This is a genomic window from Chitinophaga pinensis (genome assembly GCF_007896845.1).
Classification (GTDB): domain Bacteria; phylum Bacteroidota; class Bacteroidia; order Chitinophagales; family Chitinophagaceae; genus Chitinophaga; species Chitinophaga pinensis_C.
In genome coordinates this window covers 1-115,343 of record NZ_VOHS01000019.1, presented here as the reverse complement: position 1 = coordinate 115,343, position 115,343 = coordinate 1, and the positions used below count along the sequence as shown (strand labels likewise).

General features: G+C 45.0%; 95 protein-coding genes and 1 tRNA gene (1 of these 96 running past the window's edge). 45 read left to right on the top strand and 51 right to left on the bottom strand.

Annotated features, from left to right (window positions below):
• Positions 1 to 794: the 3' portion of a hypothetical protein gene (locus FEF09_RS18760; RefSeq protein ID WP_146306534.1), read on the top strand. The gene continues 91 nt to the left of window position 1, outside the view; only the last 794 of its 885 coding nucleotides appear in the window; its start codon lies off the left edge, out of view; it ends in the stop codon at positions 792 to 794.
• Between the two features lie 53 nt (positions 795 to 847).
• Here FEF09_RS18760 and FEF09_RS18755 read toward each other — a convergent pair whose 3' ends face one another.
• Positions 848 to 1,474, bottom strand: a complete 627-nt coding sequence (locus tag FEF09_RS18755) for a polysaccharide deacetylase family protein (protein WP_146306533.1) — start codon at positions 1,472 to 1,474, stop codon at positions 848 to 850.
• Positions 1,475 to 1,527: 53 nt separating this feature from the next.
• On the opposite strand from FEF09_RS18755, the gene gltX reads away from it, so the two are divergent.
• Positions 1,528 to 3,060, top strand: a complete 1,533-nt coding sequence (gene gltX / locus FEF09_RS18750; RefSeq protein ID WP_146306532.1) for a glutamate--tRNA ligase — start codon at positions 1,528 to 1,530, stop codon at positions 3,058 to 3,060.
• Between the two features lie 78 nt (positions 3,061 to 3,138).
• Here the strand turns inward: gltX and FEF09_RS18745 are convergent, their stop codons facing one another.
• A complete protein-coding gene (locus FEF09_RS18745; protein WP_146306531.1) occupies positions 3,139 to 4,806 on the bottom strand; it encodes a glutamine--tRNA ligase/YqeY domain fusion protein in 1,668 nt (555 codons plus the stop codon).
• A gap of 128 nt (positions 4,807 to 4,934) precedes the next feature.
• Here FEF09_RS18745 and FEF09_RS18740 point away from each other — a divergent pair, with 128 nt between their 5' ends.
• The 5 genes from FEF09_RS18740 (at position 4,935) to fumC (ending at position 9,022) form a co-directional block, all read left to right on the top strand.
• A complete protein-coding gene (locus FEF09_RS18740; RefSeq protein ID WP_012787917.1) occupies positions 4,935 to 5,354 on the top strand; it encodes a cobalamin B12-binding domain-containing protein in 420 nt (139 codons plus the stop codon).
• An 82-nt stretch (positions 5,355 to 5,436) separates the two neighbouring features.
• Entirely contained in the window at positions 5,437 to 5,979 is a 543-nt protein-coding gene (locus FEF09_RS18735; protein WP_146306530.1) for an outer membrane beta-barrel protein, read from the top strand.
• Positions 5,979 to 6,230 (top strand): hypothetical protein, encoded by a 252-nt coding sequence (locus FEF09_RS18730; protein WP_146306529.1) that lies wholly within the window; start codon positions 5,979 to 5,981, stop codon positions 6,228 to 6,230. The genes FEF09_RS18735 and FEF09_RS18730 overlap by 1 nt, the downstream gene beginning before the upstream one ends.
• Positions 6,231 to 6,709: 479 nt before the next feature.
• The gene (locus tag FEF09_RS18725; RefSeq protein ID WP_146306528.1) at positions 6,710 to 7,486 is read left to right on the top strand and encodes an enoyl-CoA hydratase/isomerase family protein; all 777 of its coding nucleotides are present in this window, start codon (positions 6,710 to 6,712) and stop codon (positions 7,484 to 7,486) included.
• A 135-nt stretch (positions 7,487 to 7,621) separates the two neighbouring features.
• Complete coding sequence (gene fumC / locus FEF09_RS18720) at positions 7,622 to 9,022, top strand: class II fumarate hydratase (protein WP_146306527.1); 1,401 nt, start codon at positions 7,622 to 7,624, stop codon at positions 9,020 to 9,022.
• A gap of 82 nt (positions 9,023 to 9,104) precedes the next feature.
• Here fumC and FEF09_RS18715 read toward each other — a convergent pair whose 3' ends face one another.
• The 8 genes from FEF09_RS18715 to FEF09_RS18680 all read right to left on the bottom strand — a co-directional run bounded on the left by FEF09_RS18715 (position 9,105) and on the right by FEF09_RS18680 (position 21,360).
• Positions 9,105 to 10,112 carry a sulfite exporter TauE/SafE family protein gene (locus FEF09_RS18715; RefSeq protein WP_186774401.1) on the bottom strand — a complete coding sequence of 336 codons (1,008 nt, stop codon included), beginning with the start codon at positions 10,110 to 10,112 and terminating at the stop codon, positions 9,105 to 9,107.
• Between the two features lie 208 nt (positions 10,113 to 10,320).
• The gene (locus tag FEF09_RS18710) at positions 10,321 to 13,197 is read right to left on the bottom strand and encodes a TonB-dependent receptor (protein WP_146306526.1); all 2,877 of its coding nucleotides are present in this window, start codon (positions 13,195 to 13,197) and stop codon (positions 10,321 to 10,323) included.
• Positions 13,198 to 13,479: 282 nt separating this feature from the next.
• Positions 13,480 to 14,130 (bottom strand): lipoprotein signal peptidase, encoded by a 651-nt coding sequence (locus tag FEF09_RS18705; RefSeq protein WP_146306525.1) that lies wholly within the window; start codon positions 14,128 to 14,130, stop codon positions 13,480 to 13,482.
• 53 nt (positions 14,131 to 14,183) lie between these two features.
• The gene (locus FEF09_RS18700) at positions 14,184 to 16,688 is read right to left on the bottom strand and encodes a bifunctional UDP-N-acetylmuramoyl-tripeptide:D-alanyl-D-alanine ligase/alanine racemase (protein WP_146306524.1); all 2,505 of its coding nucleotides are present in this window, start codon (positions 16,686 to 16,688) and stop codon (positions 14,184 to 14,186) included.
• A gap of 381 nt (positions 16,689 to 17,069) precedes the next feature.
• A complete protein-coding gene (gldG, locus tag FEF09_RS18695) occupies positions 17,070 to 18,770 on the bottom strand; it encodes a gliding motility-associated ABC transporter substrate-binding protein GldG (RefSeq protein ID WP_146306523.1) in 1,701 nt (566 codons plus the stop codon).
• 18 nt (positions 18,771 to 18,788) lie between these two features.
• Positions 18,789 to 19,523 carry a gliding motility-associated ABC transporter permease subunit GldF gene (gldF, locus tag FEF09_RS18690; protein WP_146306522.1) on the bottom strand — a complete coding sequence of 245 codons (735 nt, stop codon included), beginning with the start codon at positions 19,521 to 19,523 and terminating at the stop codon, positions 18,789 to 18,791.
• 122 nt (positions 19,524 to 19,645) lie between these two features.
• Positions 19,646 to 20,092, bottom strand: a complete 447-nt coding sequence (locus FEF09_RS18685) for an iron-sulfur cluster assembly scaffold protein (RefSeq protein WP_146306521.1) — start codon at positions 20,090 to 20,092, stop codon at positions 19,646 to 19,648.
• 50 nt (positions 20,093 to 20,142) lie between these two features.
• Entirely contained in the window at positions 20,143 to 21,360 is a 1,218-nt protein-coding gene (locus FEF09_RS18680) for an IscS subfamily cysteine desulfurase (RefSeq protein ID WP_146306520.1), read from the bottom strand.
• Positions 21,361 to 21,503: 143 nt separating this feature from the next.
• On the opposite strand from FEF09_RS18680, the gene mce reads away from it, so the two are divergent.
• Positions 21,504 to 21,902 (top strand): methylmalonyl-CoA epimerase, encoded by a 399-nt coding sequence (mce, locus tag FEF09_RS18675; RefSeq protein WP_146306519.1) that lies wholly within the window; start codon positions 21,504 to 21,506, stop codon positions 21,900 to 21,902.
• Positions 21,903 to 22,615: 713 nt separating this feature from the next.
• On the opposite strand, the gene murF is transcribed toward mce, so the two are convergent.
• Entirely contained in the window at positions 22,616 to 23,896 is a 1,281-nt protein-coding gene (gene murF, locus FEF09_RS18670; RefSeq protein ID WP_261387594.1) for a UDP-N-acetylmuramoyl-tripeptide--D-alanyl-D-alanine ligase, read from the bottom strand.
• A 228-nt stretch (positions 23,897 to 24,124) separates the two neighbouring features.
• Here murF and FEF09_RS18665 point away from each other — a divergent pair, with 228 nt between their 5' ends.
• From FEF09_RS18665 to FEF09_RS18635, 7 genes are all read left to right on the top strand, one after another.
• Positions 24,125 to 24,502, top strand: a complete 378-nt coding sequence (locus FEF09_RS18665) for a hypothetical protein (protein ID WP_146306517.1) — start codon at positions 24,125 to 24,127, stop codon at positions 24,500 to 24,502.
• A 27-nt stretch (positions 24,503 to 24,529) separates the two neighbouring features.
• Positions 24,530 to 25,075 carry a YceI family protein gene (locus tag FEF09_RS18660; protein WP_146306516.1) on the top strand — a complete coding sequence of 182 codons (546 nt, stop codon included), beginning with the start codon at positions 24,530 to 24,532 and terminating at the stop codon, positions 25,073 to 25,075.
• 25 nt (positions 25,076 to 25,100) lie between these two features.
• Entirely contained in the window at positions 25,101 to 26,024 is a 924-nt protein-coding gene (locus FEF09_RS18655) for a DUF5777 family beta-barrel protein (protein ID WP_146306515.1), read from the top strand.
• An 84-nt stretch (positions 26,025 to 26,108) separates the two neighbouring features.
• Positions 26,109 to 26,435 carry a DUF4157 domain-containing protein gene (locus FEF09_RS18650; protein ID WP_146306543.1) on the top strand — a complete coding sequence of 109 codons (327 nt, stop codon included), beginning with the start codon at positions 26,109 to 26,111 and terminating at the stop codon, positions 26,433 to 26,435.
• 147 nt (positions 26,436 to 26,582) lie between these two features.
• Positions 26,583 to 26,969: a Co2+/Mg2+ efflux protein ApaG gene (gene apaG / locus FEF09_RS18645; protein ID WP_012787898.1), complete on the top strand. Its 387-nt coding sequence runs from the start codon at positions 26,583 to 26,585 to the stop codon at positions 26,967 to 26,969.
• 183 nt (positions 26,970 to 27,152) lie between these two features.
• On the top strand, positions 27,153 to 27,779 hold the full coding sequence (locus FEF09_RS18640) for a class I SAM-dependent methyltransferase (protein WP_146306514.1): 627 nt from the start codon (positions 27,153 to 27,155) through the stop codon (positions 27,777 to 27,779).
• Positions 27,779 to 28,657 carry an MBL fold metallo-hydrolase gene (locus tag FEF09_RS18635; protein WP_146306513.1) on the top strand — a complete coding sequence of 293 codons (879 nt, stop codon included), beginning with the start codon at positions 27,779 to 27,781 and terminating at the stop codon, positions 28,655 to 28,657. The genes FEF09_RS18640 and FEF09_RS18635 overlap by 1 nt, the downstream gene beginning before the upstream one ends.
• 652 nt (positions 28,658 to 29,309) lie before the next feature.
• Here the strand turns inward: FEF09_RS18635 and FEF09_RS18630 are convergent.
• Positions 29,310 to 30,359, bottom strand: coding sequence for a hypothetical protein (locus FEF09_RS18630; protein WP_186774400.1), 1,050 nt, complete (start codon positions 30,357 to 30,359; stop codon positions 29,310 to 29,312).
• Between the two features lie 68 nt (positions 30,360 to 30,427).
• Between FEF09_RS18630 and FEF09_RS18625 the strand changes: the two genes are divergently transcribed.
• From FEF09_RS18625 to FEF09_RS18605, 5 genes are all read left to right on the top strand, one after another.
• Positions 30,428 to 31,108 (top strand): porin family protein, encoded by a 681-nt coding sequence (locus FEF09_RS18625; protein ID WP_146306511.1) that lies wholly within the window; start codon positions 30,428 to 30,430, stop codon positions 31,106 to 31,108.
• 13 nt (positions 31,109 to 31,121) lie between these two features.
• Positions 31,122 to 32,786 carry an NAD+ synthase gene (locus tag FEF09_RS18620; protein WP_146306510.1) on the top strand — a complete coding sequence of 555 codons (1,665 nt, stop codon included), beginning with the start codon at positions 31,122 to 31,124 and terminating at the stop codon, positions 32,784 to 32,786.
• Positions 32,787 to 32,991: 205 nt separating this feature from the next.
• The gene (gene serS / locus FEF09_RS18615; protein ID WP_146306509.1) at positions 32,992 to 34,266 is read left to right on the top strand and encodes a serine--tRNA ligase; all 1,275 of its coding nucleotides are present in this window, start codon (positions 32,992 to 32,994) and stop codon (positions 34,264 to 34,266) included.
• A gap of 72 nt (positions 34,267 to 34,338) precedes the next feature.
• Complete coding sequence (locus FEF09_RS18610; protein WP_146306508.1) at positions 34,339 to 34,884, top strand: GNAT family N-acetyltransferase; 546 nt, start codon at positions 34,339 to 34,341, stop codon at positions 34,882 to 34,884.
• Entirely contained in the window at positions 34,881 to 35,966 is a 1,086-nt protein-coding gene (locus FEF09_RS18605; protein WP_146306507.1) for a ThiF family adenylyltransferase, read from the top strand. Before FEF09_RS18610 ends, FEF09_RS18605 begins: the two co-directional genes overlap by 4 nt.
• A 79-nt stretch (positions 35,967 to 36,045) precedes the next feature.
• Here the strand turns inward: FEF09_RS18605 and FEF09_RS18600 are convergent, their stop codons facing one another.
• From FEF09_RS18600 to FEF09_RS18590, 3 genes are all read right to left on the bottom strand, one after another.
• Entirely contained in the window at positions 36,046 to 37,209 is a 1,164-nt protein-coding gene (locus tag FEF09_RS18600; RefSeq protein WP_146306506.1) for a PepSY-associated TM helix domain-containing protein, read from the bottom strand.
• A gap of 2 nt (positions 37,210 to 37,211) precedes the next feature.
• The gene (locus FEF09_RS18595) at positions 37,212 to 39,686 is read right to left on the bottom strand and encodes a TonB-dependent siderophore receptor (protein WP_146306505.1); all 2,475 of its coding nucleotides are present in this window, start codon (positions 39,684 to 39,686) and stop codon (positions 37,212 to 37,214) included.
• 359 nt (positions 39,687 to 40,045) lie between these two features.
• The gene (locus tag FEF09_RS18590; RefSeq protein WP_146306504.1) at positions 40,046 to 40,414 is read right to left on the bottom strand and encodes a DUF7009 family protein; all 369 of its coding nucleotides are present in this window, start codon (positions 40,412 to 40,414) and stop codon (positions 40,046 to 40,048) included.
• Between the two features lie 74 nt (positions 40,415 to 40,488).
• On the opposite strand from FEF09_RS18590, the gene moaD reads away from it, so the two are divergent.
• Positions 40,489 to 40,719, top strand: coding sequence for a molybdopterin converting factor subunit 1 (gene moaD, locus FEF09_RS18585; protein ID WP_146306503.1), 231 nt, complete (start codon positions 40,489 to 40,491; stop codon positions 40,717 to 40,719).
• 2 nt (positions 40,720 to 40,721) lie between these two features.
• Here moaD and FEF09_RS18580 read toward each other — a convergent pair whose 3' ends face one another.
• Positions 40,722 to 40,922 carry a hypothetical protein gene (locus FEF09_RS18580; RefSeq protein WP_146306502.1) on the bottom strand — a complete coding sequence of 67 codons (201 nt, stop codon included), beginning with the start codon at positions 40,920 to 40,922 and terminating at the stop codon, positions 40,722 to 40,724.
• Between the two features lie 186 nt (positions 40,923 to 41,108).
• Between FEF09_RS18580 and FEF09_RS18575 the strand changes: the two genes are divergently transcribed.
• The gene (locus tag FEF09_RS18575) at positions 41,109 to 41,525 is read left to right on the top strand and encodes a molybdopterin synthase catalytic subunit (RefSeq protein WP_146306501.1); all 417 of its coding nucleotides are present in this window, start codon (positions 41,109 to 41,111) and stop codon (positions 41,523 to 41,525) included.
• Between the two features lie 68 nt (positions 41,526 to 41,593).
• Here the strand turns inward: FEF09_RS18575 and FEF09_RS18570 are convergent, their stop codons facing one another.
• From FEF09_RS18570 to moaC, 6 genes are all read right to left on the bottom strand, one after another.
• A complete protein-coding gene (locus FEF09_RS18570; protein WP_146306500.1) occupies positions 41,594 to 42,277 on the bottom strand; it encodes a hypothetical protein in 684 nt (227 codons plus the stop codon).
• Between the two features lie 21 nt (positions 42,278 to 42,298).
• Positions 42,299 to 42,898, bottom strand: a complete 600-nt coding sequence (locus FEF09_RS18565; protein WP_146306499.1) for a hypothetical protein — start codon at positions 42,896 to 42,898, stop codon at positions 42,299 to 42,301.
• A 13-nt stretch (positions 42,899 to 42,911) separates the two neighbouring features.
• On the bottom strand, positions 42,912 to 44,948 hold the full coding sequence (locus FEF09_RS18560) for a TonB-dependent receptor (protein WP_146306498.1): 2,037 nt from the start codon (positions 44,946 to 44,948) through the stop codon (positions 42,912 to 42,914).
• Positions 44,949 to 45,006: 58 nt separating this feature from the next.
• Entirely contained in the window at positions 45,007 to 45,324 is a 318-nt protein-coding gene (locus tag FEF09_RS18555; RefSeq protein WP_146306497.1) for a hypothetical protein, read from the bottom strand.
• Between the two features lie 327 nt (positions 45,325 to 45,651).
• Complete coding sequence (locus tag FEF09_RS18550; protein ID WP_146306496.1) at positions 45,652 to 46,239, bottom strand: NTP transferase domain-containing protein; 588 nt, start codon at positions 46,237 to 46,239, stop codon at positions 45,652 to 45,654.
• 10 nt (positions 46,240 to 46,249) lie between these two features.
• On the bottom strand, positions 46,250 to 46,732 hold the full coding sequence (gene moaC, locus FEF09_RS18545) for a cyclic pyranopterin monophosphate synthase MoaC (protein WP_146306495.1): 483 nt from the start codon (positions 46,730 to 46,732) through the stop codon (positions 46,250 to 46,252).
• 43 nt (positions 46,733 to 46,775) lie between these two features.
• Between moaC and FEF09_RS18540 the strand changes: the two genes are divergently transcribed.
• The 3 genes from FEF09_RS18540 to FEF09_RS18530 all read left to right on the top strand — a co-directional run bounded on the left by FEF09_RS18540 (position 46,776) and on the right by FEF09_RS18530 (position 50,925).
• Positions 46,776 to 47,984, top strand: coding sequence for a molybdopterin molybdotransferase MoeA (locus tag FEF09_RS18540; protein ID WP_146306494.1), 1,209 nt, complete (start codon positions 46,776 to 46,778; stop codon positions 47,982 to 47,984).
• A 261-nt stretch (positions 47,985 to 48,245) separates the two neighbouring features.
• A complete protein-coding gene (locus FEF09_RS18535) occupies positions 48,246 to 49,685 on the top strand; it encodes a DUF1800 family protein (protein ID WP_261387593.1) in 1,440 nt (479 codons plus the stop codon).
• A 25-nt stretch (positions 49,686 to 49,710) separates the two neighbouring features.
• Positions 49,711 to 50,925: a DUF1501 domain-containing protein gene (locus FEF09_RS18530; protein ID WP_146306493.1), complete on the top strand. Its 1,215-nt coding sequence runs from the start codon at positions 49,711 to 49,713 to the stop codon at positions 50,923 to 50,925.
• Here the strand turns inward: FEF09_RS18530 and FEF09_RS18525 are convergent.
• The 3 genes from FEF09_RS18525 to FEF09_RS18515 form a co-directional block, all read right to left on the bottom strand.
• Complete coding sequence (locus FEF09_RS18525) at positions 50,922 to 51,416, bottom strand: hypothetical protein (RefSeq protein ID WP_146306492.1); 495 nt, start codon at positions 51,414 to 51,416, stop codon at positions 50,922 to 50,924. The genes FEF09_RS18530 and FEF09_RS18525 overlap by 4 nt on opposite strands.
• A 143-nt stretch (positions 51,417 to 51,559) precedes the next feature.
• The gene (locus FEF09_RS18520; protein ID WP_146306491.1) at positions 51,560 to 53,611 is read right to left on the bottom strand and encodes an OPT family oligopeptide transporter; all 2,052 of its coding nucleotides are present in this window, start codon (positions 53,609 to 53,611) and stop codon (positions 51,560 to 51,562) included.
• A gap of 176 nt (positions 53,612 to 53,787) precedes the next feature.
• A complete protein-coding gene (locus FEF09_RS18515; protein ID WP_146306490.1) occupies positions 53,788 to 55,488 on the bottom strand; it encodes a peptide MFS transporter in 1,701 nt (566 codons plus the stop codon).
• Between the two features lie 201 nt (positions 55,489 to 55,689).
• Between FEF09_RS18515 and purD the strand changes: the two genes are divergently transcribed.
• From purD to FEF09_RS18470, 9 genes are all read left to right on the top strand, one after another.
• The gene (purD, locus tag FEF09_RS18510; protein ID WP_146306489.1) at positions 55,690 to 56,967 is read left to right on the top strand and encodes a phosphoribosylamine--glycine ligase; all 1,278 of its coding nucleotides are present in this window, start codon (positions 55,690 to 55,692) and stop codon (positions 56,965 to 56,967) included.
• A gap of 355 nt (positions 56,968 to 57,322) precedes the next feature.
• The gene (locus tag FEF09_RS18505) at positions 57,323 to 58,345 is read left to right on the top strand and encodes a rod shape-determining protein (protein ID WP_012787871.1); all 1,023 of its coding nucleotides are present in this window, start codon (positions 57,323 to 57,325) and stop codon (positions 58,343 to 58,345) included.
• 66 nt (positions 58,346 to 58,411) lie between these two features.
• Positions 58,412 to 59,299, top strand: a complete 888-nt coding sequence (mreC, locus tag FEF09_RS18500) for a rod shape-determining protein MreC (protein ID WP_186774399.1) — start codon at positions 58,412 to 58,414, stop codon at positions 59,297 to 59,299.
• A complete protein-coding gene (locus FEF09_RS18495; RefSeq protein ID WP_146306487.1) occupies positions 59,296 to 59,805 on the top strand; it encodes a rod shape-determining protein MreD in 510 nt (169 codons plus the stop codon). The genes mreC and FEF09_RS18495 overlap by 4 nt, the downstream gene beginning before the upstream one ends.
• A 197-nt stretch (positions 59,806 to 60,002) precedes the next feature.
• Positions 60,003 to 61,958: a penicillin-binding protein 2 gene (gene mrdA / locus FEF09_RS18490; RefSeq protein ID WP_146306486.1), complete on the top strand. Its 1,956-nt coding sequence runs from the start codon at positions 60,003 to 60,005 to the stop codon at positions 61,956 to 61,958.
• 6 nt (positions 61,959 to 61,964) lie between these two features.
• Positions 61,965 to 63,254, top strand: coding sequence for a rod shape-determining protein RodA (gene rodA / locus FEF09_RS18485; RefSeq protein ID WP_146306485.1), 1,290 nt, complete (start codon positions 61,965 to 61,967; stop codon positions 63,252 to 63,254).
• Positions 63,255 to 63,271: 17 nt separating this feature from the next.
• Complete coding sequence (locus FEF09_RS18480; protein ID WP_261387592.1) at positions 63,272 to 64,021, top strand: MBL fold metallo-hydrolase; 750 nt, start codon at positions 63,272 to 63,274, stop codon at positions 64,019 to 64,021.
• A 5-nt stretch (positions 64,022 to 64,026) separates the two neighbouring features.
• Positions 64,027 to 64,887, top strand: a complete 861-nt coding sequence (locus tag FEF09_RS18475; protein ID WP_146306484.1) for a helix-turn-helix transcriptional regulator — start codon at positions 64,027 to 64,029, stop codon at positions 64,885 to 64,887.
• A gap of 65 nt (positions 64,888 to 64,952) precedes the next feature.
• Positions 64,953 to 65,297 (top strand): nuclear transport factor 2 family protein, encoded by a 345-nt coding sequence (locus FEF09_RS18470; protein ID WP_146306483.1) that lies wholly within the window; start codon positions 64,953 to 64,955, stop codon positions 65,295 to 65,297.
• Positions 65,298 to 65,376: 79 nt separating this feature from the next.
• Here the strand turns inward: FEF09_RS18470 and FEF09_RS18465 are convergent, their stop codons facing one another.
• From FEF09_RS18465 to FEF09_RS18430, 8 genes are all read right to left on the bottom strand, one after another.
• Positions 65,377 to 65,859 (bottom strand): hypothetical protein, encoded by a 483-nt coding sequence (locus FEF09_RS18465; protein ID WP_146306482.1) that lies wholly within the window; start codon positions 65,857 to 65,859, stop codon positions 65,377 to 65,379.
• A 1-nt stretch (position 65,860) separates the two neighbouring features.
• Complete coding sequence (locus tag FEF09_RS18460; RefSeq protein WP_146306481.1) at positions 65,861 to 66,802, bottom strand: hypothetical protein; 942 nt, start codon at positions 66,800 to 66,802, stop codon at positions 65,861 to 65,863.
• Between the two features lie 103 nt (positions 66,803 to 66,905).
• Entirely contained in the window at positions 66,906 to 67,457 is a 552-nt protein-coding gene (locus tag FEF09_RS18455; RefSeq protein WP_012787861.1) for an RNA polymerase sigma factor, read from the bottom strand.
• 77 nt (positions 67,458 to 67,534) lie between these two features.
• Positions 67,535 to 68,497, bottom strand: a complete 963-nt coding sequence (locus FEF09_RS18450) for a transketolase family protein (protein WP_146306480.1) — start codon at positions 68,495 to 68,497, stop codon at positions 67,535 to 67,537.
• A gap of 45 nt (positions 68,498 to 68,542) precedes the next feature.
• Entirely contained in the window at positions 68,543 to 69,571 is a 1,029-nt protein-coding gene (galE, locus tag FEF09_RS18445; RefSeq protein ID WP_146306479.1) for a UDP-glucose 4-epimerase GalE, read from the bottom strand.
• A 146-nt stretch (positions 69,572 to 69,717) separates the two neighbouring features.
• On the bottom strand, positions 69,718 to 70,587 hold the full coding sequence (gene rfbA, locus FEF09_RS18440; protein WP_146306478.1) for a glucose-1-phosphate thymidylyltransferase RfbA: 870 nt from the start codon (positions 70,585 to 70,587) through the stop codon (positions 69,718 to 69,720).
• A gap of 183 nt (positions 70,588 to 70,770) precedes the next feature.
• Positions 70,771 to 71,775: an inorganic phosphate transporter gene (locus FEF09_RS18435; protein WP_146306477.1), complete on the bottom strand. Its 1,005-nt coding sequence runs from the start codon at positions 71,773 to 71,775 to the stop codon at positions 70,771 to 70,773.
• 51 nt (positions 71,776 to 71,826) lie between these two features.
• The gene (locus FEF09_RS18430; protein ID WP_012787856.1) at positions 71,827 to 72,480 is read right to left on the bottom strand and encodes a DUF47 domain-containing protein; all 654 of its coding nucleotides are present in this window, start codon (positions 72,478 to 72,480) and stop codon (positions 71,827 to 71,829) included.
• A gap of 250 nt (positions 72,481 to 72,730) precedes the next feature.
• Here FEF09_RS18430 and FEF09_RS18425 point away from each other — a divergent pair, with 250 nt between their 5' ends.
• The 4 genes from FEF09_RS18425 (at position 72,731) to FEF09_RS18410 (ending at position 78,674) form a co-directional block, all read left to right on the top strand.
• Positions 72,731 to 73,567, top strand: coding sequence for a UDP-2,3-diacylglucosamine diphosphatase (locus FEF09_RS18425; RefSeq protein ID WP_146306476.1), 837 nt, complete (start codon positions 72,731 to 72,733; stop codon positions 73,565 to 73,567).
• A 149-nt stretch (positions 73,568 to 73,716) separates the two neighbouring features.
• Complete coding sequence (locus FEF09_RS18420) at positions 73,717 to 74,127, top strand: hypothetical protein (RefSeq protein ID WP_089812188.1); 411 nt, start codon at positions 73,717 to 73,719, stop codon at positions 74,125 to 74,127.
• 204 nt (positions 74,128 to 74,331) lie between these two features.
• Entirely contained in the window at positions 74,332 to 77,106 is a 2,775-nt protein-coding gene (locus FEF09_RS18415) for a TonB-dependent receptor (protein WP_146306475.1), read from the top strand.
• 95 nt (positions 77,107 to 77,201) lie between these two features.
• Positions 77,202 to 78,674: a cell shape-determining protein MreB gene (locus FEF09_RS18410; RefSeq protein WP_146306474.1), complete on the top strand. Its 1,473-nt coding sequence runs from the start codon at positions 77,202 to 77,204 to the stop codon at positions 78,672 to 78,674.
• Between the two features lie 160 nt (positions 78,675 to 78,834).
• Here FEF09_RS18410 and FEF09_RS18405 read toward each other — a convergent pair whose 3' ends face one another.
• Positions 78,835 to 80,379: an IS1182 family transposase gene (locus tag FEF09_RS18405; RefSeq protein ID WP_146306473.1), complete on the bottom strand. Its 1,545-nt coding sequence runs from the start codon at positions 80,377 to 80,379 to the stop codon at positions 78,835 to 78,837.
• Positions 80,380 to 80,779: 400 nt separating this feature from the next.
• On the opposite strand from FEF09_RS18405, the gene FEF09_RS18400 reads away from it, so the two are divergent.
• Entirely contained in the window at positions 80,780 to 81,919 is a 1,140-nt protein-coding gene (locus tag FEF09_RS18400; RefSeq protein ID WP_146306472.1) for a M57 family metalloprotease, read from the top strand.
• Between the two features lie 73 nt (positions 81,920 to 81,992).
• Here the strand turns inward: FEF09_RS18400 and ppsA are convergent, their stop codons facing one another.
• The gene (ppsA, locus tag FEF09_RS18395) at positions 81,993 to 84,431 is read right to left on the bottom strand and encodes a phosphoenolpyruvate synthase (protein ID WP_146306471.1); all 2,439 of its coding nucleotides are present in this window, start codon (positions 84,429 to 84,431) and stop codon (positions 81,993 to 81,995) included.
• Positions 84,432 to 84,608: 177 nt separating this feature from the next.
• Here ppsA and FEF09_RS18390 point away from each other — a divergent pair, with 177 nt between their 5' ends.
• Entirely contained in the window at positions 84,609 to 85,127 is a 519-nt protein-coding gene (locus FEF09_RS18390) for an Lrp/AsnC family transcriptional regulator (RefSeq protein WP_146306470.1), read from the top strand.
• Positions 85,128 to 85,542: 415 nt separating this feature from the next.
• Positions 85,543 to 88,776, top strand: coding sequence for a TonB-dependent receptor (locus FEF09_RS18385; RefSeq protein WP_146306469.1), 3,234 nt, complete (start codon positions 85,543 to 85,545; stop codon positions 88,774 to 88,776).
• Between the two features lie 620 nt (positions 88,777 to 89,396).
• Here the strand turns inward: FEF09_RS18385 and FEF09_RS18380 are convergent.
• From FEF09_RS18380 to FEF09_RS18365, 4 genes are all read right to left on the bottom strand, one after another.
• Positions 89,397 to 89,804 (bottom strand): hypothetical protein, encoded by a 408-nt coding sequence (locus tag FEF09_RS18380; protein WP_146306468.1) that lies wholly within the window; start codon positions 89,802 to 89,804, stop codon positions 89,397 to 89,399.
• 79 nt (positions 89,805 to 89,883) lie between these two features.
• The gene (locus FEF09_RS18375) at positions 89,884 to 90,189 is read right to left on the bottom strand and encodes a YHS domain-containing protein (RefSeq protein ID WP_222597032.1); all 306 of its coding nucleotides are present in this window, start codon (positions 90,187 to 90,189) and stop codon (positions 89,884 to 89,886) included.
• A 26-nt stretch (positions 90,190 to 90,215) separates the two neighbouring features.
• On the bottom strand, positions 90,216 to 90,449 hold the full coding sequence (locus FEF09_RS18370; RefSeq protein ID WP_146306467.1) for a hypothetical protein: 234 nt from the start codon (positions 90,447 to 90,449) through the stop codon (positions 90,216 to 90,218).
• A 174-nt stretch (positions 90,450 to 90,623) separates the two neighbouring features.
• Positions 90,624 to 92,702, bottom strand: a complete 2,079-nt coding sequence (locus tag FEF09_RS18365; protein WP_146306466.1) for a M13 family metallopeptidase — start codon at positions 92,700 to 92,702, stop codon at positions 90,624 to 90,626.
• Between the two features lie 147 nt (positions 92,703 to 92,849).
• Between FEF09_RS18365 and FEF09_RS18360 the strand changes: the two genes are divergently transcribed.
• Both FEF09_RS18360 and FEF09_RS18355 read left to right on the top strand, forming a co-directional pair.
• Positions 92,850 to 93,380, top strand: a complete 531-nt coding sequence (locus tag FEF09_RS18360; RefSeq protein WP_146306465.1) for a hypothetical protein — start codon at positions 92,850 to 92,852, stop codon at positions 93,378 to 93,380.
• Positions 93,381 to 93,417: 37 nt separating this feature from the next.
• Complete coding sequence (locus FEF09_RS18355; RefSeq protein WP_146306464.1) at positions 93,418 to 94,677, top strand: replication-associated recombination protein A; 1,260 nt, start codon at positions 93,418 to 93,420, stop codon at positions 94,675 to 94,677.
• Between the two features lie 6 nt (positions 94,678 to 94,683).
• Here FEF09_RS18355 and pbpC read toward each other — a convergent pair whose 3' ends face one another.
• The 3 genes from pbpC to FEF09_RS18340 all read right to left on the bottom strand — a co-directional run bounded on the left by pbpC (position 94,684) and on the right by FEF09_RS18340 (position 104,665).
• Complete coding sequence (pbpC, locus tag FEF09_RS18350; protein ID WP_146306463.1) at positions 94,684 to 97,077, bottom strand: penicillin-binding protein 1C; 2,394 nt, start codon at positions 97,075 to 97,077, stop codon at positions 94,684 to 94,686.
• A gap of 443 nt (positions 97,078 to 97,520) precedes the next feature.
• Positions 97,521 to 103,022, bottom strand: coding sequence for an alpha-2-macroglobulin family protein (locus tag FEF09_RS18345; protein WP_261387591.1), 5,502 nt, complete (start codon positions 103,020 to 103,022; stop codon positions 97,521 to 97,523).
• Positions 103,023 to 103,165: 143 nt separating this feature from the next.
• Positions 103,166 to 104,665 (bottom strand): ATP-binding cassette domain-containing protein, encoded by a 1,500-nt coding sequence (locus FEF09_RS18340; protein ID WP_146306461.1) that lies wholly within the window; start codon positions 104,663 to 104,665, stop codon positions 103,166 to 103,168.
• 155 nt (positions 104,666 to 104,820) lie between these two features.
• On the opposite strand from FEF09_RS18340, the gene FEF09_RS18335 reads away from it, so the two are divergent.
• A complete protein-coding gene (locus FEF09_RS18335; protein ID WP_146306460.1) occupies positions 104,821 to 105,282 on the top strand; it encodes a GNAT family N-acetyltransferase in 462 nt (153 codons plus the stop codon).
• Positions 105,283 to 105,387: 105 nt separating this feature from the next.
• Here the strand turns inward: FEF09_RS18335 and FEF09_RS18330 are convergent, their stop codons facing one another.
• From FEF09_RS18330 to FEF09_RS18310, 5 genes are all read right to left on the bottom strand, one after another.
• The gene (locus tag FEF09_RS18330) at positions 105,388 to 106,239 is read right to left on the bottom strand and encodes a DUF6048 family protein (protein ID WP_146306459.1); all 852 of its coding nucleotides are present in this window, start codon (positions 106,237 to 106,239) and stop codon (positions 105,388 to 105,390) included.
• On the bottom strand, positions 106,205 to 106,684 hold the full coding sequence (locus tag FEF09_RS18325) for a DUF6452 family protein (RefSeq protein WP_146306458.1): 480 nt from the start codon (positions 106,682 to 106,684) through the stop codon (positions 106,205 to 106,207). Before FEF09_RS18325 ends, FEF09_RS18330 begins: the two co-directional genes overlap by 35 nt.
• Positions 106,685 to 106,781: 97 nt before the next feature.
• A complete protein-coding gene (gene uvrA, locus FEF09_RS18320; protein ID WP_146306457.1) occupies positions 106,782 to 109,658 on the bottom strand; it encodes an excinuclease ABC subunit UvrA in 2,877 nt (958 codons plus the stop codon).
• 383 nt (positions 109,659 to 110,041) lie between these two features.
• Positions 110,042 to 111,304, bottom strand: coding sequence for a beta-ketoacyl-ACP synthase II (gene fabF, locus FEF09_RS18315; protein ID WP_146306456.1), 1,263 nt, complete (start codon positions 111,302 to 111,304; stop codon positions 110,042 to 110,044).
• Between the two features lie 111 nt (positions 111,305 to 111,415).
• On the bottom strand, positions 111,416 to 112,405 hold the full coding sequence (locus FEF09_RS18310; RefSeq protein ID WP_261387590.1) for a fatty acid desaturase family protein: 990 nt from the start codon (positions 112,403 to 112,405) through the stop codon (positions 111,416 to 111,418).
• Positions 112,406 to 112,639: 234 nt separating this feature from the next.
• Here FEF09_RS18310 and FEF09_RS18305 point away from each other — a divergent pair.
• A tRNA-Ser gene (locus FEF09_RS18305) sits at positions 112,640 to 112,728 on the top strand.
• A 70-nt stretch (positions 112,729 to 112,798) separates the two neighbouring features.
• On the opposite strand, the gene FEF09_RS34840 is transcribed toward FEF09_RS18305, so the two are convergent.
• From FEF09_RS34840 to FEF09_RS18285, 4 genes are all read right to left on the bottom strand, one after another.
• Entirely contained in the window at positions 112,799 to 112,972 is a 174-nt protein-coding gene (locus FEF09_RS34840) for a GNAT family N-acetyltransferase (protein ID WP_146306539.1), read from the bottom strand.
• Between the two features lie 179 nt (positions 112,973 to 113,151).
• Positions 113,152 to 113,952, bottom strand: a complete 801-nt coding sequence (locus FEF09_RS18295) for an MBL fold metallo-hydrolase (protein ID WP_146306454.1) — start codon at positions 113,950 to 113,952, stop codon at positions 113,152 to 113,154.
• A gap of 124 nt (positions 113,953 to 114,076) precedes the next feature.
• Positions 114,077 to 114,460, bottom strand: a complete 384-nt coding sequence (locus tag FEF09_RS18290; protein ID WP_186774398.1) for a helix-turn-helix domain-containing protein — start codon at positions 114,458 to 114,460, stop codon at positions 114,077 to 114,079.
• Between the two features lie 184 nt (positions 114,461 to 114,644).
• Entirely contained in the window at positions 114,645 to 114,890 is a 246-nt protein-coding gene (locus FEF09_RS18285) for a hypothetical protein (protein ID WP_146306452.1), read from the bottom strand.
• Between the last annotated feature and the right edge of the window lie 453 nt (positions 114,891 to 115,343).

The window sequence follows — 115,343 nt, the reverse complement described above, 5'->3', positions numbered from 1 at the left end:
CTGAATCAGCTAGTCCGAATGCGAACCAGGCTGATAATCTCACAATTAATGCTGCTGCCGATCAGGCGATCGTTAGCGGAATATATGATGACCTCTTCGGTATTGCGCTGGAAGTAGGTGCTAAAGCTGGTATGAACCAGGCTGGCCGTAAGGCAAATATTGACCTGACTGCCAAACTGGGTAGCTGCGCAATCGCCGAAATCGACGACGTAAGCGCTGGTCAGTGGCCTAAAGTAATGCTGATCAAATTCGGCGCTCAGTGTGCTGATGCAACCGGCCGCGTGCGTGCAGGAAATATTCAGGTAACTTATTCTAACTTCTTCTTCTATCCAAACGCTACTATCACAATTAAACCACTGAGCTATACAGTAAACGGTATCGCTGTACAGGGTACAAAAGTGATCACCAACCTGAGCTCTAACAGTGAGTATAAATACAGCTCTGTTATCAATGATGGCGTACTGAGACTGGATACTGTGACAGTAAACTACAAGAGCAATACTACTATCAAACAGACTGACGGTTTAGCGACCCTGGCTGATGTGACTGATGATGTGTTCAGCATCTTCGGTACTGATTCCCTGATCTATGCAAATGGTACAACTGCCGCTATCACCGTTGGTGAAGCCGATGCACTGGAAAGAAAGATCGAATGCCCATGGTTCAGCAAAGGTAAAGCACTGGTGACTGTAGGTAGTATCACTGCGAATGTAAACTACGGTAATGGTGTGTGTGATGATTCTGCCTCTATCGATCTGGGTGATAAAGTGAAAAGCATTAAATTGCCTAAATAATAGCAATAATAATTCATGAAAAAGCCCGGGCGATGAACCCGGGCTTTTGTATTTTAATAAGGAATAGCTTCCATATTCAACTTCTCTTTGCGGAAGTATTCCAGTACCCTCGGTAAGGCATACTCCAATCGGTCCCAGGCCTTTGTACTGTCGTGAAATACAATAATAGACCCCGGTTTCGCCTTAAACACGACATTCTGCACACACGCTTCTCCACTCCTTTCCGTATCAAAATCAGCGCTTAACACATCCCACATGATCACCTGTGCATTGGGAATCAGCTTTTTCAGATGCTTTACCTGAAAAGGCGTAATTCTGCCATAAGGCGGGCGGAATAACGGTGAATTGATGTATTTACGGGCCTCAAGAATGTTCTCCATGTATTTATCAGTACCGGTTTTCCAGCCGTTCAGATGGTTATGGGTATGATTGCCGATATGATGCCCTTCCTTCAGTATCTGCTGGTAGATATCCGGATGCTCAATAACGTTTTTCCCTATACAGAAGAAGGTCGCTTTTGCCTCGTATTTACGGAGTTGTTCCAGCACAAAAGGAGTCGCCACAGGATGTGGGCCGTCGTCAAACGTGAGGTATACAGATGGCCTGGCCGGGGAAAAGTTCCAGGTGCAGTTTTTATACAGTGCTTTCAGCAGCCCGGGTGTTTTCGTAAGATAAAACATGGATGTCGCGATTGAAAAATAAAGGTAGCTAAATCTTTCTTTACCTTTGCGGCATGCAACATCAGAAAGTAAGGGTCCGCTTTGCGCCCAGTCCAACAGGTGGCCTGCACCTCGGAGGTGTACGCACGGTTTTGTTCAACTATTTATTTGCAAAGCAGCACAATGGTGAATTTGTGCTTCGTATAGAAGATACCGACCAGACCCGCTATGTGCCGGGCGCGGAAGAATATATCATAGAATGTCTGCGCTGGTGTGGTCTGAATGCAGATGAAGGTCCGCACGTAGGTGGCCCTTATGCGCCTTACCGCCAGAGTGAACGTAAAGCACAATATCGCCAGTATGCAGAACAGCTGGTAGCAGCTGGTCACGCTTACTATGCGTTTGATACTCCTGAAGAACTGGAAGAAATGCGTACCAGACTGAAGACGGAACAGAATCCTTCTCCGCAGTATAACGCTGCAGCCCGTCAACAGATGCGCAATTCTATCAGCCTGTCAGCAGAAGAAACAGCTGCACTCCTCGAAAAAGGAACGCCGCATGTAATCCGTATTAAAATGCCGCAGGGAGAAGAAGTTGGTTTTACCGACATGATCCGCGGTCATGTACAATTCAATACCAGCACTGTTGATGATAAAGTACTGCTGAAAGCAGATGGTATGCCTACTTATCACCTCGCTGTGGTAGTAGACGATTATCTCATGAAGATCACGCACGCTTTCCGTGGTGAAGAATGGTTGCCTTCTGCACCTGTACACCTGTTGCTGTGGAAATACCTTGGCTGGGAAGCACAGATGCCCAATTGGGCACACCTGCCGCTGATCCTGAAGCCTGATGGTAACGGTAAACTGAGTAAACGTGATGGCGACCGCCTCGGCTTCCCGGTATATGCGATGAACTGGGCTGATCCTAAGACCGGTGAAATGACAACCGGCTTCCGTGAAAAAGGTTTCCTGCCGGAAGCATTCGTGAATATGCTGGCTATGCTGGGATGGAACGACGGTACTGGTCAGGAGATATTTTCAATGGATGAACTGATCGCCCGCTTCTCACTGGAGCGTGTACACAAAGCAGGTGCTAAATTCGATTTCGAAAAGGCAAAATGGTTCAACCATCAATACCTCCTGCATGCTGACAATAACCGTCTGGCAGACCTGTTCATGCCGGTACTGAAAGAAAAGAATGTCAACGCCTCTCCCGAATATGTAGCGACCATCGCTGGTCTCGTAAAAGAACGTTGCGATTTCGTCAATGATATCTGGGATCACGCCTTCTTCTTCTTCCAGACACCTGAAACATTCGACGTTGCTGCCGTGAAACCTAAATGGAACGCAGACAAGACACAGTTCTTCCGTGACTGGGCTTCTATCGTTGATGGATTGGCTGATTTCTCAGCTACCTCACTGGAAGAAAGTTTTAAAACACTGGCTGGTTCTATGAATATCAAACCGGGAGAATTACAGCTGCCATTCCGTATCATGCTGTGTGGTGGCAAGTTCGGTCCGCCGGTATTCAATATCGCAGAAACCCTCGGTAAGCATGAAACGATCGCAAGGATCATGAGAGGACTGGATGCGATCAATGCTTAAAATTACTTTTGATAGCATTCATAAAAGAAAAAGGAGAGGTACATACCTCTCCTTTTTCTTTTATCTGATAAAACCGGATTATCCTTTCTTTGCCTCTTTCGCCCACGCATCTTTCAATGTCACAGTGCGGTTGAACACCACTTTATCAGGCGTACTGTCAGCATCCGCAGCAAAATAGCCTTTGCGCAGGAACTGGAAGCGTTCGCCCGGTTTAGCATTCAACAGACTGGGCTCGATATAAGCCTTCGAAATCACCTGCAAAGAGTCAGGGTTGATATAAGATTTGAAATCACCTTCTTCATTACCCGGATCTTCCACTTTAAACAGACGGTCATACAGTCTTACTTCCGCAGTAGCTGCATGCGCCGCGCTTACCCAGTGAATAGTTCCTTTTACGGTCAGACCACTGGTATCACCACCACTCTTGCTTTCCGGCAGGTAGGTGGCGTAGATAGTCGTGATGTTGCCTTCAGCATCTTTTTCAAAGCTTTCGCCTTTAATGATGTAGGCATTTTTCAATCTTACAGCCAGACCCGGTCCCAGACGGAAGAATTTCTTCGGAGGCTCTTCCATGAAGTCTTCACGCTCGATATACAACGTATTGCTGAAAGGCAGGATACGTGTACCGGAGTTTGGATCTTCCGGATTATTTTCAGCTGTCATCTCTTCTACCTGACCTTCAGGATAGTTGGTGATCACCAGTTTAACCGGATCCAGTACTGCGAATACGCGGTTCGCCGTTTTGTTCAGTTCCTCACGGATACAGAACTCCAGCAGACTCACATCAATCATGTTATCACGTTTCTGGATACCAATGCGTTCACAGAAAGCGCGGATGCTGGCAGGCGTATAACCACGACGGCGCAGACCACTGATAGTCGGCATACGTGGGTCATCCCAACCACTGACGTGTTTCTCGTTCACCAGTTGCAGGAGCTTACGTTTGCTCATTACCGTATAGGTAAGGTTCAGACGGGCAAACTCATACTGACGGGACGGGAATATTTCCAGCTGCTCAATGAACCAGTTGTACAAGGGGCGGTGCGGAATAAATTCCAGCGTACAGATAGAGTGGGTGATCGTCTCGATGCTGTCGCTCTGCCCGTGCGCAAAGTCATACATCGGATAGATACACCAGCTGTCACCGGTACGGTGGTGATGTGCATGCTTGATACGGTAGATGATAGGGTCACGCATGTGCATGTTTGGAGAAGCGAGGTCTCCTTTAGCACGTAATACCTTTTCACCGTCCTTGAATTCTCCTGCACGCATACGGGCAAAGAGGTCAAGGTTCTCCTCTACACTGCGGTTACGGTAGGTAGTGCCTTTACCGGGTTCGGTTGGCGTACCTTTGGAAGCCGCGATCTCTTCAGCGGTAGAGTCATCTACGTAAGCCAGTCCTTTATTGATCAGTTTTACTGCGAAATTGTATATCTGTTCGAAATAATCTGAAGCATACAGTTCCTGCGCCCATTGGAAGCCCAGCCATTGTATGTCGGCCTTAATGGAATCCACATATTCAGTATCCTCCGTAACGGGATTGGTATCGTCAAAGCGGAGGTTGGTTTTACCGTTGTACTTCTGGGCGATGCCGAAGTTGAGGCAGATGGATTTAGCGTGACCAATGTGCAGATAGCCATTTGGTTCCGGCGGGAAGCGTGTAAGCACCCTGCCGTCATTGACGCCGTTGGCAATGTCCTCTTCTATGATCTGTTCCAGAAAATTGAGGGTCCTTTCTTCACTCATAAGGTTTAATATATTTCGGACGGCAAAGGTAGTAAAAAGTCCACAGACCCCTGCAGTTAGTAAGGTATGCAATGATACGGCGGCAGACAGTCCAAAAAACCTATATTTACAAACTTAACAAATCAATTATGGTCAACCCCCTGCAACGTCCTGTGCGCGTGCTGGTGGCCAAGGTTGGTCTCGACGGCCATGACCGCGGAGCGAAAGTGATCGCGGCAGCCCTGAGAGACGCCGGTATGGAAGTGATTTATACCGGTTTGCGTCAGACGCCTGAAATGGTAGTCAGCGCAGCCCTTCAGGAAGATGTTGACGCCATCGGCGTAAGCATCCTCTCCGGCGCACACATGACGGTTTTTCCACGTATTATGACCCTTATGAAAGAGAAAGGGATGGATGATGTATTGCTCACCGGCGGCGGCATCATACCGGAAACGGATATGTCCCGGCTCAACGAATTAGGTGTCGGAAAGCTATTTCCACCCGGTACCCGTACCGAAGATATCGCGGCCTATATCACCGATTGGGTGGCCACACACAGAGATTTCTAAAAAAAGTCTGTTTTTTTGAAACCTTTGCCGTGTCCGGTCGTCTTTGTTCTATAATTAACCCGATTTAAACAGACTGATTACTATGACGCGTAAGCTTTACTTTATTCCACTGCTGCTGCTTTCCATGCTGCAGCTGCCCGCATTTTCACAGGACAATACAGACACCACCCGGAAAGTTATCGAAGAAGTGACCATCACCCGTACGTATGGAACATCAAAACGTAGCTATACCACATGGGGTGGAGACGGCCCTTTGTTATCATTCGGACGTGACATCCGGGAATCCGGAAACCACGTACGCAGTGTGCCCCGTTTTACCTTCTTTTTCAACATCGGACATAACTACAACTATGACTTCGGACGTAATGTGGGTTTCTTCACAGGACTCAATCTGAAAAACATCGGTCTGATCACCAAAGATGATAAAGACTCTGTTAAGCTGAAACGTCGTGTGTATACACTCGGTGTGCCACTGGGTATAAAGATCGGCGATCTGAAAAAAGGCTTTTTCTTCTTTGCCGGCGGTGCCTATGATCTGGCATTCAATTACAAGGAAAAGAAATTTATCAACGGTGATAAAAAGAGAAATTCAATGAATGGTTCAGCGACCGCACCCCTCTGCTGATGCCGTCCCTCTTTGCGGGCGTCAGAATGCATCCGGGCTTCGGACTGAAAGTACAGTACTACCCTAATAATTTCTTTAACAAGGAATATAAAGAAACCGGCAACAGCGGCGGTAGTACCTACCCTTACCAGAACCTCGACGCAAAACTCTTTTTCGTGACCCTTAGTTACGATTTCCATGGGCACAATATTCACAGACACGTGAAGGAAAAAACAATCCGCTATCAACGGAAATACGAGAAGAGCTTCTGATATCCCAAAGTCTTCGACACGATAAGTTGAGAGGTAATATTATCGATTTTTCATCTGCGAAAATCGTATATTAGGAATGACGGGCGACTGAGAATGTGCAGTCCATTATCCGTCATTCCTTTTTTTATCGAAATCCTGTGCTCCTGTATTATTTTCACATTCCGTAATAATCCTTTTTACTCTCTCCTACCCCTCCGGCAAACAGTGGACGAACAAGCGGCGAATCTCTGACGAATCTGCGACGAATAAGCGATGGGATCAAAAATCGTCTTAAATAGCCTGAATTGGTCTTTCTTACACACCTGAAGGGGGTGTTTTGGCCCCATTATATACACTTTCGTTACTAATTTCCAACTGTTAAAATAATATCATAAGGTTTCCTCAAAAAATGTCGTTCGGGCAGTACAAACCCTGATCATTCAGTGCACCATAACAATGTTTAAAACCTTAAATTAGCCATCCAACAAAACCCGGATCTCATGTATCATACCATCAAAACAGAGCTCAAGGATAATACCCTTTTTATCTACATTAACCGCCCCGACAAACTGAATGCCCTGAATCAACAGGTCATGGCTGAACTGGCCCTCGCGATCGATGAAGTTTATTCCAATAAAGATATCCGTAGTGCCGTTATCACCGGTCAGGGAGAAAAAGCATTCGTAGCAGGAGCTGATATCTCAGAATTTCTGGAACTGTCTGATCAGCAGGGTGTAGAACTGGCCAAGAAAGGACACGTGGTATTCAAACATATAGAAGATTGTCCTAAACCGGTGATAGCAGCCGTGAATGGCTTTGCACTGGGTGGTGGTTGTGAACTCGCTATGGCCTGTCACTTCAGAATAGCTGCTACCAACGCGAAGTTCGGACAGCCGGAAGTAAATCTGGGATTAATTCCCGGTTATGGAGGTACACAACGCCTGACAACACTCGTGGGGAAAGGAAAAGCCATGGAATTGATGATGACCGGCGATATGATCAGCGCAGATGAAGCCCTGCAATGGGGACTGGTGAACCACGTCGTAGCCCCAGCCGATCTGCTGCCCAAAGCGACTGAATTACTACAGAAGATACATGCAAAAGCCCCGTTGGCTATCGCCCGTGTCATCAAATGTGCCAACGCCGCACAAAACTATGTAGTGGATGGCTTTGAAACAGAACTGAATGAATTCGGTGCCTGCTTCGCTACCAAAGACATGCAGGAAGGTGCATCCGCCTTTATTCAGAAAAGACCGGCGAAGTTTATCGGAGAATAAGCGCACTCCGGACAATTGTATCACTCAAAACCTGACTTAGCAGTATTATCAGGGCATTACCCCCGTTTTAATTCCCGATTTGTAATTGATAATTCATAATTGATATGTACGTTTGTACCGCAAAAAATCAAGCATATGGAATATAGAATAGAGAAAGACACGATGGGCGAAGTGAAAGTACCTGTAGATGCTTACTATGGTGCTCAAACTCAACGTTCTATCGACAATTTCAGGATTGCGCAGGATATTAACAAAATGCCAAAGGAAATTATCCAGGCATTTGCTTACCTGAAAAAAGCGGCCGCGCTGACCAACCTGGATGCGGGTGTACTGTCTCAGGAAAAAACAAATTTGATTGCACAGGCTTGTGATGAGATCCTCGCTGGTAAACTGGATGATCAGTTCCCACTGGTAGTATGGCAGACCGGGTCAGGTACACAGTCCAACATGAACGTGAATGAGGTGGTTGCTTACCGCGCACACGTAATCAATGGTGGTCTGCTGACCGACAAAGAGAAAGCAGTGCACCCAAATGACGACGTGAACAAATCACAGTCATCCAACGATACTTTCCCTACTGCTATGCACATTGCTGCATATAAAATGCTGATCGAAACCACTATTCCAGGTATCGAAAAGCTGAGAGATACATTGGCAGAAAAAGCAGAAGCTTTCAAACATATCGTGAAAATCGGCCGTACCCACTTCATGGATGCAACGCCACTCACACTCGGACAGGAAATCAGCGGTTACGTTTCTCAGCTGAACCACGGTCTGAAAGCCATCAAAAACACACTGGAACACCTGAGCGAACTGGCACTGGGTGGCACCGCTGTAGGTACCGGTATCAATACGCCTAAAGGTTATTCCGAGAATGTGGCTAAACACATCGCTAACCTGACCGGCCTGCCATTCATCACCGCTGAAAATAAATTCGAAGCACTGGCTGCTCACGATGCAATCGTAGAAGCACACGGCGCCCTGAAAACTGTTGCAGTAAGCCTGATGAAGATCGCTAACGATATCCGTATGCTGAGCTCCGGCCCTCGCTCCGGTATCGGTGAACTCCACATCCCTGACAACGAACCAGGTTCTTCCATCATGCCGGGTAAAGTAAACCCGACACAGTGTGAAGCTCTGACAATGATCGCTGCACAGGTACTGGGTAACGACGTGACTATCAACATCGGTGGTGCTACCGGTCACTTCGAACTGAACGTGTTCAAACCAGTAATGATCTATAACTTCCTGCACTCCGCACGCCTGATCGGTGATGGTTGTGTAAGCTTTAACGATAAATGCGCAGTAGGTCTCGCTCCTATCGAAGCAAATATCAAAAAGCACGTAGATAACTCCCTGATGCTGGTAACTGCACTGAATACAAGAATCGGTTACTACAAAGCTGCAGAGATCGCGCAGACAGCTCACAAAGAAGGTACTACCCTGAAAGAAATGGCGGTGAAACTGGGTTACGTAAAACCAGAAGAATTTGACGAGTGGGTAAACCCAATTAACATGGTGGGTGATATCAAATAAAATATCACAAACGATATACAATAACAAAGGGGTATCTATACGAATAGATACCCCTTTGTTTCAACCGGTAATCCGGTTTATGTTAGTGTAAGAGTGTAATGATAATAGTGCGGAGGCTCAACAGAATGATCAATGTACCTACCATGATCATCAAAGGCTTACGCTTGATCTTTCTCACCAGTATCGCTGCAAACGGAGAGGCAATCACACCACCGATGATCAGCCCGATGATAACCGGCCAGCCGGCAATTGCCCCAAAGATAAGAAATGTACCTGCACTGGAAAGTGATATGAAAAATTCAGCCGCATTTACCGAACCGATCGTGTAATGTGCCGAACGCCCCTTGCTCAGCAAAGTAGACGTTACAATCGGACCCCATCCGCCACCACCAAACGAATCCATAAAACCCCCAAAGAATGCCAGTGACCCAAGGCGTTTAGTTTTACTTTTCGCTTTTTTAGGCAGAAATGCTTTTCTCAATACAATCGCACCTAATATCAGTAAATAAGCACTGATGAAAGGTTTTACATTCTCCTCCGTGAAATAGGAAAGAAAAGGTACCGCAGAAGCAATTGCATTCATATTGGAGATCAGGAAAGATCCGGCAATAGACCCGATAATACCCGGTACCAGCAGATACAGGAACAACTTCTTATTCACATTCCCAAAACGGAAATGCGAGATTCCTGAAGCGCCTGTAGTAAAGACCTCTGCTACGTGTACACTTGCACTGGCAACAGAAGGAGGAATGCCGAGGCCTAACAGTAATGAAGACGAAGTAGCGCCGTAAGCCATACCCAGTGCACCATCTACTGTCTGCGCCGCCAGACCTACCAGAATATAGAACAGCAGTTCTCTCGTAAAAAGAGACTGCGTAAACTCGTAAACCCTCGTATGCGTAGCAGCTGAAGTGCCGTAGTAGGTCAGAACGCCTATCCCTGCCAATACAGCCACGGCAATAAGACCAATCAACAGCCATAAGAACGGCCGGTGACGGTTTTCCTCATTGACAAGGTCTATTAACATTTCCTGACGTTCCACGGTAGCATACTTTTTTTCAAGTTGGTCTATCTCCTCGTTGTGCGACATGTATTACTTCAGTTATATAGTCTATAGATATGATAGACTAAGGTATGTTTAAATCATCGGATATCCAAATGCGGGAGATTAAAATGTGATGAAGATTATTAAAAAGAAGCGAGGATGGAGATCGGGAAATGATCCACAGTAGCAAAAAAAACACCCGCCGGACAAACATCGCTGCCGGCGGGTGACATTTATTTATTATCTGTAATAATTATTTTTTCTTGAAAGGCAGATCGTATGTGATCGCTACATAATACAAACCTTTGATGGTCGGACCACCCACATACTGGAAGTAAGAAGTATTGAAGATGTTAGATCCACCCACTTTTACTGAGGTATGCAGTTTGGGTAATCCGTAGGTTACCTGCGCATCCACCGTGCTGTAAGCTGGTACGTCACCGTTACCAAACAGGTTCTGCCAGTAGAATTTATCCTGCCAGTGCCATACTACGTTGAAACCCAGGTTACGCGCTACCTGTCTGTTACCAAAGCTGACATTGGTAAACCATTTTGGTGTATTGAAACCGGGGATCAATGCATCATCCTTCGTCTTATCCTGTGCCAGAGTATTATAGTTGGCGTTACCACTGATGGTGAAGCTCTTCAGGAAGTTATAAGTCACACCTACTGCAAAACCATAATTCTGTACAGTAGACTTACTGTTGGTCCATACCCTGTAACGGTTCTGGAATTGTTTATCATACATCTGATTCAATACCTCCTGCGTAGGGTTGTTTACATCGCCCGTCTGCGGTACTGCCACTTCCACCTGTCCAATAAAGTGATTGTACGTGTTGAAATAACCGTCGATATCTACAAATACCTTATTCTCAAACAGTACGCTCTTGTAACCTACTTCAAATGACTGGATCTGCTCCGGTTTGATAGGATCAAGGTTGGCTACTTTCAGCACTTTCGCATTCTGTACTTCTGCATCTGCACGGCTCAGGGTAGGATCAGCATTGGTTGCTTTATTCACTGCAGTAGTGAAGGCAGTAGCACTGGAAGTCAGGTAAGAATTCTTGAAATATCCCAGTCCTTCTTCAATGAAGGCTAATCCACCGACACGTCTTACTCCACCATTGTTCACGAAGGAATAAGCTTCAAACAATGAAGGGAAACGGAAACCGTTCTGCCATGAAGCGCGGAAGTTATGACGTTGGTTTGGCGTGGTATACACCGCTGCTACACGTGGATTGAATTTGCCGGAGAACTCCTGACTTTTATCGTAACGAAGCGACGCTGTTACTTTCAACTGATCATGCAGGAATAACTTGCTGCCCTGTACGAAACCACCTACTTTTCCATACCAGATATTTTTACCACCGGGTGTGTTACGTTTATCCAATGGTTTGGTCAGGTCAACAAAGTTGTTACCATCAGGAATGATCTCATAGGTACGATAATCTGCACCTACCAGTACATCCATGAAATGCACATATTTACGCAGGTTCCAGGTACCCTCTGCATGATAAAAATGGCTCATCTGCAATAAAGCAGCGCCACCACTTTTGTTGGTGCTGTCTTTTGATACCGGGTAAATATCCCAGTCATTGATGCCTTTGATCTTCGCCAGTTGTGCATCAAAGGCTGCGGTACCGGGTGTCCAGCGTCCTTTATCAGCTGCCGCACGTGCTGCTCTGTGGGCTTCTGCAATATTACTGCCGGTAGCATCGAGTGCTGCATTCAGCGCGTTTTTGTAGTCAGCCTGCCATTGTTTGTCTGTCTTGAAAGACTTCTCGAGATTGTCCGCCAACGGGTTCATGTTATAGGAATCACCCGTATTTTCCAATGACATATAAGAACGGAAAGTGAAGTCTTCTCCTACCAGTTCTACTTTATGATTCTGTACAACTACATTTTTCAGACCGATACGGTTACCACGCTGGAAGAAACCATCCATTTTACCAACACGGTAAGTATAAGACGCTTCGATCTTTGGCGTGAGCTTGTAATGCAGCGCACCATCAAATTTGATGTTCTTTACCTTGTAATCACCCACAAGGTCTTTCTCCCAGTACCCCGTGCGGGATACGTTATAAGATTTACCATTTTTATCGGTGATAGGGAATGAACTTTGATCTGCATATTTGTTCCACGCATCATTGGCCGTATTATCAGCGCCTACCAGCTGTGGGAAGTCAGGATTGGCTTTGGTGCCGGGATTGAAGTCATTGTGACTGTCCGCATACCAGTCAGTACCTTCCATATAAGAGAAGTTCACTTTGAAAGCGAATTTCTTGCTCAGGGCCTGTGCATAGCGGAAAGAGCTTTCGGTGATCGGTTTCGGAGAACTGCCCTTACCGTCAAAATGGTTAAAAGCTACTTTCTGATATACGCTGATACCCTGATATTGGAAAGGGTTTTTGGTAATCAGGTTGGACATTCCGTTCAGTGCATTCATACCATACAAGGCGGAAGACGCACCGGGTGTAACCTCGATACTCTGGATATCCAGTTCTGTGGGTCCGATCGCATTACCCAGCGGCACGCCGAGTGTAGCGGCCTGATTATCCACCCCATCAATTAACTGCATGAAACGGAAGTTATTAGGCACGTTAAAACCACGTGTATTGAATACTTTAAAAGTCAGACCTGCAGTGGTCATCTGAACGCCTTTCAGGTTACCGATCGCATCATAGAAAGAGGCGGCGGGAGTTTCCTTCAGGGCTCTTACATCGAGCTTTTCGATGGCCACCGGCGATTTTAGCAATTTTTCCTGTTGACGGGAAGCAGATACCACTACCTCATTTACGAGGAGCGATTGGGTAACCAACTGTATCTGTAAACGGCTATTGCTGTTTTTTACATCAAATTCCTGTGGCTGATAACCCAGAAGGCGTATCTGCAGTTTAAGCGGAAATTTAGTATTGGCAGTGATTTCAAACCGTCCGGAGCTGTCAGTGGTAGCACCAAAAGATGTTCCTTTTATCTGAACAGTCGCACCGGGCAAAGGTTCTCCTCCGTCACCGGCAATTTTACCAGCAAGGATATAAGAGCCGTTCAGCTGTGCCTGGGCCAGTACAGGCATTAATAACACGAACAGCCATAGGTATGCAATACGAATAGTGCGTCTTTTTGCGGACATAACTATAGTTTATTATATATGAATTGGTCTTGTGAAATAAATATGGGGGACTTACCCCTATGGATTCATTGGGGCAAAGTGGTGCGTAGCGCTCAACAACATCGTAAAGAAGTGTCCATCGTTTAGTTTATTGGTGGTGAATACTACTTTTAGCTTTAATATATCTATTAGTCTATCGGAATTGTGGACAAATGTAATACGGCATTTCAAGTTTTCAAAGAAAACGTTAAAAAAAAAGCGGTCTACCTCAGGCAGACCGCTTTTTAAAGTATGTTGATAAGCTTATTTTGTCGCTGCAACAGCTTCTTTTTCAGCTTCTTGCTTTGCAATATGCTTGTGGAAGAAACGCTTCTGGAATATCAGAATGGTGATCACACCAACAGAAATAGCTGCATCTGCGATGTTGAAGATCGGGTTGAAGAACACGAAATACTCTCCTCCCTTAAATGGTATCCAATTAGGCAGATAACCACGGTAAACAGGGAAATAAAGCATGTCTACCACCTTTCCGTGCAGGAATGAGGCATATCCACCGCCTTTTGGCAGGAAGGTAGCCACGTCGTAAAAGTTAGTCTCTGAAAATATCAGTCCGTAGAACATACTGTCTATCAGATTACCTGCAGCACCAGCCAGTATCAGGGCGCCACATATCAGCAAACCGGTATGGTGCTGTTGTTTTACCAATGTCTTCATATATTTGAAGCCAATGACTACGGCCGCCAGACGGAAAAGCGTCAGTAATACCTTGCCCCACTCACCGCCAAGCTCAAGGCCATAGGCCATACCGGGGTTCTCGGTAAAGTGAATGCGGAACCAGTTAGGAAATATGATAAATTCCTGGCTAAAGTTCATGTGGGTTTTTATCCAGAATTTCAGCGCCTGATCAAAAACCAGCACCAATGCAACAATCCAGATTACGTGACGATATTTCAAAGGTTTAAAATTTTATCAAAAATAATAATAATGTGCAAAATCGGAATTTCCGGTCACTCCTCGAAATATACCCGCTTCACCCGCTGCGAAATTCCTGTTAATATTTCATAAGGAATGGTCTCTGCCCAGGCAGATACCTGCTGTACCGGCAGCTCATTGCCAAATACGATCACTTCGTCTCCTTCTGTCACCTCCGGAATATGCGTTACATCCAGCATCAGCATATCCATGGCCACAATGCCTGCCACAGGGGCCAGCTGCCCGCGTACGAGCATCTTTCCCTTTCCGTTGCTCAGGCGGCGGGGATAGCCGTCTGCATACCCGATACGTACCGTCGCCGTAACAGATGGGCCTTTTGCCACCCATTTGGCCCCGTAGCCAACTGTATCGCCGGTGGACAGGTGTTTTACCTGTGCAACCGTCGTTTTCAGTGTACTGGCCGGACGTAACTGATCCTGCATTTTGTCAGCGCTGTCAATACCGTACATACCGATACCCAGTCTGACCATATCCAGCTGCAGATCAGGATGACGCTCAATAGCTGCGCTGTTGGCAATATGTCTGATCACCGTATAGCCCAATGCCTTTTGCAGTTCATGGCTCATTTCGAAAAATAACTGTCCCTGTTGTTTGGTGAAGGCATCCATTGCAGGATCTTCACTGGCAGCAAGATGACTGAATACGGAATTTACTTTCAGATAGATATTATCACTCAGCAAACGGGCCAGCTCGGGGATGTCTTTCTTCTCAAAACCCAGCCTGTGCATGCCTGTATCCAGTTTAATGTGTACAGGAAAAGCAGTTTTACCTGCCAGCTGTACTTCTTCTTCAAACTGTTTTAACAGGTGGAGAGAATATATTTCGGGTTCAAGGTTCCATTGGAGGATGGCGTCAAAAGAGCTGGGCTCAGGGTTCATCACCATAATCGGCATCGTAATGCCTGTTCTCCTCAGTTCCACTCCTTCATCAGCATAAGCAACGGCGAGGTAATCTACACCATGGAACTGCAATAGATTTGCAATTTCAAAACTTCCGCTGCCATAAGAAAATGCTTTCACCATGGCCATCAGTTTCGTTTCCGGCTTCAGCAGTGACTGATATTGCTTTACATTGTGTGCTACAGCACTCAGATTGATCTCGAGTATTGTCTGGTGCACTTTCTGTTCCAGTAGTTTGCCAATCCGCTCAAACTCAAATATACGCGCTCCTTTCAGCAGGATGGTTTCATGTTGGAAATCCTGTTGATTGAATTGCTGGATAAATTCTTCTGTCGTCAGGAAAAAGCTGCTTTTCAAACCTGTGATCTGCTGGAAGCATTTCTTTTCTCTGACAATATTTTTCCCGATACCGATCACTTTATTGATGCCTTTTTGCTGGAGCAGACTGGCTACTTCCTCATACAAAGACGCATCGCTCTTGCCACTCTGTAAGATATCACTGAGGATGACGGTACGGGTAGGATGTTGTTGTTGCTGCTGCAGAAACTCCAATGCAATGGCTAATGAACCAAGATCGGAATTGTAACTGTCATTGATAACAGAACAGTTGTTAATACCCTGCTTCAGTTCCAGACGCATGGCAATATTGCCCAGCTGATCCATCCGCTGTTGTATCACAGAATGTTCCATACCCAGATGCAACATCAGTGCCCAGCAATGAATGGCATTCTCCACAGATCCTTCATCTACAAAAGGAATATTGATATGGATGGGAACTGTCTGATACAGGGCGTCAATACGGGAATGATGCTCACTTTTATCAACACTGATAATGCGCAGGTCAGCCTCCGTCTTACGGGACCATGTAAACAGCTGCAAACCGCCTTCATGATTGTCTTTCTTACCTACCAGATTGTGAAAGTTCAGCACGCATTCGTTCAGTGCGAGATAGTCCTTGCAATAGATAAGCAGGTCGCTTTTGGAAAACAATACCAGCTTTTCATTGATCTTCTGACGGATGTTCAGGAAGCCCTCATTATGCGCCTCCCCGATATTGGTGAAGATGCCGATATTCGGACGGATGATCTTCTCAAGATGTTCCATTTCCCCGGGTTGGGAAATGCCTGCTTCAAAAATAGCCAGCTGATGTTCCGGTTTCATCTGCCATACAGAGAGAGGAACACCGATCTGAGAGTTATAGCTTTTAGGACTGCGGACAATATTGTAATCTTTTTCCAGCAGCTGATACAGCCATTCTTTGACGATGGTCTTACCATTACTGCCGGTAATACCGATCACAGGTATATGGAACTGCTGCCGGTGATAAGCTACCAGTGCATGCAGGGCCTGCATTGTGTCTTTTACTAATATGATGTTGGCTTTCGGATATCTCCCCTCTGGCACAGGTTCACTCACGATAAAGTTGGAAACACCTTTCTCGTACAGCTCTTGAATATACTGGTGGGCATTACGCCTGCTGCTTACCAGTGGTATAAAAATAGACGTTTCAGGAAAGCTGAGTTTCCGGCTGTCCAGCAAAATGTGTTCAATCTCCGGATTACCCGTCTGCTGCAATAGTTCACCTTTCAGCACCTTGCTGATACTTTCTGCGTTATACACGTGTGGTTATATTTTGATGTGAAAAGCGTGTTTGCGTTTCACTGCTTCCCTTAATGATTCCGGGTTTACCGGGTATTAATTTTATTTAAAAGTTGGCTCTTGTTTTTCAGGGGTTCAGGTAGCCGCTTTTAAATTATCGCTGGGCAAATATATGGGGAATAGTCCATAGTCGATAGACTTCCGTCCATAGATATGCCCGATCAATGAATATTTGACGACTATCGTGGATAGTCTCTGGCTGTGATTGTTACGAAAAGCTGTCATGTTCTTCCAACGCCGGGAAATGATAGTCTATTGTCTATAAATCAATTATTTACAGACAAATACAACTGTGTATTGATACGGCTCATCGGCTGACAGCCCCACTGGTAACGGCTAATACTATACTTCGAATTTCCTTTTCCTGAAAAACATAAATACCGATGCGAACAATAAGATCAGTCCGATAGGAACGATGAAACAAATTGCCTGCCACTTGCTTTTCTCCAGTTTTACTTTTTCCGGATTCAACAGACGCAGGGTTAATTCTTTATTACGTGCGTCCATGATGCCTGAGTTATGGGTCAGGTAGCCCAGGGTATTAAGGAAGAATTCGCGGTTGGCATAAACCATGGATTGGTCATAGAGATTGACCCCCATCTGTAGTGGACCACTTTTCTGTGAGAAAGCATTGGTGATGACATCGGCATCGCTCACAACGATCATTTTATTGATCGTATCGCTGTTGTTTTTGAACGGTCTGCCTGTTGCCTTTTGAATCGCCTGTTGTGTGCCGGCGTCCAGACGGTTGCGGAACAGGGAAGTGAATTCCCCTTCGAGTAACACAGCTACCGGAACGAATTTTTTATTGAACTCACGTGGGTTCGGCTTCCTGCGCAGACTATTCCACGTAACCTCCACAGGAGAACTTACCGTGCGGCTGTTAGCAGAACTGGTCAGTAATACCGTTTTCTTGATATTACCACCTTTTATCGTATCGATGGAGCTGGCAAAATGGCTCAGCACGAGGTCCATATTTTTTACAATCGGATGTGCACCGGTAGGCACCAGCAAAGGAAAATAAGGGAATGCCAGCGGCTGCATCTGACCGGTACGATCCACAACCTGTGGCACGAAATCAGATTGCATGTCCTGTACAAGGTCCTGATTGATACGTACGCCATAACGGAACAACAGGTCTTCCAGATTCAATCCTTTATCAAATGCAACAAAGCTTTCCTGATGTGAAAGACTGTCAATAGAGGCATTCAGTTCATCGACAAACCACAATACCTTACCGCCATTCATTACATACTGGTCTATCTTCAGCTTATCTTCATCAGAGAAGCGGGTGGCAGGTTTTGCAAATACAACCGCGTCAAACTCTTTAGGAATATAGGAGATGTATTGAAGTGTCAGGGTATCCAGCAGATAGTTGTTCTGCAGAGTGGTAAGAGCATCGTATACTTCCGCTCCCAGTTGCTCACCATTACCCAGCATATATCCCACTAGTGGTGTCTGTTTCTGTTGTAGCTGATAGATCGCATTCGCGAACTGGTATTCCAGCAGGGACTCCGAGTTATTCATAGCCGCGTCAGGATTGAGTCCGCCCTGACTTTTCAGGAGATTCACGCCAACGACTCTGGTACCGTAATGTATCAATGCACCCGGAAAGATCAGTTTTTCAGAATATCCCTGATTAGCATCTTCCTGCACCTGCATATTAAAGGGCATGATGCCTTTTTCTACAAGGTATTGCTGGAAAGTCATACGGGCGGAGTCTGGCAGGCCCTGCCCGGGGTTCTGAAAGGAGAATTGTATGCGGTTGCCGCCATATTCCCTGAATTCTTCCAGTAATTCCTGACTGGTTTGTGCCAGCTGACGAAAATTGGCCGGATAATCACCTTTCAGGAAAACTTCTATGGTAACTGTGCTATCCAGTCCGCGGAGCAGACTTTTCGTAGCAGGAGTAAGTGTATATCTTTTTTCAGCGGTCAGGTCCAGACGGGTATGAAAATAAGCAGCCAGTATATTGATCCCTACAAGAACACCCACCACAAGTATAGCCCGCTGTATGTATTTATTCCTTCTATTAATAGCCACAAAAGAGGTTTTTAAAAATTAATCCCATATCCTGCGTTGCAGTGATAATCTTGTCAGATAGAGCATCAGGCCGATGATGCTCAGGAAATAAATAATATCCCGGCTATCAATCACACCACGGCTGATAGACGTGTAGTGAAACTTGATACCAGCCATACGCAGGTAGTAATCAGCGCTGCCGGAAAAGGCCGGCACTTTGCTCAGCGCATCAAAACCATTGTAAAATATAAAGCAGGTAAAAATAGCAATAAGGAAAGCGACTACTGAATTGCTGGTCAGGGAGGAAGACCATACACCAATGGCGGTGAATACGGCGCCCAGCAGGAACAGGCCGATATAGGAACCTGTCATGCCACCATTGTCAAGATTCGCAGGATCAGCGCTTAATTGTCTGACTGCGATATAATAAACGATAGTAGGAATCAATGAGATCAGTACGACTACGAGACCGGCTGCAAATTTGCCTCCGACGATCTGCCACCAGCTCAATGGTTTGGTGCTTAAAAGCTCCATTGTGCCGGATTTGAATTCATCCGCGAAACTACGCATGGTAATAGCCGGAATAAGCAAGAGATAGATCATGGGGGCCAGCTCAAAAAGCGGGTCGAGATTAGCGTATCCATAATCAAGCAGACTGGTATCTGGAAAAACGAATAACAGCAGGCCGTTAGCCAGCAGAAATAGGATGATGGCGACATATCCGGTTATGCTGCTGAAAAACTGATGTATTTCTTTTTTAAAAATTGCTAGCATAGTGAGACAGAAAGCACAAATATATATAATTAAAAATGATCAATTACGAATTAAGAATTAGGATTTAAGCAGGTATTTTGCTCAAATCCCGATTATTAACGCACAATTGATCAGTTAATTATTTAGTTATGCTCTTCTTCCAGTTCATACCCTTCTTCAGGTACCTCTTCTTCTTTTAGCGGCTCCAGCCCATTTTTGAAGCGGTAATCGTTGATAGCGGCTTTCACTGCATCTTCGATGAGAATGGTAGCATGTATCTTGGCAGGTGGAAGGCTCAATGCTTCCACAATGTCCATATGATCAAGCCTGGCGGCTTCTTCGATGGTTTTTCCTTTCAGCCACTCTGTCGTAATAGAGGTAGCTGCAATGGCAGCGCCACATCCAAAGGTTTTGAAGCGCGCATCCATAATAACATGCCTTTTCGGGCTCACTTCGATCTGTATCCTAACTACTTCAATGTACTCCGGCACGTGTATTAACCCTGTCCCCACCTGCGGACTGGACTTATCCAGTGTTCCCGCATTTCTTGGGTTGTTGTAATAATCAAGAACTCTTTCAGCGTAAGCCATAAGCATAAGTATAAAAGATTTCACCAATCGTCCCCAATATGTTCACTGTATCAAAGACGGGACCACTCTATTGAGCTCATGTCCGCACCTTCTTTAAACATTTCCCACAGCGGACTTATTTCTCTAAGTTTATTCACCGTATCAGTGACGGTCTGAATAGCATAATCGATCTCTTCTTCAGTTGTGAAGCGTCCCAGCGCAAAACGGATGGAGGAATGGGCCATATCATCACTGAGGCCAAGACCTTTCAATACGTAACTGGGTTCCGGAGAGGCGGAGGTACAGGCAGAACCGGATGATAGCGCAAGATTTTTGTTAAAACCCATCATCAGGGCTTCTCCTTCCACATAACGGAAGGAAATGTTGGTGGCATGCGGTAAACGGTTGGTTTTTGATCCGTTGACAACGGTTTCTTCCAGTTGCAGCAATGCGTTTTCCAGTTTGTCACGCAGGGCTGCCAGTCTTTGTCCTTCTGCTTCCATTTCCTGTTGGCATAATTCACAGGCTTTTCCGAAAGCTACAATACCGGGTACATTTAACGTACCGGAGCGCATCCCACGTTCATGTCCGCCGCCATCCATCTGTGCAGTTACTTTTACACGGGGAGATTTGCGGCGTACATAAAGGGCACCTGCTCCTTTCGTACCGTAGAGCTTATGAGCGCTGAAGGCCGCCAGGTCGATACCATCGCGGTTGACATCCACAGGCACTTTTCCTGCCGCCTGGGATATGTCGCTCATCATCAGCACACCATGCTTCTTGGCAATGGCGCTGATCTCTTTTATAGGGTTAATAACCCCTATCTCATTATTGGCATACATGATGGACACCAGAATGGTTTTTGGTGTGATGGCAGCTTCCAGTTCTTTCAGATCCGGAAGACCCTCACTGTTCACTTTGAGGTAAGTTACCTCAGCACCCAGCTTTTCCAGATGCTTGCAGGTGTCCAGCACTGCTTTGTGTTCAATTTCTGTCGTAATGATATGATTGCCCTTATCAGCATACATCTCAAATACGCCCTTCATCGCAAGGTTATCAGCTTCGGTAGCTCCGGAGGTGAAAATAATCTCCTTGGGATCTGCACCTATCAGCGCAGCTACCTGCTCACGGGCCAGATCGACTGCTGCCTCTGCTGCCCACCCGAAAGAATGGTTACGGCTGGATGCATTCCCAAATGTCTCCGAAAAATAGGGAAGCATGGCCTCTACTACACGCGGATCGCAGGGGGTAGTAGCATTGTAATCCAGGTAAACGGGCAGTTTTAGCATATCTGTCGGTCTTTAGTTGTACTTGTTGATTCCTTTACTACAAATTTAATGCTTAATTGCTTTGCTTACCTACCACGATCATTGTAAGAAATGATAACAACATAGAGAACGGTTATTTCTGCTATAAATTGTTAAATTGCTATATGCAGAAAGTTGAACATATAGGAATAGCAGTCAAATCGTTAGAAGTCTCAATCCCCTTATTTGAGAAGCTTCTGAACAGTGATTGCTATAAAAAAGAAACAGTGGAAAGCGAGTTTGTGGAAACCGCTTTTTTCCAGACCGGACAAACAAAAATTGAACTTCTCGAAGCTACCGGCCCCGACAGCGCTATTGCCAGATTTGTGGACAAAAAGGGTGAGGGTATACATCACATCGCATTCGAAGTGACTGATATCTACGCAGAAATGGAAAGATTGAGCAAAGAAGGATTCACTTTATTACAAACTCAACCGAAAAAAGGAGCAGATAATAAACTGGTCTGTTTCCTGCACCCAAAAGGTACAAACGGTGTACTGGTGGAGCTTTGCCAGGAAATCTGAGATTTTTTTCAAATAATGAAATCCAGAAGATTAAAGCGTTCGTAAATATATTTCAGACACATGTAGACAGACACGTTAGGAGAAAGACATCAATCAAAATAACTAAGATTTTTAAACAAAGAAGACGCAAAATTGTTGGTATGAAGAGCGCGGAAGTGTTCGCAAGTGTATTAGCAGCAATATGATATACCTTACATTATCTTATTAAATCAAGCTTTACCCTGAAGAATAGCCCGTTAAAACCTCATTAGAAATTATGCCTCGTAAGAAAAATAATTTTTAGCCAATGGTCTCATATGCCTTGTAAAAACTAAATCATCACTATAATAATAATCACATTTTATATATCGGATATCCGTTTGAAAAGACGTAATCATCCAAACTTATTTATAATACTCTAAAGTTGGCATAGGTTATGAACACCTGCGGGCTTTCCAGCTTGCAGGTCTCTTTTTTTATGTAAAAGCTGACCAGGTTATTATGAGAAGGATAAGTCTATAAAACGCAACATCATTTACGATAGTATGCATCCCCCTTTTTAATTAGGTATTTATTTTATCAGCACTTGTTTTGCAGCTGTTTTATAAAGGGTGTTAATATTACACTTATTGTAATGTGTGACAGCCTGCTGAGCGGATCTTATTATTATAAATAACAAGGGACTTCTTTTAAAGAAGTCCCTTGTTATATCCGATAAATATGTCAATAGGTATTTACGCAATTACTTTTTCCATACCCATACTTCTCGATCCTTTAATGAGTAAATAGGTGTCAGTAAATTGTTGTTGTTGTAACCACGATGCCGCTGCTGCCGCATTCTCCAGAAAGATGTAAGGATGATTCGTTTTGATAAAATCCCCGCCTACCAATACCACTGCATGCCAATGTGTACGTTGTAAAAGATCCACCAGTGCCTGATGCTCTGCTACACTATCATCACCCAGTTCCATCATTCCTCCTAATAACAATACTTTCTTCTCCGCAGTGATACCGGCGAAGTTGTCTATTGCAGCTTTCATGCTGGATGGATTCGCATTATAAGCATCCATGATAATGGTATTGCTGCCCTGTCTGATAACCTGAGAACGGTTATTGGAAGGTGTATAGGAAGAGATCGCATGTTGTATCTTTTCAGCAGGTACACCAAAGTGTAATCCGACTGCGACAGCAGCCATTACATTCGGGAAGTTATAGGCGCCTACCAGCTGACTATCGATCTGTCCGAGTCCTTCTTTGTTAGTTACTTTTACGCTCAGTAATGCACTGTCTGCAAGCGCCTGACCGGTATAATCAGCAGCCGTTTCACCATAGGTAATAACCGTTGGAATACCTTTACTCATATCCATTAAGTAAGGATACTCATTGCACACGAAAACAGTACCATTATTGTTACGCAGAAAATCATACAGTTCCCCTTTCGCCCTGCGTACACCTTCAGGGCTTCCGAAGCCCTCCAGATGAGCCTTTCCGATGTTGGTGATGATACCATGTGTGGGAAGCGCTACCTTACAATAGGCCTCAATTTCATGCTCATGATTAGCACCCATTTCAATCACTGCAATTTCCGCATCAGCAGGAATGCGTAATATCGTCAAAGGCACACCAATATGATTGTTCAGGTTGCCTGCAGTAGCAGTCGTCTTGAATGCACTCGCCAATACAGTACTGATCAGCTCTTTCGTAGTCGTTTTGCCGTTAGTGCCTGTGATGGCCAGAAAGGGAATATTCAGACTTTGTCTGTGACGGAGCGCCAGTTGTTGTAAGGTTTCCAGTGCATCATTGGTCAGCATCATCTTATCCGGCTGCGTATAATACGCCTCCTCATCGACTACAGCAAATGCAGCTCCTTTTTCAAGTGCCGCGGCCGCATAGGTATTCCCGTTAAAATTCGGGCCCTTCAGTGCGAAGAAAATATCGCCTGCCTTGAGCTGTCTGGTATCTGTCTGGACAGATGGATATTGCCGGTAAATATCGTAAAGCTGATCAATGTTCATAAAAACAAAAATATTAAAATTCAGCTGATAGTCCATAGACCCTGTTTGAATTAGAAAAGAAGAATGAACAATCGGGAATAAACAGGCATATCGGGGCCTTCGGAATGGCAACTGAAACGTATCCGGGTTATGGACTGTCAATTATAAAATATATTTTTGTTTTAAGCGTTAAAACAAATAACCATTCAAAGACCCGGCCGGATAAACCGCCCTTAAATCGAAAGTGAAATGAAAAAACCTATGAAAACCGCGCTGTTGCCCATGCTGGCGATGCTTTTCGTGTACAGTTGTACAGCCGAACAGGCACCCGCTCCGGAACCCGGTATTACGCCCACTGCCTGCGATACCGCAGTAATTACATCCGCCTACATTATGACCACCATTTCGACAAAATGTACGAATGGCGCGTGTCATAAAGGTACCGGCAACTTTGTCGTATCAGACTTTTCAACACTGGAAAAGCTGAAAACTTACCTCAATGCCAATGAGGCACTGTTCAGGGAAAGGGTAACCAGCCCTAACGCAGATATGCCCCCCCGTGGCAAACTCAGTGAAGGAACGCGTGACTCAATTAACTGCTGGCTGAACCATGGAATGCCAGATTGATAACCCATTTCAAAAAAACAGTTTACAATGAAACAAATGATTGCTTTGCTCGCAGTATTATTTCTTGCACATGCCGGATTCGCACAGGATGTATTTATGTGCCGCAATACCGGATTATCCTTCTTCTCAGCTACACCTGTTGAAGACATAGACGCGACTACCGACAAAGGAACGTCTGCCATGAACGTAAAAACCGGCGAACTGTATTTCAAAGTAGCCGTAAATACCTTCAAGTTCAAGAAACAGCTCATGGAAGAGCATTTTAATGAAAATTACCTCGAGAGTGAAAAATACCCATATGCCATATTTAAAGGCAAACTGGTGTCCCCTCCCGACCTGCATAAAGATGGGACCTATGAAGTGACCGTAGATGGTATACTGTCCTTGCATGGTGTAGATAAACCCTACAAGGAGAAAGCCACTATCATCGTAAAAGATGGAAAGCCTTCAGCTAATGCCAGATTCAATGTAAAACTGGCTGATCATCACATTAAAATACCAACACTGGTTATTAAAAACATTGCAGAAGTAGTGGAAGTAACGGTGAAAGCCGCCTATAGCGCCGCTTCCTGATAAAAACAATAATCTGTCAGATCCTATGAAACATATTTATCTGTTATTGCTGGGCTGCTGCCTCGGACTACATTCCTTCGCTCAGGAAAGCCTTGAATCACTTGTCGATAAGGAAGAAGTAAAGACTCATGAACCGGTGATTGCCACCTACAAATCTACCCGTATCATACAGGGTCATTCTCCTGAAACCCTGAAAAAACGAGAGCTTGATTTCAGGGTAGCACACCATTTCGGTGACCTCGGAGGTGAGTTTGGCGGTCCTAAGACCTTTTTCGGAATGGACAACTCCGCCGATATCCGTATTGCTTTTGAATATGGTATTACTGACCGTTTAATGGTCGGTATCGGTCGTACAAAAGGTTCCGGTAACCTGACCCAGTTGTACGAAGGACTGGCCAAATACAAGCTGTTACAGCAAACTACTGACGATCACATACCACTGACGATAAGCCTCTTTGGTAATGCCGCGGTAAGTGGCATGACCTCCAGCAAAACGATCTCCGATGCCAGCTATTTTGGAAAATTCAGTGATCGTATGTCTTATACCGGTCAACTGATCATTGCCCGTAAATTCACACCCAGCCTGTCGCTGACCTTACTGCCTACATTAGTACACCGTAACAGGGTGGGCTACAAAGACCAGAATGATATCTTCGCATTAGGTGGCGGCGGCAGACTGAAGTTCACCAAACGCCTTGGCCTGTTGCTGGAATACTACTATCCATTCCGCAGTCAGGAAAGCAAAGATTATTTCAAAGCACAGGGAAGAGAATTGTATAATCCATTGGCGGCAGGGCTCGAACTGGAGACCGGCGGACACGTATTCCATATTACTTTCGGTAACTCTACAGCTATTCTGGAAAACCAGTTTATTACGGAAACACGCTCCTCCTGGCTACAGGGACAGTTCAGATGGGGCTTCAATATTTCCCGTAGATTCTCATTATAACATCCTGGGAATGACGGATAGTATATGAACAAAATGAATGGTGGTTCTGTACAATTCGTCATTCCTAATTTGTATTTTTAAGTGATGAAACCTGTGACCTGTTACATAAAAGAGCGATCATTGCTGGCCCGTCTGGCAGCCCGTTATATGGGTGGAAACCAGATCGCTATGGTAATAGGAAAGACAATTCACCTCCACGGCGCTACCCGGGAAGACTTTCTTAGTCACAAATGGTGGGTCAGGCACGAAATATGCCATGTAATGCAATACAGGGAATTAGGGTTAATCCCCTTCCTTTGGAAGTACTTATGGGAATGTGCGAGAGTTGGTTATTACGCCAACCGTTTTGAAGTAGAAGCGAGGGCAGCTGAACATGACTCCGCAATCATGGAAAGAGTTGTTATTGTGTAAGTTGCTTATTGTCAGTTAAAATACCCTCGTTTAATACCCGCCGTGGGTACTTCTAAATGAAAAGTTAAAGTCTTTCAGGACATATAATTTTTAGTACTACTGGATTTATTTTGCTTATTTTTACGTTAAACGAAACGGAGGTGTAATATGGTAAAGAAAGTAACAGACGGCATTACCATCAGTGTGGAGACATTTTATCAACCGGATTATTCAAATCCGATTGGTAGTGAATTTATGTTCGCCTACCGTATTACCATTGAAAACAACAATACTTTCCCAATAAAGTTACTTCGTCGCCACTGGTATATCATCGATTCCAATGGCACCCACCGCGAAGTTGAAGGAGAGGGCGTAGTAGGCGTACAGCCACTGCTGGCCCCGTCTGAAAGCTATCAATATGTTTCAGGGTCTAATCTGCGTACTGAGATCGGTAAAATGTACGGCTCCTACCAGATGGAAAATCAACTGAATAAGAAACAGTTTGAAGTCAAGATCCCCGAATTTCAGATGATTGTGCCTTTTAAGCTAAATTGATTTACGTTTAATCTGAGTTTTTATAATACTTGTAAGGCTGCCATGCGCCGGTGGATACTTTTTACCCTGAAATCCCCTTTGGCAGTACTTATATAGTACTTACTCTACGTTAGTGCTACCTTATTTTCGTAGCACTAACGTAGCGTAAGTATTATCAATCCCCTGATCAGCAAAGCAAATAATATGGACACCAAACAAGCTTACAACCTCTGGGCATCGCAATATGATTCCAATGATAATAAAACACGTGATCTGGAAGCATATGCACTCCGCTCCTCACTCGCAGATATATCGTTCAAAACCTGCCTTGAAATAGGCTGTGGCACCGGGAAGAATACCCTCTGGTTTCAGGAGAGAGCAACATACATCACTGCGATCGACCAGTCAGAAGGCATGATGGATAAAGCGAAAGAAAAGATCTCTTCCAGCAGAGTGTTATTCAAACAGGCAGACATTACAAAAGAATGGCACTTTCAGGATGGCCTGTATGATCTGGTTAGCTTTAGTCTGGTACTGGAGCATATTGACAACCTCGATCATATCTTTCAACAGGTATCGAAATCACTGCATCCCGGTGGGTATGTGTACATAGGCGAATTACATCCTTTTAAACAGTATGCAGGCTCTAAAGCGCGTTTTGATACAACTGCCGGGACAGAAGTACTGGAGTGTTTTAATCATCATATTTCAGACTTTATTCAGTCCGCCAAAAAGTATGGTCTCATAGTGGAAGACCTGAATGAATATTTTGATGATAATGATAGAAACGGTATCCCACGGATACTTACAATTATTTTGAAGAAAGTTTAATGGAACTAACGATTACAGGCTATTCAACAGCATTATTTTCAAGCTGGTATTTTATAGAAGAATTAGGTATTTTATTGGATGCCGGAGACGGTATGATGTCAGCGCTTTTGCAGAAAAGCAGAAAGATCAGTCATGTGTTTATTTCACATGCAGACAGAGATCACCTCACCGGATTATTACAGTTTAATCAATTGAACGCAAGAGAAGGTTATCCCGTGATACACTACCCACGAGACTCCCGTTCCTTTCCGGCAATGCATGAATTCTTTACAAGATTTGATCCTTATGCAATAGGTACCGTATGGCAGCCGGTTACAACCGGTGATGAGATTCGTGTGAAAGATGATATACTGGTGGTACCCATACGCAATGAACATGTACCTGTACCTCCCGAAGTAACCCGCAGTCTTGGATATAAAATCTATCAGACGAAAAGGAAATTGCGTCCGGAACTGGCAGGTTTATCAGGAGAAGAAATCCGTAAGATTGGTATAGAAAAAGGTAAAGATGCAACAACAATGGAAGTGCGCACGAATATCCTGAGTTATTCTGGTGATACTCCTGTTGATGATCTGCATAAATGGGATGACACAAAAATCCTTATTCATGAAGCAACATTTCTTGAACGTGATGAAGAGATCAAAGTGCATGCACATAAGAATAAACACAGCCGGCTGGATGAAGTAATAGAAATGGTAAGTGGTAGTAATATCGAAACATTAATACTCGGTCATTTCTCTTCAAGATATAATGCGACACAGATCGATGATGCTATCAGGCAACTTTGCAACAGATATGCATTGAATATACCTGTCTATAGAATATTACCCGGAGAAACAGTAGTAGACGTACTGAAGGGAAAATCAGTCAATGGTTAAACAGGAAGAGCTTCGTGTAAGCACAAAAAAATAAATACTGACAATTTTTTAAGTGATAGATTTTTATTCAAAAAATTCATTCTATCTTTGTTGCATGCAAAAAAATATGTCATACAGTAATTCGTGGTCATGGTGTCAGCAAGATGCCAGTCGGATTCCTGTGTGATGTCAGATATATAAAGACATTAAGGCCCGATTGGTATTCCAATCGGGCTTTTTTTATTGCTACTGGCTTCATCTAACGGTAGGATGATAGTCTCCAAAACTATTCGTTAAGGTTCGAATCCTTAAGCCAGTGCTATGTTTCGGCGTATATGTACGCGGAACGGAATTGTATAAAATACTGATTTCATCTAATGGTAAGATGACGGCTTCCAATCCCGTTCATTAAGGTTCGAATCCTTAGATCAGTGCAATGTATTTCGCAGATATGCGAAGCAGATTGTTATATATATTGGCTTCATCTAATGGTAGGATGATAGTCTCCAAAACTATTCGTTAAGGTTCGAATCCTTAAGCCAGTGCAGATTGTGTTACAAGATTGATTTGTTGACAGTATTTGATTGCTCTTTGAAAAGATAAGTACTTTGTATCTGGAAATAAAAAATGCTTCTCCTGAAAGAGAAGCATTTAAAAAGTATATGCTTAAGCGTTATTTAGGTCTGTACTTTGACTGGGAGAATATCTTCATCGCATCTTTCTCTTCCATCAATTGTTGCAAGGTTACCTCCGGATGATTTTCCATGTATTCTTTAACAATTCTCCAGCCTACAAAAGTACCGATTCTGCCGGGGGCATCTTCAGGCATTCCCTGTGTAGATGGTCCGTCATTCATGTAATGCATATTGCTCTGCCAATCTGCTTTATACAACAGGTTCTGTTGTACGAAGAATTGCCAGATCAGCTGTTCATTATCTTTACACCAGTCCATCTGAACTTTGGTGTAACCTAATCGGATACTGTCTGCAGTCTCAGGCATCACCTGTTCCAGAAAATACTGTAGTTTACCGGCCTTTACCAGTTGTATTACCAGCTGATCTCCCGGAGCAGCGCCCGGATATACCTGCTGTGCCAGTGCCTGTATAGCATTGGTGGTAATATATTCAGGAGAGAATTTGCGGATCATATAGACAGGATAATCCGGGAGTATACCATATATTGGGAAATCCTTTCCGAGGTACATATCCAGTCCGATACCCAATACAGAGTCAATGGTAACGGCCCCATAGTTACTGATCACAGAACTAAATGCAACTACCTTACCGGGAATAGGAAAAGAAGGGATATAATATTTTATATAGCGGAAGTTTTGCGCCAGATCGCGTTCCAGCACATCCAGTTTAGGGAAATGTGCATTAATGGAATCCTGTAAAACGCGATAATCTGCATTACCGATCAGCATATTGGTCTGCAGCTGTATCATTTTGCTGCTGTCGGAATAGGGACCGAAATTCATTATATGCTCGATATAGGCCGGCAGAAATACCGGATAAGCCTTGTTCAGCTGTTGCAGGCCCGCCTGAATATTATTGGTATCCAGCTTGATCAGTGCCTGATCAAAACGGTCGATTTGAACGTTTATGGCAATATGACTTACATCTGGCACGTTTTTGTGCTTACAGGCAGATAAACAGGATATAAGGATGAGCGCGGATAATATCCACTGACTGCTACCGGGTAATTTATTAATGTAATTTCGCATACTTGGTATCTAACTTACGGACAGGTAAAAATATTATATAGCTTGTATTAAAAAAAAGATAAAATTATATGAGGAAGATATTTTTGATGGCATGCTTGTTTTCGACGGTGATGGTGGCTAAGGCCCAGAATAACTTTATGAGTGACAACCGGGTACGCCTCGGATTTAAGCTGGATCCCACCTTTTTCTGGTTACAACCGCAAGAATCCGGTGTAGAACGGAATGCCTCCCGGTTTGGAGTTAGCTTCGGTCTGATGGCCGATTTCCTGCTGGATGAATCCGGCCGTTATGCCATCGCTTCCGGATTACAGATCTCCACCACAGGTAGTACATTGAAGTACGTGGCAGATAAAGGGCTGGACGACTATAAACAGATCCCTGCTGAATATAAGCTAAAAGTGACCTACGTAGAGATTCCTTTGGCTATCAAACTGAAAACAGATACTGATAATGGTATGGGGATCTGGGGGCAATTCGGTACTTACTTCGGATTCCCTGTCAAAGGGCGTGCAGATGTAGTAAGTCTCAGCGTCAATCAGGATAAAGTGAATGTACTGCGTGATATCACGCCAATTAATATCGGTCTGCAGGTAGGCGCGGGAGTGGAATATCCACTGGGTGACAGGCTGAGCGGACTCGTAGGACTCACCTATCGTAACGGATTCATCGATGCTACCCGCAATGGAAAATGGAGTGATGGTAAAGTAAATATGAATAGCTTTGCAATAAACCTGGGACTATTCTTTTAAAAAGACGATGTAGATGAAAATTATACTTGCGCAACAGAACTATCATATCGGCAATTTCGAACTGAATACGCAGAAGATACTGGAAGGAATAAAAGCAGCTGAAGCACAGGGTGCAGATCTGGTAGTGTTCACTGAGTTGTGTGTATGCGGCTACCCGCCCAGAGATTTCCTTGAATTTGACGACTTTATACAACAATCATACGCGGCTATTGACAAGATCAAAGCCCATACGTCTAATATAGCAGTGTTGGTAGGTGCTCCCTGCCGCAACACACAGCCGGAAGGTAAAGACCTCTTTAACGCCGCATGGTTCCTGCATGAAGGAGAGGTAAAACAGGTGATCCATAAGACCCTGTTGCCTACTTACGACGTATTTGACGAATACCGCTACTTTGAACCGGGTTATGCCTGGAATGTGGTGCCTTTTAAAGGGAAGAAACTGGCAGTGACCATCTGTGAAGACATCTGGAATCTGGGAGATAATCCATTGTACAGGATCTGTCCGATGGATCAGCTCATAGAACAGCAGCCGGATGTAATGATCAACCTGTCCGCTTCCCCGTTCGATTACAATCATGCACAGGACCGTAAAAAGATCATCCGTGAAAACGTGAAGAAATACGGTATTCCGATGTATTACTGTAATGCTGTAGGTTCACAGACAGAGATCGTTTTTGATGGGGGATCTGTGATCTTCGACAAACAGGGTAATATCGTAAAAGAACTGCCTTACTTCGAAGAAGCTATTGACGGCTATGATCTGGAAGTACTCTTACAATCAGAACAACCAGCACAGGAGCCGGCTTATATCCCGGTAAACGAGCTGTTGCCCGAATATAACATCGACCGCATCTATCATGCGATCATCATGGGTATTAAGGATTATTTCCAGAAGATGGGCTTTACCAAAGCCATTCTGGGTTCTTCCGGAGGTATAGACAGTGCTGTTACACTGGCCCTGGCAGTAGAAGCGCTGGGTAAAGAGAATGTAAGAGCCATTCTCATGCCTTCCCCTTATTCTACCGAACATTCTGTAGATGACGCCGTAGCCCTGTCCGGAAATCTGGATAACCCTTACGACATCATCCGCATCAATGATATTTATGAAACCTTCCTGCAGACCCTGCACCCATTTTTTGAGGGCAGACCTTTTAATGTGGCGGAAGAAAATACGCAATCACGTATCCGTGGGAACCTGCTGATGGGCTTATCCAACAAGTTTGGGTATATCCTGCTGAATACTTCCAATAAGAGCGAATTGTCAACCGGTTACGGCACCTTATATGGTGATATGGCCGGCGGTCTGGCAGTATTGGGGGATGTATATAAGATGCAGGTCTACGCGCTCGCAAGGTATATCAACCGGGAAAAAGAGATTATTCCGGTGAATATCATCGATAAAGCACCTTCTGCGGAATTACGCCCTAATCAGAAGGATAGCGATAGCCTGCCTGATTATACAGTACTGGACAGTATTCTCTACCAGTATATTGAGCGCCGTCAGGGACCAAAAGAGATCATTGCGCAGGGTTTTGATGCCGCATTAGTGACGCGCACACTCAAAATGGTGAATACCAATGAGTATAAAAGGAACCAATTCTGCCCTATTATACGCGTTTCATCCAAGGCATTCGGTGTAGGCCGAAGAGTGCCGATCGTTGGAAAATACCTTTCATAATCAGGAATTATCAATAAGGCATTAGTAAGCCTGAAGGCTTATCAGGTATATCTGTAGGATAGGGAGCTGTCTCCTTATTATAGTGCGGGTATATCTGCCGGAAGGCGTACGCAGGAAGAGCCACTATATTGTGCTCGAATTCCTGATTCCTAATTCTTAATTCCTAATTGACTCCTATATTTGCTGAAATTTAATAAATCGTAAAATGTTACAAGTTCCGTTCATTCGTCAAAATAAGGATCAGGTACTGCAAAGGCTGACTCTGAAGAATTTCAGAGAGCTGGAACTGGTAGACCAGATACTTGAGCTGGACGACAAGCGCAAGAAATTAACCCTTGAGTATGATGAAACACAGGCCAAAGTAAACTCGACTTCCAAGGAAATCGGTAAAATGATGGCACAGGGTCAGAAAGATGAAGCGGAATCTCGTAAATCGGAAGTAGCATCACTGAAAGCAAGACTGCAGCCTATTAACGAAGAACTCGCGGCTACAGAAAAGCTTTTACACGATACATTGGTAAAATTGCCAAACCTGCCTTCTCCACTGGTACCTCCGGGCAAAACGCCTGAAGAGAATGTGGAAGTCCGCACAGGTGGAGATATCCCTCAGTTATTTGAGGGCGCTGTACCTCACTGGGATCTGGCAAAGAAATATGACCTGATCGACTTCGAACTGGGTAATAAGATCGCCGGCGCCGGCTTCCCGGTTTATAAAAACCGTGGAGCACGTTTACAACGCGCTATGATCCAGTATTTCCTGAACTTTAATACCGATAAAGGATACACTGAATTCCAGGTACCTCACCTCGTAAACAGTGATTCCGGATATGGTACAGGCCAGCTGCCTGATAAAGAAGGACAGATGTACTTTGTAGGAGAAGATGAGTTATACCTCATCCCGACCGCAGAAGTACCATTGACAAACATCTTCAGAGATGAGATACTGAAAGACACGGATCTGCCGGTAAGACTGACTGGTTATACGCCGTGTTTCCGCCGTGAAGCAGGTTCTTATGGTAAAGACGTACGTGGTCTGAACCGTTTGCACCAGTTTGACAAAGTAGAGGTAGTACAGGTTGTACATCCGGATAAATCTTATGAGATTCTGGATGAAATGGTGGCACACGTGGAAGAACTGGTGAAATCACTGGAACTGCCATATCGTATACTGCGTCTTTGTGGTGGTGATATGGGCTTTGCTTCTGCCCTGACCTATGACTTTGAAGTATACAGCACCGCACAGCAGAAATGGCTGGAAGTGAGCTCCGTATCTAACTTCGAGTCTTTTCAGGCAAACCGTGCGAAGATCCGTTTCAAAGATGGCGGTGGTAAACCACAGCTGGTACATACGCTGAATGGCAGTTCCCTGGCATTACCACGTATACTGGCTTGTATCCTTGAAAACAATCAGACACCAGAAGGTATCAACATTCCGAAAGTATTACAGCCTTATTTCGGCGCCGATAAGATCGCACTATAAGCAAGTAATATTTAAAATAATATAAAAGCGTCGCCGGTGTGCGGCGCTTTTTTTGTTGCTTACATTTGTAATATGCAGCATTTTCTCCCTAATGGTCAGGTTTTGTTGGTTCGCCCGGCCACACTGGAAGACGCTCCAGCCTTGCTGGCATTGTACCAACAGTTGACCACAGAGACAGGATTTCTGTTAATGACGCCACAGGAATCGGCAAGCCTCACCGTCGCAGATGAAGAAGCATTTCTCCGCTCCTTCTGCAATCGCCCTCAGCACCTGATGCTATTGGCTGAAACAGAAGGTCGGCTGGTCGGTAGTATCTCTATCAAACAATCCGGTTTCAAAAAGGAAAAGCACCTTGGGCAACTCGGGATCGCTGTGCTGCATGAATGCTGGAATATGGGTATCGGCAGACGACTGATGACAGCCGCATTAAGATGGGCAGAACAACATGAAGAGCTGGAAATCATACACTTTAACGTGTTTGCAAATAATGAGAGAGCTATTCAGTTGTATCGTAACTTTGGTTTTATGGAATATGGCCGTCTGCCACAAGCATTTAAACAGTCAGACGGTACATACGGAGATTCAATATTTATGTCAAAAAGGATAAAGAACGGATGATGCAACGATATGACAGACACCTGAAACTGGAAGGCTTCGGACCAGCAAAACAACAACTGCTCAGCAGTGCCGCAGTACTGATTATAGGTGCAGGCGGATTAGGCGTACCGGTATTACAATACCTGACCGCCATGGGCGTAGGCCGCATAGGAATCGTGGAACACGATGATATCTCACTTACCAACCTGCAAAGACAGGTACTTTACAATACGGAAGAAGTCGGGCAACCAAAACTGCGTACCGCTGTGCAGCGTTTACAAAAGCTGAACCCGGAAGTACAGTTCTCCATGTATGATACCTGGATCATGCCTGATAATGCACTGGATATTATTCAGCCTTACGACGTAGTCGTGGACTGTACCGATAATTTCGGTACCCGCTATCTGGTAAATGATGCCTGCGTGATGTTGAATAAGCCTTTTGTATATGGCGCTATTCACAAATACGAAGGACAGGTCAGTGTATTCAATTACAAAGGTGGTGCTACTTACCGCTGTTTATTTCCTGAGCAACCGGAACCCGGTACTATGCTAAACTGTAGTGATATCGGTGTATTGGGAATCTTACCGGGTATTATCGGCTCTTATCAGGCGAATGAAACCGTAAAGATCATTACCGGTATCGGTGAAGTACTGAGCAATCAGCTGTTGACAATAGACACCCTGTATAACATGCACGATACATTCCAGATCAGGCCTGTTGCTGGTAATCATGATATCAAAGCATTACAGGAGACATATGATCAGCCCTGTGATACAGGCGGCGTAAGAAGCTTGTCTGTACATCAGCTGCGGGATTGGCTGGATACAGAAAAACCATTGCAACTGATAGATGTAAGAGAACCGGATGAATGGGAAATATGTAGTATCCCACAGGCCATGCGGATACCCATGCGTATGGTGGGAGGTGTAATGGCACAGCTGAGTAAAGAGATTCCTGTGGCCTTACTATGTCACCACGGAATGCGTAGCCTGATGATCGCACAGCAACTGGATGCAGCCGGTTTCCCTGCTGTATACAATGTGGGAGGAGGAATTCATGCGTGGGCTTCGGAGATAGACGTGGAAATGAATATGTATTAAACGGATTGATCTTATAAGACAAATGGCCGGTCAGCTATAAGCGACCGGCCATTTGTCTTTATACATTTACAGAATATCGTTATTGTACCTGTACTCTGGAATTAACGGTTTTATCCACTGGTAATTTTTTCTTTGCTTTTGCTGTCGGCTTCTTTTTCTTTCTACCCATCCAGATCAGGAATCCGGAGATAGGTAAAGTAAAGGCTACCAATGCAGCTATCAGCGCTATGATCTTCGTCGGCACACCATACAGACTGCCGGTATGGATCGGATAGACCCATCTTCTGGCAATAGTACCTGCGCTTTCATTGTCATACAGTCTCACCTTGAGCAATTTCGCGGTACCCGCTTCGAAATACAGGAAATCGCTCACATTGTCATGTCTGGATCTGTTTTCCTTCGCAGCAGAAACAGCCAGTGTGTCTGTATCTGCAAAACGGATGGTTATCTTTCCTTCGTAAGGCAGCTTTTCGTTGGTAGTAGCTACGATCTTGTCCAGATAAGCAATACCCGTATTCTCAACCGGTTTGCTGGCAGGGGCAACAACCTTTTGCTGTTTGGTATTACCATCAAATGCGAGATAAATAAGGTTATTGGCCCACTTATAACTCCATACCAGTCCGGTCACCGCGATTACAAAAAGAATGATATGCACATAGAAGCCGAATACGGCGTGCAGGTCCCAGTTCAGGCGTTTGAAAGAAGCATTCCATTTCACACGGAAACGCTGTTTCCTGTTGTTCCTTTTAGGCCACCATAATATCAGACCGGTCAGGATCAGTATCGTAAAAATGGAACAGGAAATGCCAGTAATGATCTTGCCGGTTTCGCCCATACACAGGTAGCGGTGTAGTTGCAATACGACGGAGAAGAAGCGCTTATTACCCGCTACAGAAGAAATGATCTGTCCTGAGTACGGATTCACCGCCACATACAGCTGATTCTTAATCTCCTTGGGCTTTCCTTTCACCAGCAGGTATACAATGCTGCGGTTAGCTTCGGGTTCTACGCCGATAGTCAGTACTTTATATTTCGGATTTTCGCGCAGCACATAGGCTGTCAGATTATCCAAAGGTTGTCTGGAAGTGTTGGCGGGCGCTTCTACGTAAAAAAAAGAAGACCGGAACGCATGTTCCAGTTCTTCTTCGAATACAAGCAGGCTGCCTGTTCCTGCTACTACCAGGACTACTAAGCCTGAGACGATGCCCAGCCAGAGATGTAACCAGCCAAATATTTTTTTCATGATCAGAATGTATAAGAAATTGTTGCCTGCCAGTTTCTTGGCGCCCCCGGGAAAAGGCGAATATAGTCATATCCCCCTACCCAATAGGTTTTATTTGTTACGTTATTGAAATTTACCTGTAGTGTTACCTTGTTCACTTTATAGTACACCGCCGCATTCACCAGTACATAGCCGGGAAGAGACTGCGTAGTATTCAGTGACACATTTCTTTCGGTAACGAAGTTAGCACCTGCACCTACGCCCAGACCTTTAGCAGGACCGGAAGGAATGGTGTATTTGGTCCATACATTCCCCTGATGTTTAGGGGCATTTGGTTTCTGTACACCGATCAGGGAGGAATCTGCTTTACCGGAGTGACTGATCACCGCATCATTGAACGCATAAGCTACGGTCAGGTCCCAATTCTCAGTAATACGTCCGGTTACGTCCAGCTCAATACCCTTTGCGGTTTCTTCACCGATCTGGATCATTTTATCCGGATTACCCGGCTCATTGGCATTGTACAGTGTATTGGTCTGTACGATGTGGTATACTGAAGCGTTTGCCGTCAGGTTACCATTGAGCCATTCTGTTTTCAGACCAGCTTCGAGCAATTTGGAATTGATCGGATCAAACGGTCCACCGGAAAGTGGGTTGGTCTGTACGGCAACGTCCTGTGGATTGTAGCCTTTGGTGTACATACCATACACATTGATATTACGGGTTACGCTGTACACGATACCCAGTCTTGGAAGGAACGTATGCTGAGATACACTTTTCACACTGTCAGTTTTGTAAAACTGTTTGTCTGTATAAGTTTCAAAGCGACCGCCTACTAATAATTTCAGATTACCAAAGCCAATCTGGTCCTGCAGATACACACCGCTGATACTATTGAAAGAAGGCAATACTGCGGAGTTCTGCGCTACATAAGTGTATTTGGAAGGATCTTCCAGTTTATTATCATTTCTGTTGATATCAAAAGAAGAAACGTTTGGTTTAGGAATGCTCATTTTGGTACCATCGGCTGCTGTATAGGTGTAGAACACATAATCAGCTGCTTTTGCAGGATTGTAGGCAGCCGCGCCACCTGCTTTCAGCTGGTAGTTGCTGGCAGTCAGCTGGGAAGCTCCCGGAAGGAGTTTGGAAGTAGCATAGTCATAACCAGCTACCAGTTTATGCGACACCTTACCGGTTTCAATATTGTAGGTCAGATAAGCAGAAGCGTTATCGCTGGTAGGATTTTTCTTTCTGATAAATGACTGACGGGCTACGAGGTTTGGAATGGCCTTACCGGCAGAGTCAACTGCATAAGCATTGGCACTACGGTGTTCCAGCAGATCTTCTGTATAACCTGTACGCAGATAAGCGAGGTTGAATGCCAGCCGGCTGGAAAACTGATGGTTCAGGGAAGCTGTCACGGTGTAGGTTTCCTCGTTCAGATAATCGTTGGTAGCGCTCAATGAACGGGAAATAGGTGTGGAATGCAGGTCGCCCTGATACAGCACGGACTGGCCACGATCCAGCCGGCTATTGGATTTATTGTATACCGCATCAAAGTTGATACGGGTCTTTTCTGTCGGGAGGAATGACACAGACGGTGCTATTACCAGATTTTTATCAAACTGGAGGTCACGGAAGGACTGTGTATTTTCATAACCGATGTTTAAGCGGTAAAGGATGGTCTTTTCATCATTTAACGGACCGGTGAAGTCAGCCAGTGTGCGTACATTGTTAAAACTACCCATGGTGAAGCTAAGGGACTTACGTTCTTCAGCCAGCGGCTTCTTTGTTACACGGTTGATGGTACCACCCGGAGAGGCATTACCAAACAGCGCAGAAGCAGGACCTTTGATCACCTCTACCCTTTCCAGATAGTTGACCATTGGTTGTTTCCAGAAACCAGTGAAGGTACGCAGGCCATTTAGCAGTTGTGTGGTGCTACCACCGTTAATACGGAAACCACGGATGGTGATATCATCGTAGAAAGTGAACTGGTTTACACCACTAAAGTTCTTTACAATATCTCCCATTCTTACAGCTGCCTGATCCTGCATGAGTTCTTTGGTCACGTAAGAGATGGACTGTGGAACATCTTTCAGCGGGGTGGCTGTTTTAGTGCCGATGAAGGAAGCGGTGTTTTTATAACCGGTTTCTGTTCTTCCGGTGATCTCTACTGTTTGTAGCTGTGCAGTAGATGGCAGGAGCACAACATCCAGCTGATCACCTTTTACTTTTTGCTGTAGTGTTTCAAAACCGGTGTGTGTGAAACGGATGGTATTTTCGGTACGTGTGGGCACCTCTGTAAAAATGTAATGACCGTTTTCATCGGTGAAAGCGGTGTGCGTGTGGTTGAGCAGTACGCTCACTTTTTGTAATGGAACATTGTTGATGTCCTTTACTGTCCCCTGTACGGTGATTTTGGTTTGTGCGTTGATGGACAGACACAGGAACAGAAATAGGATGCTGAGAGGTAGCTTTCTAAAGTAGCCGAACATTAACTGACGAATTTTTTACAAAGAACGATCAGTAAGGTTCGGCAGGATGATCGAATCGGGAAAAATATTTACCCAAGACGGAAAAATCCGCTTCCATGGCGGATTTATGTCAGGGAGATGTCATATTTTATAGTGTGCCACAGGCACTTATTTGCCCGTATTGACAACATGTTTACCATTGCTAATGACTCATAAAGCTTATCTGCAAAGCATTATAGCGCATCCGTGATTTGTACAACCGTGCTGGAAAAAGGCTTTCAGGCGTGGTGTCGCTATCAAAAGAAATAGTGTTGTGGCTATCTTTTTAATGGTGATAAAAATCGATATTCCTGACCTTGAAGATATGTGTAAATGATTGATCAGCAGCTTTCTAATGGATTGTCAAAAGCATTGCTGTCATCTTCATTACGTTCGGTGAGGCATTTAAAGTCCTTTTCAACAAGTATCTGAAGGCTGGAACCATCTGCATTGGGAATTGCTGCGGAGAATCCTACCTGATCGGTATCAGTCCATTCCCTTATCTGTTCTTTCGGAAAAGACAGGTGTACGGCCGGGCCTTCCAATTTGATAAAAGGGCTGGTGGCGCCTTCCTTTGCTTTGAGGCAGAAATGAAGCTGACCTGCGCCGATGGTGGTGCTTTCTTCTACTTTACCATCGTTTTTTAGTATTTCGATGTCTTTTTTGTCCAGACGATAACGGATGCTATTGCCTCTGATTCTGATTTTCATTTGACTGTTATTTGATATATCACCCCTTAAATTACTACAATATCGTAGCTTTATCTAAATTTCATGATAGGGATATGCGCATTTTATTATTCGGCATAGCGAAAGATATAGCAGGTGCGCCTGTTATTACGGCAGAAGGAATCACTACAGTAGCAGCACTCAGAGCATGGTTGTATACAAAATACCCTTCCCTGGAACAGTTACGTTCTCTGATGATTGCTGTGAATAAAGTATATGCAAATGATGAGGATACTTTGCAGGCTGGTGATGAAATTGCAGTGATTCCTCCGGTAAGTGGTGGATGATATTAGTTGCTTCTTAACTTATTTAGTTTTTCAATCGTCTGCTCTACGTTTTGAATCTTAGCGTTTATGGCTGTCAGTTCCGGTTGTTGTATTGCTTCGATCGGAGCGATAGGATCCGTAGTTTTTAGGATCAGCTTTAAGCTTTCTGATTTCTTCTTCCATTTTGGCCAGAAACTCTCGCTGAGTTTTTCTAAACGCCGCATAGTACCTGATCATTGGAATAACAGGATACAGAAAACTCGCGATACAAGCGATCAAGATAAGCGTGTGTACAACAGGATGTATTGGCATTACAAACAACAATTTCAGGCTTCAATATTAGATCATTTTCTCTGTTCTATAAAAATTGTTTTACTTCAAAATATTCAAATTCTCTAAGCAATAATCAGATGAACAAGTTAATCAGAATTGATAGCAATGTGACCGTACAACAAGCGCTGGACTTCGTTGAAACACCTGACTGCGGAGGCGTTGTTGTCTTCTCCGGGAATGTACGCAACAATACAAAAGGAAGAAAAGTAAACAAACTTTTCTTCGAATGTTATGAACCGATGGCCTTACTGGAAATGGAGAAAATTGCGGATAATGCTGTAGAGAAATTTGCGCTCAAAAAGATCGCTATGTTACATATTGTTGGTGAGAAACAACCGGGAGAAGTAGTCGTGGTGATCGCCGTAGCTGCACCACATCGCGCAGCTGCTTTTGATGCCTGTGAATATGCGATCGATACATTAAAAGATACGGTGCCTATCTGGAAGAAAGAATATTTTGAAGATGGAGAAGTGTGGGTCGCTGCACATCCCTGATCAGATATAAGAAAGCGTGTCTCAGCTATAGCCGGGACACGCTTTCTTTTTAAAGAAGTAATTGATCACTATTCGTGTTCTTCCGCGTGTACTTCGAAAGTCAGTTTTACAATATCTGTACCTGCATAACGGGTAGCATAATCCGGATAGTTCCAGTCTGTACGTTCTATTTTTGCTTTAGTAGCCGGATCATTGAACTTACGTAATACATAAGAGATATCTGCTTCTGCACCACTGTTCGCTTCACCCAGTGTAAAGTAAGCCAGTATACCAGTCGTTTCATATTTACCACCTACGGTAGTACCATCTCCATATACCTGTTCTCTTGGTTGGAAGATCGCTCCGTTTTCTGCATCGCCGGTAGTTGGGTTCAGGATGAAGTTCCCGCCACTTAAGAATACTTTAAAAGAATCAGCTGTCGCTTTGCTGCTCAGGAAGTTTTGCTGTAATGCTTGTCCTGCTTTGTTAAATAAACGAAACTGCATTCTGTAAATCTTATGCGGATCAAGGTGAATATGTCCGTTTTGTGCTTCTCCCTGCGCATTAAACAGTATAGTGATACTATCTTTTTCACCAGCTTTTTCTGCAAGATCATGAAAGTGATCGCCGTGTGCGCTTCCGTTCACTTCAATAAAATCAAGTCTTGAAGATGCAATCACATTCGGATCATCGGGTGTGATTTTCTCATCATCTTTACTACATGCTGTCAGGAATAAGGCCACAGCGGCAAATGCATAGCAATACTTTTTCATGGTTTCTATTTTATTGGTTTTTTATTCAACAGGGTGTAATTCAAATTTTAAATCGAGATCCGTAGCGCCGGCCAGTTTAGACTGATAGTTGGTATTGTTCCAGTCATCTGCTGTTACGCCTGCTTTTACACCGGGGTTCAGATGACGCATCAGGTATTGCAACGTAAAGGTGGACGCACTTTTTACAATATGCAGATAACCGCTAACGCCCACCTGATCATCACCATAGGTATAGTCAAGTACACCGGCAGGTGCTCCCAGAATAATTGCCTGATGTATGTCTGCTCTGTCGAGGAATGTCTGTTGTATTTCACGTCCTGCATAATCGCGTGCAATAAGTGTCAGTTTATAAGAATGACCTGTATGCAGATGCAGGTGGAATCCTACCGGTGCATTACCTTGTTCATCAAATGCAATGGTGTCAACAGCTGCACCATCTATCGTATGTGGATGGCCTGTTCTGAAATCTCCGTGCCATTCTACTTCCTGTAACAACAAAGCGGTTTTACCTACCTCCTCCTGATCCTTTTCGGGTACCGGATCTTCTTTGGAACAGGAAGAAAATGTGAGCACACCACATGTGATCACTCCCAACAGCAGATAGTTGCGTAACTTGTTCATAATTGTGTATTGTTTAAAATGTGTAATGAATCCTGAGTGTGAAGTTTCTACCCATCTCATGTGCATAGTACCTGAAGCGGTCCATGTAATCTTTGTAAAGTCTGTTAGTAAGATTGTCCACAGAAAGACTGATGGATGCTGATCGATACTTCACAGCTGCTACGGCAGCGAAGAGATGATAGGCAGATGGTGGCGCAGTGTAGTCAGTATTGGCTTTATATCTTTGTTGTCGCGCAACATACCTGTGTTCAAACCTGATATAGCATTGCCGGTAATCCCATTGTATACTATGATCAAACCGGTCAGCAGGTATATAGGGCAGATATTCCCGGCTTCTTATGATAGAAGCATTCACCGTATATGTAAAGGGTGCAAGGAAGCGATAACTGCCTCCAAAGTCGATACCGGCAAAAGCAGCATTTGTCTGTTGATAAATGAAGATGGGAAAAGTACCACGCACGGTTCTTCTTACCGTATCCGGAGTAGGTTGTGCATAGATATAATCCCTGATGTAGTGTGCATATACATCGAGATGCAGTTGTAATTTGTTGCTGCTATATGAAAGCGAATTGACCCATTTATATCCCTGCTCACTTTTCATAGCCGGATTGCCTATCTCATAGATAGCGGCGCCATGGTGCAGACCGTCGCTATACAGTTCGTTGGCCCCCGGCGCTCTCCATGCCAATCCTATGTTACTGCGCAGTTCCAGTTTGTTGTTAATATGTACAACGGCGCCTATGGAGCCGGACACATTATGAAACTGTCGCGTGTCTGTGAAAAGGTTCAGATCAAAACCACCATTGTCATTAAACTTTGTATAATCATAACGGTAGCCGGCTGCATCAAAATATTTGAAATCATACCTGATACCAGCTTCCAGTTCATAGTGTTCTTTGACGAATCTTTCTACTGCATATGCACCAAAAGTGTAGCTGTCAAAATTGGGTATCAATGGTGTAGTACCGGTACCGGGTGTATTGTTATTCACCTGCAGCATACCATTTACTCCCCATGTACCTTTCAGATAATTGCTGTGACGGATATGATAGGCTGCATCAATTGTCTGTGTGCTGAGTACAAGGTCCATCATTGCCCGTGCATCATTGCCGGCAGCACGCCGCAGATCAAATTCCTGCCGGTGATTCCGTTGATATGCATATTGTATTTCCAGTTGATCTGTCTTCCATGTCAGTTTAGCAAGATCATGTGTGACTTGCTGGCGAGGGGGAGCAATGTCATATGTAAAATCATATGTTTCGAATGGACGGCCATGTGCAATCCTTGCGGCGATATCATCTACGGTACCGATGTGTGCACTATGCAGAATACCCAGTTCCGTGCTGAAATGACTATAGTATAAATCGAATGAACTGTATTTAAGCGCAGCTGAAAAATTGCTTTCGTTCACACCGGTATTACCCAGATAGTAATCGGCTGTTTTTATATTTCCGGCTTTTTTGAACGAACCCTGTGCCCGCCATCCAATACCACGTACACTGCCTTGCAGCATAGCCGCTGCATTGCCCGAACGACCATTGGTAGCACCATTCAGATATATTTCACCTTTTAGTTTACCCTGGTCTGATAAGGGAGCCGGCTTGATGAGTATAACACCCCCGAGTGCGTCTGCGCCATAACGCACACCTTCTGCCCCTTTGATCACTACCAATTCTTTGGCTATATAGGCGTCTACTTCCGGCGCATGTTCAGTGCCCCATTGTTGTCCTTCCTGCCGTACGCCGTTGTTCAGTATCAGTACTCTGTTACTGTGCATACCATTAATCACGGGCTTTTCAATAGAATGCCCTGTTTTTAATATGCTGAGACCCGGTAATACGGATAATGCACCGGCGAGACTCGCGCCGCGTGTCTGCTCCAACTGTTCATTGCTTAGCGACATAGTAGTGCTTGTACCTGTTTTTGCAGGCGTTTTCGCACTTACTTCGACGTCGCGCAGGCGAATAGTATCGCCTCTCCCAACCTGTGCCAGTACGGGTACGGCATAGGTCAGCAGGCAAAACAGCGGTAGCTGTTTTGAAATCGACATGTATGTATGATTTAAAATGTTTTGAGAATGCTCAAAACTGCTGATGGAGGGATTGTATTTATGCTATTGATGGAGGATCTTTATTGAGATCATTGGGAAGGAAGATCGCTGTAGGTCTTGTACAGGCTACTTCCCGGATGATTTCGGGCTTTACATTGATATCGCGTAGTGTAAAGATATCTGCAGTCAGTGACTGGTGTTTTTTCACCAGCAAATGATCACAGATCTTACAGGCCGGATCTTTCCCGAAGTGAAGATGTTTATCAGGAGAATAATAATGATGATGATAATCATGCAGGATCTGTACTCCCTGAATGTAACTGAATGTTACGAGCAGGAGATATGCTACGAGCCTGTATAGATTTGATCTTATCACGGAGGCAAATATATATCCTTTGCATCGTTGTTGCAAATAGTTTCTTATAAAAAATACTTACGATCCGGGTTGTACGAATAATGCAGCGCTAAAACAGGATGTCAGATTACATAGTAATTATGCATATCATTTGCAGCAGAATGTAGCTGATTGGAAAGACAAAAGCCGCTCTTTCCGGTTAGAAAGAGCGGCTTTTTGTGCGGGTTGTATACCCCGTATTTCACCTGTATTACAACCTGATTTCTCCGTTATCGCTTCGTTTATGAACGGACAGATAGCGTCTTAGTACAGGTGTAATAACGGTATATAGCGATGATCATCGAAGAATTATTTCAGTCCAAGCCGGGCGCCGGCTTCCTTCATTTCGTCAGGCGTATTGGCATTAAAATGCTCTGCTGAAAACGGATTTTCTACCTGATGAATATCTGCATTCAATAACGTCTTACGGGGGCAATTCCTGCCATCCATTACATTTTGCCACAGTTTTTTCAATCCGGATGGTTCCCAGATAGCGATCAGGGGTTCCGGCAGGTGATTGACAGGGCTGATCAGTGAAGTGGCATCTTTTTCTGGCTGTCTCTGTGCAATCAGATAGTTCACGCTTTGTGCACTTATCAGTGGAAGATCTACCGCCAGTACCAGCCAGGCAGCTTCCGGGAAAGCCTTGTTTGCACTCAGTAAGCCTGCTGAGGGACCGCCGCCTTCCACACTATCTGTTATAAGATCGATATCTGCGCGTAAATTTTCCCGTTGATCTTCCCGGCAGGATACATATACTTCGGGAAGGATGGATTGTACCAGTTCATAGAGATATTGCCATTGTGGCACACCGTGATAAGCAATCAGGCTTTTGTCCTGCTGCATACGTGTACTGCGGCCACCGCATAGAATAAGTCCTTTTAATGGAGCTGCCATGTCATTGTTTTTAAAAATCCCGTTTGCCACCTGTTTTGCTCAGCAGCCGTGTTTGTCTGATTACCATTTCATGCGTAAATGCTTTACACATATCATAAATCGTCAATGCGGCCACGCTGGCGCCTGTCAGCGCTTCCATCTCCACACCTGTTTTACCGGTGGTTTTGATAGTACAACGTACCACTGCTTCTTCTTCTTCCAATGTGATATCCACCTGACAACCATCAAGTAATAAGGTATGACATAATGGTATCAGATCCGGTGTTTTCTTGGCAGCCATAATACCGGCCAGTATGGCGGTCTGAAAGACAGCGCCCTTCGCTGTATGTATATCTTTTCCGCTAAATTGTTGTCTTACGATCTCCGGCAGAAATACTCTGCTCTCCGCCACCGCTATACGCACCGTATCTGTCTTGCCGCTTACATCCACCATGACCGGTTGGTCAGCGGCATTCAAATGTGAAAATCCCTGTTGACTTGAATCATTGCTCATAATGGAATAAATTTACAACTAAAGCAATCAAACCTCCAAAACAATGCTGATAGACGTAACTGCCGCATCTGCCGCTGTGATGAGTACTGTCCGGGATTTCGGAATGGAACAGCTCCCCTTTACTGCTGTTGCCGGACGTATCCTGCGGGAACCGGTCTTATCTGACAGAGATTTTCCTCCTTATGACAGGGTGATGATGGATGGTATTGCCATCGATTATGAGACCTATGCCAAAGGACAGACTGTTTTTGGCGTAGAAGATATGCAGGCGGCAGGTATGCCCCGTAAACAACTGGGAAATACTGCTAATTGCATGGAAGTAATGACCGGCGCTATCCTACCCGAACTGACAGATACGGTGATCCAGTATGAACACCTGACCGTTACAGAGCATGAAGGATTTAAGCGTTTTACCATCAACGCCGCCGTGGAAAAAGGACAAGCGATTCACCGGCAGGGTACAGACGCTGCCGCCGGACAACTCGTCATTCCGGCAGGTACATGGCTGACCGCCGCCGAAATCGGGGTACTGGCTTCTGTAGGAAAAACGCTGGTGAATGTCAGCCGGTTGCCTAAAGTCGCAATTATCGCTACCGGTGACGAACTCGTACCTGTAGCCGATACGCCGGACATCCATCAGGTAAGGATCTCTAACTCTTATACGCTCGCCGCTGCATTAAAAGAACTGGGTATCGAAGCCACTTGTTACCATGTAGCGGACAATGAGGCCGCTATACGGGCTTTATTTGAATCATTGAAGCATGCGGATGCATGGATCTGTACAGGGGCTGTATCGGCCGGAAAATACGATTATCTGCCATTGGTACTTGAACAGATGGGTATGCAACAGCTTTTCCATAAAGTACAGCAACGCCCGGGAAAACCTTTCCTCTTTGGGCAGTTTGAAGACGGCCCCGTTGTATTTGCCCTGCCCGGTAACCCCGTCTCTGGCTTTATGTGCTGCTACCGTTACGTATTACCGTGGCTTCGTGCCAGCCTTCAATATACAGCGCCTCCCATGCCACATGCGGTATTGGGAGCAGATGTGACATTTGCATCTCCGCTGACCTATTTCATGCCGGTAAGACTACATCCGGTAGCAGGTGGACAGCTTATTGCACTGCCACCTCCCTATCATGGTTCAGGAGACCTTGCTGCTTTATTGCAGGCAGATGGCTTTCTGGAATTGCCTGCCGAACAACGTGTGTTTGAAAAAGGAAGTAGTTATCCGGTATGGAGATTCAGACCGTAAAAAAATAAGAATTATGAATTAACAATTAAGCATTATGCTTTGATAAATGGCTGATCCTTAATTGTTAATTCTCTGAAATAATTGTCACTTCATTACAATGATGCTTTAACATAACGTACGGCTAATCAATCCTTAACCATTAATTCTTAATTTTTAATTCTTAACTGGCATCCTTCCTGACAATTTGGTGATGTTAAATCTTCCGCCCGCTGTTAAACCTTCTCTCTTCTCTCTTGTCAAACCCAAAATCTATCTACCTGTATGCCCGCAGTTCCTGAAAAACTACAAATGCAGCACCTGGCATGGAGAGCCGGATTCGGCGCTTCTCCTTCCGTCATTGAAGACTGGACCCATAAAAAACGTCGTCAGGTTATTAACAAGATTCTGGCAGGCCCTGAAAAAGACGTACAAACACCCTTGAAAGTCCGTGACGCTTCCGATCTGCCCGATCGGGGGAAAATGATGTCTCCTGAAGAAAAGAGAGCGCTAAACAGAATGAACCGTCAGGGTGTCAAAGACCTCAATCTGCAATGGATGAATGAAATGGTGCAGAGCGAACATCCCCTGCGGGAGAAAATGGCGCTTTTCTGGCATGGACATTTTGCCTGCCGTACGCAGAACGTACTGTTCAATCAGCAGTTGCTACAGGTGATCAGAGAAAATGCATTGGGCAATTTTGGCGAATTACTGACAGCTGTTTCCAAGTCGCCCGCCATGCTACAGTTCCTGAATAACCAACAGAACGTGAAAGCGCATCCGAATGAAAACTTCGCCCGCGAAGTCATGGAGCTTTTTACAATGGGGAGAGGGCATTATACCGAAACAGATATCAAAGAAGCAGCGAGATCCTTCACGGGATGGGCCTATGAGGGAGATGGCAGTTTTGTGTTCAGAGAGAAAAGACATGACGGCGGACAAAAAACAGTATTAGGAAAGAGCGGCAATTTCAATGGTGATGATGTGTTGAAAATACTGTTGGAGCAGAAAGAAACGGCCCGGTATATCACGGAAAAAATATATCGTTACTTCGTCAGTGAAAATCTGGATGAAGCCAACATAAATAAACTGGCTGACAAGTTTTATTCCTCCGGGTATGACATCGGTGCATTGATGCAACACATCTTTAATGCGGATTGGTTTTATGACGCACGCCTCATCGGTAACCGTATTAAATCACCGGTCGAACTACTGGTTGGATTGCGTAGAACCGTTCCCGTTGATTTCGAAAGAGAAGAGGTGATGTTGTCCTTTCAACAGGTATTGGGACAGGTATTGTTCTATCCTCCCAATGTGGCAGGATGGCCGGGCGGACGTAACTGGATTGATAGTTCCAGTCTGATGTACCGCATGCAGTTGCCTAAAATGATACTCTATGAAAAAGAGTTCAACATCACACCAAAAGAAATTATCCCTGAAATGGGAATGGGTAGCTATAAGGTGACGATGGAGCTGAATGAGTCTGTACAGAAACAGTATGCGAAGAAGATCAAAGGAGTGATTAACTGGAATGCATTACTGAAAGACTATGAAAAAGTACCGCGTGAGAAATTGGCAGATGCAATAGCCGGATCATTGCTGCAGGCGAATAAGAACGTCAGTAAGCAGGTATTGGAAAACTATGCAGATGCATCTTCCCGTGAAAATTATATTAAGACCGTTGCAATCGCGGTAATGAGCACACCGGAATATCAGTTGTGCTAATGTATCCACTTTTAAAAATCAAATCATGCTGATCTTAAACAGAAGACGTTTCTTACAGGTGGGATCATTGGCCTCTGCTTCCATGATGATGCCTAAATTCCTGAAAGCGCTGGAAAAAGATAATCTGGTGCCTCCCGGCAATAAAGTATTGGTCGTGGTACAATTGTCTGGTGGTAATGACGGTCTTAATACTGTGATCCCCTATCGTAATGATATTTATTACCGCTCACGTCCGACCCTCGGTATTCAGCGGGAACAGGCATTATCGCTGACGGATGAAATAGGTATTCATCCGGCATTACAGGGACTGAAGGGCCTGTATGATGAAGGGGCACTCGCTATACTGAATAACGTCGGATATCCTAATCCGGATCGTTCACACTTCCGTTCAATGGATATCTGGCAGTCCGCAAGTGCTTCCTCTGAAAACTGGACAGACGGCTGGATCGGTCGTTTTCTGGATGCACAGTGTCAGGGTTGTGATAAACCTGTACAGGCTCTGGAAATAGATGATACATTGAGTCTGGCGATGAAAGGTGATAGGCAGAAGGGGCTCGCATTTAAAGACCCTGATAAATTGCAGGCAGCCGCCAATGACCGTATGTTCAAAGAACTGCTGGGAAAAGAAAGCGGCGGACATCCGATAGATGATGATCATGCACCGGTAGATTATCTGTATAAGACAATGGGTGCGACCATGTCATCTGCAGGGTATATCAAAAATCAGTTTAAGGCGTATAAAACCAAAGAGCTTTTTCCGGCAACGGAACTTGGCAAAAACATGCAGACGATTGCCCGTCTGATCATGTCAGATATCAGTACAAAAGTATATTACGTATCACATGGTGCTTTTGATACACATGTGAATCAGCTGGCGTCTCAGCAGACGCAGTTGAAAAGACTGGATGAAGCGATCACTGCGCTGACACGCGAATTGAAGAATAATAACCGTTTTCAGGATGTGGTGATTGTAACCTTTTCTGAATTTGGCCGGCGCGTAGCACAGAATGCAAGTGGAGGAACGGATCATGGTACCGCGAATAATATGTTTCTCATCGGCGGCGGACTGAAAAAGCAGGGATTACTGAATGACGGACCAGATCTGGTTAATCTGAATGAAGGAGACCTTCAGCACACTGTAGATTTCAAAAGTGTGTACGCGACATTATTAAAGAATTGGTTGGGTGCAGATGATGCGGCTATTCTGAAGAAGCAGTACGAACATTTATCTTTTGTTTAATCGGCTGTGACAATCGCCCGGATGTAGCCATGAGTGACAGGCTTTGGATTGAAAGTACCACTGGTATCTACGGCTGTTCCATAGAATGAAGCTTCCATAAGACTGTCTTTAATGCGGCTGATAGAAAGGGTGAAAGAGCCATATGTCTGATCTGCAATCTGTGAGATATTGGGTTCATCGTAATAGACTGAAAACCTGTTACCATCTTGTGAGCGGAATACACCATGATCAAGGCCTTCACTAGTGCCGATCAGGGTTATGTTGAGTTTTTCAGCCTGTTCGCCACTGGCAGTAATTGTCAGTTTATCGATATCATTGTTTGGATCGGTATCGGTCAGATTGGCCTTTGTAATAACAGCTTTGGGGTTTTCGCCTATGAAGAAGACGCTGTCCATCTGAAAAGATACAAACTTGCGGATTTCTTCATGACGTTCTTTTTCGCAGGCAGATACCAATAAGGCTACACAGACAATAGTTAAAATTAGGCGCATAATAGGGGTGGTTTGGTTCTATAACGCAATAATAAGCAGTTAATTGCGAATAAGTTGCCGCCCGAAAATTAAAAATCCTGATCTGTCACAGATCAGGATTTTTAATATCTATGGGATACAGACAATGAGTAGTCTGCGTCGCTTTATTTTTTAATTGCTATACGATAGAGATAAGTACCCATCAGTGCGAAGGCTACTGTTCCCAGTAAGAAGTAACCGCCTTGTCCGAGTGCATGTGACAATGACTCTTCCAGATTGATACTGGCGAGTACACTTGCTGAGCCATCGAAACCCGCGAGGATCGCAATGATAACACCGGCAACAGCACCACCCGCTACGAGACCGGTAGCAAACAGGTTACCTTTACCGAGTTCTTCTTCTTCAGCGGATATATGTGCATTATCCTTTTTACGTTTTTTATCCGCCAGTCCACGGATCGCACCACCAATAAAAATAGGCAGGGTGGTTGAAAGCGGAAGATAAGCTCCTACTGCAAAAGATAAGGATTTGATACCGCAAAGTTCCATTGTGATGGATAAGAACACACCAACGAGTACGAACTGCCAGTCAAGTTTATGGGTCAGGATACCTTTTGTAAGGGTTGCCATCAGTGTTCCTTGTGGCGCCGGGAAGTAAGTACTACCAATTGCGTGGTCAGTCACACCATTGGCGATCATGGCGGCAGTTGGTTTATCGAGGAATTTCACGGTCAGACCGATCACGATGGAAGAAACGATCGCACCGATGAACAGGGCCAGCTGCTGATACATAGGCGTTGCTCCAACGATATAACCAGATTTCAGATCCTGAGAGGTACCACCGGCATTCGCGGCAGCGATACAGATCATACCACCTACTACCAGTGCCATTGGCTCATATACTTTACCACTCCATCCTACAGCGATAAATACCAGACAGGTACCCATCAGGGTAGCAATGGTCATACCGGAGATAGGGTTGTTGGAAGAACCGATCAGCCCTACGATACGGCTGGATACAGTTACGAAGAAGGCGCCGAAGATCACCACCAGCAAACCTACCAGCAGTTTTTTACCGATAGAATCGCCCGGTAACTGAGGGAGGAAGGCCATTAGTACGATCAACGCGATGCTGCCGAACAATACAACCTTGATATTCAGGTCTTTTTCGGTACGGGGCACCTCGCTTGTTGTGGCAGCAGGATTACCCTGATCGTCTTTTTTCAGGGAGCCAATGCTGCCTTTAAAGGATGAAATAATAGTCGGTATTGTCTTGATAAGGGTGATAAAACCACCTGCTGCTACTGCACCTGCGCCAATCTGGCGTACATAGGCAAAGTATACAGCGGAGGAGAAATCAGTGAAAGTGTGCAGAGTTGGATCCCAGTTACCTTTACCACCCGGTGTGGTTACGCTGGCCAGATAGCCAAGTTTCACCAGCTGTGCGGCGATCATGTCAGCCGGTACCAGTGATGACAATAACGGAATCAGTGCCAGCCAGGACAAAACGCCACCGGCTACGAGTACACCTGCAATACGGGGACCGATAATATAACCCACACCCATGTATTCAGGAGTGATCTCACCACTGACACGGGCGGAAGGGAAGTATTTATTGATCTGTTGGGTCATGTAGAATGGCACTTCTGCCACGATATGCAGGACCTTCTGAAAAATGGCATATATAAAAGCAAAGCCTAATCCGTAGAAAGCTGTTTTCGCAAAATCACCACCTTTTTCACCTGCAATCAATACGTCACCACAGGCAGTACCTTCCGGATAAGGCAGTGTCTCATGCTCTTTTACGATCAGGGAGCGGCGCAGGGGAATCATCATGAGGGTACCCAGTACGCCACCAAAGATGGCGAGGATAAGGATAGTCATGTAATTGAAGAACTGTTCGCCACCACCGTCCGTCAGGAACAGGAAGCCCGGCAGGGTGAATACTACACCGGCTGCGATGGATTCACCGGCAGAACCAGTGGTCTGAATGATGTTATTTTCAAGGATAGTGGTCTTGAAAAATCTGCGGCCAAGTGTAATGGCAATAACTGCGATAGGTATAGAAGCAGAAACGGTCAAACCTGCTTTCAATGCGAGGTATACAGTTGCGGCGCCAAAGATGATCCCGAAGATACAGCCCAGTACAATGGACTTGATGGTAAATTCCTTCATATTCACCCCGGGCGATACGAAAGGCTTGAATTTATCTGCCATAAGTTGGTTTGATAGTGTAGATTTTTGTTGATTAAACGGCAATATAAGTGAAAAATCCCTTTTAGAACGGGCTTTTCGGATAATTGGTCGCAGTCAGGGACAAGTTTCGGAAGACATAAATAAGGAAGGCGCAACTTCCGTCGCGCCTTCCTTATTTATCTGATAATCAGTTGGGTTTAGTAAGATCCGGTCTTCTCTTTCACCACCTGAGCGATCCATTTGCTGATCATCAGCATGACAACACCTGCAACAGCGGCAGATATTACGAGGATCAGGAAGTAAAGTTTCTTGTCGATGAATTCATCCCAGAAGGTAGCCATCAGACCTGCCACTTTACCGGCGATCGCATTTACGAGGTACCAGCCACCCATCATAAGGGCTGTTACACGTGGAGGCGATAGTTTGGATACCATGGAAAGACCGATCGGGCTTACGAGTATCTCACCTACGGTGAATACGGCGTAAGTGCCAAACAGCCAGGCCATAGAAGATTTATCGAGGTAAACGTTGGTCATTGAAGCGGCTACCACCATGAGCAGGGAGGAAGCACCGGCGAGGAAGATACCCATAGCGATCTTTACAGGAGTGGTTGGTTCCTTGCCGCGTTTGGCCAGCCAGCCGAAGAGGCCCACTACCATGAGACTGAATGCCACGATAAAGAATGGGTTAATGGACTGGAAGATCTCGGTGGAGATCAGTCTCATTTTACCATCTTTTGGCCATTGGTCTTTAGGCAGGTTCTGGAAATAAGGATCAGGACCCTGTGTTTCCAGTGTTTTACCGCTGGCATCAGTTACGGCACGGAAGTGCTCGTCTACCTGTGTTACGGCGTGAGGGTCAGTGGTAACTGTCTGCAGCATACCCAGTGGTTTGGCAGCGTCTTCTACAGTAGCAGACATGCCACGGTCGGTATACTGGTCAGCCCAGATGGTCAGACCGGTACTATTCTGGTTGTAGATCACCCAGAACACGATTGCTACCGCGAAGAACGCCAGCAGGGCGCCCAGACCACGTTTGTCCTCGTGTTTTTTGGAAGTGGTATACAGGCGGATATAGAAGATAATGATTGGTACGCAGGCGAACATGAACGCGTCATTCGAGCGCGTATGGAACAGCGTATGGTGCAGGATATCTTCCATAAAGTAACCGAGCGTCGCAGCGATAATAGCCGGTACGAATACCAGGGATACGATCTTACCGATCGGCATATCATCCGGAGAAGGCTCTTTTTTGATATCACCGGAGGCGATTACCTGCTGGTTGGTGCTGAAGATGACCAGTCCGATGAGCATACCTACGCCTGCAGCGGCAAACGCGTGGCCCCATCCGTAGTGGTTACGGAGATAGGCGGCTACGAAGTTGCAGATAAAGGCGCCGATATTCACGCCCATATAGAAGATATTGTAGGCAACATCTTTTTTGGCGCGCAGGTCTTCTCTGTTATAGATATTACCCAGAATGGTACCGATATTGGGTTTAAAGAACCCGTTACCGATAATGATCAGGCCAAGGGCCACATACATGGCCATATCACCCGGAACGGCCAGACAAAAGTATCCGGCGGCAAGGAGGAAGCCTCCTAAGATAACGGCCCGGCGATATCCGAGGTAGCGGTCTGCCATGAGACCTCCAAGGAACGGGGAGAGATATACTAATGCGATGTAGGAACCGACGAGGTCAGCAGCTTTGGTTGTATCGAGTCCCTTGCCTCCGTTGGCGGCAGGATCTACGAGATAAAGAAAGAAGATACCAATCATCAGGTAGTAGCCGAAGCGTTCCCACATTTCTGTAAAGAAGAGTACATACAATCCTTTGTGATGCCCTTTCCCCTTAGAGGACGGCGAAATTACAGGCTGCTCAACAGCAGTTTGAGTCATAATAGGTACGTTTAGTTTTTTGTTGTTTATGGTGTTAGTCAGTCCGTCGGATCCGGCAAGTTAAATAAATTCAGCTTTTTATCAGGTAAAATGGTGTTTTTGGTTAAATTTTGGCCTTTCTTTGCAAAAAATTTGGAAGAACGGAGCAGATTGATCAGGTGAATGTATTTTAAGCGCGCAAGCGAATTTTTATTTTTTCATATGAAGATATTACTATTAGGAAGCGGCGGTCGCGAACACGCCCTGGCTTGGAAAATGGCACAGAGCACACATTGTGAACAGTTGTTTATAGCGCCCGGCAATGCGGGAACTGCCCAGTATGGTCAGAACCTGGATTTCGCTGTTTCTGATTTTGAGAAAATAAAGACTTTCTGCGTAGAGAATGCGATCTCTCTGGTAGTGCCGGGTTCTGAAGAAGCACTGGTAAAAGGAATTTACGATTATTTTCAGCAGGACGCTGCTTTACAGCATATTCCGGTAATGGGCCCATCTGCCCTTGGAGCTCAGCTGGAAGGTAGTAAAGCATTTGCAAAGCAGTTCATGCTGCGTCATAATATTCCGACTGCCGCTTACCGCGAGTTCAGTGAGGAGAATTATGAGGAAGGTGTGGCTTACCTGCGCACCCATTCTTTGCCGATCGTACTGAAAGCCGATGGGCTTGCGGCGGGAAAGGGTGTATTGATCCTGAACGATCATGAAGAAGCAGTGGCGGAGTTTTCACAGATGATCAAGGATGCGAAGTTTGGCGATGCGAGTAAGAAGGTAGTGGTAGAACAGTTCCTGACGGGAATAGAGCTGTCGGTGTTTGTGCTGACAGATGGTCATTCCTATCAGATATTGCCTACTGCAAAAGATTATAAAAGGATCGGAGAAGGAGATACAGGTCTGAATACCGGAGGTATGGGGGCTGTTTCACCGGTGCCATTTGCAGACAAAGCATTTATGGACATGGTGGAAGAGCGTGTTATCCGTCCGACGGTTGCCGGACTGGAAAAAGAGCAGATTGCCTATAACGGGTTTATCTTCTTCGGTTTGATCAAGGTAGATGGGGAACCATTTGTCATTGAGTACAACTGTCGTATGGGAGATCCGGAAACAGAAGTGGTAATGCCACGTCTGCAGAACGATCTGCTGGAACTTTTCAAGGCGGTGCAGGAAGGTAAACTTTCTTCACAGCAGATTTTTGAGGATGCCCGCGTGGCAACTACGGTTATGCTGGTAGCAAAAGGCTATCCGGAAGCATACGAGAAAGGAAAGGTAATCAGCAACATACCGGCGCCTACGCAGGATCAGCTGGTGTTTCAGGCAGGAACACGTGCCGCTGGCGGGGATATCCTTACCAACGGAGGGCGTGTACTGACGATAACATCCCTGGCAGCAGATCTGGGCATTGCGTTGACACACAGCCGGCAGACAGCTGAAATTATTGACTTTGAAGGTAAATATTACAGGAGGGATATTGGTTACGAGTTCGTGTAGAGGATGTTCATTTACGCCTTTCACGCCCTTACGGCGCGAAAAGTGTAGTCTGATCCTGTGGGCCGGAAAGTACCGGGAAGGACCGGCTGGGGTGGTCCTGAAGAGCATAACTCATTCATATAGAGTACACAATTAACAGCAACCATTTTTCGTTTAAGCGTTTTCGAGAGTCATTACCATGCCAACGATTACATTGTCATTAATTGTTACAACTTATTAACCGGCTCATCCAATACAATAACTAACATTTTTTAATATTATAGTTGTATTATTGAGAAAACAAACAGTTTTTAGATTGTATATTCGTTGGAATTATTCATTTTTGCACACAATAATATTTTGACCATATTAAGCAATGGGGTTCTTTAATTTTTTAACACAGGAAATAGCGATTGACTTAGGTACAGCTAACACGCTGATCATACACAACGACCAGGTGGTGGTGGATGAACCTTCCATTGTTGCTATAGAGCGCGCAAGCGGTAAAATCGTGGCGGTAGGAAAGAAGGCCATGATGATGCACGAGAAAACACACGAGTACCTGCGTACAATCCGTCCGTTAAAAGATGGTGTGATCGCCGACTTTAACGCGGCAGAAGGTATGCTTCGCGAGATGATCAAACTGGTGTATCCCAAAAAGCCCTTATTCTCCCCCAGCTGGCGTATGGTTATCTGTATACCATCCAGCATCACAGAAGTAGAAAAACGCGCCGTACGCGACTCTGCTGAACAGGCAGGCGCTAAGGAAGTGTTCCTTATACATGAACCTATGGCTGCTGCATTGGGTATCGGCATCGATGTAGAAGAACCCGTAGGTAACATGATCATTGATATCGGAGGTGGTACCACCGGTATTTCCGTAATCGCCCTTGCAGGTATCGTTTGTGACCAAAGTATCCGTATCGCCGGTGATGAATTCACTGCTGATATCATGGAAGCACTGCGTCGCTATCATAGCTTGCTGATTGGTGAAAGAACTGCAGAACAGATCAAGATCCAGATAGGTTCAGCACTGAAAGAACTGGATAACCCACCAGATGACGTGGCAGTAAACGGCCGTGACCTGGTAACAGGTATTCCTAAACAAATCATGGTGTCTTATCAGGAAGTTGCAGAAGCGCTTGATAAATCTATCTTCAAGATCGAAGAAGCTATTCTGAAAGCACTGGAAACCACTCCTCCGGAGCTGGCAGCAGATATCTACCGCAGAGGTTTGTACCTCACAGGTGGTGGTGCATTGCTTCGCGGACTGGACAAACGTCTCACACAGAAGATTAAATTACCAGTACACGTAGCGGACGATCCGTTACGCGCGGTGGTAAGAGGTACCGGAATCGCACTGAAACATGTAGGTAAGTATCCGTTCCTAATGCAATAATATCAGGAAATGTACAGGGCAGTATAACAGCTGCCTTGTACATCTTCTACCAAGAAAATATATCCTGTGCGTAATCTCATCATTTTCTTTAGGCGCTATTTTAACTTTTTTCTGTTTTTGCTGCTGGAAGTGATTTGTTTTGTGCTGGTGGTCCGGAACAACGATCTGCAAAAATCAGCCTACCTCAATTCTGCCAATAGTTTCAGCGCCAGGTTATACGAAAATTACAACAATGTGGAGTATTACTTACACCTGAAAGCTACCAATGACAGCCTGGTGAAAGAAAATGCCCGCCTCCATAACATGTTGCGCACCAGCTTCGACAGTGTTTCCCTCGACAATATTGTAAAACTGGATACCATCCGTCACTACAGTACAGACACCACCCGTAAGGTGATCGGTACTGAAGTTCGCCGTTACCTCTATAAAGAAGCTAAAGTGGTGAATAACAGTGTTAATAATCCAATCAACTACATCACAATCAGACGCGGTAGTGCCAATGGCATCCGGCCGAATATGGGAGTGGTTGGTCCGAGTGGACTGGTCGGTGTGGTACGTAGCGTTAATGAGAACTACGCAGTTGTGCTTTCCCTGCTTTCAAAGGGCCGTAACTTCGGTTTCAGCGCCCGTCTGAGCTATAGTAAGGAAATGGGTACCGTACGCTGGTACGGTGGTGAAGCCGGATATGCGGTGATGGAAGATGTGCCGAAGAGTGTGAAGCTTATTAAAGGAGATACCGTGGTGACCAGTGGTTACTCAGCCCTGTTCCCCGAAAATATACCTATCGGTTACGTTGAATCCTATACCACTACAGATAAATCCAGTACTTCTTATACCATCAGGATTAAACTGGCGACCAACTTTTATAACCTTCAGTACGTATATGTCGTAGACAATCTGCTGAAAGAGGAACAACAATCTTTGGAAGACTCAACCTACAGGCTGATTAAATGAGTATACTGTTAAGAAATATTATCCGCTTTGTGCTCTTACTGCTGTTGCAGGTATTCGTACTGAATAATATCCTGCTGCACCAGCTCGTAGGCCTTAACCTGTATATGTTGTTTGTCCTCTTGCTGCCGTTTAACCTGCCACGACCTGCGCTGATGCTGCTGGCGTTGCTGATGGGACTTGGTATGGACATGTTCATGAATACCATGGGTATGCATGCTGCTGCCTGCGTATTCATCGCTTACCTTCGTCCGTTCATCATCAATGTACTGTCTCCACAGGGTGGTTTTGAGACGACCCAGAAAACACCGTCCATGACCAGCATGGGTGTTTCCCAATTCCTGACCTACATCGGAATCCTGGTATTCTTACACAACCTGCTGTATTTTCCACTGGAGGTGTTCAGCTTTGCAAGCTTCTTTTACCTGCTTTTGAAGATCCTTTTATCAACAGCGGCCAGCGTTCTGCTGATCGTACTGTATGAATTATTGTTCTTTTCCAGAAAGTAGGCAGGAATCATTACAAAGACCATATTTTTTGAGAGATTATGTTTTGTTAATTAGAGGAACTATAACAGATAGCACAGAACGTAATATCTATCTTTAAGAAGGAATTGAAAGTCATATTATAAAGCAACAGGTCGCTTGCTTCATCTTTCTGCCAGACGGTGGGGGAGGCCGTGAAGTGGCCACATTATTCAGCGTAAATGTCTGTCTATAATCAGCCCAGGAAAAGAGTAATTCAGTTTATCATCCTTGGAATGGTAATATTAATCATTACAAGGTTGTTCTTTCTGCAGATTGTCGAGAAGAAATACTCCAAGCTGGCGGATGCTAATGCGGTACTCCGCAAAGTGGTATATCCCAGCCGCGGTATTATCTACGACCGTAAAGGCAGAAGTATCCTCAGTAATGACGCCATGTATGATCTTGTCGTAACGCCGATCAGCGTGAAAAACATCGACACGTCTTACATGTGCGAAATTCTCCGCATCGACAAGGAAGAATTCAGAAAACGTATCACTACCGCTATTATCAAAAACGGCAGCCGCCGTGTTTCCATATTTTATCCCCTGCTGCCACCGGAAATGTTCGGCCGTCTGCAGGAAAGTATGTACATGTTCCAGCCCGGATTCGAGCTGGTGCAACGTCAGATCCGCTCCTACCCTTTCAACGCCGCTGCCAACATCCTCGGTTATATCGGGGAAGTATCCCCTCAGATGCTGCAGAAGCCTGCCTATAGCGCTTACAGCCAGGGTGACTATCTGGGTATGACTGGTCTGGAAAGAACATACGAAAGCGTGCTGATGGGACAACGTGGTATCCAATACCTCGTAAAAGATAACCTGAACCGTCCGCAGGGGCCTTATGAAAAAGGAGAATTCGATACCGCCGCTATTGCCGGTAAGAATCTCCGTCTGGCCCTTGATGTAGACTTGCAGGTGCTCGGTGAGCATCTCATGCGTAACAAGATCGGTAGTGTCGTGGCTATTGACCCACGTACCGGCGGTATCCTGACGATGGTGAGTGCGCCGACCTTTGATCCGAACCTGCTGACAGGTTCCTATCGTGCCCGCAACTTCAGCCGTCTCTTCTCTGATACCACTAAACCGCTTTTCAACCGTGCTATTCAGGCCGGATATCCACCGGGATCGTCTATGAAACCGCTGACGGCACTGATCGCATTGGATGAGGGCGTTATTACGCCAAGCTTTGGTTTCCCCTGCGGTGGCGCATATACCTATTGCGGCCGTCCTATCGCCTGTACGCACCATAATGCAGGACACGCAGCAAACCTGCGTCTGGCAATCGCTAACTCCTGTAACGCCTACTTCGTACACCTCTACCGTATGGAAGTGGATGCAGCGAAATGGGGTGGCGTGAAAAAAGGACACCAGCACTGGCATGACTATATCTCTTCTTTCGGTCTGGGACATAAACTGGGTATTGATATACCGGGCGAATCTGGTGGTAAAGCCATCGATACAGCCGGGATGAACAGACTGTATCATAATCAGTGGAACTCCTGTTCTGAACTGTACGTAGGTATGGGGCAGGGTCAGGTTGTCGCAACGCCGCTTCAGATGGCGAATGCGATGTGTATCATTGCGAACAAGGGTTACTACTATCTGCCGCATTTCGTAGACAAGATCGATAATGATGATACAGAATTGCTGACCAAATTCAGAGAGAAACATATTGTAGCCAAGATCTCTGACTCTTCCTATATGCCGGTAATTTATGGTATGCAGGATGTGGTGGAAAGAGGTACCGGTATGATCGCTAAGATCGAAGGTGAGATCGTATGTGGTAAAACAGGTACGGCTGAGAACAATGCGATCGTAAACGGTAAGCTGACCAAACTGAAAAACCACTCCGTATTCGTTGCTTTCGCTCCGAGAGATAATCCAAAGATTGCTGTAGCAGTGATCGTGGAAAACGCAGGTTTTGGTAGTACCTACGCTGCGCCTATCGCGAGTCTGATCATGGAGAAATATCTGCATGATACCATCTCTGTGAAGCGCAAGCCACAAATGAAGACACTGCTGGAATACAATACACTGGATCCCGTGGTACGGGAAAAATCCAAGCTTGACTCATTGAATGGAGCCAGCGCAAAAATGACACCTGATCAGATACTTAAACTTTATTTCCGGGATTAATCAGTTATGAACCGTCGGCAGCAAATAAAATTGACAGAAGGTATTGACTGGCCTATCATGGGCCTCTACCTGGGGATCGTAACCGTGGGACTGTTATCGATCTTCGCAGCTGAGTACAGGGAAGGTGATAACATCTGGAATGATATCATCCACCTGAATAAAAACTATTCCCGCCAGCTCATGTGGCTGGGTGTATCTGCTGTACTGGCGACCATCATATGGCTGACAGACAGTAAATTCTTCACCGCTACGGCTAACCTGCTGTATGCCGGAGGTATTCTGCTCCTGCTGTTGGTATTGGGTATCGGTAAAGATGTAAAAGGGTCGCATTCGTGGCTGGTGATAGGAGGTTTTCAGTTCCAGCCGGCCGAGTTGACAAAGCTCTGTACGAATCTGGCGCTGGCCAAATATCTGTCTTCACTTGAAACTGACTTTACAAAACTCCGTTCCAGGCTGATCGCCGTATCATTGGCACTCATCCCCTGCGCAATTATCATCCTGCAGTCTGAAACAGGACTGGCGCTGGTATATTTTTCCTTCTTCCTCGTGATGTATAGAGAAGGTTTGCCGGGTGTATTACTGGTCATCGCTTTCTCGGGTATCGTGCTGGTACTCTCGGCTTTGTTGGTAGATAAGAATATCCTCTTTATTATATTCTCGGTCATTACCGTGCTGGTAATCTATTTCAGCCGGCGTGAGATAAAACGTAACCGTTCCAGACTGGCCGTAATATTGGGTATCTGGGCTTTCTGTTCTGTGTTTGTAATGTTTGTGGTGCCTTTTGCCTTCACCAAAGTACTGAAGGATTATCAGGTACGTCGTATTGAGGTAATGCTCGGAAAAGAGAATGATCCCAAGGCAACTTACAACACCCGTCAGAGTATGATTGCGATCGGTTCTGGTGGTGTGATAGGAAAAGGATATCTGAAAGGAACACAGACACGGTACGATTTCGTTCCTGAACAAAGTACTGACTTCATTTTCTGTACCGTAGGTGAAGACTTCGGTTTCCTGGGGTCTATCATATTTATCGGCCTTTATGTGGCGCTGCTCTTACGGATCATTTTTGTGGCGGAGCGACAGCGATCGACATTCAGCCGGGTATATGCTTACGGGGTGGCCAGTATTATCTTCTTCCATATGGCCATTAATATTTCCATGACCATCGGTCTGGCCCCGGTAATTGGTATTCCGTTGCCACTGGTGAGTTATGGGGGATCTTCCCTGATGACGTTCACAATGCTCATTTTCATCATGCTCCGTTTGGATGCTGACAGACAGATGGTATTACGATAGTTGCCTATCTTTGCAGAATGGCACGTATTATACCACTATCAGAAGGGGCTTTTACAGTAGACGCGACGAAGAAGTTTATACCGTACGATCTTCAAAAAGATAACATGCAGCAGCGTACCGGCGGTTCGTTGCTCGTAGAGATCCAGCCGTTCCTCGTGATCACAGATCAGGATTATATCCTGCTGGACGCCGGATTAGGCTATCGCAATCCGGATGGCGTGATGCAGATCCACCAGCATCTGATCGATAACGGTGTAAATCCGATGGAGATCACTAAGGTGTTGATGAGCCATCTGCATAAAGATCATTCCGGCGGGATTTCTATCGTAGATCCGCTGACCGGAGAGCGTAATCTGACGTTCCCACAGGCGACCTACTATGTGAACGCCGATGAAATGCAATATGCACTGGACAATGATGGTAAGTCTTATCATGCAGAAGACGTGCGTATACTCCAGCAGAGGGATAATGTAGTCTTTACCAAAGGAGACGGTACGATTGACGGCTATATTACTTACGAAGTAACTGGTGGTCACTGCCCCTATCACCAGACATTCCTGATTGATACCGATGATGAGAAGATCTTTTTCGGAGGAGACGAAGCGCCACAGGTTTCTTATATGAAACGCCGTTTTGCTGCCAAGTATGACTATGATGGCAAACGCGGAATGGAATTGCGTGAGCAGTTTAAAGAGCGGGGCACCCGCGATGGCTGGACTTTCCTCTATTATCACGATACCAAAGTGCCTTACGGCAAATTTCAATAGTCTTTATGTATACGCTGTACGAGAACCTGCGGTTTACCGGCCATGACCGGATGGATACCTGGCAGCAGGGTTCGCACAGCTGGGCCGCGTACAGCGTATACAAACAAAAGGCACATCACGAAGTATATACTCCCCACGCTATTCTCAACCTGATTGTCCGCGGACAGAAAAGGATGTATGACGGCCGCGTTGTACACCAGTTACAGGCGGGAGATGTTTTTATCATTCCGGCAGGTTCACTGCTTTGTTCTGAAATTCCCGGCCAGCTACATGGATACGAGAGTATTAATATTGAGCTGCCGGAGGATATGATTAATTGTTACCCGCTTCCTCAGATGCCGGGTCTTACAACACCTGTCAGTGCAACACAATTAATGGCTACAACTGAATGGCATCGGCTGAAAAATGACCTCCTGCAACAGTTTACAGTGGCTGAGACCATACCAGTACGACCATCCCAATCACAAATTGCAATAAGGGCATTATCTCTCATGGGGCAGACGGTACAGGGACAATCTGTTATCCGTATGTTGCAGGCGGCAACAGCAGTCCAGCCCGCGACCATGCATACGCTGGGCAGGGAACTATTACAGATGGGAGAGCTGGACGAGATGGCCCGTTATGCCTGTATGAGTAAGGCCACCTTAAAAAGACGGTTCCGGCAGGTGTATGATGTGGCGCCGATGAACTGGATATGGGAGAAAAGGTTGGAGCAGGCGGCTTTTTTACTGCGTACACAGACAGATTCCATCGGGGATATTGCTTACCGGTCGGGTTTTGAAAACATTTCTCACTTCTATCGTCTCTTCAGGAATGCCTTTGGGATGACGCCGACGGTCTGGCGGAAGCATTCCTTTACAATTTGAGCTTTTCAGCAAATATTGCCCGATCAGGGAGCGCTATATTGTATACCTCATCAAAATCTGATAGCATGAATGACTTTGCCCGGGAGTGGCTGCATGCCTGGAATACCCATGATCTGGAGGCGATAATGACTCACTATGCCTCCGATATTGTCTTTTATTCACCCTTTATTAAGCAGTTAAACAACGATCCTACAGGGTGTATAAAGGGGACGGAGGCGTTAAAGGCCTACTTTAGACGTGGACTTGATGCATACCCTGACCTGCACTTCGAGCCTTATCAGGTATTGGAGGGGGTACATTCTGTGGTGATTTATTATAAGAGTGTAAAGGGAATGCTGTCGGCGGAGATGATGGTGTTGAATGACGAGGGAAAGGTACGTGAGGTAAGGGCGCATTATGCCGGCGTCTGACTTATGCTGAAAGGATAAGAAAAAAGCCCCGATCTGTGAGGATCAGGGCTTTTTATATTTTAAAGCATTGCATCAGCTATCAGGGGCGGCCTCTTCTGGCGCCGCCGGGGCCATTCACATTTCTCATCTGTCTTTCTTTCATGGCACGGATCAGGGTGTTCCGGAACTCTCTTTCAGATCTGAATACATTACCGGCTTTGGTGGCGGGTAATACTTTCTGGAATTCCTGATTGTAATGTGTTTTGATATCGAGCATACGGCGTTCATACCCCAGTTCTTTCTGGTCGGCAGGCGGATTATTGGATGCCTTTGGACCATTGGTGGTGTGTTTACGACGTTCAGCGATGAGTATCTCTACTTCCTTTGTGTATTGATTATATAGTGGCCAGAATTTCTGTGCTTCTTCCGGGGTGAGGTCCAGCTTCTGAGACAGGTAGGCGATTTCAGCTGCGCGGATACGGTCCTTCATCTGATCGTCAGCACCCTGCTGCGCAAGGATGGCAGAAGGAAGGCAAAACAATGAGAGGACAGTAAATATAAAAAGTGTGTAAAAATGTTTCATCTCAATTGTCTGTTAGGCTTTCTTTTAACAAACCAGTGTTATCTAAATAGTGTTCGATGGCTTCTGCCGGTAACTCGTCTACTTCCGGGATCTCGTAACTTTCTTCAGCGGCGGGTGCGTAGGAGGCCAGTTCTTCCTTATCAAAAGCGTCTGTGTGGGCCTGTAGGTACTCCATGATTTCCTGATCACTTACATTGGCCAGGGCATTGTCTATTATATTGGCAGAATGGTTATTGTCTCTGACAAAGAGCAGCGTACTGACGCTCACGAGGGCTATCAGACTGGCCGCAACGGCCCATTTGATATACCGGCGGGAGTGCATTTTCCGGATAACGGTTGTAGGTGCCGGGGCGGAAAGCTGTTCAGATATAACAGTTGCAGGTTTAGTAGCAGATGCTGCGACAGCAGCTATTACTTCGGTGCTCAATTGAGCAAAATAGCCTTCAGGTACAGACAGCGGCATGTTTTTAGGCATGTCGGCCAGTAAGGGGGACAGTGCAGCCAGTTCTTCCCGGGCTTCGGATGCGTGTATTTGCTGCAGGAGCCGGGCAGGCAACTGATCGAAGTAGCCGGCAGGGGCTGTCATGGGGAATGCCTTTGGCAGGTCTGCCAGTATGGAAGGCTCATCATCTGAAGCCATTACACTATCTGAAGCACTGGTAATGTTTTCGCTGATATTGAGCAGTATGTTTTGCGATAATTGGTTGAAATAGTCCTGAGGTACTGACAGGGGAACGGATTTAGGTATAGCTGACAGCAGCGGGGAGAGCATTTCCAGCTCTTCTTTTGCTTCTGTAGCATACACTTTCTGCAGGATATTACCTGGCAGCTGATCGAAGTATCCGGTGGGCACCTTTCCGGGGAAAGGCTTGATACCGGGCCATTCAGCTTCAGGGATGAGCTCCCGCAGTTCGTTCGCAATATCGTTGTCTCTGGATATCATACAGCTTTTTAGACAGCAGAAGAGAGCAATAGTTTAAAAAAGTTGTGGTTTCGTCTCTAAAAAATTGTGATTCACCTCTTAAAAGTACGAAGATGTCGCATTTTCAGCTATTTCGGATGAACTCTTCGATCTTTTTTACGGCGTGATGGTAGGATGCTTTGAGTGCGCCTTCTGAGGTGTCGAGAACACGGCTCATTTCTTCATAGGGCATTTCATCATAATACCTCAGATTGAATACAATCCTTTGTTTTTCAGGCAGTCCCAAAATAGCCTTCTGCAGTTTCCACTCCAGTTTATTTGGGTCGAACTGGGCATCGGCTTTCAGAGTATTACTGAGACCAGTTTCTACATCTGACAGTGAAACTGAGTTATTTTTCTTTTGTTTTTCCAGGAAGGTGAGGCATTCATTGGTGGCTATTTTGTATAGCCATGTGTAGAGTTGCGCATCTTCGCGGAATCCTTCCAGATTTTTCCAGACTTTTACAAATACGTTCTGCAATACATCATTGGCGTCATCATGGTCGAGTACCAGTCGTCTGATATGCCAGTAAAGGCGTTCCTGGTATTTCTGGATGATATACGTAAAGCCCTTTTCCCTTGTGGCAGGGTCACGGTATATTGCCAATAATGCCTTATCATCCTGAGGTATGCTCATTCTTAGGTTAAATGGTTTAAATAAAAAAAACCATCATTATGATGGCTTTTTTTACATAAAGTTTAATCCAATATAGATTATTTCTTTTTTCTTGCGATTGCTCTTTCAGCAGCAGCAACGATGTGCTCTGTATCCAGACCATATTTCTTTAACAGATCCAGTGGTTTACCGCTTTCACCGAAAGTATCGTTTGTACCTACGTATTCGATAGGGATTGGATTGTGGCGTGCAGCTACCTGTGCGATGCTGTCACCCAGACCACCGAGTACGTTGTGTTCTTCTGATGTTACAGCACAACCTGTTTTCTGGATAGAGCGCAGTACAGCTTCTTCATCCAGTGGTTTAATAGTATGTATGTTGATGATTTCAACGCTGTAGCCTTTTTCTTCCAGTATCTTACCTGCTTCTACAGATAACCATACCATGTGACCGCAGGCGAACAGGGTGATATCTGTTCCTTCGTGCAGTACCTGTGCTTTACCTACTTCGAATTTTTGATCTTCCGGAGTGAAGTTTGGCCATTTTGGACGACCGAAACGCAGATACACCGGACCTTCGTAGTCAGCGATAGCAATGGTAGCGGCTTTGGTCTGGTTGAAATCGCAAGGAACGATTACAGTCATACCGGGCAGCATTTTCATCATACCGATGTCTTCCAGGATCTGGTGGGTTGCACCATCTTCACCGAGGGTCAGACCCGCGTGGGATGCACAGATCTTAACGTTTTTGTTGGAATAGGCAACTGACTGACGGATCTGGTCGTATACACGGCCTGTAGAAAAGTTAGCGAATGTAGTTGTATAAGGGATTTTACCACCGATGGTCATACCGGCAGCAATACCGATCATGTTTGCTTCTGCGATACCAACCTGTACAAAGCGGTCAGGAAACTCCTTAATAAAGGCATTCAGTTTCATCGAACCCAACAGGTCGGCGGTCAGTGCTACTACATTCGGATTTTTACGCCCAGCTTCCAGTATACCTTCTCCAAAGCCTGCGCGTGTCTCTTTCTCATTTAACGGTTTAATATCTTTTACCATAGCCTTTTATTAAGAATTGAGTCATAAATGTAAGAAATAAACTTTTTAATTGCTAAGCACCCGGTCCCTTAAGGCAACTTCCCATTGCCATGCGGTGCGCATCATGTCTTCGATGCCGGTTCCAGCTACCCAGCCGAGTTCTTCTTTGGCTTTGGTATTGTTGGCATAGATGGCGATAACGTCACCTGGACGACGCGGGCCCAGTTCGTAGTTCAGTTTTACACCTGATATTTTTTCAAACGCCTTGATGGCTTCGAGAACGGTAACACCGTTACCGGTACCAAGGTTGAAAACCTCGCAATTCTCCTTGTTCTTTTTAGCGAGGAGGTATTGCAGGGCTTTTGTATGGGCATTGGCGATATCCATTACGTGGATGTAGTCACGGATGCAGGAACCATCACGTGTATCGTAGTCGTGACCGAACACGGTCAGTTTAGGTAATTTACCGATGGCAGTCTGTGTGATAAACGGAACCAGGTTATCAGGGCGGCCCAGCGGTAATTCTCCGATCAGACCGGAAGGGTGAGCGCCTACCGGATTAAAATAGCGCAGCAGGATGGACTGGGTGGTGTTCACCTTACTATAATCCCGGATCATCTGTTCGCCCATTTGTTTGGTGCGCGCATATGGAGATTGTGCTTCCAGCAGCGGAGAGGTTTCTACTACCGGCAGTTCAGTGGCATTGCCATAAACGGAGCAGGAGGAGGAGAAAACCAGATTAGGGATGTTAAACTCTTTCACGCATTTCAGGATGTTCACCAGAGATGCGAGGTTGTTGTGGAAATAAAATAACGGATCAGCTACAGATTCAGGCACTGTTTTGAGTGCTGCGAAGTGGATTACTCCAACGATGTCCCTGTTTTCGTGAAATACTGCGTGTGTGTCTTCCAGGTTGCAAAGATCTACCTTATAGTTGCGGATTTTTTTGCCTGTGATTTTTTCTACGCCATCCAGCAGCTGAGTGGTGCTGCGTATGTTACTGTCTACCGATACTACGTCAAAGCCATTGTTAATCAGATCTACGATAGTGTGAGAGCCTATATATCCACAACCACCGGTAACTAGAACCTTCATATGTCTTGATTTTATTTATTTTTTTCAGGATTAAGTACAATCAGATGTCTGAAAATATGCCCAATGATGAATTACAAATAGTGAATTGAATGCTGTGTTACGAATGTACGTTTCCAGATCGATAATTCGTAGCCCATCTCCGATTATCAGAGTTTATGTTCAATAATTTTCTCAAGGTACTGACCATAACCGCTTTTCAGCAATGGTTTGGCGAGTGCCTGTAGTTGCTCGCGGGTGATGAAGCCTTGTCTGTAGGCGATTTCTTCGATACAGGCTATTTTAATACCCTGACGTTGTTCTATCACCTGTACAAACTGGGAAGCCTGCATCATGGAGTCAAAGGTACCGGTATCCAGCCATGCGGTACCACGTGGAAGAATAGATACTTTTAGTTTACCACGTTGCAGGTATTCTTTATTGACATCTGTGATCTCATACTCACCGCGTGCACTGGGTTGCAGGTTAGCGGCAATATTGATCACTTCATTATCGTAGAAGTAAAGACCCGGAACGGCATAGCTGCTTTTGGGCTGTTGCGGCTTTTCCTCGATGGATACGGCCTGCATTTTATCATTGAATTCTACTACGCCATAACGTTCAGGATCGGATACCTGATAGGCGTAGACGATACCGCCATCCGGGGTAACGTTGTTAGCCAGCTGTGTACCGAGACCGGCGCCATAGAAGATATTATCGCCCAATACGAGGGCTACATTATCCTTACCAATGAATTCGCGGCCTATAACAAATGCCTGTGCAAGGCCATTGGGTTGTGGCTGTTCAGCATATTCGAGGCGCAAACCGAGCTGGGAGCCGTCACCGAACAGACGCTGAAAGGCTGGCAGATCATGGGGCGTGGAAATAATAAGGATCTCCCTGATCCCTGCGAGCATCAGCGTTGATAGTGGATAGTAAATCATTGGCTTATCATATACCGGCATGATTTGCTTGCTGATGGCATAGGTAATGGGATGCAGACGAGTCCCGGAACCTCCGGCCAGTATGATACCTTTCATAGCATTTATTATAATAATGAGTAATAGACTTGGTCTTTCAAAAAGCCCTACAAAAATAGGGGGCTCCGCGATAAAAAAAGGAAAAACTAAAAAAGGAAGGGGTATAAAGAGAAAGCCCTCCGGCCATTTCATCACAGGATGAGGATGCCGGAGGGCTGATTATATTGCGTATTAGCGCTTTGTTTAGATAAAGAGGTCTGCTATAAAGTATACAGCAGCAGCCAGCAGTGCACTGATCGGTATGGTCAGTATCCATGCCCAAAGGAGGCTTACTGTTACACCCCAGCGTACCGCGGACAGGCGTTTCGTAGCACCTACACCGATAATAGAACCGGTAATAGTGTGGGTGGTACTTACAGGAATACCCAGTGATTCTGTGAGATAAAGCGTTACAGCGCCCGCAGTTTCCGCAGCCACACCTTCGAGTGGTGTTACCTTGGTGATACGGGATCCCATGGTTTTAACGATCTTCCAGCCACCGCTCATGGTACCAAGACCGATTGCGATGAAACAGGATAAAGGTACCCAGTTTGGAACGGAAGCTACATCTTTGATCGTACCATGTGCTACCAGAGCAGCTGCAATGATACCCATTACTTTCTGAGCGTCGTTACCACCGTGCGCGAGGCTCAATGCGCCGGAGGAAACCAGCTGCAGACGTTTGAACCAGTTTTCCGCCCTGTATGGGTTTGCCCTGCGGCAGACGTTCATAATTATAATGGTGATCACAAAGGCGACGGCCATACCTATGAATGGCGCCAGCGCAATGAAGTAGATGATCGGCATTACTTTGGCGTAGTTGATCACCGCAAAGGATCCGTGAGCGGCTGCAATGGCTGCTCCGACAAAACCGCCGATCAGGGTGTGGGAAGAGCTGGAAGGTATACCATACCACCAGGTCAGCAGGTTCCACACAATCGCAGCGATCAGGCCACACAAGATAACTTTCAGTGTGATGAACTGCTCAAATACAGATTTCGCGATAGTGTTACCTACCTTGAACTCGCCATAAACGTATTTAGAGATAAAGAAGGCTGCAAAGTTGAATACTGCTGCCCAAAGTACGGCCTGAAAGGGCGTCAGTACTTTTGTCGATACTATAGTCGCTATAGAGTTAGCCGCATCATGAAAGCCGTTTATATAGTCGAAGATAAACGCCAGTATGATGATCGTGACAAGTAAGGTCATTAGAATGAAATTTGCATTAAAGAAGCTGGCTGAATATGTATAACCAATTGATTATGCATATTTTATTATGATCGACTCTATCACATTGGCGCAATCCTCACATTTGTCGGTTGCTATTTCCAATGCCTGATACAGTTCACGCATTTTCAGCAGTTCTCCTGCATTATTAGATTCTTTTTCGAACAGATCAGCGATTGCCATGTCATAGATATCATCTGCGTGGTTTTCCAGACTGTTGATCCTTACGCAGGCGTCTGTGATATTACGCATGTTGGACATGGTACGCAGTTCCGGGATCGCTTTGTGCAGTTCCAGGGTACCCTGATAGATCAGATCTGCCAGTTTACGTACACTATCATTGATTTCGTGCACTTTATACAGGTCCAGTCTCTTTGCAGATCCATGAATGTAGTCAGCCACATCGTCCAGCGTTGCTGCCAGATGGTGAATATCTTCGCGGTCAAAAGGAGTAATGAAGTTCTGTCCCAGTTCAACAAAAATACGATGAGTAAAATCGTCGTTTTTGTGCTCCAGTCGCTCAATAAGATGGGTTTTGTCTTTACGTACGGCCATGTCTGTGGAGGATACCAGCTCTACGAGCACTTTACCCATTTCTACCAGATTAGCTGCAACGTCTTCAAATAATGAATAGAAAACCCTGTCTTTCGGTATAAATAACTTTACAAAGGAATTGAAGCCTCCCATACTCTTTGTTTGAAAATTTGGCGCAAAAATAGCTTTCCGCGGGCAATACCGCCAAGAAAAAATTATCCTTAATGATTCCTTAACACTGGATTAATATAAAAGTAATATAGCAATTTTTTCTTTGTATTGTAAAAAAAGACTGACTGAATGCGGGTTCAACCCGCTATGGCAGTGCTTTTAAGCGAACTATACTATATTATAAACTAAACCTAACAACTGCCCGGTTTCTTCGGTTCAATTCTTAAAAAAAATGTCTGATAAGCGCCCTCTTGATATTGTCGTTATATCCGATGTCCATCTTGGCATCTACGGCTGTCACGCGAAAGAATTAGTCCAGTATCTGGACAGTATCGATCCTAAAATATTGGTACTGAATGGAGATATCATTGATATCTGGCAATTTAGCAAGCGTTATTTCCCTAAAGCCCATACCAAAGTGATCCGCCGTATCCTGAAAATGACCGGAAAGGGGACTGAAGTATATTATCTGACAGGAAATCATGACGAGGCATTACGCAAATTTGCCGGTTTCGGACTGGGCAATCTGACCATTGACAATAAATTGATCCTTGAAGTAGATGGGAAAAGACATTGGTTCTTCCATGGAGACGTTTATGACGTTACCATGAAGAACTCAAAATGGCTGGCTAAACTGGGCGGAAAGGGTTATGACCTGCTGATTATTATCAACAGGTTGGTTAATAATATCTTAGAGAGAATGGGCAAGGAAAAGATGAGCTTTTCCAAGAAGGTGAAACATGGTGTGAAACAAGCTGTTAAGTTTATTTCAGATTTTGAACAGGTGGTAGCTGAAATTGCCGTTGATAAAGGATTTGATGTTGTATGCTGCGGGCATATACACCAGCCGATTATCAAGGACATGCAGCATAATGGTAAGAACGTGACCTATCTCAATTCCGGTGACTGGGTGGAAAGTCTGACTTCACTGGAATATACCAATGGTCAATGGAGCCTATATCAGTATCCCGTATCAAAAGCGCGCGTTGTATTACCAGAAGAGGAAGAAGATGGCTCAGCCATGCCATGGGAAGATATTTCCAAGGTGATTAGCTTCCCGCAACAATAACACATATATAAGTAGTTGTTATTTAACATTTATTTATGATATAATAACAACTGCTTAATATTCACTTAATACAGAGCCACTAAGTTTGTATTATTCTTTAATAGTCCAGACGTAAGTGACCGACTGGTAATGCTAACACATATAGTAAGATGAAAGTATTGAAGTTACATCCTTTAATGACAGTCTCCCTGTTACAGATGCAGTTTCAGAGACTGCTGGCCTGTAATATAGCGGTGTATATGCGTAATTCCCCGGCTAATGCATTTGACACCTTACAGGAAGCCGGTTTCCCTGAGCAGATGCTGATCGAATTTCCTATTGATGAAACATTGAGTCTCCGCGAGTTCGAAGAAGAACTGGAAGATAAATTCAATTTCACACTGGAACTTTGTAATAAGGATAACAAACCTTTTACCAATAAAAGCATGCATCTGTTCCAATTGATATCTACCCTGAACGATAGTATGAAATTCAATTCAGAGTATAGTGCACAACTGGATATCACACTGGAAAGATTGCTGAATAATAATCATCAGGGACCGCAGCAAATAGCCTGCTGACCAATGTTTTAGCATTACCATATCCCTATCCTGATTATACCTTATTATCTATCTTATGAACCTACATCCTCCCAGACGTGTTAACTATTTTTTAATTATTCCTTAACAATTAACATTCTCGTAACCTTGCTGTAACACTGCGGTAACACGGCGATAATAGTTTTGCGTCAGTAATTCAATCAAGTCACTGAATCAGCTTATATCGTGAAACATTCTCTTGCGTCTGCACTGTTATGTGTGTGCCTCCTTTTGAGTACCTTCCTCTCCGCGTTTGCCATGGATAATGGCAAAATCACCGGTAAAGTAACTGACCAGAAAACAGGTGAAGCCCTTATAGGCGTTACCGTTATCGTACAGGGTACTTCTACTGGCGCGGTTACCGATGTTGAAGGTCGTTACACACTGAACGTAGCTCCCGGTACTTATGTCCTGGAGTTTAAATATATGGGTTATCAGACTAAAGCCGTAAGCGACGTAGTCGTAAAGGCCGGTGCCGCTACCCAGCTCCCCATCATTATGGATGAACCTAAGTCCAAAGAATTACAGGAAGTTGTGATCAGAGGTTCATTCAAACAGGAAACAATCAACGCTTTATATACTGCCCAGAAGAATAACGTCGCTGTATCCAGCGGTATCTCTGCTGAACAGATCAGATCTTCCCCTGATAAAAATACCGGTGAAGTACTGAAACGTGTAAGTGGCGCCAGTATTCAGGATAGCAAATTCGTTGTTGTACGTGGTCTGACTGACCGTTATAACAACGCCACCATGAACAATGTACTGTTACCAAGTACAGAGCCTGACAGGAAATCATTCTCCTTCGATATCATTCCTTCTGGTCTGATTGATAACATGGTGATCAATAAAACTTCTACTCCTGATAAGCCGGGCGATTTTGCTGGTGGTCTTATTCAGGTAAATACAAAAGATTTCCCTGACGAAAAATTCATCACTGCTTCTGCTGGTGTTTCTGTAAATGGTTTATCTACATTCAAAGATGCGAAGACCGGTATGAGAGGTTCTTCTGATTACTGGACATTTGATGACGGTTCAAGAAAACTGCCTTCTGCTGTTCCTTCTTCTGCTGCATTCAATAATCTGGCTGGTAAAGCAAAAGATGATATCAACAAAGCTTTCAATAATAACTGGAGAGTATCTAATACGACTGTAGCACCTGGTACCAGTCTGCAGATCACTGGTGGTAATACCAAATACTTTGGTGAGCGTAAACTGGGTTACATTTTCTCCGTAACACATAACCACACCGAACGTAATCAGTTTGCAGAGCGTAATGATTTCGATATCGACAACAAAGTATACAGACGTCATAACATCGATACTTCCAACAGATATTCAAGTTCACTGGGTGCTGTAGCAAACCTCGCTTACAGCTTTAAGAACAACAAAATATCTTTCAAAAACCTGTATAACCGTATACTGGACAACAATACACTGTTACGTGATGTAGCAGCGGATCCTAATCCTCCTTTCCACTATCTGACACAGTCTATGATGCTGACGCTGACACAGCGTTCTATCCTGTCATCTACATTACAGGGTGAGCACAGTCTGAAAAGCGGAAAAGTAGAATGGTTGCTGAACTACTCTAACACCAAGAGAGATGATCCGGATATGCGTATCTCCAACTATACAGATAGTCACGCTATCATCGATCAGCCAGTAAATGGTGGTTCTTCCCGTGGTTTCTTTACTGTAAAAGATAACATCTATAATGGTGGTCTTTCTTATCAGTTCCCACTCATCCAGAAGAGCAAAGATCATTCACTGAAACTGGGTGTGTTTGAACAATACAGAAAACGTTATTCTATCTACAGGCCATTCTCTTATCATTCTTCTCCTGATTTCCCTTACGAGAAACTGGCTTTATCTCCATATGAACTGTTCTCCAACGAGAATCTGGGAAGCAATGGTATCTATCTGAGAGATGACAAGGATAATACCGGTGAATACAATGCAACCTCAAATCTGAGTGCAGGCTATTTCATGTTTGATAACTTTATCACTAAAAACCTGAGAGTGATCTGGGGACTGCGTTACGAGCGCTACAACCAGCAGCTGAAACCAGTATCTACTGTTTCCAGCTATACAACAGATACTACTTTCAATAGCTTCCTGCCTTCAGCAAACTTTGTGTATACACTGACTGAGAAGACTAACCTGAGATTGTCTTACTCTAATACTGTTGCAAGACCAGAATTCAGAGAGCTCGCAACTTTCAGCTTCTTTGACTTCCTGAATGCGGCCACTGTATTTGGTAATCCAAACCTGAAACAGACCCGTATCACTAACATCGATTTACGTTACGAATTATATCCTGCAGCTGGCGAAACATTCGCAGTAGCTGCCTTCTATAAGAAATTTAAAGATCCTATCTCTGAAACATGGTATAGCATCGATAACAATGACCGTACATACATTAACCTGAATGATGCAAATACATTCGGTATTGAATTAGAAGCGAGAAAGAATCTGGAGTTTGCAATGGGCAGATGGGGTAAGAACTCATTCATTTTTGCCAACGGTGCATTCATTCACTCTTCTATCAAGAATCCAAACCAGACTGTACGTAACATCAACGGTGAAACGAGAAGTATGCCGGGTCAGTCTCCATACCTGATCAACGCAGGTTTGCAGATCAACAATCCTAACAATGATATGGGTTTAACCGTACTGTACAACAGAATCGGTTCAAGGATCAACATTGTGGGTGACGACAGCAGCAACAAACTGGATGTATTCGAGAATTCAAGAAACCTGCTCGATCTGCAGCTCAGCAAACGTCTGTTCAAAAAGAACGGAGAGATCAAGCTGAATATCTCAGATATCCTGAACAATCCATACCTGCTGTATCAGAACAAAGACGATAAAAGATCTTATAAGAAAGGAACAGATTATGTGTTCTATCAGTACAAATATGGAACTAATTTCTCTTTAAGCTTTTCCTATACTTTCAGATAATAAAGGGTCCGTAATAAGTTGACCATTTGTTAACATAGTGCTAATAATCAGCTAACATTTAATTCATTTTTTTGCCAAAATTCAATTTAAATTCTATGAGAAAAAACAAGACATCAGTTCTGCTTATGGCTGCTGCGCTGGCTACAACTTTCGTAGCTTGTAAAGATGATGACAAAGTTGAACCAACTCCTGAACAACCGAAGGCGACTGTTGAATTGAAAGGTAAAATCTCTGCCGACAGAAAGCTTTCAAAGGATACATTCTATCTGATGAAAGAGTATGTTTACGTTACAAATAACGCTACTCTGACTATAGAACCAGGTACTACTATTCTGGGTGGAAATACAAGTCCTACCTCCGGTGGTACCCTGATCATCACTGCAGGTGCTAAGCTGATCGCTAAAGGTACTGCTGATGCTCCAATCGTATTCACATCTGCTAAAGCGCCAGGTGCACGTGCTAAAGGTGACTGGGGTGGTATTATCCTGTTAGGTAAAGGTTCTACCAACAGACCAGTTGACAAGAGAGTTGTTGAAGGTCTGGCTAACGTAGATGCAACCGTTAACCTGAACTATGGTAACGCTTCCAGCACACAGGGTGATGATGCTGACAACTCCGGTGTACTGCAATATGTAAGAATCGAGTTTGGTGGTATCGCGCTGGCAAGTACTGCAGATAGCGAAGTAAACGGTGTTACTTTCTACGCTGTTGGTTCTGGTACTACAGTTGACCACATCCAGGTTAGCTACTCTGGCGATGACGCTTACGAGTGGTTCGGTGGTAGCGTAAACTGTAAATATCTGGTAGCTTACGGTACTCTGGATGATAACTTCGATATGGATAGCGGTTTCAAAGGTAAACTGCAGTTCCTCGTAGCTCTGCTGGATCCTAAAGCTTCTGACGTTGTGAGCCTGTCAAACGGTCTGGAAGTTGACAACCTGAACGGTGCAAACACTTCTACTCCTTTCACTCACCCAATCATTTCTAACCTGACCCTCGTAGGTCCTGGTGCTGCAACCGGTGCTGGTGATTATTTCTACTCTGGTGCAAGATGGAGAAGAGGTGCTAACTTTACTGTAGCAAACTCTGTATTCTCTGGTATGCCAGTTGCTACTGATGTTGAAAGTAAAGTTGCTCAGGATTATCTGAGTGATGGTACTTCCAAAATCACGAACTCTATCTTCCAGGCTTCTGGTATCAGCCCTATCTCTACTCAGCGTGGTGCTGGTGCTACTGCTATCGGTCCGGTATTATTCGATGCTGATACTAAAGATGCAAGCTACCTGACTGGTAACGATATCAAAAACCTGATCATGGCTGAAGCGAACACTAACACTACTTACACTGCTCTGGCTGATGTATTTGCTAAAGTTCCTTCTGCTGCTTCTTACAAAGCTACCAACACTGAATTTGCGCTGAAAACTGCTAAAACTGCAGTATTCTCTGCTGAATTCGATGCTTTCTTCGATAAAGTTAACTACGTTGGTGCGGTAGATCCTGCTAACCCATGGACTAATCAGGCATGGATTAACTGGACTCCAAACGAAACAGTATATGTAAAAGAGTAATTCTTACATAATATAACTGCTTGTCAGAGGGGGGCGTCTCATAAGTTGAGACGTTCCCTTTTATGTTTTTATACTGTTATATCAGCCGATATGGTGTATTATATACCTAAAAGATATTTTAAGTATCAAATCGATATTTTGAAGTTTAGTTTTAGGTTTCTTAGGCTATTTTCTTCCTAAGATTGTGCGCTAGGGCTAATAAGCCAGTCTCTATTTCGACTTTTTCGATGCCACGGAGCATAAATCTCCTGAAGTGGTGATTATGCTTGATATTACCAAAAACAGATTCCACATCAAAACATCGCTGTTTACGTTTAGCTATTCCCCGTCTTGTTTTTAACCGCTTATCTGCCCTCGATTTTAGCCGTTTTAGATTATGATTAATTTCAATCACACGGTTACCTTTTGCCTGATGGCATAACTTTTTTAACCTACAATACTTACAACTCTCTGTTTCATATTTTGTGATCGTCTGTAGAAAGCCTGTTGTTGTTTGCCTGGTGTAGGTGCCCACATTATGCATCGGCTTGCCTTTCGGACACTCATATTGGTCGTTGCTCTCGTCGTAAACTAATTTATCAGATGAATAAGGATTTTTCTCCTTTTTTCGCTTACGCTGCTGTCTGTCAAACTGATTGTGTTTCACATAAGCAGTGATCCGTTTAGATTCAAGCCATTGATAGTTTTGTTCACTACCATAACCTGCATCCGCTGTAATATTGGTTGGTTTTTCCTTGTAGGTCTTTATATGCTGTTCCAGGTGCGCGATTAGCGTATTGGTATCGGTGCTTTGTTGATGAAGGCTATAATTTACAATGTACTGATTATTGGTGCTTACCTGAACATTATACGCTGGTTTCAGTTGGCCATTTTTCATATGGTCTTCTTTGAGCCGCATAAATGTCGCATCTGGATCTGTTTTACTCATGTTACTACGGCCGCAACCTATCTGATTTTCTTGCCCCTCATATTTATCAAGTGCTGCAGGCCAGTTCTTCTTGCCATAGTTCAGTTTCTGGCGGATATTTTTGTCAACGTCTTTGTCCTTTAACGCTTCGTTTATTTTATTAATAGTCTCAGTTATTTTTTCACTATCAATTTTATCAAACCCACTCGGATCGGTATCATCCATTTCTGATGCAGCCACCTGCTGAGCATATTCCCAAAGCTCGCAAAGTTGTTTTTTGATCTTTTCCCGGTTTGATTTAATAGAATTGCCCCATACAAAAGTATACCGGTTCGCATTTGCTTCAATTTTAGTCCCGTCTGTGTACAACTCTTTTATACTCAGAAGACCTTCCTGGCACAGCAATTCAACTACCTGGCTGAAAATGGGACGTAACGTCCGCTGCAAGCGCTTACCCCGGAACCTATTGATTGTATTATGATCAGGCTTATTTAGACCTGCCAGCCACATGAAATTTATATTCTGACTAACTGCTTCTTCTATTTTGCGGCTGCTGTATATATTATTAATGTAAGCATATACCAAAATCTTTAGTAATACTTTGGGATGATAGCTACTGGCTCCGCCTGTTTTGTACTCGGCAATTAGCTTACTGATATCGATTTTATCAAGAATGGCCGCCACTATCCTCACAGGATGATTGGCTGCCACCATATCATTTAAATCAAGCGGAATTAGCGACAGCTGATTCTGATGAGTAGCTTTAAATGTTACCGTAAGACTTTTTCCTCTTGCCATAACATTAAGTTACAATCTACTTTTCAAAACAATATAAAAAGGGCCGCCTCATTTTTTATTTATGAGACAGCCCCCTCATTTTTTTGTTAATATTTGCATAACATGTTTTGTGCTTTTTTTACAAAACAAATTGTTACTATTGTAGTATCAGTTTTTAAGTTGTATACCCGACCATATGAACCCCGTATCGAGATATGTTACCCGGCCCGCATCAGGCCTTTTGATGATGCAAAATCCGTCTTCTATCTGCATTGACCATACATACCTGCCTAAAGGCAATTGTATTCGTATTACGCACTAGAGAATGTTGTATAAAAATATACCTGTTGCATTTGTGTATAGACAGATGTGCTGGTAATCTATTGTCCGGAGAATTTGTTAATTAAATCAAATACATCACATGAGAACCCGTATTGCCTCTTTAGCAGTGACCATTACTGCGATGTCTGCTTTTTTATTTGCCTGTAAAAAAGAGAATGCAAACACCCAAGCCCCGGTGACCGATGAAATTCAAGCCCGCGTAGATGAAAAGTATCTGCAAAAGATCCATGATCTCGGCTTTGATACTTCTGGCGTAAAAAATTATGATTCTATTTTTGTTGTGGAAGGAGATCGCGCCATCTCAAGAAAATTCCTCGATGAATACAATATCAGAAAGGATGCAAACGCGAAGTATGCAACCGCTACCAATCTCTGGACCCTTGGCAACCAGATCAAAGTATTTTTGCCATCAACAGTACTCGGAGAGCCCCGTTATTATGCTGGTGCTGTAAGAGCGATTCAGGAATGGAACAGTGCACATTCTGCTCTGAGCTTTTATGCTACTTACTATGCTACTGATCCGGCATATAGTTTCCAGATTGTTTATGGTACCCTGCCTTCAGGTGTTTATGCAATGGGAGACTATCCCGGATTTTCTAACTTCAACGGTGTGAATGGTTATCAGATTATCCTTAACAAAACCCTGATCGATTCACAGAACCTGAGCTCCGACCAGATTTCCTGGTTGATCGCACACGAAATCGGCCATATGATGGGACTGCGTCACAGTGACTGGAATACACAGGGTGAAGGTATCGCTGATAATGGTCAGGTGATCGGTAACGTGGATCTTCCTGCTTTTTCCGAAAGTGATGCTGCATTGTCAATCATGCGCAAAAACTTTGTGCCATCTACCAACGACGGATATCTTTTGTTTAACGAGAGTGGTAAAGATGCTGAAGTAATAAGAGCATTATATCCGGGATCTGCATGTAATCTCTATCCGCACATCAACCTGCCTGCATCTGGTACACAAGCTACCTACAACAACATCGGTACGCTGTATCCGTCTTACAGAGTGAAGCTGAATGAACTGGTTGCTGTAGAATGGGATATCAGGAATAGCGCTAATGTAAGTGTAGCGACATGGAATGATTCTGACATTTCTTTCCACTTCCCTTCCAATCTGCCAAAAGGTACATACAATGTATTCCACAGGGTAAAGACCACTACATGTCCTAATCCTTCTCAGATTGTAAAGCTGATTCAGATTTTATAAAACTGATTGATATAATACAGCAAAAAGCCGTCTGCTACTGCGGACGGCTTTCTGTTTTATCGTGGGCTTTATACTATAAAACGTGTAATGGTGCGTGTAAGCTGAGCAGTTCTTCTGCTTCGTGAATAGCTCTTACTGTTTTAGTCAATGCGTCTGGTGTGACGGAGATACTATCAATGCCCTGTTCCACCAGAAACTTTGTGAAGTCAGGGAAATCAGAAGGCCCTTGTCCGCAGATACCTACTTTCACATGTTGCTTCTTAGCGGTACTGATCAGCATACTGATCATTCTCAACACAGCGGGATTACGCTCATTGTAGAGGTTCGCAATCAATGAAGAGTCGCGGTCGAGCCCTAAAGTGAGTTGTGTAAGATCATTGGATCCGATAGAGAAGCCGTCGATATGCGCAGCAAATTCTTCTGCCATAATGATATTGGAAGGTATTTCTGCCATCAGGTATACTTCCAGTCCGTTTTCTCCTCTCTCGAGCCCATATTGCTTCATTGTATCCAATACCTTCAGCAGTTCTTCCACCGTTCTGCAGAAAGGAATCATGACGACTACGTTTTCCAGTCCCATTTCCTCTCTTACTTTTTTGATGGCTTTACACTCGAGTTCGAAAGCAGCGCGATACTTATCAGAATAATATCTGGATGCACCTCTCCAGCCGATCATCGGGTTTTCTTCTTCCGGTTCGAAGTACTTTCCTCCTAACAGATTATAGTATTCATTACTCTTGAAGTCAGAGAAACGCACGATCACTTTACCCGGATGAAATGCAGAGGCAATCTTCGCAATGCCGTAGGCCAGCTTTTGTACGAAATAAGCCTCTTCGTTTTCATATCCTCTTATCAGTTGATTGATCTCGGCACTAAGCGCGGCATCGTTCAGTGTTTTGTGATGCAGCAGTGCAAGCGGATGTATTTTAATGTAGTTGTTGATGATGAATTCTTCTCTTGCTAATCCGACACCCTTGTTAGGCAGATGTGAATATTGGAAAGCCATTGACGGAGATGCTACATTCAGCATCAGAGATGTTCTGATCCCGGGTAGCTCCCGCAGATCAAGAGAGGTTTCTTTGAAAGGCACAATGCCTTCGTAGATAATGCCCTCATCTCCTTCTGCACAACTGATCGTAATGTCCTGACCAGAGCTAAGCAACTCCGTAGCATTGCCACAACCTACGATGGCGGGAATGCCCATTTCTCTTGCGACAATGGCGGCATGACAGGTACGGCCTCCTTTATTAGTAACAATGGCGGCTGCCATTTTCATGATAGGTTCCCAGTCGGGGTCTGTCATGTCTGTAACGAGTACATCGCCGGGTTTGAATTCAGATCCTTCAGTAATACGTTTGTCCAGTGAGAAGAGGATATTCACTTTTCCGGATGCGATCTTATCTCCTACCGCGATCCCTTTTAATAAAGGCGTCGCTTTTTGTTCCATGCTGTAGGAGGTAATTGTATGATGTTCTTTCTGTGAGTGAATGGTTTCGGGGCGGGCCTGTACGATGAATAGTTCATTGCTGAGCCCATCTAAGGCCCATTCGATATCCATCGGACACCATTTTCCTTTGAGCTGCGAATAGTATTCTTCTATGCGGCATACCCATTCGGAAAGTTGCAAAATTTGTTTATCGCGTAGTGAAAATCTTTGCTGACTGGCTTTGTCAAGCGGGATGATCTTGGTACGTTGGTCATTACTTTCACCGTAGACCATCATCTTATCTTTCATACCAAGGCGCTTTTCAATGATGGGTGTATGATGACCGTCGAGCGCCGGCTTGAATACAATGAACTCATCAGGAGAGACGGATCCCTGTACGACCATTTCTCCCAGACCGAAGGCGCCATTGATCACAACTACATCTTTGAAGCCTGATTCTGTATCCAGTGAAAAGGCTACACCGGCAGCACCCAGATCTGAGCGGACCATCTTCTGTATACAAACGGATAAGCCAATACTGAAATGATCATATCCGAAGTTTTGTCTGTAGCTGATTGCTCTATCCGTAAAAAGGGATGCGAAGCAGTTACGCACGGCATCTATCAGGGCAGCTGGTCCTCTGACATTCAGGTAGGTTTCCTGCTGTCCGGCAAAGGAGGCATCCGGAAGGTCTTCTGCAGTGGCGGAGGAACGCACGGCTACGTCTGTGACGTCCTGACCGTATTCCCGGGATAGTTCCAGATAGGCGCTGATAATCTCTGCACTGAGTTCATGCGGAAACTTGGTATTGCTGATAGCCTGGCGGATGCGTTGTCCTGCACGTCTCAGGGTAACCAGTGAAGTAAAATCAATACCAGAGATCTGTTCCTTAATGTACTCTTCCAGACCACTCTGACGCAGAAACTGATAATAGGCTGTGGTGGTGATAGCGAAGCCGGAGGGGATATTAATACCTGCTTTGGTGAGGTTGGCAATCATTTCTCCAAGTGAGGCGCACTTACCACCTACGATAGGGATATCCTCCAGACATAATGCCTGAAGAGGAATTACAATTCGTGTTTCCATTGAAGAGATTAGTTTTGGTGTATGACAAAGTTGGCGTCGGGATAAAGGTCATCATTATTGTAACTAGAAATACAGAAGCGGCGGGAAGGCGAAAACAAATCTATAATGAGTTGTTAATCATGATTTTTTTTCAGGTACAGCGGCTGAATCTGCGTAATTTTAGTAAAATATTCCCCAATGCATTTCACGTTAGATGAAACCGACCTGCACATACTGGACCTGCTACAGGAAGATGCGCGTCTTACCAATAAGGAAATAGCTGCCAGACTGGGAAAATCAGTAACCTCCATATTTGAACGCGTAAAACGGCTTGAATGTGAGGGCTATATTAAAGGCTATGTCGCCATTCTGGATAAAAAGCGCATGGGCAAACATGTAACAGCTTTTGCCAATATTACACTTAAAGAGCATGGGCATGATATCTTTCAGCTGTTTGAGGCGAAGGTCAATACTTTTCCCGAGGTAATGGAATGTTATAAGATCAACGGTCCGTACGATTACTTACTGAAAGTGATGGTAGCCGATCTGGAAGAATACGAGTTGTTTATTACGAACAAACTTTCCCGGCTGGATGCGGTGAGCAGGATTAACAGCCTTTTTGTAATAGCGGAACCTAAACATGAAACTGCTTTGTCTTTGACCACCGGGCAGATCATCAAGACTTCAAAGCATGGTAAAAGGGATGAAGGTCTTTAGTGAATACTGGCGACAGGGAGCCTATGAAACCACAAGCGTTACATCGCGTAAAAACTTAACATTAGAATTTACCAAACTTAATATTGAGGTAACACTCCCTTAACACACGCTATATATTTTTGGTAACATGCGAACATATAAGGAAACCTATTACTATCAATACCCTTATTGTTGCCTATAACAAGCTTGTATGAATAATTTTCCGTCTGCTTCTCCTGTCATTTTACCTATGTCTATGTCTGGGATTAAGTAAGGAACTAAACAAGCCGAACAGAATAATTTGCTCACATAGCTCAAAACTTAACATATAAGTTATTGAGTGTGATACGTGCGCCTGTGTGTTAACATTAATTTAATATTGTGTTAACATATGCGTAATGTAGCAGGGATACGTTTGCGTCAAAATTGAAAAGACGTGAATAAGCAATTCTATTCATTATTGTTATTTGTGAGTATCCTTGTACTGTCGGCTGCCGGCTTAAGAGCTCAGATCACAACCTCCCAGATCAGTGGGAAAATAGTGAGCAGTAAAGGAGAGGCCCTGCCAGGGGTAACAATACTGGCAGTAAACACTTCTACAGGTACCCGTTATGGTGCGCAGACACAGGCAGACGGTCGTTACCTCATCAACAACGTTAATCCGGGTGGTCCATACACAATCACCGTTTCCTATATAGGTTTTAAAACTGAAGAAGCTCCCGGTATCAATCTTTCTCTGGGTAGCTCTACTTTCAACTTTCAGCTGACCGATGCTTCTACAGCGCTGAGCGAAGTAGTTGTAAAAGGTAACACTACACAGAAAGGAGGCGCTTTTAAAATTGGTCAGAACCAGTTAAAAACCCTTCCTTCCATCAACCGTAGTTTTCAGGACTTTACCCGTGCTACTCCACAGAGTAACAACAACTCCTTCCTCGGTACCAACTACCGTTACAATAACGTTACATTGGATGGTGCGATCAATAATGACGCAATCGGCTTCAGCCCTTCTATGGGTGGTCAGAGTAACAGCTCCGGACAGCCAGGTAGCAGCACCCGTTCCAACCCGGTATCACTGGATGCGATTCAGGATATTCAGGTGTATCTGGCTCCTTATGATGTGAAGATCGGTAACTTTCTGGGTGGTAGTATCAACGCTGTAACGCGTAGCGGTACCAATGAATTCCATGGTTCCGTATATGGTTTCGGCCGTAACGCTGACTTGATCGGTAAGAACAATGCCGGTGATGGTTCTAAACTGCCTTCCAGCTTCCATGATTACCAGACTGGTATCAGATTGGGTTTCCCTATTATCAAGGATAAATTATTCTTCTTCACCAACGAAGAGATCGCCCGTCGTCGTGATCCGGTTATTCTCGGTGCAGGTTCAGCAGATATGCCACTGATCACCGTACAGGAAGCTGAGCAGATCCGTCAGCATATGCTGGATCTGGATGTTACCAAAACTGGTAAATATGATCCGGGAACTTATGGTAACACTTCTATCTATTCAAATTCCAATAAGTATTTTAACCGCTTAGACTGGAATATCAATGATAAACACCAGTTGTCCCTGCGTAACAATACTATTACTTCTGAAGCAACCAATCTGGAGCGTGACCAGCAGAACTTCCGTTTCAGCGGTATCGACTTCAAACAGGTAAACAATCAGTCTTCTACTGTATTGGAAGTAAAAAGCCGTTTTAATAATTCGGTTTCTAATAGTCTGATCGTTGGTTACTCTACCGTGCACGATTATCGTGATCCTACTTCTGATCCTTCACTTGCACAGATTCAGATCAAATCAAGAGGTGGTACCATTTTCCTTGGTACAGACCGTGAGGCGTCTATCTTCAACATGAAACAGAAGACCTTCGAATTCACTGATAACGTGAATATCTTCAAGGGTAAGCACAACATCACTATCGGTACGCACAATGAGCTGTACAATATCACTTACGGCTTCGTTAACTCATGGAATGGTCGTGTAGACTACGAAAGTATCAACGACTTCCTGAATGACGCACCAAGCCGTGTACGTGCTAACTTTAACTACGCTAATAATTCCCGTGATTATATCATGGCGAATCCTCCAGCTCAGTTCAAAATCGGTATGTACAGCCTGTATGGACAGGATGAGATTCAGGTGACTGATCGTTTCAAATTGACTCCGGGTATCCGTTTTGACTACACTAATCTGCCTAATAGACAGAGCCTGAGTGACAAGACAACCAATGCTCCGGTAGATCCTAACTTCGGTACTACTTACAGCTACACGAAGCCAAAAGATATCAACAATAAATACCTGAACAATATTCAGATCTCCCCTCGCTTAGGCTTTAACTACGACATCAAAGGCGACCAGAGTCTGGTACTGCATGGTGGAACAGGTCTGTTTACCGGTCGTATTCCGTTTGCATGGTTAGGTTATGCTTACTATAACAACGGTACCACCTATGGTGCGTATGATAAACGCTTTACAGCAGCCGCTCCTCCGGCAGCAGGCAGCAATCCGGTGAAAGTATCTGATCAGGGTGCCGCACAGTTTGTAACTGCACAGGGTGTTGACGTACATGATGCAACAGGTGCTACGCAGGTGGATCTGATCGACAACAATTTCAAGATGCCACAGATGTGGAGAAGTAGTGCAGCACTGGACTATTCTACCAAAAACAGATGGAGATTCACGATTGAGGGTATCTATACCAAGACTATCTACGATCTGAAATTCCAGCAGGTGAATCTGGTAGATAATCCTACATATAATATCTATGATACCGATAAGCAACAGCCTATCTACAGCGGTACCAAGATCAACTCTAAATTCACCAACGCTTATCTGCTGTCTAATACTAAGAAAGGTTACCGTTATGCTGTAACTGGTCAGGCAAGCAAAGCATTTGATTTCGGCTTCAATTTCAGCTTGGCGTATACTTACGGTCAGTCTAAAGATATCACCAATGGTATCCGTAACTCCATGGAGTCTAACTGGCAGCTGAATCAGGCTCTGAATCCTAACGATCCACATTTGGCTTATTCTAACTTTGATATCCGTCACCGTATCGTAGCAACTGCTAACTACAAAATGGACTGGAATCACAAGGGCCGTTTTGTATCTAACTTCGCACTGTTCTTTAACACCTCTTCCGGTCTGCCATTCTCTTATGGTTTCGTGAATGCTACTATTCAGGGTACACCTCAGCAGGTTAGTCTGGCTTACATTCCAAAAGATCAGGCAGAAGCGCGTAAGTTCTTCACTCCTGCTAATCAGGCAATGGCTGACGCATTCTTCGCTTACGTAGAAGGTGATAAATACCTGAGCAGCCGTAAAGGTAACTTCACAGAGCGTAACGGTGGTCGTACACCATGGAATACACAGGCTGACTTCCGTTTCTCTCAGGACTTCAACTTCAAAGCCGGTAAATCTACTCACACACTGACTTTGACTTATGATATCATCAACCTGACAAACCTGTTGAATAAGGATTGGGGTATCCAATACTTCTCTCCAAACACTTTCAACTCAACTGCGAGTGTTGGTCTGTCACAGAAAACTGCAGGTACTCCATCCGCTTACCCGGTATACGAGTGGTCTAATCCTGGTACTCCTTATTCCAGAGATTTCTTTGGAAGCAGACACCAGATGCAGCTTGGTCTGAGATATTCATTCTAAAATCTATAGCGCAAAAAAAGCCGGGCTTTATTAAGCCCGGCTTTTTTTTGTGCTATAGGTTTCAGAGGAATCAGGAAATGAGGTTGAAATGGCCTCCAATGGGCAGTAACAGGGGGCAATATCAGCGGACATTACCGGATGATCATAGTATAACCCGGAAATACGGAGGTGACTGGTTTGGGGCTAATTATCGTGTCAGGTGCTTGTCGGGCAGTCAGCAACAGGATTGGGATAAAATGCCGGCATGCATGGGGAATAAGGTGTAGTGTTAGTAAATGCTTTGCAGGCGATAGTACAGGCAGCAAATTATAAGACAGACGGTATAGTTATCAGGCTGATAGACTTATTATTTGCAGGATTGATCTTTATCTGATAGAGATGGTAGTGACGGGGAGCCTTAATAGTGGTGTACGGGGATCTGTTTTAGCATTCTCAGATAAGTACTCTTCCCGGTTCAATTGTTAATACGCAGATAATGTAGGCGTAACAATGCAGTAATACAGGGCGGGTAATTTTACAATATAATTTGAACGTAAGCGTAGATTTTCATAAGCTGTTTTAATCGAACGTCCCGGGAATTATCCCGGGACTTTTTTATGTCTTTATTGCTTATGAATGATTTATTTGTGGATGAGGATGAATTTGCGGCTCACCTGTTCTTTGGTGACACCTATCAGCCAGTCATCAACTCTGATGCTGTTGTCTGTAAGCCGTTCTACCTGAAGGTATTGGGTCACAGAATCTTTGCCGGTGATGATCAGATTGACCTTACCGCCGGCGGGAATTACTTTATATGTTCCGCTGAGATGATATGTTTTAGCATCAAAGACGAATTGTCCGTTCCGGCTAAATATATAATACGCGGAATCCTTCGGTCCTATTGATTCCCATGTAGTATCCGGCATGGATAACTGCTGGGATAACTGCCAGGATCCGGTAACATCTATTGAGGGCGTAGCCTCTATGTCATTTTTCTCGCAGCTGCAAAATAACATGAGTAGCAGCAAGCTGGTTAATAGTGATCTCATGCATAGGAGTTTGTAATTAGAACGCAAAAAATTCTACTAAGTTACATGGGGTGAAAGATAAAAAAAGGTCGATGGTCGATTATAGACCTAACTTACCTGCGTATTTCTCCGGATTCTTTTCAAATACACGTTTACAGGTAGGAGAACAGAAATGTAAGGTATCCGTTTTATATACACTCCACTCCTTGTACATGGTATCATAAGGCATGCCACATACAGGATCCGGTAATTTACCGGCAACAACTGCATTTTCAGCCGGTGCATGTTCCTCAGCATGTGTAGTGACAGAATCAGTAGTGGCGGAGTGTTGTGTGCCGGAGTTGCCACACGCAGTCATAAAGGTTGCAAGCAGCAGTATATAGGATGCATTGAGTAATTGCTTCATCGTCATATTGTTAGCGGTTAAAGGAATCAGGCAGCAGCCTCGTTGTCTTTATTGATACGCATCACTAATATGCGGAAGTATATCTTAAGCGTGAAGGCAAGTACCAGTGTGCCTGCCAGACTTAAAGTAATGATGGACCCGGTAGCAGTTGTCAGCAGGAAAGCTGAAACTTTGGGTAAATAAGGAACAATTAACGCCAACAGGGCGATAATGAATATATTACGAATTTCTGTGCGGTATTGTTTTAAAAGGCCGGTCATTGGTTCAAAGATTAATTCCGGTGAATAATGTACAAATTTAAGGCATAATGAATAGAATACATTGTACAAATCCCGGAGAATGATGATCGGTTTACGTCTATTTGTCCGCATGGAAAATAAAAAGGGGACCTGGCTGTCAGCCGGTCCCCTTTTTATATCGTGTAGTAATTATAATTACCAGATAACCACTTTTTTATCGTCAGACAGTACCATTTTGCTGCCCGGTGTGCAACCCCATGCATCAGCAAATGCTTTCAGGTGAGGAAGCGGGCCATTGATACGATCTCTTGCCGGTGAGTGAGGATCGGTCTGGATCTGATTACGCAGGGCGGCATCTGTGATATTTGCATGCCATACCTGAGCCCAACCAAGGAAGAAACGCTGTTTCCAGTTGAAACCGTCGATCAATGCCGGCTCTGGTTTACCCTTCAGGGATTTTTCCAGTGCACTGTAAGCCAGTGTCAGACCTCCGAGGTCAGCGATGTTTTCACCGATGGTCAGGGCGCCATTGATATAGAAGCCTTTCTGTACCTCGATACCGTTGAAATAGCTGATATAACGTTTAGCCAGTGCCATGAAATTCTTGCGGTCAGCGTCTGTCCACCAGTTTTTCAGGTTACCATCCGCATCGAACTGAGAACCCTGATCATCAAAACCGTGGGTGAATTCATGTCCGATCACCGCAATGATACCACCATAGTTGATCGCATCATCTGCATTCGCGTTAAAGAATGGCGGCTGGAGGATACCGGCAGGGAATACCACTTCATTATTGAGCGGGTTATAGTAGGCATTTACGGTCTGTGGTGTCATACCCCATTCGCTCTTGTCTACTGGTTTGCCGATCTTGTTGAGGGCTTCTTTGTGGTCATATTGTGCTGCAGCAACGATGTTTTCTACCAGATTACCCGGTTTGATATCAATGCTGGAATAATCTTTCCATTTATCAGGATAACCGATCTTGTAGGTAAAGGAAGCCAGCTTTTTATGTGCCATTTCTTTGGTAGCGGCACTCATCCAGGTCAGACTGTCAATACGTTCACCATATACGGCGCGTACATTCTCAATCATTTCTGATACCTTTTGTTTGGAGCTTTCCGGGAAATATTTCTTAGCGAATAATTTACCCAGCGGCATACCCATGATACCATCTGTAGCACGGATCGCGCGTTCCAGACGTGGACGCTGTTGTTTGGTACCACGCATCACGGTTGCGAAGAAGTGGAAGTTCTCATCATCCAGCTGTTTGTTCAGGAAGCCGGCGAAATGAGACAATACCTGCCAGCGCAGCCATGTTTTGAGCGTTTCCGGAGGAGTACTTTTCAGCAACGCTGATACTTTGGATACGTATGCCTTGTTCTGGATGATCAGGGTATCTGATTTTATACCCTGTGCATTGGTGAACGCATCCCAGTCGTAATCAGGCGCCAGTTTCTTTAATTCGCTGTAGTGTGCTTTGTTGTAGGTCACTACCGGATCGCGCAGCTCAACATTGGAGAGCTGTAATTTAGCCACCTGGGTTTCAAATGCGAGGATGGTCTTGCCCGGATCCACTTCTTTGAAGCCTGCAGCTGTAAATTGTTTGTCAACGTGCTTTACGAATTCGTCGCGCACTTCTTTGGTGCTGGCGTCTGGTCTTTCGTAATAGCTTTTTTCACCAAGACTCAGACCGTCCTGTCCCTGATACAGGGCATTCATTTTACTGTTACGGGCATCTGCTTCAACAGCAAAGTTGATCACACCCGGTAAACCGATCGCTTCCAGTTCGCCGGAAACTTTTGCAAAATCTGCCAGTGTCTGGATACTGTTAATCTTATCGAGATAAGGCTGTAATGGCGTAACGGCCAGTTTCTCGATAGTAGCGGTGTCCAGGAATGAGCGGTAGAAATCTGAGATCTGCTGCTCTTCAGTGCCTTTTTTGAGATCTTTCTGATCTGCAAGTGGCAGAATAATGCCTTTCAGACGTACTTCCTTGTTTTCCCTATCCAGTACGTTAAATGCGCCCCAACGACTTTCTGTAGAGGGGATGGGGTTGTTTTTCTTCCAGTTGCCGTTTACATACTGGTCGAAATCTTCGCATGGTTTAGCGCTTGAATCAATGGAACTTACTTCGAAAGCGGGGACTTTGGTCGTGTCTGCTGCTGCTACAGCTGCTGTATCCTGCGTTTGTTTGGTGGTGTTGCCGCCATTACAGGCTGCCATAAGCGTGACAGCTGCCAGTAATGGAAGTTGCAAAGCGTAAGTGCTCTTCATAAAATAAACAGGTTTAGTTTTTAAATATAGCTAAAACATCGCATGCGGCCTTACCGCTTTTTGACAAATGGTCTGATCGAAAGGATGATTGTGGGAGGTTTGCCGACTCTTTAGTAGGTTTGTGGTCTTTTAAAACTGGACACATACATGAACTTTGGCATTAAACTATTCAGGATATTAAATGGCATTGGCATCTTCCTGACCGGCGCATTGGTACTGATCTTCCTGAACGTTATGTTGCAGACAGGAGACACGGCGGTGCTCTTTATGATATTCTTCCTCGGTGGTGTGCTGATACACGCGATACTGTCGAATGCCCTGCAGAAAAGTCTCAACGATCCGGCATACACTTTAAAGGAAAACACACCCGGTGGCGTACAGGTACTGGGCTTCTTCCCTATACTGGTCGGCTTATTGTCAGTACTGATGGCATCTATGCTGAATAACCCGGAAATACGTGAGGTATTATTCAAACAGCTGAAAGAACAGGCAGATCTCCAAAAACAGACAATCCCGGCTGGTACAATGGAAGCAGCACTCAGTTTCTTTCAGGTAGTTATGAGTGTATATGGCATTATCCTTGTCGGCAATGCTGTATTGTCAATGTTTTATGTAAAACAATGGAGGGATCGCCAGAACGGAGACCAGAATGAAGGTCCGGACGATATTGGCGCCTGATCCGATACATAAGCCCAAACCCTTAATATAACAACAAATGGAACCATTAGCCGAGCGTATAAGACCCGAGACCCTGGATGAGCTGGTGGGACAGGAACACCTGACCGGCAAGGACAGTATATTACGCACTGCCTTACAACAAGGCAGAATTCCTTCAATGATACTGTGGGGCCCTCCCGGTGTAGGTAAAACCACAATTGCCAATATCATAGCCCATACACTGGACGTACCTTTTTATACCCTCTCCGCTATCGCGGCAGGTGTGAAGGAAGTACGCGAAGTGATCGAAATAGCCCGTAAACAAGGATATGCCGTCTTATTCATCGATGAGATCCATCGTTTTAATAAGTCACAGCAGGACGCATTGCTGGGCGCTGTAGAAAAAGGGATCATTACCCTGATCGGCGCCACTACCGAAAACCCCTCCTTCGAGGTGAATTCAGCATTGCTGTCACGCAGTCAGGTATATGTACTCAAACCGCTGAGTGAACGTGAATTATTGCAATTACTGCAGCAGGCCATGCAACAGGATGAATGGCTGGGCAGTAAACAAATCGAATTAAAAGAAACCACCGCCTTATTTAATATATCCGGAGGGGATGCGCGAAAATTGCTGAACCTCTTTGAACTCGTTGTCAGCACGCTCCAAAATGAACGTCCTATCGTCATTACTGATCAAAAGGTAATGGACATCGCACAACAACGGGTTGCCATCTATGATAAAACAGGTGAACAGCACTACGATATCATTTCTGCATTTATCAAGTCTATCAGAGGGAGTGACCCTAATGCAGCAGTATATTATCTGGCGCGTATGATAGAAGGTGGTGAAGATGTAAAATTCATTGCCCGCCGCCTGTTGATCTCTGCTTCTGAAGATATCGGTAATGCCAATCCCAATGCCCTGCTGCTGGCTACCAGCTGCTTTCAGGCAGTTACTATGATCGGTTACCCGGAAGCAAGAATTATCCTTTCGCAGTGTACGACCTATCTCGCCTCTTCACCGAAGAGTAACGCATCTTACATGGCCATCGGCAACGCATTATCTGTTGTATCCCAGACGGGTGACCTTCCTGTACCAATGCATATCCGTAATGCGCCTACGAAGATGATGAAAGATATGGGCTATCACAAAGGCTATGAATATTCTCATGATTACGAGAATAACTTCTCCCAGCAGGAATACCTGCCCGATCGTATCAAAGGCATGAAACTCTATGATCCGGGTAAAAATGCAAGGGAAGACGAGATGCGTAAACATCTGCGTAGCCTCTGGAAAGAGAAATACGGTTATTGAGCTGCTTTAGTCTTCACTTTTCTTTGCCAATATTTCAAATGGTACACGTACCTGCACGCCCTGCTCATCAACAAGCGTAAGGGTGTGCTTACCTTCCGGTGGATGTAATGCCATCTGATGGAATTCCTGTGTAGTACCAAGATAGCTATCATCCATATGCCAGAAGATCTTCTCTGTCGTATTGCGATGGGTAGCCGTGAATATCGCCTCTCCCGGTTTCCCGTCTATCTCTATCGGAACATAAATGCGCGCATTCGGTCTTGGATAGATCACCTCCATCGGTGCTTTATCCTGATTGAGTGTAGCCAGACATTCCTGTTTATAAGGAGGTAACGGCAGATAGTTATGCTTGCTCCGATAGTAAAATTCCTGTGCAGGTGGCAGTATGAACCAAGGCACGTGTTTCATCTGAGATGGAGATTCGCAATCAGCCGTAACACGCCACTGACCGCTATGATCGAGGTGTATAAGCTGATGATAAGGGCAAAGTCCTGAACGGAGACCGTTGACAGGAACGGCGATAGAGTCTTTCTCCGGACAAAGATCACTGGCCCTGTAGCCGCTTTGCCGGCATACTTCAATCTTCTTCAGCTTGTCATAAGGGGTATTAAACCAACTACCGGTGTGTAACAACCTGAATACATCGAACATGACCGGCGCAGCAGTAGATACTCCAACCAGCCCGGGTCTTCCCTCTCCATCGGCATTACCAACCCATACCCCTACAATGTATTGCGGCGTCACACCGATTGCCCATCCATCCCTGAAACCAAAACTGGTACCTGTCTTCCACGCAATGCGTTGTGAAGAAGAGAACTGTTGCCATAACATCTCTTCTCCCGGACGCATTACCTCTTCCATTGCCTGAAAAGTATACCAGATAGCTCCGGCATCCAATACACCCGTGGCAGAAGGTGCAGATTTTGATACCAGCTTCGCATCTTTATGATAGTTAGGCGGATGTATATCATCTGCATCATATTTGCCATTATATTGCTCAAGATGCAGTAATGTACGGGCCAGACTGGCATACATGCCTGTCATTTCCCAAAGGGTAGATTCCCCTCCGCCCAATATCAGTGACAGACCATAGTGGTCCGGTGGTTGATTCAATGTAGTAATACCCAGCTTCTTTAGCAATGCGTGCATTCTTTCATACCGGTATTGTTGCAGCATTCTCACCGCCGGTATGTTTAATGAACGGGCCAGAGCTTTACTGGCTGGTACAGCACCATCATAGCCCAGATTAAAGTTTTGTGGAGTATACCCGGCTATCTGTGTGGGAATATCGGGTACCAGCGAGTGTGGCAGGATGATCCCATCTGTCAGCATCGCCGCATACAGAATCGGTTTCAGGGTACTCCCCGGACTGCGGGGCGCCTGAATAATATCAACATGACTTTCTGTTTCCGGATCTTCGGGATGATAAATATTGCCTACATAAGCCAGTGCATCACCGGTTTCTACATCCAGCACGACAGCTGCCGCGTTGTTAATTCCATTGGCTTTATACACACTATGATACCGTTCTACTATGTTGCTGACATTCCGCTGAAGTGCTGCATCCAGTGTCGTCTGGATACGTGTCACCGCCTTTTCATCCCTTGCCTTTTGTGCAGGATAGTCTCTACGGAAGCGATCCAGCAAATGTGGTGCATCTTGTGGTAATGCTTTCGGCTGATCGGGTAATGGCTCCAGTTTCGCCAGTTGACACGTTGTACTGTCAATCGTTTCATTGTGCCATAACCTTTCCAGCAACTGATTCCTTTTGCGTAATAAGATCTGCCGGTTACGACCCGGGTGTACCAGTGCCGGACTATTCGGTAGTACTGCCAGCGCTGCTGTTTCTCCCCACGACAATTGCGTGGCACTACGGCCATAATATCGCCACGAGGCAGCTTCCAGTCCTACGACGTTTCCACCGAAAGGTGCATTACCTGCATATAATGACAGGATGCTTTTCTTGGAATAGGAAAATTCCATTCTGGTGGCCATTACTGCTTCAATCAGCTTCTGGAGGATATTACGCTCTTTATTGCGGGACAGGCGTATTACCTGCATGGTGAGTGTGCTGCCGCCGCTTACTACCTTTTTATTGCTGAGGTTCTGCCTGATCGCACGTCCCAGTGCCAGTATATCTACGCCCCAGTGATGATAGAAACGTTTGTCTTCGTAAGCGACGATGCAGGCGGCGAATTTTTCAGGCACCTGTTTGTCTGCGGGGAATCGCCATTGGCCGTCTGTGGCGATGGTGGCACTTAGCAGTTCGCCGTTACTGTCTTCGATGACGAATGAGGTCGGGGTGGTGAAAAGACGGGAAGGGATGCAAAAGATGTAGAGTATAAGGAGTAGTGTTGCGGCGATGAGCCACCATTTACGTTTTCGGATCCAGGGAGACATGGTGCTAAATTACGAATTTATGGGAAGGGAGTTGCGGTTTCAGATGGTAGTGGGGTATGAATTGATGTGTTGTGGTTTGAGATGGGGGATGTGGGAGGTACGCTGTGGTTGCAGATGGTGGGTGAATTTATGGGACAGGAGATACGCTGCGGTTGCAGATGGTGTCGCGGACTGGGGCCCGTTAAGCAGGTGGATGTGGCGGTTGGTGGTGGGCTGGGGGTTGGAGCTTTGGTGGGCGTTGGCTTTTTTGCAGGGGACGGGCTAAGGTCCGCTTTACCATCTGTAACCTTCGCATTATTCCTGCGTCCTTGTGAGCTTTGGGGCGTTGGGAGGTAATGGGGTTTGGTAAAAGTAAACGGCGCTTCGGTTATCGAAGCGCCGTTTTATGGGATTGATTCCTGATTGTAATTCCTGATTTGTAATTTCTGATTACTGATTCCTGATTACTTAACAACTTCTACCCATTTGCCCGGGAGGAAGGCGTGTATGGTATTGTCATACATTGCTTCACAGGCTACTGCTGGCAGGTAATAACGGCCGAGGTAGGCTGCGTTCAGCAGGACGTTGTAAGTGCGGGTTTTACCTTCTTCAATGTTGAAGTAGGTGTATACCCTGTCGTCACGGATGTCTTTGTAAGTAAATGGTGATGAACTGAAGGTGCTGTCATTTTCCAGCAGGCGGGTGTTGATGATTTCCCATCCGCTCGGGAATATTTCAGTCAGTGCCATCTGTTCGTAGTAACCACGTTTACCCGGATTATGGATCGTTACGGTTGCCATGAAATCAGCTCCCTGACGCAGAGAGGCAGGATCCAGTACTTTACCATCACGGGTGCTGTATTTCACCTGTATATCCAGTACATCAGGATTGTTCGGAACGTTTGGTTCCTGACCAGCTTCCGGACGTCCCTGCAGTATCAGGCGGGTGTACAGTACGTTCTGGCCTTTATTCTGGATACTGATGTTACCATCTGTATTGGTAGTTACAGGTACCTGTGCTACATAAGAAGTGGCATTCACTGTATTACTGCTGCCGTTGATCGTGTAACTGAAGCTCATTTTGTTACCGCTGGTATTTACACCACAATACTTTGCTACTGCAATGAGTGCGTATGCTGTAGTTTGTGTGCTGTACCATGATTCCTGTGACAGGTTAGCGGCAATCTGACGTAACATTTCGTTAGCGCGGTTACGCTGTCCGAGGATAGTCAATGTTTCCAGTATCATCGCTTTATCACGCAGGTCGGAACCGAAGGTGCCACCCAGCTGATTGAATGGTTTTACCTCCATTGGTAAGCCCTGTACCAGACTGTTTGCCAGTTCCGGCTGACCGGACAATTTATAGGCAGCAGCCAGTCTCCATTTTGCTTCAACAGACAGGTACTTGAATTCTTTCAGGCGGTTCATCGCACCCAGTTCTGGTATCTTAGCCAGTGCCAGCAGGTAGAGACGATATGCCTGTGTGAGGTCGCCACCATAGAAGTTGGCAGTGGACGGCGCCCATGAACCCGCCTTATTACGCTGATATTTCTTCCATTGGTCGAGCATACCTGTTGGCAGTTCGTATCCTTTTGCCTGTGCTTCCAGCAGGAAGTGACCGGCATAGTTGGTACCCCACTCATCTGCTTTTGCTTCACCCGGCCAGTAGCTCAGACCTCCGTCAGAAGTCTGGAAGCCTTTCAGGCGTCCGATACCGGCTTTTACGTTTTTCTCGATATTCGCCAGTTCGTTTGGTTTCAGATCCATCAGCTGGTTCAGTGCCAGTTGCGGGAATACACTGGAGGTAGTTTGTTCTACGCAGCCATGTGGATATTGTATCAGATAGTTCAGGCGTTTTGCCAGATTCAGTGACGGAATAGTCGATACTTCCAGTACACCTGTATTGGTACCGGCCATACCAGCAGGTTTGTAACCTGTGCTCCAGTTTTGACCAGCCTGTAAAGTGGATTCCTGTACAGTTGTGATCACCGGATTAGGATTGCGCACTTCCAGTTCTGTTTCGTCTTCTGCTTTCGCAGCGCCGCTGGTAGCGGTTACTTTCACTTTTGCTACACCTACCTGTGGTTTAACTCGTACATCAAAGTATACGATCTGTTCACCGGGCTGTGTGAACGTAACGGTTTTGGTACGCTCGCCTACTACTTCCAGCAGAGGGCTGGTCGCCAGAGTTACTTTAGCCGAACGGATATTATTCTCCATACCGAATACAGTTACCGGCAACTGGATAGTCTCTGCAGGTCCCAATACGCGTGGTAATGTAGTCAGCAGCATTAACGGTTTTTTCACAGCTACTACTTTTTCAGCAGCACCGTAAGCACCGTCTTGTCCTGCTACTACCATCGCTTTCACAGAACCTACGTATGGTGGCAGTTTGAAGTTATGTGTCTGTTTGCCTCCTTTGGAAGTGAATGGTCCCATGAATATTACCACAGGCTTGAAGCGATTTGCTTTAGCGCTGCCGGCATTTTTATTCAGTCCTTCGTCACCACCAATGCTGAGGATACGTTCCATATCGCCACCCCATGCACCGATTACGTAGTCGAAGAGATCCCAGGTTTTCACACCCAATGCTTCACGTGCATAGAACGCGCTATGTGGATCCGGTGTTTTGAAACGGGTCAGGTCCAGCAGGCCTTCATCCACCAGTGCGATGGTGTAGGTCATGGCTTTACCGTTTGCTTCAGATACGGTGATGCTGGCATTCTGTTCCGGTTCCAGTTTATCAGGCATGCTGATCACTGGTTTCAGGACTGTATTGGCATCATTGATCGTGATCGGAATAACACCATACATGCGTATTGGCAGGTCGTTTACGGTTTGTGCATGTTTTTGGAGCAGGCTCACGTTTACATAGATGTTAGGCGACATTTCTTTTTCCGCCTTGAACTTATAAACGGTTTGTCCTTTCTCTGTGGTGATCCAGAAAGTCTTCAGTACTTTACTACCGCTTTCTATGCTTACCAGTCCGCGGCCGCCTTCGCTGCTTGGGATAGTAAGGGTGATATCATCACCTACGTTATATTGGCTCTTATCTGATGTAAACACCAGCATCGCTGCCTCGGAAGGATTTTCTTTCTGTACTCTCTCTGCCCATCCCGGCCAGTCGATGTATACGGCCTGTCCGGTGGTATGACCACTCTTCAGGTCTTTTACGCGCACGAGATAGCGACCCCAGTCAGGATATTTGATCTGCAGGTTCCAGGTGCCTTTACCACCATGTAATGTCACGGTTTCTTTCTTCAGCAGCTGATTGTAGCTATCCTGTGTGAAGTTGCTGAATTCATCGTCACTGTTTTCATCCCACCACCAGCGCCAGCGTACTTTGTACAGTTCAACCTGTACTTCCTGATTACCGCTGAGCAGGTTCCCATTTTCATCTATATTGACAATGCTGATCGGGTGATCTTTATCGGTGAGCAGCATACCTGTCATACGATCGCCTTCAGGCATTCTGATACCTGCATAGCTGGCGAACGGATTGTATGGCATGGAAAAATGATCGATACTGAAATCGCCGCCCGGCTCAAATACTTTGATCTCAAAGCTGGCTTTCAGCTGGCCCGGAGCCAGTTTGCCGAGTGGCAGATTTACTTTCACCGGAGCAGTACCGTTTTCATTCAGACTACTTTCGAAGATCGTCTTGCTTTCTGATTCGAAGTGTGTGATCGGATCATCAAAATGATAGTTCTGGAAGTTTTTGAAGCTGGTCGTCTGTTGTGTTAAAGAGACGTCTACTTTCGCTTTCAGGTTTTGCGCGGTAGCACCAAATAGCCAGCGTGCGTTCAGGGTACCTTCTGTCGCATCTGCTTTGGAAAGTGTGGTATTCTTACCAAAGTTCAGGTCTATTTTCAGCCTGTTTGGCTTCACTGTTTCAATACGCAGGTTTTTGGTAAATACGGCGCCACCTACTTTTACTTTAGCGGTCCAGTTACCGGTAGGGTCATTTGCGCCGGTTGCTGTTGTGAAGCTATAGAATCCATTTACGGACTGTAAAGCATTGAGTTGTCTGTACAGCTGTCCTTTTGGATTGTACAGCTCCAGTGTTACCGGGTGATTCTCCGGCAGTTTCTTTTGTTTGTCTTCGAGGATGAAAGACAGGAACAGGGTATCTCCCGGACGCCATACACCACGTTCGCCGTAGAGGAATCCTTTGATACCACTCTGTACTTCCTCTCCTTTTACATCAAAACGACCCAATGGCAGGGAGTTACCATCATCGAGTTTCAGGTAGCCTCTTTCTGCATCTTTCTTAGCAATGAGCAGGTATGGTTTACGTTTCAGGTCGAAAGTAGCCAATCCGTCCCCATCACTCTTGGTTTTGAAGATCACCTGATTCTGGTAATCGAGCAGTTCCAGTTCAACACCGATCATTGGTTTGGTGTCGCGGATATCTGTTACAGCAATGAGCATGCTGTTGTCATTTCCTCTTTTAGCGGTCAGACCGATATTGGAGGAGAAGACGTTACGGGAAGCCCATCTGTCTTTATTGTAGTAAGAATTTGAACATGGGTTATCGCGCTGTTCCCAGGAATAACCGTAAGGATAATAGCTGTCATAGCGGCGCCAGAAATCATCGTCTTCATCTATCTTATCATTGCCGTAATAACCGCCATAATATTCCTCTTCGCTTTCTTCGCTGTTGCCTTCGCCTTCGCTGCCGCTATCGGTAGAAGAACAACCCAGCAGGGAGTAGGATTTACGGAAACCGATGGTCACACGATAGATGGCGCCCGGCTCGGTACGCAGCAGTTTCTCCATATCGAGGAAGAAGCGATTGCGTTTATGCAGGTTCAGGGATTTATCAGCATCGAGGCGAATGGTCTTTTCCACTACCGGACGACCTACACGGCGCAGTTCCTGACTACCATCCAGTGAGTTCTGCTGGAGATATTGCGGGATATTATTCTCATAGATCTTGATGATGGTCACATCTACAGCACTGAGGTTCACTGCTTCGAATGGCATCACCAGTTTATTACTTTCCGGCAGGATGACTCCTTTACCCGGAATGGTCACGGAAGGCTGTGTGTTTTCGAAGACTACATTCGCAGAAAAGCTCTGTTCGAGTTTTGAATCCGCCACATTCAGTATTCCTTCATTGACGATGACATTATAGTTGCCTTCAAATCTGTTAGGACCGAATACTTTTACTTCACTACCGTCGATGGAGAAGCGGAGATCGCTTACGCCACTTACGCCGATCAGGCCATCCAGGGACTGAGCAACGCTGACAGGATCAGAGAATTGTACCAGAATATATTGCTCTTCTTCGGCTACCGCACGTACTTCCAGTACTTTGAAGTCGGAGATAGCGGGTACTTCTATAGTCTTTTTACCAGATACATTGTCTACTTTCAGGGGTTTACCGTCCCAGTTGATTTCCAGTTGACGGGAACCCTGACCTTTATCTGCACGAGCCAGATTGTCGATGGTGAAGGTAGAGATCTTATCAGCCGCATTGTGCTGCCAGGTGATCGCCACCTTTTTACCCTGATAAGAAGCGCTTAAGATTTTTTCGATCTGTTGTGGATCTTCGGTATCGGCGGTCGTGATGGCGCCGGAAAAGGTCATTTTATTCAGAGTACTGCTATTGGTGGCTTTCAGACCGTAATCCTCAATAGCGTAGGAAGGTTTGATGACCTTGAATTCGAAGTCAAATTCTTTCAGATCGCTTTCCACCTTCATCACCTTACCCAGTTTAAAAGTGGCATTATAGGTTTTGCCGGCTTCAAGGTTGGCGTCCGGGCGGAATTCGATCGTGGTCGCATCCACCCAGTAGGCTTTCCCTTTGATACCGGGGCTGAATTTGAAAAGATCTTCATCCACAGGCTCATTCTGTGTATGGGTTACATTCACATTACTGGTTAATTGTACCCGGATGGTGCTCTGCCTGGAAATAACACCGGCGGTATAGGCTTCGATGTATTTCGCCAGTGCAGGGTTCATGACTTTTTTTGTATTTCTACAGGCTGTGATGCAAGAGATTAACAGGCACACAGCAAAGGCGGAGACGACCGCCAGACGTTTTTTGGGACCCATGAGGCTTAAATGCTGTTTAAGATATAAAGGTAAACAAATGTGTTATTAAATTAATATATGACCTTTCCCCTTTCCAGTTTTAATACTTTGGTAACGGCCGATGGAATTTCTTCCTGATAATGTGTAACAAAGATCAGGGTTAGATCCATCACATTACACAGGGTATCTATTACATGTTTAAAGTGTTCTTTTTGTTGCTGGTCCAGTCCCTGACAGGGTTCGTCAAAGATAAGCAATGGGGGCTCTTTTACCAGTGCGCGGGCCAGTAGGGTCAGTCGCTGTACACTTTCGGGTACACCTTTGAAAGCGTGGGAGGCGTATGAAGCGATATCAAGGATATCCATCCATGCGGCGGCATGCGCCCGTTGCTCTTCTGTACCCGGTTTACTGCTGCCAATGATGTCAAAAAATCCGGAAACGACTACCTGCAGACAATTACTGCCTGCCTGAAAGTATTGGTGGAGCTCGGGAGACACAAAACCTATCTTCTTTTTGATGTCCCAGATACTTTCTCCGGTGCCACGTTTACGGTCGAACAGGTAAAGCTCCTGTGCATAAGCCTGTGGATTATCGCCATTGATCAGGCTCAGCAGGGTTGATTTACCGGCGCCATTATGACCTAAAAGGGCCCATTTATCATTGGGTTTCACTAACCAGTTAACATCGTCCAGTATCAAATGTTCGCCATACTGCACTTTTATATGGTCCATCCGGATGATGGTTTCAAACGGGGATTTCGTGTTTTTGACGATCGCCCTGATCTTGTCTTCATCCACCTGCCAGTCTTGTGTGCTGAGCGGCTGAGGTATTTTCAGATATTCTTCCCGTGTATACTTTCCGGTTACCCGGCCTTCGTCCAGTGTCAGTACATGGGTGATATTTTCAGGAACTTCTGAAGGAGAGGTCACCAACAGGACAGTTGTACCATTGGCGATGATCTTATTCACCATCTCGCTGAAAAGCTTGCGCGTCTGCACATCCAGTCCGGTAAAGGGATTATCCAGCATGAGCAGTACAGGTTGTTTCAGCAGGGACTTTGCGATCATTACACGACGGGTTTCTCCGTTGGAGAGTTTGATCAGTTCTTTGTCCATCAGTGCCGGGATCCTCAGTGGTTCCAGTATCGGGGTCTCTTCAGGCGTACCGCCGGATTCTCCGTAGAGGTATTCCCGTACAGTCGGTGCATCCGATGAGTCCATACTGTTGAATCTCTGCTGATAATAGAAGTCCGTTGTAGTATTGGAGCGGTTTCTGAAAGTATGATGGTGGCCTACCAGAGCCAAAAGGTCGCGGTAGGTGAAGTATGGATCGGTAACCGTATGTTCGCTACGATAGGTATCACTGAAATGATGTTGTATCCTACCGTTAATAACGTTGAATTTTCCGGCTATAGTACTTAGCAGGGCTGATTTTCCGGAACCGCTGGGGCCAGTGATCGCCCATTGTTCTCCTTTGTTGATATGCCAGTCCAGGCCGGTGAAAAGGGTCTTGTCCAGGTAACGAACAGTGATATGCTCCAATGAAAGGAATGGCATGGCTTGGGTACTCATAATCTATGCTGTTTCTCGTTAATTCGCACTAAATTATTATTTATTACCGGATTCAGGGATATTGTTTTATGAGTAATTACGATGGATGAGCCTATTCTTTCATGACATTAGTAATTGATTATCTTGCATCTGGGAATCAATAAAATCCTCTTCTTATGATAAAGTGGACCATTAAGACATTTGAGGAACTGACCACACAGGAGCTATATGCTTTGTTGCGGTTACGTAGTGAAGTGTTTGTTGTAGAGCAGCAATGTGTGTTTCAGGATATGGATAATGCAGATCAGCTGGCCTTGCATATTCTGGGATATGATGATACGTTGGACAACGAACTGGTGGCCTATACACGTATTTTCGGCCCCGGTATCAAGTTCGATATGTGTTCGATTGGCCGCGTGGTGACTTCTTCCCGTGCCAGAGGCAATGGTACCGGCAGAAAGTTGATGGAACATTCCATTGCAACGGTGGAGGATCGTTTCGGGAAAGTGCCTATTAAAATAGGCGCACAACAGTATCTGGATAAGTTTTACAGTTCACTGGGCTTTCAGCAGAGTAGTGAGATGTATCTGGAAGATGATATTCCACACATAGAAATGATCAGAGAAGCGAAGGTCTGAAGGCCGATCAGGCATTAAAATGCAGCTGAGTTGTGTGAGGCTGCTGTTATAAAGTAAAACGCCCATATTTACCAGTAAATATGGGCGTTTTTATATGTAGAGATGTTACTGGCGTAGTTTCTTCTTCTCCTCTTTTCGCTTCAGCTTTTCCATTCGTTTTGTTTCGTTGAACTTCAGCTTATACAGGGGGATATAGTAGGATACTGTATAGGTCAGGTCGAACTGAGAACTTTTAGAGCCACTGCCGAATCCGGGAATGACGAGTGGATCGAAGCTCTCTGGTGAGTTTTTGCTTAGCAGGACTTTTTCGCGTACGGCCCATCCGAGGAAGAAGTTAGGCAATGCTTCCACGCGCATACCGAAGGTAAATTCTATCCAGTGAGCGACCATATTGGTTTTAGGAAATGAGCCGGGTGTTTCCACGCCCCAATAACCGTCTTTGATGAGGTAATTGGGTGCTTCGTAACTATTTCTCGCAAATCCATAGCGTACCCCGAGGTACACCATATTCTTTTCGTTCGGATCTTTCTTTTTCAGGAAGTCGTAATCAAAACCGAGGGTCGTATATACGCCGCTTCCTTTGTAAGTATAGCTTGAGTCGCTATGAGAGGTACGGTTAAATCCTACTTCTGCAGCTGCATAGATTTTTCTGCCGAGACGAACATCTCCTTGTATGGCAATGTCGGTCCGATATGGCTGAAAGGCATGAATGGCAAATCTGCTGATGTCCAGTCCTAAACGAAGTCCGCCTCCTGTGATATAGAAGGAGTCTTTCTTTGCGGGCTGTAATACCTCTCCGGTCGCTTTAACCGGTTTACGGGGAGCGGAAGTATCTGTAGTTGTCCTTTTGATACTGGTATCTCCTGCCGCGGGAGCGGGTTTTACCTGCGCCTGTGCGGCTTGGGTCAAGAGGCCGGCCAGACTAATAGATAAAGTATAAAGAAATGTGCGTATCATTCGAACTGTTTACTTCCCTATTATTAATGTGTATGGAATCAATGGTATTGTAAGTGGTGATCACTGTATCCAGTGAGAAGAAGGTGGCAAAGCCACATCCCGGAGATACGAAGCTGGGCACTCTTTTATACCTGAAAGTAAGGGTGTCAGGAATAGCAATTGAGTCCAGTTGCAGGTAAAATCTGCAGGTATCGTGTAATGGGTCCAGCGGCATGAATGCGCTGCTTCTCGGTTGCCTGTTGATAAGAACGGAATCATTACCAATGGCATATAATGTTACTTTAGGCCATATCGTGTCTTTGACCAGAAATCCCTGAAGAGTATCTTTTTTAAAGTTCATACCCAGGTCACTGAGCAAGGTTGAGTCGCACGTCTTAGTCTCATCTTCACAGGCCGCAAACACTGACAGGAGCAGTATTGCTATAATCCCAGAAATATATTTCATGCCTGCAAATTACGAGTTCCTATTTACAAGTTCCGCTTTCTGCTGATGATTAATTTCACCAACAGAAAGCGGAAATATGTAATGTGATATTTGTCTGTTAATTATTCAGTTCCATCTTCAGGAAGCGGGCTGTATGGCTTTCTTTGCATTCGACCACCTGTTCCGGTGTACCACTGCAAAGGATTGTACCACCTCCTGCGCCGCCTTCCGGACCCAGATCAACGATATGGTCGGCCATTTTGATCACGTCCAGATTGTGTTCGATCACCAGTACGGTATTGCCACGGTCTACCAGTTTATTGAGTACGGCGAGCAGCAGCTGAATATCCTGAAAGTGGAGGCCGGTGGTAGGTTCATCCAGAATATAGATGGTCTTACCGGTATCTTTCTTGGACAGTTCTGTGGCCAGTTTCACACGTTGGGCTTCACCACCGGACAGGGTCACGGCTGATTGTCCAAGTGTGATATACCCCAGACCTACATCCTGTAAGGTTTTGATCTTACGGTAGATGTAGCTGACAGGCTGGAAGAATTCCACGGCTTCGTCTACTGTCATATCCAGTACGTCTGAGATGGATTTGCCTTTATAGCGGATTTCCAGAGTTTCCCTGTTGTAGCGGCGTCCGTTACATTTCTCGCAGTGTACGTATACATCCGGGAGGAAGTTCATTTCGATGACGCGCATGCCGCCGCCTTCACAAACATCACAGCGGCCGCTTTTCACGTTGAAGGAGAAACGACCGGCGTTATAACCTCTGATCTTTGCCTCCGGTACCTGAGAGAACAGCTGACGGATATCTGTAAAGAATCCGCAGTAGGTGGCCGGGTTACTTCTCGGTGTACGACCGATTGGCGACTGATCTATTTCAATGACTTTATCGATATTTTCCAGCCCTTTGATGCTTTTGTAAGGCATTGGCTCCAGCTTGGAATCGTAAGCGTGTTTGCTGAGGATCGGATAGAGCGTTTCGTTGATCAGGGTAGACTTACCGCTACCAGATACGCCGGTAACGCAGATGAATACCCCAAGTGGCAATTTCACGCTGACGTTTTTCAGGTTATTACCAGTAGCGCCTTTCAGTTCCAGTGCCTTACCATTGCCTTTACGGCGTTCGGCAGGTACGGGTACGACCCTTTTTCCGTTGAGATAACCAGCGGTTGGTGTATCCAGTTTCAGGATCTGTTGTGGCGTACCTTGTGCAATGATACGACCACCGTGTACACCTGCACCGGGTCCGATATCTACCAGATAATCAGCGTGCAGCATGATATCTTTATCATGTTCCACGACAATAACGGTATTGCCCATTTCTCTCAGGTTACGCAATGCGTCGATCAGCTGCATATTATCCCGCTGGTGCAGACCGATACTTGGTTCGTCCAATATATAGGTGATCCCCATCAGCTGGGAACCGATCTGCGTGGCGAGGCGGATACGCTGACTTTCTCCGCCGCTGAGCGTACGTGTAGCACGGTAGAGCGTAAGGTAGTTGAGTCCGACATTCAGCAGGAAACCAAGGCGTTCACGGATTTCCTTCAGGATATCTTTTGCGATGGTATTCTGCTTCTTATCGAGGCGTTTTTCGATGTCTTTGAACCAGACCTGTAATTTATCCAGATCCATGCCGCCCAGTTCCGCGATATTTTTTTCGTCTACTTTAAAAAAGAGACTTTCTTTTTTCAGACGGGTACCGTTACATTCCGGACAGGTGTGCAGTTTCATGAAACTTTCGGCCCAGTTGCGTACTGCATCTGAAGAGGTATCGTTGAAATAGCGGCGTACGGTATTGATCACCCCTTCAAACTCGGCGGAATAGGTAGTTTCACTACCATCACCGAATTCCATATCCATTTCCAGTGAACCATTTTCATCTCCGAAGAGCAGCAGGTTCAGTGTTTTTTGTGGCAGGTCAGATATAGGTGCTGTGAGGGAGAACTTATGTTTCCGGGCCAGCGTCTGTACCTGTTTGAAGGTAAATGTATCACGGGCCTCACCGAGAGGTGCTAATCCGCCATCGTTAATGGATACGGAATAGTCCGGGATCACGGCGTCCATATCTATCTGATAAATGGTGCCGAGACCTTTACAACGGGGGCAGGCGCCGTAAGGAGAGTTAAAGGAGAATGTGTTGGGAGATGGCTCTTCGTAGGAAAGGCCTGTATCTTCACACATGAGTTGTTTACTGTACTGACTGATTTTGCCGCTATCATTATCCATGATAAACAGCAGGCCTTTACCCATCTGCAGTGCTTTTTGTACACTCTGGCTGATACGGGCGCGGGCATCGTCGAGTACCTGTATGCGATCTACGACCAGTTCGATGTCATGGATCTTGTAACGGTCTACCTGCATACGTTCTTTAAGATCGAGGATCTCTCCGTTGACACGTACTTTCAGGTATCCCTGTTTACGGAGCTGTTCGAACAGTTCGCGGTAGTGACCTTTACGACCGCGGATGAGCGGGGCAAGGATCACCAGTTTCTTTTTCGGATAATTTTTGAACATATGCTCCATGATCTCTTCTTCGGAGAAGCGGGTCATGCGTTTGCCGGTATTATAAGAATAGGCAAGGCCTACACGCGCGTAGAGGAGGCGGAGGAAGTCATATATTTCCGTGATCGTTCCTACGGTAGAACGAGGGTTTTTGTTGGTTGTTTTCTGTTCGATAGAGATCACCGGGGAAAGGCCGGTAATTTTATCTACATCTGGTCTTTCCATATCGCCGATGAATTGGCGGGCGTAGGCGGAAAAGCTTTCCATATATCGCCGCTGGCCTTCTGCGTAAATGGTATCGAACGCAAGCGAGGATTTTCCGCTTCCGCTGATGCCGGTTATCACTACCAGTTTGTTTTTGGGTAATTGGAGGTCCAGATTTTTCAGGTTATGCGCCCGGGCTCCAAACACTGCTATATGCTCATCTGCCGTGACCGGTGCAGGATCTGGCGCAATTACATTCTCTTTCTTCTTTGCCATATCGGTTTAAAAAGCCGCGGTGAAAAGTTGAAGTCCCGCGGACTATTTTAGACTACTAAACTACGGCATAATTACGAGTTTACTAAAAATTTTAGTGTGCGTTAGTATTAAGATGCTGATTATCAGAGATACTGTACCAGACGGTAGCGGAAAGCGATACAGTGTTGCTGCAGGGAGGATGTTGGCAAGGAAACGGTGTTTTCCAGTAGTCAGGTTATACTTATCCTTCGTTGATGCTACGTTTTTCAACGAAGGATGAACGAAGGATGACTATAGTCAGACTAATATCAGACTTGTAATCTATTAAATGTTTATAGGAAAACAAAAAGCGAATTACGGGAGCCGGGCCCACGTAATTCGCTTTTCTATAAAAAGGTAGCTGATTAAGCTTTGTATTTCTTGAATACTACGATCGCATTATGACCGCCGAAGCCGAAGGTATTGCTCATTGCAACATTTACGGTACGTTCCTGTGCCTTACCAATGGTCAGGTTCAGGTTGGTAGGGATACCTTCGCCCAGAGTGCCGGTGTTGATGGTTGGCGGCACGATGTCGAACTGGGTCGCTTTAATACAAGCGATTGCTTCGATAGCGCCGGCAGCACCCAACAGGTGTCCGGTCATGGATTTGGTAGCAGAGATATTTATTTTATTCAGATGATCACCGAATACGCCGCTGATACCTTTCAGTTCGCTAACGTCACCCAGTGGAGTGGAAGTAGCGTGTGCGTTGATATAATCAACATCTTCCGGTTTCAGTTCAGCATCTTCGAGTGCTCTTTCCATACCGAGGCGCGCGCCCAGACCTTCAGGGTGGGTAGCGGTCAGGTGGTAAGCATCAGCAGTCATTGCGCCACCTACCATTTCAGCATAGATGGTAGCACCTCTTTTCACTGCGTGTTCGTATTCTTCCAGTATGATTGCGCCAGCGCCTTCACCCATTACGAAACCATCACGGTCAGCGTCGAAAGGACGGGAAGCAGTAGATGGATCATCGTTACGGGTAGAGAGGGCTTTGAGGGCGTTGAAACCTGCGATACCAGCGCGGGTTACAGGTGCTTCAGAACCACCGGCTACGATAGCGTTCGCTTTACCGAGGCGAATATAGTTGAACGCGTCTACCAGAGCGCTGCTGGAGGAAGCGCAGGCAGATACCGTACAATAGTTTACACCCATGAATCCATATTTCATGGAAATCTGACCAGCCGCGATGTCGGAGATCAGTTTTGGAATAAAGAAAGGATTGAATTTAGGAACGAAATTAGTCTGTGTAAATTCTACGATCTGGTCTTCGAAGGTCTGCATACCACCGTTACCAGAAGCCCAGATCACACCGATTTGGGTTTTATCAACACCGTCCAGATGAAGACCTGCATTTTCAACAGCTTCCTGAGCAGCTACCATGGCATATTGCGTAAACATGTCCATTTTGCGGGCTTCCTTCTTCTCCATGAACTTTTCTATATCAAAACCTTTCAGTTCGCAAGCGAACTTAGTTTTAAACTCCGTAGTATCAAAACGGGTAATAGGACCAGCACCACCGGTACCAGATTTCAGACTATTCCAGAATGTGTTTACATCGTTTCCGATAGGCGTTAAGGCCCCCAGCCCGGTAACCACAACCCTTTTTAACGTAACAGTGCGCATAATGCTTTGACTTTAAAATCGAAAGTTAGAGCGCAAATTTAGTCACTTATTCTTATGATTACGCATATTCATAAGATTTATGTGTCATATAAGTAAAAAGGGAGCCATATTTTATGCAATAGCACTAGTAGCGGGTACGGTAGCGAGGTCGATCTTTTTTGTACGCCGCCTTAAAAAAGCTATAATTTCTTCGTCAGAACTGTATTTATCCCCAATATTGACAAAATGCCGCGCCAGCAGGTCATACCTTTTGCTCATCAGCCAGAGCCAGACATGCAGAAAATGGATACCATCAAATACAATGGATTCATTTTCAATGTACTCGTTAAGGGTTTCTTTGAAAAAATGGGGATGTTCTGTCCAATGCATGGATGGTTTTACATGGTGACTGATATGATAACCGTCGTTCCAGCATTTGTGGTTATACTTTGTATTGATACAGGTAATACTGTTTTTGTAAGAGTTGTCGGGTTCGGCAACATCAATAAAAGCGTGTTGCGCCCAGTTGCCCACCATCATAATGACCCGGGAGATCAGGAACGGAAGGATAAATACAGTAAACGTCGCGGGGAAGTTTACAAAAGACAGACCCACACAGGCAGCAATAAACAAAAACTCTCCTCTGGAAGCTCTTACCAGTAGTTTTTTGCGATGTCTTTTAATGAAGTACCTGCACAGATTGATGACTCCGGCAAAGAAGAAGCTCGTCAGGTATTTACTGAATCCCCGGAAGGAATCACGCTGGAAAGGCATTGTACAGCTGTCATCGTCAGGCATGTTATTCTCCGGATGGTGCATCCCGATATGATGGCTATAGTATGTTTCCGGCGTCTGACCGAAGAGCGGTCCGATTACCCATGGTAGGTAATGATTGAGGAAATCATACTTTTTATTGAAGAAGACCCGGTGACTGGTACAATGTAACATCAGTCCGAAAGGTCCTTTATACCTGAAATTGTTCAGGATCTGGTAGAGCACTGCTGCTGTCCACCATGCCCAGCCGGGCAGCGGGAGATATAAAATAATCGCCAGCGGCAATAGAATCAGTGTCAACTCCAGGGTCAGGTAAACAAACGGAAGATCACGTTCGTCCCTGATCATAGATTTGAAAGTCCGCCGTAAAAATGAATCAGGGCCTGTCTTTTTTATATAAACAGGGTCTGTTATGACATTGGTTAAAGCTTTCATTTACAGTTGTTAGGATGAGGTAAACGAAGTTCGCAATTGGTTATATGTAAGGTAAACGAATAAATTCAGTAAATCTTATTAGAAAAAGTTTTTGGATAATTTAAAACAATTCCTATTTTTGCAACCCCTAACGGGGCAAAATGATTCGGTGAGATGCCTGAGTGGCCGAAAGGAACGGTTTGCTAAACCGTCGTACGGGTTAAACTGTACCGAGGGTTCGAATCCCTCTCTCACCGCAAGCTTTAAGCCTTCAAGTCGAAAGATTTGGAGGCTTTTTTGTTTTGGGGTTATGGTTCGGGCATTGCTTTAACCTTTATTAAGCAGATAAATGAACATCTTCTTTCGCGTTGTAAATCCCATACCATCTCTTTGAATCTGCCCAATCTGATTTAAAATCAGCTGGCGTGCGTATCCCCGACCCTGATAATCGGGATGTGTGCAAACAGCGCTTATTTCGATATACTTTTCGCTATGATCCAGCCTATGTTACAGCAACACTTTAAGTATTGTGCCTCCAAAGTGTTTTCTTTGGAGGCACAATTTTTTTTACAACGGATATCAATCTTAATAACGCACATTGGATACTTGATTTTTATTCCCCTTTGCAATTATTACATGGAATATTGCGTCCTCATGCCAGATTGCCTTGAAAATTGATTTCAAAACCATTGTTTGGGGATTAGCTGATATCCATCTCCTTTCTTTTGCACATAAGTAAGACAAGGGAACTCAAAATGAGGTCCTGCCAGTAACAAGCTCTCTTTTGCAGCCCGCTCCAGAGTATCTCTTCTCGTTTGGACAGCAAGTGTATAATCGACATCTGTAGAAAACCCAACATCAGGCAGACTTGTTTGGATTGCCGGCAGGGTGAGCAAGTCGGCACAGAATAAAATTCTTTCGCCCTCAGATTCAACCAGGAAGCCGGTCTGCCCTGGTGTGTGTCCGGGTAAAGCTACTGGTGATATGCCCGGTAATATGCTTCCACTTCCTACTGGCAATAATTCATATGAGGCCAGGGCTTCGCCTGCGTCCTTTGAATTTTGCAGATCTTCGCCGGTAAGTGAATTGTTTCGAAGCCAGAAATTTTGTTCGGCTTCAGAAATCCATACTGCTGCATTGGGGAACATTTTTCTACCGGTTTTATCAGTTAAGCCGTAGAAATGGTCGCCATGCAGGTGCGTTAAAAGTATGACACCGATTTCTTCCGGTTTTACTCCGATAAACTCCAAAGCCTTCAGAAGATGTCCCTCTATCATCGGTGCCATCCTGTCACCCATTCCGGTATCTATAAGTACGGGAGCATGTTCTGTTGATTCTATCAGGAAAACATGTGTAGTTAACTTTGGGGGATCTGGACGAAATTTTTCCTTTAGCAAATCAACAACTCCTTCTTCGGGTAGGTGGGTAAGGAAGTCATAGCTGTCATTAAGCACGGTGATCTTCTGCTGCCAATATTCCATTGCAGGACGCCAGGGAGGCGTCCGTCGCGGTTGCTGATGTTCATTTTTTTGATTTTGTTTTGATAATAGAATCCCAGGGCGAACGAAATACGTCGCCTGATGGGGATGATTAAGTAAGTTTATATTAAGCTATAACCTGAGAAGGGGAAGTACCAAATCGCTTTTTAAACGAGAAAGAAAAATGTGACAGGTCCTGGAATCCAAGATCCAGATATATCTCCGAAGCAGATCTTCCCTGTCGGCTAATAAGCTGATAAGCGGCATCCAGGCGTCTTTTCAAAAGCCAGCGCGATGGCGTTTCCCCAAATATTTCGTGAAAGTCGCGTTTAAACGAAGAAAGGCTCCTGCCACTTAAAAAGGCAAACTTTTCCAATGGTACATTAAAATGAAAGTTTTCTTCCATGTACTGTTCCAGATCCGTTTTGACGGGAAGGGAAAAGTCAAATAGTATATTCCTGAATGCCGGATATAGGTGCAACAGCAGCAGCAGTGCCTCTTGTTGCTTCAATCTGGCAAGTTGCCCATCAATATCGAGTGGAAATAAAGTTTCATATAAGGCGAGTGACTGCATAAAGCTATCCAGCAACTCATTTTTCCTGATCGCAAAAAACGTTTCAGGCGGTGCGTTGTCGGCGGATTTTAACCATGCACTCTGCCGAAATCTAGAAGCATGCTTTCATCGAAGAAAATACTCAATGATTTGAAATTTTTCTCTGATCGTTAACCTTCGTGAACTTGAGCAACTGATTTTTCCTGCAAAGAAAAATCTCTCCAGCCGTGAACTGTTGCTTGTTTTTGCCAAAACAGATTTCCATTGTTCCGGACAAAACGAGGCTGATACTATGCTGAGCGATGAATTGTTCACCCTCTTTTACACGTGCAACATCACAATTGTAGCTTATGATTTGCTTTTTTTGCTGCTGACCTATAGTGCCCATAACAATCCCGTTAATGGTAAATCTGTTAGATGGGATCAGTAACCCCTTGCTTTTACAAAGGTAATTTATGCTGTTCAAAGCGAGGTTTGTTAAAACGTCCAAAAAGACTTTGTTGAAACGTTAAGGTTTTTGATGACATTATCAGAATATTCTGATTCTGTTCGCGGTCGCTATTACTGATTTTATTGGGCCAGAAATGGTGACTTATCATCATTAAGAAAGGTGTAACTACCTGGCTGGGTTGCCGGGTAATATTCAGTATCTGATCAAATGTCTCGCCGGTGACGCGTGTTTCGTAATGACAACTCCGGATGTTTTAATGGCCGGGCGTCTTTTGTGTAATCTATCTTTGACAAATAAGTATTAAATTTGCCCAGGCTTAAGGAAATCGTGAGGATTTCGTGAGCCGTCGAAGAGAAAAAAAATGTAACTTGTTGATTAACAATATTAGGT

Bases quoted from the DNA above. Each gene is read 5' to 3' on its own strand.
- FEF09_RS18575 (WP_146306501.1), top strand. From the start codon at position 41,109: ATGAACAAGTTAATCAGAATTGATAGCAATGTGACCGTACAACAAGCG.
- FEF09_RS18660 (WP_146306516.1), top strand. From the start codon at position 24,530: ATGAAACAAATGATTGCTTTGCTCGCAGTATTATTTCTTGCACATGCC.
- FEF09_RS18390 (WP_146306470.1), top strand. From the start codon at position 84,609: ATGCATTTCACGTTAGATGAAACCGACCTGCACATACTGGACCTGCTA.
- rfbA (WP_146306478.1), bottom strand. From the start codon at position 70,587: ATGAAAGGTATCATACTGGCCGGAGGTTCCGGGACTCGTCTGCATCCC.
- FEF09_RS18740 (WP_012787917.1), top strand. From the start codon at position 4,935: ATGGTCAACCCCCTGCAACGTCCTGTGCGCGTGCTGGTGGCCAAGGTT.
- FEF09_RS18730 (WP_146306529.1), top strand. From the start codon at position 5,979: ATGCCGTCCCTCTTTGCGGGCGTCAGAATGCATCCGGGCTTCGGACTG.
- FEF09_RS18285 (WP_146306452.1), bottom strand. From the start codon at position 114,890: ATGGGCACTATAGGTCAGCAGCAAAAAAAGCAAATCATAAGCTACAAT.
- FEF09_RS18355 (WP_146306464.1), top strand. From the start codon at position 93,418: ATGGAACCATTAGCCGAGCGTATAAGACCCGAGACCCTGGATGAGCTG.
- FEF09_RS18745 (WP_146306531.1), bottom strand. From the start codon at position 4,806: ATGAGTGAAGAAAGGACCCTCAATTTTCTGGAACAGATCATAGAAGAG.
- FEF09_RS18535 (WP_261387593.1), top strand. From the start codon at position 48,246: ATGCCCGCAGTTCCTGAAAAACTACAAATGCAGCACCTGGCATGGAGA.
- FEF09_RS18550 (WP_146306496.1), bottom strand. From the start codon at position 46,239: ATGGCAGCTCCATTAAAAGGACTTATTCTATGCGGTGGCCGCAGTACA.
- FEF09_RS18630 (WP_186774400.1), bottom strand. From the start codon at position 30,359: ATGCGAAATTACATTAATAAATTACCCGGTAGCAGTCAGTGGATATTA.
- FEF09_RS18610 (WP_146306508.1), top strand. From the start codon at position 34,339: ATGCAGCATTTTCTCCCTAATGGTCAGGTTTTGTTGGTTCGCCCGGCC.
- FEF09_RS18570 (WP_146306500.1), bottom strand. From the start codon at position 42,277: ATGAAAAAGTATTGCTATGCATTTGCCGCTGTGGCCTTATTCCTGACA.
- FEF09_RS18365 (WP_146306466.1), bottom strand. From the start codon at position 92,702: ATGAAGAGCACTTACGCTTTGCAACTTCCATTACTGGCAGCTGTCACG.
- FEF09_RS18710 (WP_146306526.1), bottom strand. From the start codon at position 13,197: ATGTCCGCAAAAAGACGCACTATTCGTATTGCATACCTATGGCTGTTC.
- FEF09_RS18715 (WP_186774401.1), bottom strand. From the start codon at position 10,112: ATGTCGCACAACGAGGAGATAGACCAACTTGAAAAAAAGTATGCTACC.
- FEF09_RS18455 (WP_012787861.1), bottom strand. From the start codon at position 67,457: ATGAGCATACCTCAGGATGATAAGGCATTATTGGCAATATACCGTGAC.
- FEF09_RS18530 (WP_146306493.1), top strand. From the start codon at position 49,711: ATGCTGATCTTAAACAGAAGACGTTTCTTACAGGTGGGATCATTGGCC.
- FEF09_RS18475 (WP_146306484.1), top strand. From the start codon at position 64,027: ATGTATACGCTGTACGAGAACCTGCGGTTTACCGGCCATGACCGGATG.
- FEF09_RS18345 (WP_261387591.1), bottom strand. From the start codon at position 103,022: ATGAACCCTGCACTGGCGAAATACATCGAAGCCTATACCGCCGGTGTT.
- FEF09_RS18425 (WP_146306476.1), top strand. From the start codon at position 72,731: ATGTCTGATAAGCGCCCTCTTGATATTGTCGTTATATCCGATGTCCAT.
- FEF09_RS18325 (WP_146306458.1), bottom strand. From the start codon at position 106,684: ATGAAATATATTTCTGGGATTATAGCAATACTGCTCCTGTCAGTGTTT.
- FEF09_RS18340 (WP_146306461.1), bottom strand. From the start codon at position 104,665: ATGAGTACCCAAGCCATGCCATTCCTTTCATTGGAGCATATCACTGTT.
- mrdA (WP_146306486.1), top strand. From the start codon at position 60,003: ATGTCTGTCTATAATCAGCCCAGGAAAAGAGTAATTCAGTTTATCATC.
- FEF09_RS18420 (WP_089812188.1), top strand. From the start codon at position 73,717: ATGAAAGTATTGAAGTTACATCCTTTAATGACAGTCTCCCTGTTACAG.
- FEF09_RS18640 (WP_146306514.1), top strand. From the start codon at position 27,153: ATGGACACCAAACAAGCTTACAACCTCTGGGCATCGCAATATGATTCC.
- FEF09_RS18430 (WP_012787856.1), bottom strand. From the start codon at position 72,480: ATGGGAGGCTTCAATTCCTTTGTAAAGTTATTTATACCGAAAGACAGG.
- FEF09_RS18665 (WP_146306517.1), top strand. From the start codon at position 24,125: ATGAAAAAACCTATGAAAACCGCGCTGTTGCCCATGCTGGCGATGCTT.
- FEF09_RS18405 (WP_146306473.1), bottom strand. From the start codon at position 80,379: ATGGCAAGAGGAAAAAGTCTTACGGTAACATTTAAAGCTACTCATCAG.
- FEF09_RS18450 (WP_146306480.1), bottom strand. From the start codon at position 68,497: ATGGTAAAAGATATTAAACCGTTAAATGAGAAAGAGACACGCGCAGGC.
- FEF09_RS18380 (WP_146306468.1), bottom strand. From the start codon at position 89,804: ATGAGATCACTATTAACCAGCTTGCTGCTACTCATGTTATTTTGCAGC.
- FEF09_RS18735 (WP_146306530.1), top strand. From the start codon at position 5,437: ATGACGCGTAAGCTTTACTTTATTCCACTGCTGCTGCTTTCCATGCTG.
- fumC (WP_146306527.1), top strand. From the start codon at position 7,622: ATGGAATATAGAATAGAGAAAGACACGATGGGCGAAGTGAAAGTACCT.
- apaG (WP_012787898.1), top strand. From the start codon at position 26,583: ATGGTAAAGAAAGTAACAGACGGCATTACCATCAGTGTGGAGACATTT.
- FEF09_RS18595 (WP_146306505.1), bottom strand. From the start codon at position 39,686: ATGTTCGGCTACTTTAGAAAGCTACCTCTCAGCATCCTATTTCTGTTC.
- FEF09_RS18655 (WP_146306515.1), top strand. From the start codon at position 25,101: ATGAAACATATTTATCTGTTATTGCTGGGCTGCTGCCTCGGACTACAT.
- FEF09_RS18515 (WP_146306490.1), bottom strand. From the start codon at position 55,488: ATGACTCAAACTGCTGTTGAGCAGCCTGTAATTTCGCCGTCCTCTAAG.
- FEF09_RS18620 (WP_146306510.1), top strand. From the start codon at position 31,122: ATGAAAATTATACTTGCGCAACAGAACTATCATATCGGCAATTTCGAA.
- FEF09_RS18580 (WP_146306502.1), bottom strand. From the start codon at position 40,922: ATGCGGCGTTTAGAAAAACTCAGCGAGAGTTTCTGGCCAAAATGGAAG.
- FEF09_RS18370 (WP_146306467.1), bottom strand. From the start codon at position 90,449: ATGACCGGCCTTTTAAAACAATACCGCACAGAAATTCGTAATATATTC.
- fabF (WP_146306456.1), bottom strand. From the start codon at position 111,304: ATGCGCACTGTTACGTTAAAAAGGGTTGTGGTTACCGGGCTGGGGGCC.
- FEF09_RS18560 (WP_146306498.1), bottom strand. From the start codon at position 44,948: ATGTCGATTTCAAAACAGCTACCGCTGTTTTGCCTGCTGACCTATGCC.
- FEF09_RS18375 (WP_222597032.1), bottom strand. From the start codon at position 90,189: ATGAAGCAATTACTCAATGCATCCTATATACTGCTGCTTGCAACCTTT.
- FEF09_RS18625 (WP_146306511.1), top strand. From the start codon at position 30,428: ATGAGGAAGATATTTTTGATGGCATGCTTGTTTTCGACGGTGATGGTG.
- FEF09_RS18295 (WP_146306454.1), bottom strand. From the start codon at position 113,952: ATGGAATATTGGCAGCAGAAGATCACCGTGCTTAATGACAGCTATGAC.
- FEF09_RS18465 (WP_146306482.1), bottom strand. From the start codon at position 65,859: ATGAAACATTTTTACACACTTTTTATATTTACTGTCCTCTCATTGTTT.
- murF (WP_261387594.1), bottom strand. From the start codon at position 23,896: ATGAACATTGATCAGCTTTACGATATTTACCGGCAATATCCATCTGTC.
- FEF09_RS18360 (WP_146306465.1), top strand. From the start codon at position 92,850: ATGAACTTTGGCATTAAACTATTCAGGATATTAAATGGCATTGGCATC.
- FEF09_RS18525 (WP_146306492.1), bottom strand. From the start codon at position 51,416: ATGCGCCTAATTTTAACTATTGTCTGTGTAGCCTTATTGGTATCTGCC.
- FEF09_RS18605 (WP_146306507.1), top strand. From the start codon at position 34,881: ATGATGCAACGATATGACAGACACCTGAAACTGGAAGGCTTCGGACCA.
- FEF09_RS18635 (WP_146306513.1), top strand. From the start codon at position 27,779: ATGGAACTAACGATTACAGGCTATTCAACAGCATTATTTTCAAGCTGG.
- FEF09_RS18470 (WP_146306483.1), top strand. From the start codon at position 64,953: ATGAATGACTTTGCCCGGGAGTGGCTGCATGCCTGGAATACCCATGAT.
- gldF (WP_146306522.1), bottom strand. From the start codon at position 19,523: ATGCTAGCAATTTTTAAAAAAGAAATACATCAGTTTTTCAGCAGCATA.
- FEF09_RS18685 (WP_146306521.1), bottom strand. From the start codon at position 20,092: ATGGCTTACGCTGAAAGAGTTCTTGATTATTACAACAACCCAAGAAAT.
- gltX (WP_146306532.1), top strand. From the start codon at position 1,528: ATGCAACATCAGAAAGTAAGGGTCCGCTTTGCGCCCAGTCCAACAGGT.
- FEF09_RS18505 (WP_012787871.1), top strand. From the start codon at position 57,323: ATGGGGTTCTTTAATTTTTTAACACAGGAAATAGCGATTGACTTAGGT.
- moaD (WP_146306503.1), top strand. From the start codon at position 40,489: ATGCGCATTTTATTATTCGGCATAGCGAAAGATATAGCAGGTGCGCCT.
- mce (WP_146306519.1), top strand. From the start codon at position 21,504: ATGCAGAAAGTTGAACATATAGGAATAGCAGTCAAATCGTTAGAAGTC.
- FEF09_RS18755 (WP_146306533.1), bottom strand. From the start codon at position 1,474: ATGTTTTATCTTACGAAAACACCCGGGCTGCTGAAAGCACTGTATAAA.
- FEF09_RS18680 (WP_146306520.1), bottom strand. From the start codon at position 21,360: ATGCTAAAACTGCCCGTTTACCTGGATTACAATGCTACTACCCCCTGC.
- galE (WP_146306479.1), bottom strand. From the start codon at position 69,571: ATGAAGGTTCTAGTTACCGGTGGTTGTGGATATATAGGCTCTCACACT.
- pbpC (WP_146306463.1), bottom strand. From the start codon at position 97,077: ATGTCTCCCTGGATCCGAAAACGTAAATGGTGGCTCATCGCCGCAACA.
- FEF09_RS18310 (WP_261387590.1), bottom strand. From the start codon at position 112,405: ATGATCAGGGACGAACGTGATCTTCCGTTTGTTTACCTGACCCTGGAG.
- FEF09_RS18400 (WP_146306472.1), top strand. From the start codon at position 80,780: ATGAGAACCCGTATTGCCTCTTTAGCAGTGACCATTACTGCGATGTCT.
- FEF09_RS18520 (WP_146306491.1), bottom strand. From the start codon at position 53,611: ATGGCAGATAAATTCAAGCCTTTCGTATCGCCCGGGGTGAATATGAAG.
- FEF09_RS18410 (WP_146306474.1), top strand. From the start codon at position 77,202: ATGAGAAAAAACAAGACATCAGTTCTGCTTATGGCTGCTGCGCTGGCT.
- purD (WP_146306489.1), top strand. From the start codon at position 55,690: ATGAAGATATTACTATTAGGAAGCGGCGGTCGCGAACACGCCCTGGCT.
- ppsA (WP_146306471.1), bottom strand. From the start codon at position 84,431: ATGGAAACACGAATTGTAATTCCTCTTCAGGCATTATGTCTGGAGGAT.
- FEF09_RS18725 (WP_146306528.1), top strand. From the start codon at position 6,710: ATGTATCATACCATCAAAACAGAGCTCAAGGATAATACCCTTTTTATC.
- FEF09_RS18460 (WP_146306481.1), bottom strand. From the start codon at position 66,802: ATGATATCCAGAGACAACGATATTGCGAACGAACTGCGGGAGCTCATC.
- FEF09_RS18330 (WP_146306459.1), bottom strand. From the start codon at position 106,239: ATGATACGCACATTTCTTTATACTTTATCTATTAGTCTGGCCGGCCTC.
- moaC (WP_146306495.1), bottom strand. From the start codon at position 46,732: ATGAGCAATGATTCAAGTCAACAGGGATTTTCACATTTGAATGCCGCT.
- FEF09_RS18590 (WP_146306504.1), bottom strand. From the start codon at position 40,414: ATGAAAATCAGAATCAGAGGCAATAGCATCCGTTATCGTCTGGACAAA.
- FEF09_RS18650 (WP_146306543.1), top strand. From the start codon at position 26,109: ATGAAACCTGTGACCTGTTACATAAAAGAGCGATCATTGCTGGCCCGT.
- FEF09_RS18540 (WP_146306494.1), top strand. From the start codon at position 46,776: ATGCTGATAGACGTAACTGCCGCATCTGCCGCTGTGATGAGTACTGTC.
- uvrA (WP_146306457.1), bottom strand. From the start codon at position 109,658: ATGGCAAAGAAGAAAGAGAATGTAATTGCGCCAGATCCTGCACCGGTC.
- FEF09_RS18495 (WP_146306487.1), top strand. From the start codon at position 59,296: ATGAGTATACTGTTAAGAAATATTATCCGCTTTGTGCTCTTACTGCTG.
- FEF09_RS18480 (WP_261387592.1), top strand. From the start codon at position 63,272: ATGGCACGTATTATACCACTATCAGAAGGGGCTTTTACAGTAGACGCG.
- rodA (WP_146306485.1), top strand. From the start codon at position 61,965: ATGAACCGTCGGCAGCAAATAAAATTGACAGAAGGTATTGACTGGCCT.
- serS (WP_146306509.1), top strand. From the start codon at position 32,992: ATGTTACAAGTTCCGTTCATTCGTCAAAATAAGGATCAGGTACTGCAA.
- FEF09_RS18600 (WP_146306506.1), bottom strand. From the start codon at position 37,209: ATGAAAAAAATATTTGGCTGGTTACATCTCTGGCTGGGCATCGTCTCA.
- FEF09_RS18435 (WP_146306477.1), bottom strand. From the start codon at position 71,775: ATGACCTTACTTGTCACGATCATCATACTGGCGTTTATCTTCGACTAT.
- FEF09_RS18335 (WP_146306460.1), top strand. From the start codon at position 104,821: ATGATAAAGTGGACCATTAAGACATTTGAGGAACTGACCACACAGGAG.
- FEF09_RS18565 (WP_146306499.1), bottom strand. From the start codon at position 42,898: ATGAACAAGTTACGCAACTATCTGCTGTTGGGAGTGATCACATGTGGT.